Annotated in this window: 89 protein-coding genes and 2 pseudogenes (1 of these 91 running past the window's edge); 53 read left to right on the forward strand and 38 right to left on the reverse strand. The window is 72.9% G+C overall.

Translation table 11 applies throughout. The features are described 5' to 3' along the window. Positions 1–317 precede the first annotated feature (317 nt). Complete coding sequence (gene eccCa, locus ACFYQQ_RS24080) at positions 318–4,352, reverse strand: type VII secretion protein EccCa (protein WP_388905052.1); 4,035 nt, start codon at positions 4,350–4,352, stop codon at positions 318–320. Positions 4,353–4,815: 463 nt separating this feature from the next. On the opposite strand from eccCa, the gene eccD reads away from it, so the two are divergent. From eccD to ACFYQQ_RS24155, 15 genes are all read left to right on the forward strand, one after another. Next, positions 4,816–6,222 (forward strand): type VII secretion integral membrane protein EccD, encoded by a 1,407-nt coding sequence (eccD, locus tag ACFYQQ_RS24085; RefSeq protein WP_388905053.1) that lies wholly within the window; start codon positions 4,816–4,818, stop codon positions 6,220–6,222. A 44-nt stretch (positions 6,223–6,266) separates the two neighbouring features. Continuing rightward, positions 6,267–7,865, forward strand: a complete 1,599-nt coding sequence (gene eccB / locus ACFYQQ_RS24090; RefSeq protein ID WP_356239751.1) for a type VII secretion protein EccB — start codon at positions 6,267–6,269, stop codon at positions 7,863–7,865. Between the two features lie 503 nt (positions 7,866–8,368). Further along, positions 8,369–8,704: a hypothetical protein gene (locus ACFYQQ_RS24095; RefSeq protein ID WP_121409269.1), complete on the forward strand. Its 336-nt coding sequence runs from the start codon at positions 8,369–8,371 to the stop codon at positions 8,702–8,704. Positions 8,705–8,789: 85 nt separating this feature from the next. Further along, on the forward strand, positions 8,790–9,098 hold the full coding sequence (locus ACFYQQ_RS24100) for a WXG100 family type VII secretion target (protein WP_356168180.1): 309 nt from the start codon (positions 8,790–8,792) through the stop codon (positions 9,096–9,098). Positions 9,099–9,343: 245 nt separating this feature from the next. Continuing rightward, positions 9,344–9,805, forward strand: a complete 462-nt coding sequence (locus tag ACFYQQ_RS24105) for a type VII secretion system-associated protein (RefSeq protein WP_355791817.1) — start codon at positions 9,344–9,346, stop codon at positions 9,803–9,805. Positions 9,806–9,936: 131 nt separating this feature from the next. After that, positions 9,937–13,551, forward strand: coding sequence for an AAWKG family protein (locus tag ACFYQQ_RS24110; protein ID WP_388905054.1), 3,615 nt, complete (start codon positions 9,937–9,939; stop codon positions 13,549–13,551). Positions 13,552–13,810: 259 nt separating this feature from the next. Beyond that, complete coding sequence (locus tag ACFYQQ_RS24115; RefSeq protein WP_355783185.1) at positions 13,811–14,266, forward strand: YbaB/EbfC family nucleoid-associated protein; 456 nt, start codon at positions 13,811–13,813, stop codon at positions 14,264–14,266. 2 nt (positions 14,267–14,268) lie between these two features. Continuing rightward, entirely contained in the window at positions 14,269–14,646 is a 378-nt protein-coding gene (locus ACFYQQ_RS24120; protein WP_355783182.1) for a hypothetical protein, read from the forward strand. A gap of 146 nt (positions 14,647–14,792) precedes the next feature. After that, complete coding sequence (locus ACFYQQ_RS24125; protein ID WP_388905055.1) at positions 14,793–32,861, forward strand: hypothetical protein; 18,069 nt, start codon at positions 14,793–14,795, stop codon at positions 32,859–32,861. 82 nt (positions 32,862–32,943) lie between these two features. Beyond that, complete coding sequence (locus tag ACFYQQ_RS24130) at positions 32,944–33,927, forward strand: aldo/keto reductase (protein ID WP_355789287.1); 984 nt, start codon at positions 32,944–32,946, stop codon at positions 33,925–33,927. Between the two features lie 428 nt (positions 33,928–34,355). After that, entirely contained in the window at positions 34,356–36,785 is a 2,430-nt protein-coding gene (locus tag ACFYQQ_RS24135; protein WP_388905056.1) for a GH92 family glycosyl hydrolase, read from the forward strand. Positions 36,786–37,018: 233 nt separating this feature from the next. Further along, positions 37,019–37,213, forward strand: coding sequence for a putative ATP-grasp-modified RiPP (gene tgmA / locus ACFYQQ_RS24140; protein WP_355794446.1), 195 nt, complete (start codon positions 37,019–37,021; stop codon positions 37,211–37,213). A 13-nt stretch (positions 37,214–37,226) separates the two neighbouring features. Next, positions 37,227–38,177, forward strand: a complete 951-nt coding sequence (tgmB, locus tag ACFYQQ_RS24145; RefSeq protein WP_356168165.1) for an ATP-grasp ribosomal peptide maturase — start codon at positions 37,227–37,229, stop codon at positions 38,175–38,177. 316 nt (positions 38,178–38,493) lie between these two features. Next, positions 38,494–38,901, forward strand: coding sequence for a YciI family protein (locus tag ACFYQQ_RS24150; protein ID WP_355795499.1), 408 nt, complete (start codon positions 38,494–38,496; stop codon positions 38,899–38,901). 5 nt (positions 38,902–38,906) lie between these two features. Continuing rightward, the gene (locus ACFYQQ_RS24155; protein ID WP_356239765.1) at positions 38,907–40,052 is read left to right on the forward strand and encodes a DUF6596 domain-containing protein; all 1,146 of its coding nucleotides are present in this window, start codon (positions 38,907–38,909) and stop codon (positions 40,050–40,052) included. A 46-nt stretch (positions 40,053–40,098) separates the two neighbouring features. Here the strand turns inward: ACFYQQ_RS24155 and ACFYQQ_RS24160 are convergent, their stop codons facing one another. From ACFYQQ_RS24160 to ACFYQQ_RS24175, 4 genes are all read right to left on the reverse strand, one after another. Then, complete coding sequence (locus tag ACFYQQ_RS24160; protein ID WP_356168161.1) at positions 40,099–41,703, reverse strand: serine/threonine-protein kinase; 1,605 nt, start codon at positions 41,701–41,703, stop codon at positions 40,099–40,101. Positions 41,704–41,869: 166 nt separating this feature from the next. Next, positions 41,870–43,084 carry a 4-hydroxybenzoate 3-monooxygenase gene (locus ACFYQQ_RS24165; protein WP_388905057.1) on the reverse strand — a complete coding sequence of 405 codons (1,215 nt, stop codon included), beginning with the start codon at positions 43,082–43,084 and terminating at the stop codon, positions 41,870–41,872. Between the two features lie 120 nt (positions 43,085–43,204). Continuing rightward, positions 43,205–44,176, reverse strand: coding sequence for an LLM class F420-dependent oxidoreductase (locus tag ACFYQQ_RS24170; RefSeq protein ID WP_355784522.1), 972 nt, complete (start codon positions 44,174–44,176; stop codon positions 43,205–43,207). Positions 44,177–44,232: 56 nt separating this feature from the next. Beyond that, the gene (locus tag ACFYQQ_RS24175) at positions 44,233–47,511 is read right to left on the reverse strand and encodes a family 78 glycoside hydrolase catalytic domain (RefSeq protein WP_355784519.1); all 3,279 of its coding nucleotides are present in this window, start codon (positions 47,509–47,511) and stop codon (positions 44,233–44,235) included. A gap of 274 nt (positions 47,512–47,785) precedes the next feature. On the opposite strand from ACFYQQ_RS24175, the gene ACFYQQ_RS24180 reads away from it, so the two are divergent. After that, the gene (locus tag ACFYQQ_RS24180; protein ID WP_388905058.1) at positions 47,786–49,267 is read left to right on the forward strand and encodes a serine hydrolase domain-containing protein; all 1,482 of its coding nucleotides are present in this window, start codon (positions 47,786–47,788) and stop codon (positions 49,265–49,267) included. Between the two features lie 152 nt (positions 49,268–49,419). Next, positions 49,420–50,214, forward strand: coding sequence for an SDR family oxidoreductase (locus tag ACFYQQ_RS24185; protein ID WP_355792582.1), 795 nt, complete (start codon positions 49,420–49,422; stop codon positions 50,212–50,214). Positions 50,215–50,547: 333 nt separating this feature from the next. On the opposite strand, the gene ACFYQQ_RS24190 is transcribed toward ACFYQQ_RS24185, so the two are convergent. Together ACFYQQ_RS24190 and ACFYQQ_RS24195 are read right to left on the reverse strand one after the other, a co-directional pair. Beyond that, entirely contained in the window at positions 50,548–51,360 is an 813-nt protein-coding gene (locus ACFYQQ_RS24190; RefSeq protein WP_355792579.1) for an SAM-dependent methyltransferase, read from the reverse strand. A 249-nt stretch (positions 51,361–51,609) separates the two neighbouring features. Beyond that, positions 51,610–52,146 (reverse strand): NUDIX hydrolase family protein, encoded by a 537-nt coding sequence (locus ACFYQQ_RS24195; protein WP_355792576.1) that lies wholly within the window; start codon positions 52,144–52,146, stop codon positions 51,610–51,612. Positions 52,147–52,317: 171 nt separating this feature from the next. Here ACFYQQ_RS24195 and ACFYQQ_RS24200 point away from each other — a divergent pair, with 171 nt between their 5' ends. The 3 genes from ACFYQQ_RS24200 (at position 52,318) to ACFYQQ_RS24210 (ending at position 55,169) form a co-directional block, all read left to right on the forward strand. Then, complete coding sequence (locus ACFYQQ_RS24200) at positions 52,318–52,812, forward strand: VOC family protein (RefSeq protein ID WP_356168148.1); 495 nt, start codon at positions 52,318–52,320, stop codon at positions 52,810–52,812. Positions 52,813–52,980: 168 nt separating this feature from the next. Further along, positions 52,981–54,177 (forward strand): serine hydrolase domain-containing protein, encoded by a 1,197-nt coding sequence (locus ACFYQQ_RS24205; RefSeq protein WP_356239779.1) that lies wholly within the window; start codon positions 52,981–52,983, stop codon positions 54,175–54,177. A gap of 158 nt (positions 54,178–54,335) precedes the next feature. Then, positions 54,336–55,169 carry an alpha/beta hydrolase gene (locus ACFYQQ_RS24210; protein ID WP_355793156.1) on the forward strand — a complete coding sequence of 278 codons (834 nt, stop codon included), beginning with the start codon at positions 54,336–54,338 and terminating at the stop codon, positions 55,167–55,169. A 36-nt stretch (positions 55,170–55,205) separates the two neighbouring features. Here the strand turns inward: ACFYQQ_RS24210 and ACFYQQ_RS24215 are convergent, their stop codons facing one another. From ACFYQQ_RS24215 to ACFYQQ_RS24255, 9 genes are all read right to left on the reverse strand, one after another. Then, positions 55,206–55,556 carry a UBP-type zinc finger domain-containing protein gene (locus tag ACFYQQ_RS24215; RefSeq protein WP_355793157.1) on the reverse strand — a complete coding sequence of 117 codons (351 nt, stop codon included), beginning with the start codon at positions 55,554–55,556 and terminating at the stop codon, positions 55,206–55,208. Further along, positions 55,553–57,010 carry an ATP-binding protein gene (locus tag ACFYQQ_RS24220; protein WP_355793159.1) on the reverse strand — a complete coding sequence of 486 codons (1,458 nt, stop codon included), beginning with the start codon at positions 57,008–57,010 and terminating at the stop codon, positions 55,553–55,555. Before ACFYQQ_RS24220 ends, ACFYQQ_RS24215 begins: the two co-directional genes overlap by 4 nt. Continuing rightward, entirely contained in the window at positions 57,007–58,683 is a 1,677-nt protein-coding gene (locus ACFYQQ_RS24225) for an FAD-dependent oxidoreductase (RefSeq protein ID WP_388905059.1), read from the reverse strand. Before ACFYQQ_RS24225 ends, ACFYQQ_RS24220 begins: the two co-directional genes overlap by 4 nt. 96 nt (positions 58,684–58,779) lie before the next feature. Continuing rightward, positions 58,780–60,027 carry a DUF4032 domain-containing protein gene (locus tag ACFYQQ_RS24230; RefSeq protein WP_356168136.1) on the reverse strand — a complete coding sequence of 416 codons (1,248 nt, stop codon included), beginning with the start codon at positions 60,025–60,027 and terminating at the stop codon, positions 58,780–58,782. 102 nt (positions 60,028–60,129) lie between these two features. Beyond that, complete coding sequence (locus ACFYQQ_RS24235; RefSeq protein ID WP_355791223.1) at positions 60,130–60,942, reverse strand: N-formylglutamate amidohydrolase; 813 nt, start codon at positions 60,940–60,942, stop codon at positions 60,130–60,132. A gap of 27 nt (positions 60,943–60,969) precedes the next feature. Continuing rightward, positions 60,970–61,425 (reverse strand): cyclic nucleotide-binding domain-containing protein, encoded by a 456-nt coding sequence (locus tag ACFYQQ_RS24240; RefSeq protein WP_355791226.1) that lies wholly within the window; start codon positions 61,423–61,425, stop codon positions 60,970–60,972. A 167-nt stretch (positions 61,426–61,592) separates the two neighbouring features. Further along, entirely contained in the window at positions 61,593–62,402 is an 810-nt protein-coding gene (locus ACFYQQ_RS24245; protein ID WP_355791229.1) for an SAM-dependent methyltransferase, read from the reverse strand. Positions 62,403–62,513: 111 nt separating this feature from the next. Further along, complete coding sequence (locus ACFYQQ_RS24250; RefSeq protein ID WP_355791231.1) at positions 62,514–62,759, reverse strand: DUF397 domain-containing protein; 246 nt, start codon at positions 62,757–62,759, stop codon at positions 62,514–62,516. Positions 62,760–62,761: 2 nt separating this feature from the next. Next, the gene (locus ACFYQQ_RS24255; protein WP_355791234.1) at positions 62,762–63,628 is read right to left on the reverse strand and encodes a helix-turn-helix transcriptional regulator; all 867 of its coding nucleotides are present in this window, start codon (positions 63,626–63,628) and stop codon (positions 62,762–62,764) included. Between the two features lie 980 nt (positions 63,629–64,608). Between ACFYQQ_RS24255 and ACFYQQ_RS24260 the strand changes: the two genes are divergently transcribed. The 3 genes from ACFYQQ_RS24260 (at position 64,609) to ACFYQQ_RS24270 (ending at position 66,523) form a co-directional block, all read left to right on the forward strand. Next, entirely contained in the window at positions 64,609–65,145 is a 537-nt protein-coding gene (locus ACFYQQ_RS24260; protein ID WP_388905060.1) for an ATP-binding protein, read from the forward strand. Then, positions 65,142–65,792, forward strand: a complete 651-nt coding sequence (locus tag ACFYQQ_RS24265) for a DUF6624 domain-containing protein (RefSeq protein WP_388905062.1) — start codon at positions 65,142–65,144, stop codon at positions 65,790–65,792. Before ACFYQQ_RS24260 ends, ACFYQQ_RS24265 begins: the two co-directional genes overlap by 4 nt. Before the next feature lie 203 nt (positions 65,793–65,995). Continuing rightward, entirely contained in the window at positions 65,996–66,523 is a 528-nt protein-coding gene (locus tag ACFYQQ_RS24270; RefSeq protein WP_356168124.1) for a hypothetical protein, read from the forward strand. On the opposite strand, the gene ACFYQQ_RS24275 is transcribed toward ACFYQQ_RS24270, so the two are convergent. Continuing rightward, positions 66,475–67,704 carry an MFS transporter gene (locus tag ACFYQQ_RS24275; protein WP_356168121.1) on the reverse strand — a complete coding sequence of 410 codons (1,230 nt, stop codon included), beginning with the start codon at positions 67,702–67,704 and terminating at the stop codon, positions 66,475–66,477. The genes ACFYQQ_RS24270 and ACFYQQ_RS24275 overlap by 49 nt on opposite strands. 195 nt (positions 67,705–67,899) lie before the next feature. On the opposite strand from ACFYQQ_RS24275, the gene ACFYQQ_RS24280 reads away from it, so the two are divergent. Then, positions 67,900–68,889, forward strand: a complete 990-nt coding sequence (locus ACFYQQ_RS24280) for a DUF5937 family protein (protein WP_356168118.1) — start codon at positions 67,900–67,902, stop codon at positions 68,887–68,889. A gap of 111 nt (positions 68,890–69,000) precedes the next feature. On the opposite strand, the gene ACFYQQ_RS24285 is transcribed toward ACFYQQ_RS24280, so the two are convergent. Together ACFYQQ_RS24285 and ACFYQQ_RS24290 are read right to left on the reverse strand one after the other, a co-directional pair. Continuing rightward, positions 69,001–70,992 carry a hypothetical protein gene (locus ACFYQQ_RS24285; protein WP_388905065.1) on the reverse strand — a complete coding sequence of 664 codons (1,992 nt, stop codon included), beginning with the start codon at positions 70,990–70,992 and terminating at the stop codon, positions 69,001–69,003. A gap of 111 nt (positions 70,993–71,103) precedes the next feature. Further along, positions 71,104–72,318 carry a phosphatidylserine/phosphatidylglycerophosphate/cardiolipin synthase family protein gene (locus ACFYQQ_RS24290; protein WP_388905067.1) on the reverse strand — a complete coding sequence of 405 codons (1,215 nt, stop codon included), beginning with the start codon at positions 72,316–72,318 and terminating at the stop codon, positions 71,104–71,106. Positions 72,319–72,688: 370 nt separating this feature from the next. Here ACFYQQ_RS24290 and ACFYQQ_RS24295 point away from each other — a divergent pair, with 370 nt between their 5' ends. Beyond that, positions 72,689–73,564 carry an oxygenase MpaB family protein gene (locus tag ACFYQQ_RS24295; RefSeq protein ID WP_356168110.1) on the forward strand — a complete coding sequence of 292 codons (876 nt, stop codon included), beginning with the start codon at positions 72,689–72,691 and terminating at the stop codon, positions 73,562–73,564. A gap of 238 nt (positions 73,565–73,802) precedes the next feature. On the opposite strand, the gene ACFYQQ_RS24300 is transcribed toward ACFYQQ_RS24295, so the two are convergent. Both ACFYQQ_RS24300 and ACFYQQ_RS24305 read right to left on the reverse strand, forming a co-directional pair. Continuing rightward, positions 73,803–74,726, reverse strand: a complete 924-nt coding sequence (locus ACFYQQ_RS24300; protein ID WP_355794286.1) for a LysR family transcriptional regulator — start codon at positions 74,724–74,726, stop codon at positions 73,803–73,805. 163 nt (positions 74,727–74,889) lie between these two features. Next, positions 74,890–75,105 carry a DUF4177 domain-containing protein gene (locus ACFYQQ_RS24305; RefSeq protein WP_355794285.1) on the reverse strand — a complete coding sequence of 72 codons (216 nt, stop codon included), beginning with the start codon at positions 75,103–75,105 and terminating at the stop codon, positions 74,890–74,892. A 205-nt stretch (positions 75,106–75,310) separates the two neighbouring features. Between ACFYQQ_RS24305 and ACFYQQ_RS24310 the strand changes: the two genes are divergently transcribed. Continuing rightward, positions 75,311–75,985, forward strand: a complete 675-nt coding sequence (locus ACFYQQ_RS24310) for a DUF6629 family protein (protein ID WP_356168104.1) — start codon at positions 75,311–75,313, stop codon at positions 75,983–75,985. 38 nt (positions 75,986–76,023) lie between these two features. Here ACFYQQ_RS24310 and ACFYQQ_RS24315 read toward each other — a convergent pair whose 3' ends face one another. Then, entirely contained in the window at positions 76,024–76,308 is a 285-nt protein-coding gene (locus ACFYQQ_RS24315; RefSeq protein ID WP_355796187.1) for a hypothetical protein, read from the reverse strand. A gap of 114 nt (positions 76,309–76,422) precedes the next feature. Between ACFYQQ_RS24315 and ACFYQQ_RS24320 the strand changes: the two are divergent. Together ACFYQQ_RS24320 and ACFYQQ_RS24325 are read left to right on the forward strand one after the other, a co-directional pair. Beyond that, positions 76,423–77,332: pseudogene (locus tag ACFYQQ_RS24320) on the forward strand (LysR substrate-binding domain-containing protein). Positions 77,333–77,437: 105 nt separating this feature from the next. Continuing rightward, the gene (locus ACFYQQ_RS24325) at positions 77,438–77,908 is read left to right on the forward strand and encodes a hypothetical protein (protein ID WP_355794521.1); all 471 of its coding nucleotides are present in this window, start codon (positions 77,438–77,440) and stop codon (positions 77,906–77,908) included. A gap of 39 nt (positions 77,909–77,947) precedes the next feature. Here ACFYQQ_RS24325 and ACFYQQ_RS24330 read toward each other — a convergent pair whose 3' ends face one another. Then, a complete protein-coding gene (locus ACFYQQ_RS24330; RefSeq protein WP_355794519.1) occupies positions 77,948–78,481 on the reverse strand; it encodes a GNAT family N-acetyltransferase in 534 nt (177 codons plus the stop codon). Between the two features lie 456 nt (positions 78,482–78,937). Here ACFYQQ_RS24330 and ACFYQQ_RS24335 point away from each other — a divergent pair, with 456 nt between their 5' ends. Further along, positions 78,938–79,660, forward strand: coding sequence for an ANTAR domain-containing protein (locus ACFYQQ_RS24335; protein ID WP_356168098.1), 723 nt, complete (start codon positions 78,938–78,940; stop codon positions 79,658–79,660). 143 nt (positions 79,661–79,803) lie between these two features. Beyond that, on the forward strand, positions 79,804–80,607 hold the full coding sequence (locus tag ACFYQQ_RS24340) for an SDR family NAD(P)-dependent oxidoreductase (RefSeq protein ID WP_355795662.1): 804 nt from the start codon (positions 79,804–79,806) through the stop codon (positions 80,605–80,607). A gap of 112 nt (positions 80,608–80,719) precedes the next feature. Here ACFYQQ_RS24340 and ACFYQQ_RS24345 read toward each other — a convergent pair whose 3' ends face one another. The 3 genes from ACFYQQ_RS24345 to ACFYQQ_RS24355 all read right to left on the reverse strand — a co-directional run bounded on the left by ACFYQQ_RS24345 (position 80,720) and on the right by ACFYQQ_RS24355 (position 84,351). Next, a complete protein-coding gene (locus tag ACFYQQ_RS24345) occupies positions 80,720–82,378 on the reverse strand; it encodes a catalase (protein WP_355793569.1) in 1,659 nt (552 codons plus the stop codon). Between the two features lie 133 nt (positions 82,379–82,511). After that, complete coding sequence (locus tag ACFYQQ_RS24350; protein WP_355793571.1) at positions 82,512–83,759, reverse strand: cytochrome P450; 1,248 nt, start codon at positions 83,757–83,759, stop codon at positions 82,512–82,514. A gap of 400 nt (positions 83,760–84,159) precedes the next feature. Beyond that, on the reverse strand, positions 84,160–84,351 hold the full coding sequence (locus ACFYQQ_RS24355; RefSeq protein WP_355782814.1) for a CsbD family protein: 192 nt from the start codon (positions 84,349–84,351) through the stop codon (positions 84,160–84,162). A gap of 287 nt (positions 84,352–84,638) precedes the next feature. Here ACFYQQ_RS24355 and ACFYQQ_RS24360 point away from each other — a divergent pair, with 287 nt between their 5' ends. From ACFYQQ_RS24360 to ACFYQQ_RS24380, 5 genes are all read left to right on the forward strand, one after another. Beyond that, positions 84,639–84,800, forward strand: a complete 162-nt coding sequence (locus tag ACFYQQ_RS24360) for a hypothetical protein (protein WP_355782811.1) — start codon at positions 84,639–84,641, stop codon at positions 84,798–84,800. A 29-nt stretch (positions 84,801–84,829) separates the two neighbouring features. Beyond that, positions 84,830–85,222 (forward strand): VOC family protein, encoded by a 393-nt coding sequence (locus ACFYQQ_RS24365; protein WP_355782809.1) that lies wholly within the window; start codon positions 84,830–84,832, stop codon positions 85,220–85,222. Between the two features lie 33 nt (positions 85,223–85,255). After that, positions 85,256–86,161 (forward strand): alpha/beta hydrolase, encoded by a 906-nt coding sequence (locus ACFYQQ_RS24370; RefSeq protein WP_355782806.1) that lies wholly within the window; start codon positions 85,256–85,258, stop codon positions 86,159–86,161. A 128-nt stretch (positions 86,162–86,289) separates the two neighbouring features. Continuing rightward, positions 86,290–86,676, forward strand: coding sequence for an ANTAR domain-containing protein (locus ACFYQQ_RS24375; RefSeq protein WP_355782803.1), 387 nt, complete (start codon positions 86,290–86,292; stop codon positions 86,674–86,676). A 164-nt stretch (positions 86,677–86,840) separates the two neighbouring features. Next, on the forward strand, positions 86,841–87,014 hold the full coding sequence (locus tag ACFYQQ_RS24380; RefSeq protein WP_355782801.1) for a CsbD family protein: 174 nt from the start codon (positions 86,841–86,843) through the stop codon (positions 87,012–87,014). Positions 87,015–87,175: 161 nt separating this feature from the next. Here ACFYQQ_RS24380 and ACFYQQ_RS24385 read toward each other — a convergent pair whose 3' ends face one another. Beyond that, the gene (locus tag ACFYQQ_RS24385; RefSeq protein ID WP_388905073.1) at positions 87,176–87,571 is read right to left on the reverse strand and encodes an SsgA family sporulation/cell division regulator; all 396 of its coding nucleotides are present in this window, start codon (positions 87,569–87,571) and stop codon (positions 87,176–87,178) included. A gap of 293 nt (positions 87,572–87,864) precedes the next feature. Between ACFYQQ_RS24385 and ACFYQQ_RS24390 the strand changes: the two genes are divergently transcribed. After that, a complete protein-coding gene (locus ACFYQQ_RS24390; protein WP_355782795.1) occupies positions 87,865–88,296 on the forward strand; it encodes a hypothetical protein in 432 nt (143 codons plus the stop codon). 206 nt (positions 88,297–88,502) lie between these two features. Here ACFYQQ_RS24390 and ACFYQQ_RS24395 read toward each other — a convergent pair whose 3' ends face one another. The 6 genes from ACFYQQ_RS24395 to ACFYQQ_RS24420 all read right to left on the reverse strand — a co-directional run bounded on the left by ACFYQQ_RS24395 (position 88,503) and on the right by ACFYQQ_RS24420 (position 92,351). After that, positions 88,503–88,937: an ATP-binding protein gene (locus ACFYQQ_RS24395; RefSeq protein ID WP_355794841.1), complete on the reverse strand. Its 435-nt coding sequence runs from the start codon at positions 88,935–88,937 to the stop codon at positions 88,503–88,505. A gap of 106 nt (positions 88,938–89,043) precedes the next feature. Next, the gene (locus tag ACFYQQ_RS24400) at positions 89,044–89,304 is read right to left on the reverse strand and encodes a WhiB family transcriptional regulator (protein WP_355794839.1); all 261 of its coding nucleotides are present in this window, start codon (positions 89,302–89,304) and stop codon (positions 89,044–89,046) included. A gap of 117 nt (positions 89,305–89,421) precedes the next feature. Then, on the reverse strand, positions 89,422–90,105 hold the full coding sequence (locus tag ACFYQQ_RS24405) for a hypothetical protein (RefSeq protein WP_355794838.1): 684 nt from the start codon (positions 90,103–90,105) through the stop codon (positions 89,422–89,424). Beyond that, positions 90,102–91,709, reverse strand: coding sequence for a protein kinase (locus ACFYQQ_RS24410; RefSeq protein ID WP_388905076.1), 1,608 nt, complete (start codon positions 91,707–91,709; stop codon positions 90,102–90,104). The genes ACFYQQ_RS24405 and ACFYQQ_RS24410 overlap by 4 nt, the downstream gene beginning before the upstream one ends. A gap of 202 nt (positions 91,710–91,911) precedes the next feature. Next, positions 91,912–92,184 (reverse strand): DUF4190 domain-containing protein, encoded by a 273-nt coding sequence (locus tag ACFYQQ_RS24415; protein ID WP_355792121.1) that lies wholly within the window; start codon positions 92,182–92,184, stop codon positions 91,912–91,914. Positions 92,185–92,186: 2 nt separating this feature from the next. Beyond that, positions 92,187–92,351, reverse strand: coding sequence for a hypothetical protein (locus tag ACFYQQ_RS24420; protein WP_355792118.1), 165 nt, complete (start codon positions 92,349–92,351; stop codon positions 92,187–92,189). Between the two features lie 289 nt (positions 92,352–92,640). Here ACFYQQ_RS24420 and ACFYQQ_RS24425 point away from each other — a divergent pair, with 289 nt between their 5' ends. From ACFYQQ_RS24425 to ACFYQQ_RS24455, 7 genes are all read left to right on the forward strand, one after another. Further along, a complete protein-coding gene (locus ACFYQQ_RS24425) occupies positions 92,641–93,975 on the forward strand; it encodes an ATP-grasp domain-containing protein (protein ID WP_355792115.1) in 1,335 nt (444 codons plus the stop codon). A gap of 49 nt (positions 93,976–94,024) precedes the next feature. Further along, a complete protein-coding gene (locus tag ACFYQQ_RS24430) occupies positions 94,025–96,058 on the forward strand; it encodes a CocE/NonD family hydrolase (protein WP_356239819.1) in 2,034 nt (677 codons plus the stop codon). A 104-nt stretch (positions 96,059–96,162) separates the two neighbouring features. Then, complete coding sequence (locus ACFYQQ_RS24435; protein WP_355784083.1) at positions 96,163–96,327, forward strand: hypothetical protein; 165 nt, start codon at positions 96,163–96,165, stop codon at positions 96,325–96,327. A 3-nt stretch (positions 96,328–96,330) separates the two neighbouring features. Continuing rightward, positions 96,331–96,789: a DUF3662 domain-containing protein gene (locus tag ACFYQQ_RS24440; protein WP_355784085.1), complete on the forward strand. Its 459-nt coding sequence runs from the start codon at positions 96,331–96,333 to the stop codon at positions 96,787–96,789. A 217-nt stretch (positions 96,790–97,006) separates the two neighbouring features. After that, on the forward strand, positions 97,007–97,705 hold the full coding sequence (locus ACFYQQ_RS24445) for a dihydrofolate reductase family protein (RefSeq protein ID WP_355784088.1): 699 nt from the start codon (positions 97,007–97,009) through the stop codon (positions 97,703–97,705). Then, positions 97,612–97,989, forward strand: coding sequence for a YciI family protein (locus ACFYQQ_RS24450; protein WP_355784091.1), 378 nt, complete (start codon positions 97,612–97,614; stop codon positions 97,987–97,989). Before ACFYQQ_RS24445 ends, ACFYQQ_RS24450 begins: the two co-directional genes overlap by 94 nt. Further along, on the forward strand, positions 97,986–99,266 hold the full coding sequence (locus ACFYQQ_RS24455; RefSeq protein ID WP_355784094.1) for a sigma-70 family RNA polymerase sigma factor: 1,281 nt from the start codon (positions 97,986–97,988) through the stop codon (positions 99,264–99,266). Before ACFYQQ_RS24450 ends, ACFYQQ_RS24455 begins: the two co-directional genes overlap by 4 nt. A gap of 66 nt (positions 99,267–99,332) precedes the next feature. Here ACFYQQ_RS24455 and ACFYQQ_RS24460 read toward each other — a convergent pair whose 3' ends face one another. Beyond that, the gene (locus ACFYQQ_RS24460; protein ID WP_355784097.1) at positions 99,333–99,578 is read right to left on the reverse strand and encodes an acyl carrier protein; all 246 of its coding nucleotides are present in this window, start codon (positions 99,576–99,578) and stop codon (positions 99,333–99,335) included. 616 nt (positions 99,579–100,194) lie between these two features. Here ACFYQQ_RS24460 and ACFYQQ_RS24465 point away from each other — a divergent pair. Both ACFYQQ_RS24465 and ACFYQQ_RS24470 read left to right on the forward strand, forming a co-directional pair. After that, a complete protein-coding gene (locus ACFYQQ_RS24465) occupies positions 100,195–100,419 on the forward strand; it encodes a hypothetical protein (RefSeq protein WP_355784100.1) in 225 nt (74 codons plus the stop codon). Between the two features lie 88 nt (positions 100,420–100,507). Next, positions 100,508–101,131 (forward strand): class I SAM-dependent methyltransferase, encoded by a 624-nt coding sequence (locus ACFYQQ_RS24470; protein ID WP_355784103.1) that lies wholly within the window; start codon positions 100,508–100,510, stop codon positions 101,129–101,131. A 20-nt stretch (positions 101,132–101,151) separates the two neighbouring features. Here the strand turns inward: ACFYQQ_RS24470 and ACFYQQ_RS24475 are convergent, their stop codons facing one another. After that, positions 101,152–101,826 (reverse strand): LysE family translocator, encoded by a 675-nt coding sequence (locus tag ACFYQQ_RS24475; protein WP_355784106.1) that lies wholly within the window; start codon positions 101,824–101,826, stop codon positions 101,152–101,154. 448 nt (positions 101,827–102,274) lie between these two features. Next, positions 102,275–104,359: an NAD-dependent DNA ligase LigA gene (gene ligA, locus ACFYQQ_RS24480; RefSeq protein ID WP_388905082.1), complete on the reverse strand. Its 2,085-nt coding sequence runs from the start codon at positions 104,357–104,359 to the stop codon at positions 102,275–102,277. Between the two features lie 204 nt (positions 104,360–104,563). On the opposite strand from ligA, the gene ACFYQQ_RS24485 reads away from it, so the two are divergent. Beyond that, on the forward strand, positions 104,564–105,472 hold the full coding sequence (locus ACFYQQ_RS24485) for a PRC and DUF2382 domain-containing protein (RefSeq protein WP_356168048.1): 909 nt from the start codon (positions 104,564–104,566) through the stop codon (positions 105,470–105,472). A 276-nt stretch (positions 105,473–105,748) separates the two neighbouring features. Further along, positions 105,749–105,946 (forward strand): hypothetical protein, encoded by a 198-nt coding sequence (locus tag ACFYQQ_RS24490; RefSeq protein ID WP_388905084.1) that lies wholly within the window; start codon positions 105,749–105,751, stop codon positions 105,944–105,946. 37 nt (positions 105,947–105,983) lie between these two features. On the opposite strand, the pseudogene ACFYQQ_RS24495 reads toward ACFYQQ_RS24490, so the two are convergent. Beyond that, positions 105,984–106,267 (reverse strand): annotated as a pseudogene (locus tag ACFYQQ_RS24495) (regulator); the annotation flags it as partial. 128 nt (positions 106,268–106,395) lie between these two features. Between ACFYQQ_RS24495 and ACFYQQ_RS24500 the strand changes: the two are divergent. The 4 genes from ACFYQQ_RS24500 to ACFYQQ_RS24515 all read left to right on the forward strand — a co-directional run bounded on the left by ACFYQQ_RS24500 (position 106,396) and on the right by ACFYQQ_RS24515 (position 113,519). Beyond that, complete coding sequence (locus ACFYQQ_RS24500; RefSeq protein WP_356168042.1) at positions 106,396–107,292, forward strand: universal stress protein; 897 nt, start codon at positions 106,396–106,398, stop codon at positions 107,290–107,292. Between the two features lie 228 nt (positions 107,293–107,520). Beyond that, entirely contained in the window at positions 107,521–108,402 is an 882-nt protein-coding gene (locus ACFYQQ_RS24505) for a universal stress protein (protein ID WP_388905086.1), read from the forward strand. A 243-nt stretch (positions 108,403–108,645) separates the two neighbouring features. After that, positions 108,646–111,030 (forward strand): phosphoketolase family protein, encoded by a 2,385-nt coding sequence (locus ACFYQQ_RS24510; protein WP_355784273.1) that lies wholly within the window; start codon positions 108,646–108,648, stop codon positions 111,028–111,030. A 44-nt stretch (positions 111,031–111,074) separates the two neighbouring features. Next, positions 111,075–113,519, forward strand: coding sequence for a glycosyl hydrolase family 65 protein (locus ACFYQQ_RS24515; RefSeq protein WP_356239836.1), 2,445 nt, complete (start codon positions 111,075–111,077; stop codon positions 113,517–113,519). A 4-nt stretch (positions 113,520–113,523) separates the two neighbouring features. Here ACFYQQ_RS24515 and ACFYQQ_RS24520 read toward each other — a convergent pair whose 3' ends face one another. Further along, positions 113,524–114,360, reverse strand: coding sequence for a universal stress protein (locus ACFYQQ_RS24520; protein ID WP_356168033.1), 837 nt, complete (start codon positions 114,358–114,360; stop codon positions 113,524–113,526). A 228-nt stretch (positions 114,361–114,588) separates the two neighbouring features. Between ACFYQQ_RS24520 and ACFYQQ_RS24525 the strand changes: the two genes are divergently transcribed. Together ACFYQQ_RS24525 and ACFYQQ_RS24530 are read left to right on the forward strand one after the other, a co-directional pair. After that, on the forward strand, positions 114,589–114,936 hold the full coding sequence (locus ACFYQQ_RS24525; RefSeq protein ID WP_356168031.1) for a VOC family protein: 348 nt from the start codon (positions 114,589–114,591) through the stop codon (positions 114,934–114,936). A 79-nt stretch (positions 114,937–115,015) separates the two neighbouring features. Next, positions 115,016–115,343: the 5' portion of a methyltransferase domain-containing protein gene (locus ACFYQQ_RS24530; RefSeq protein ID WP_388905089.1), read on the forward strand. Its footprint extends 491 nt past the window's final position; only the first 328 of its 819 coding nucleotides appear in the window; it begins with the start codon at positions 115,016–115,018; its stop codon lies beyond the right edge, outside the window.

The following is a 115,343-nucleotide window of genomic DNA, read 5'->3' on the forward strand; positions in this document are numbered from 1 at the left end:
GACAATTCCCGTCTGCCTCGCGACGCCATGCACGCACTCTCGCCGCACCGGGCGCAGACCCAAGTACGTCCAGTACGAGGCTCTACGCCCGGCACTCCCCCAGCCTCCGGCCGGGGGGACCCCCAGAGCACGCACCTGACGCCGCGAGGCCGCCCTCCGGGCGACGACGGGAATTGTCAGACAGGCCCTAGGCCGGGACGTCCCGCGCGCCGCCCTCGTACGGCTGCGGGCCGGTCACCCCGGTCCTCGCAAGGTTCACGCGAACGGGAGCGGGGGCCGCCTGAGGCGGCCCCCGCTCCCGTCGTACCCGAGTCCCGTCAGTCGGTGCCGGGCTCCGCGACCAGTGCCGTCTGCATCAGCCTCGCGCGGCGGCGGGCGATGTGCAGGGCACGGCCCGGAGGGAGGTTCCTGGGCTTCGCGTTGCCGAAGAGGCGGCCCTCCGTGGGCGGGCAGGAGAGCAGCACGGCCGGGTTGTTGGCCTCGTCGAGGCGGCGGATCAGGCCGTCGCTGAGGCCGCGTCCCGCACCCATGGCGCTGCGGGCGACGACCAGGTGCAGACCCATCTCGAAACCGAGCGTCAGGTACTCGAACAGGGGCTCCATGGGGCTCTGGAACGAGCTGCCGGAGACCATGTCGTAGTCGTCGACCAGGATGAACAGCCTCGGTCCCGTCCACCAGTCGCACGTGCGCATGCGGCTGGGCGCGATGTCGGCCCCCGGGACCCGCGTCTTCATGGCCCGGGCGGCGCCCTCGATGGTCTCCTTGAGGTTGTCCAGGGAGATGACGTGCCCGATGCGGTACTCCTCGGGCACGGTGTCCACCAGTGTGCGGCGGTAGTCCACCACGATGATCTTCGCCTCGGCGGGGGAGTAGCGCGAGGTGATGCCCGCCGTGATGTTCCGGAGCAGGTTGGTCTTGCCGCTCTCCGTGTCGCCGACCACGATCAGGTGCGGGGTGCGGCTGAAGTCGTGCCAGACCGGTTCCAGGGCGTCCTGGTCGATGCCCAGTGCCAGGCGCATGCCGCCGCCCTCGGTGGACTCGGGCGCCGGCAGCTCGGCGGCGGGCAGCCGGTGCGGCAGCATCCGGACCTGCGGGGCCGGTGCGCCGGGCCAGTGCCGGGCGACCTCGGTGACCAGGTGGGCGACTCCTTCGCCGAGGTCGTCGAGGGAACCGCTGCCGTCCAGCCTGGGCAGGCCGGCGAGGAAGTGCATCTTGGTGTCGGAGGTGATGCCGCGGCCGCCGCTGCGGGGCACCGAACGGGCCTTGCGGGTGTCGATCTCGGAGTCCATCGGATCACCCATCCGCAGTTCGAGGCGGGTGGCCGACTGGTCGCGGACCTGCGCCGACAGCTCCACCCAGCGGGTGGTGGTGATGAGCAGGTGGATGCCGTAGTTGAGGCCGCGGGCCGCGAGTTCGTTGAACTTCGGGATCAGGTCGTCGTAGTCCTGGCGGACCGTGGACCAGCCGTCGACCACCATGAACACGTCGCCGAACGGCTCGCCGGGGAACTCCCCGGCGGCCCGGCGGCGCCGGTAGGACTGCATCGAGTCGATGGTGTGGTCCACGAAGAACTGCTCGCGCCGGGCCAGCAGCGTCATGACCTCGGCCACCGCGCGGTGCACCCGCTCCGGATTGAGCCGCGCCGCGACCCCGCCGACGTGCGGCAGCGCGGCGAGCTGCGAGAGACCGCCGCCGCCGAAGTCGAGGCAGTAGAACTGGATCTCGGCGGGCGTGTGGGTGAGGGCGAGCGCCCCGATGAGGGTACGGGCGAGCGTGGACTTGCCGCTCTGCGAACCGCCCGCGATGGCGACGTGGCCGCCCGCCCCGGACAGGTCCACGACCAGCGGGTCGCGGCGCTGCTCGAAGGGCTTGTCGACCAGGCCGACCGGAACGCGCAGCTTGCCGGTGCCGCCCCAGCCGGCGGCGGTCAGGCCGCGCTCGGGGTCGACGGTGAGGCCGCCGGGCAGCAGGGCGTCCAGCGGCGACGGCTCGTCCAGCGGCGGCAGCCACACCTGGTGGGCGGCGGGACCGGAGTCGCGCAGCCGGTCCAGGGCGACGGCGAGCAGGGTCTCCTCGTCCTCCTCGCCCTCCTCGGTCTCCGGTTCCGGCTCGGGGGCCGACTCCAGCGTGCGCGGTACGACCCAGCCGCTGGTCCACGGCACCACCTGACTGGCCACCCGGGCCTGCACCACCGCGCCGGTACGCCTGCGGTAGGTGCCCGACGAGTAGGCGGCACGGAACCGGGTCAGCGACTCCACCCCGGACTTCAGGTAGCCGCTGCCGGGCTGCGCCGGGAGCTCGTAGGCGTCCGGCACGCCGAGCACGCCGCGGCTCTCCATGGCGGAGAAGGTGCGCAGGCCGATGCGGTACGAGAGATGGCTCTCCAACTGGTGCATACGGCCCTCGTCCAGGCGCTGCGAGGCGAGCAGCAGGTGCACCCCGAGGGAGCGGCCGAGGCGGCCGATCATCACGAACAGGTCCATGAACTCCCGGTGCGTGGAGAGGAGTTCGCTGAACTCGTCGACGACCACGAAGAGGCTGGGCAGCGGGGTCAGGTCGGCCCCCGCGGCACGGGCGCGCTCGTACTCCAGGGCGGAGGTGTAGTTGCCCGCCGCCCGCAACAGCTCCTGGCGGCGCATGAGTTCACCGTGCAGAGCGTCCTGCATGCGCTCCACCAGAGCGACCTCGTCGGCGAGGTTGGTGATGACGGCGGAGGTGTGCGGCAGTTCCTCCAGGCCCAGGAAGGTGGCGCCGCCCTTGAAGTCGACCAGGACGAAGTTCAGGGTCTCGGAGGAGTTGGTCAGCGCGAGACCGAGCACGAGCGTGCGCAGCAGCTCGCTCTTTCCGGAGCCGGTGGCGCCGATGAGCATGCCATGCGGGCCCATGCCGCCCTGCGCGGACTCCTTGATGTCGAGTTCCACCGGGCGGCCGTCCACGCCGACCGCCACCGGGACCCGCAGCCGCCCGGCTCCGGTGTGCCGTGCGAAGAGCGTGGCCGGGTCGTGCCGGTGCAGGTCGGGAATGCCGAGCAGCGTGGTCAGTTCGACGTCGGCGTCCAGCGGCTGCGCGATGTCGGTGCCCAGGCTGATCCGGCGCGAGGTGAGCAGCCGGGCCAGCGACTCGGCGCCGAGCGGGCCGAGCCGGTCGGGGCGCCCGAGCGGCACGGAGCGCTCCTTGCGGCTGCGGTCGGTGCGCACCAGGTTCACCCGCTGGGGACCGACGGTCAGCCGCAGCGTGTTGCGTCCGGGCCGCCAGCGCAGCGCGCCGGACACGTCGAGGACGACGGCGTTGCGGTAGCCGTGCCCCTCCCAGCGATGACCCTCGGGCACGGTGACGCCGTCCAGGACGACGACGGTGAAGGGCTCGTCACGTCCGGGGCGGCCGTCCGGGTCGAAACCCGGGCGCTCGGCGAACTCGGCGCCGAGCAGGTCGTCCAGCTCGGTCAGGTCGGCGGTGATCCGGCGGACCTGGCCGGCGCCGTCCTCCTCCTGCGGATGCAGCGCGTGCGGCAGCCACTTGACCCACTCCCAGTCGGGGCGGCGCTCGTCGCTGACGCAGATCGCGAGCCACAGCTCCTCGGGCGCGTGGAACACCGCGAGCTGGGCGAGCGCGGCGCGTACGAGGGAACGTACGGCGTCGGCCGGGTCCTGAGCCGGGGCGCCGCCCGCGGTCCTGGCCTCGCCCGGGTTCGCGTTCGGCGCGACGCCCGGCTCGGCGGACGCCTGCGTGGTGGTGTCCTCGGGGCGCAGCAGGATCCGCGCGGACGACCGCAGGTACAGGCCGAGCGGCTGGTCCGGGACGGTGGAGTAGGCGCGGATGAAGCGGCGCAGGGCGTGCGCGCACAGCGGTTCGAGGTCCTCGACCGGGCGGGTGGAGACCGGCTGCAGGGTGAGCGCGAGCTGCTGTTCACCGACCGCGAGCCGGGCCTCGCCGAAGTCCTCGTCGGTCGGGCGGCGCTCCCACAGCCGCGAGGTGCGGGCCAGGGAGCGCAGCGAGGCGGGGTCCGGGTGGCGCCAGGCGAGCGCCCGCTGCTGCTCCACGATGGTGGACCGGACCCGCTTGCGGGTCTGCGCCAGGTAGCGGAGGTAGTCGCGGCGCTCGCCCTTCAGCCGCTGCTTGCGCTCGCTGGAGCGGCGCATCAGCTGCCCCAGCAGCATCGCACCGGCGGAGAGCGCCATGACACCCATCGCCAGATACATGAAGACGCCGTTCCCGCCGCCGGGGCGCAGGAACATCAGCATCATCGACACCGACATGAGCGCCATCGGCAAATAGGTCCATATCGCCGAGGTGTCGGGCACCGTCTCGGCGAGGACCGGTGGCTCCTGAAGGGTCAATTGGCCCTCGGGCATCTCCGGTCCGCGTCTACGGGCCGGCCGGCGAAACAGCACCACACTCAAGGAACGAAACCTCCGGTTTCACTGGCTTTCCGGCCCGCGCCGAATACCGGCGCACCCGGCAGCGGGAAAGACCGTACCGGGCTCATTCTCCGGACCGCGCGTCATGCGGTGAACGCCGGGGTGAATGTTTCGAGCTGATGGCGGCGACGGTCAACTCCCGTGAAGGACAACTCCATACCGGACATCGAGTCCGGTCCGCAGCTCGATCCGGCGGGCGCAGGCAGTAGTCTGCATTCACGGAACGCGGCCTGTCCATCTGTCCATGCGGGAGAGACGGTCGCCGGCGGCGCGGACACAACTCTGCTGTTTCGTACCCCCCGTTCGCCCCCGCGCCGGCCTTCCGTACTCTTCGCAGGTGCCCCCTCCCGGGGAAGTCCTCGTGCCAAAGCCCCCACGGAAGACGAGAGTTCAGCTGATGACCGACAGCGCTGTGGCCGAACTGTGCCGCCTGACCGTACGTGCGCCGAGCGTCTCCGTCGATCTGGCCGTACCCGCCGACGTGCCGGTCGCCGATCTCCTGCCCACACTGCTGCGCTACGTCGGCGAGGAGGCCGAGGAGGCGGGCCTCGACCACGCCGGCTGGGTGCTCCAGCAGCTCGGCGACGCCCCGCTCGACGAGGAGACCACCCTCACCCGTGCCGGGCTCTCCGACGGCGCCGTGCTCTACCTGCGCCCGCACACCGAGGCGCTGCCCGAGGCGCGGCTCGACGACCTGGTCGACGGGATAGCCGACACCGCGGGCCGCAAGCTGCACACCTGGCACCCCGGAGCGGCCCGCGGACTCCTGGTCGGCACGGCGGTGGCCACCGTCGCCGCCGCGCTCGCCCTGGTGCTCTGGCCCGGGGCGACCGGCTCCGGCCGACTCCAGGTCGCCTTCGCGGCCGTCACCGGGCTGCTGCTGCTCGCGGGCGCCGGCTCGGCCAGCCGCGCCGTCGGTGACCGCCTGTCCGCCACCGCGCTCGCCCTGCTGGTCGCGCCCTGCCTGGCCCTCGCCGGCTGGCTGCTGCCCGGCGGCGACCTGACCGGCCCGGACGCCGCCCAGGTCGCGGGCGCGCGGCTGCTCGCCGCGGGCGCGGCCGGCGCGGGCGGCGCGGTCCTCGCGCTCGCCGCCACGGCCGTCGGCGCCCCGGCCCTCTTCGCCACCGCGGTGGTCTCGGTGGCGACCGCCGTCGCCGGCGCCCTGATCGGGTACTCCGGCCTGAGCGTGCCCGCCTCGGCGGCCCTGGTGGCTACCGTGGTCGCGCTCGCCGCCGGAGCGGTGGCACCCTTCGCCTTCAAACTGGCCGGCATGCGGCTGCCCTCCCTGCCGTCCTCCGCCGCGCAGCTCCAGGAGGGCATCGAGCCCTACGCGGGCGACGAGGTCGCCGAGCGCACCGAACTGGCCGGACGCTGGGTCACCGCGCTCTTCGCCGCCACCGGCGTCATCGCCGCGGCCGCCCTGGCCGTCCTGACCGAGCGGCCGAACCTGCCCGAGGTGCTGACCGCGCTCGGACTGAGCCTGCTGCTGCTCCTGCACTCCCGCGGGCTCGTGCACATCGGCCAGCGGCTGACCCTCGCGGTGCCCGGCGTCTGGGGGCTGCTGCTGCTCGCCCGCGCCTGGGCGGCGGACCACGACGGCGACGGACGCGCGGTGGTCTTCGCGGTGCTGCTCGCCGCCGCGGCCGCCCTCGTGATCGCCGCCTGGACGGTGCCCGGCCGCCGGATGCTGCCGTACTGGGGCCGCGCGGCCGAACTGGCCCACACCGGCCTCGCGGTGGCGCTGCTGCCGCTCGCGCTGTGGGCGGCCGGGCTCTTCGGCTGGCTGCGCGGCCTGTTCGGCTGAGCGCACCCTCGTACGCCGGCACGACAAGGAGTTGAGGAGAGGCCGTGCAGTCCAAGAGAGACCAGGTACACGCCCACACGTTCATGATGGGCCGGCTCAGTTCGAGCCTGCTCATGGCCGACCCGGACGCCCCGGAGAGTCCGCTCGGGCGCACCACCCGCGGCGTGGTCTTCGGGGTCCTGGTCACCGTCCTGATCGGCGCGGGCGCCACCGTCTACGGCCTGCTGCGCCCCGGTGGGAACGACGGCTGGCGTGACGGCGAGCACCTGGTGGTCAACCGCGACACCGGCGCCCGGTACCTGTGGACGGGCACCGACGGCGTACTGCACCCGGTGCGCAACTACGCCTCCGCGAAGCTGATCGGCGGCTCCGACCTCGCGACCGCCGACGTACGCACCCCCTCGCTGCAGGGCGTCCCGGTGGGCGCCCCGGTCGGCATCCCCGGCGCCCCGGACGTCGTGCCCGAGCCAGGCCAACTCGACGACGGCCCCTGGCACATGTGCGTCACCGGACCGGACGGGGCCCTGCCCGACACCTCGGGTGCCGTGACGACCGGCGGAGTGGGCAAGCCGGGCGCGACCACCGTGGCGGCCGGTACGTCCCTGGACTCCCGCGCCATCGGCCGCGACCGCGGTGTGCTGGTGAGCGGGCCGGGCGGCACGGAGTACCTGGTGTGGCGCGGAAGCCGACTGCCGCTGGACCGCGACTCCGACGCCCGCAACGCCCTCGGCTACGGCTCCCGCGAGCCGATGCCGGTCTCGGCGGCCTTCCTCGACGCGCTGGCCCCCGGCCCCGTCCTGAAGCCGCCGGCCGTCCCGGGACGCGGTGAGGAGGGCCCCGTCCTCGGAGGAGAGGCCAGCAGGATCGGCCAGCTGTTCAAGATCAGCGTGCCCGGCGGCGACAGCACCTACCACCTGCTGCGCAAGGACGGCCTGGTGCCGCTGACCCGGCTCGGCGCCGCCCTCGTCCTCGGCGACCCGGCCACCCAGAAGGACGCCTACGAGGGACGGTCGCCCGAGGTGCGTACGCTCGGCGCGGACGCGCTGCGCGAACACCGGGCGAAGGACTCCGGCGACGCCGCATCCGCGGAACTGCCGGACGCGCCGCCCCTCCCGCAGTCCGCGGAGCGCGGCACGGCCCTCTGCGCACAGGTCGACGGCGACAACGGCGGCGTACGGATCAGGTCGGTGCTGGTCCCGCTGGACCGGCTCGCCCCCGTCGCGGTGTCGCAGGGCACCTCCCAGCCGCTCGAACCGGCCTGTGTCCCGACGGATGCCACGGTCGTACGGCCCGGGCACGGCGCCCTGGTGCGGGCGCTGCACGCGAGCGGCGCGGCGCACGGCTCCACCACCTACCTGGTGGCGGAGAACGGCGTGAAGTACCGGGTGTCCGCCAAGGAGTCGCTGGCGGCGCTCGGGTACGAGGCCTCGGACATCGCCTCGGTCCCGGCCCCGCTGCTCGCGGCCTTCCCCACCGGCGCGGACCTCGACCCGGCCGCCGCCTCCGGCGCCATGGAGCCCAGGGTCACGGCTCCGGAGTGCGGCGACGCCGGCCGCTCGAAGAAGGCGGGGAAGAGTGAGGAGGCGGACAAGGCGGGCGAGGCGAGCAATGCGGTCCCGGCGGACACCGGCTCACCGAACTGACACCGCGCACCGATTCCGGCAAGAAACGCATACGGGTCACGGAAAGGGGCCGGTCGGGGGCCGGCGAAGGAAAAAAGTCAGGCCGAAATCGGCGCCGAATGGCGTGAATTCGCCAGTGCCGTCGTGCCTCACGATGCCGGTCACCCGGAGAAAGCTCAGAAGAAGCTCAAATTACTCGGCCGGTGTACGCGTCCCTGGATTCCCGCGGATGCGCGCACAAAGCCGGGTCGGGCCTTCCCCGTGACCGTTCGGTCCCTTCGTGTGCCCGCTTTCTGCCCGCTTCGCGAGTCGGCGCGGGCAGTTCGCGTCCGGCTTCTCCCGGCGATCGCGCCCACCTGTTCATCCGGCTGCAACGCTCGCACAACTCCGTTGCCATGCAAGCGAATTCCGGCGGACCGGCTCTTGCTCACATCTTCCTGCACGCATTGCGCGGAACCCTGTTTTCTCTTTAGCCTCAGCAGGCAACGGTGCGTTGAGACGCGCCTGAACGAAGGGAGCGTGACATGGCGGACAGCGCCGCGAGGAAAGCGGACTATGCCAAGGGCTTGGGGGGCGTCTCCTCCCTGGAGACGGCCCGCGACCAGGTCGAGAAAACGCAGAACAACGTCGCCGAGATCGCCGCGCGTTCCGGCGTCGGCGGCGACGAGGGCCAGGCCCTGCTGAAGCTCTTCCGCAGCTGGAACGCCGAGGCGCAGAAGGTCGTCATCCAGATCAGCACGATGATCGACGCGCTCCAGGAGAACGTGACCTCCGCCAACCGCCTGGCGAAGGAGAACCAGGACCTGACCGAGGTTCTCAACAGCAAGACCAGCCAGGGCGTCTTCGAAGCACTGAGCTGAACCACCCGCGGTAACGGCCCCCTTAGGTGCGGCCGGACTTCGTGAGCTTCCCGGGCCCCGCGCCCGGCCTTCGAGAGGAGACGTCATGGCCGACGGCATCATCGACGTGCAGTACCCCAAGGTCCAGCAGGCCATCGAGGAACTGATGGACCAGACCCAGGTCATCATCAACACCCTCAACAACCTGGAGGACGAGCTCAAGCCGCTCGTCAGCACCTGGGAGGGCGCGGACCAGGAGCAGTACCGCGTGGTCCAGGCGGAGTGGGACAACGCCACCAAGAACATGGCCCGGCTTCTCGGTGACAACGGCGAGCTGATCCGCACCATCCACGACAACCACTCCCGTGACGAGCGCAGGAGCGCCGACAACTGGGGCAACGTACGCGCCCGTTGAGCCCACGGCCCCCGGGCCCGCCCGTGGCCGCCCTTCCGTCCTGAGGGCGCGGCCCCGGCGTCGCGTGCGTGCGACGGGGAACGCCGGGACCGCCCGCACGGCGACGTCATGCGGGCGGTCCGAGGCGGCCCCCGTGCGATGGGCCGCGGCCGGGCCCGTGCGGGCCTCCGCGGCCCAGCGCCGGGCCTTCCCCGCCCGGGCCGTCCCGTACCCCCGTCCGGCATCTAGCAGCAGGAGATCGTCCCATGGCCGGTGACAAGGCCGACGTCAAGCATTTCGACCTCAAGCAGATGGAGAACTTCCGGGACAACGAGGTACAGCCGGTCTACACCGCCGCGAAGAAGCACCGGGAGGAGGGCGACGGCGCCAGCATCCGCCCGCTCGGCCACCTCGTCGACGGACACACCACCCCGGACAACCTCGCGCAGGACAAACAGCTCCTGCGCATCGGCAAGATGGTCACCGACCCGCTGGTCTCGGGTCCGAAGCTGGTCGAGGGCGTGCGCACCGCGGCCGAGGCCATCGACAAGCTGCTCGGCGACCAGATGGACCTGTTCAAGGAGCTGAAGGAAGCGCTCACGGACACCATCGAGGAAGCCAACAAGACCAAGGACAAGAACCTCGGGGCGATCGACGCGCAGACGCTGCTCCAGACCTTCGAAGAGGTCGACACGCTCACCGCCGGCAGCCCGGAGGAAGAGGACTGACCCCGCGCGCACCCCGGCGGCGGACACCGACGCCGGCCGGCGCGCGATCCCCGTAAGAGACACACGCCCGCGCAGCCGTACGAAGACGCGCTGTGCCGGCCCGTACGACAACCGACCAGAAAGGGCGCCCGGTGGCCGATCGGTACGATCCCAACTCCGTCGCCAACCTCGACAAGTTCGACAACGCCGGCGACCCGTCGAGCGACACCTGGGCCACCCTGGTCACCCACATCACGGGCTATCCCGTGCCGGACCGCAACACCGTCTTCGACACCCTGCGCTCCGACCACGGCGGCAAGCTCTTCCGGATGGACATCAAGGAGCGCAGTCTCAGCCTGCTCGTCAAGGACTCCGGCTTCCTGACGAACAAGGGCGAGGACTACGACATCTGGTTCTTCGACAGCGGCAAGAAGCGGTCGATCATGCAGGCCCGGATCGTCTTCGAGGGCCGCGTGAAGGCGGGCGAGGAGATCATCTTCGCCGGGCCGGGCTCGGACAACGTCAACGACGCCCAGGTCCGTGAGGGCAACGAGTTCACGGACTACAACAAGGACAAGATGTCCACGATCCCGCTCGCCCGGTACATGAACGGGCCGCGGACGGCGCTCCTCGAACTGCTGAAGGGCGGCACCCAGAACGCCCGGTTCAGCAACCTGAGCGTGGGCGGCAGCGACGCGGTGGACCTGAACTCCTTCAACACGACGGGCGAGTCCTTCGACTACGCCGCCAAGTTCTTCCGGGACCACGCGGTCGTCCTCAAGGACTGGGAGGACCGGTTCGGCAAGGACGACGCCAGCTGGAAGGGCGAGGCGGCGGAGGTCTTCCGGAGCCTGCTGAAGAAGATCCGCGAGAACTACGACAGTTACATCGAGACCTTCGACTCCTCCGCCGGCACCGGCGAGGAGACCGGCACCGGCAACACCGTGTACTCGCGTGCGCTGTCGCTCGGCCGCAAGTACCTCCAGGACTCGGCCACCAAACTGCTGGACGCGTGGCTGGCCTGGGCCAAGTCCTCGTACTACGACCCGCATCAGGTCCTGCGGTACGTCCTGGACGACCTCGCCCAGTGGGTGGACGCCAACAACGTCGCCAAGACTGACATCACGTCGACGACCAACCGCTACACCACGACCGTCCGGCACAGCCCGCAGGGCGGTTTCTCGCAGGTGCACCCGGAGTACGGCGACCTGACGGACATCGCCAACTGGGCGAAGGTCGGCGACAAGGCGGTCAAGATCTGGACCCAGGGCGTCGACGAGTACCTCGGCAAGCCCGCCGCCCAGGTGCAGTCGGCCCTGAACAACCACTTCCTCGAACTCGGCGAGACCTTCTCGGACAACGTGCCCAAACCGAAGTCGACCAGCACGGCCTCGGAGGAGTACAAGGACAAGAAGCTCAAGGAGGAACAGGACGAGATCAGGAAGCAGAACGAGGAGAACAAGAAGTACCAGGACGAGCTGCGGGAGGAGCAGAACCGACAGCGCGAGGAGGACAAGAAGTACCAGGACGAACTCCGCGCCGAGCAGAACCGGCAGCGGGAGGAGGACAAGAAGTACCAGGACGAGCTGCGGGAGGAACAGAACCGGCAGCGCGACGAGGACAAGAAGTACCAGGACGAACTCCGCGAGGAGCAGAAGAAGGAGCAGGACGAGGCCAAGCGCCTCCAGGAGGACCTGCGCAACGAGCAGAACCAGCAGCGCGACGAGGACAAGAAGTACCAGGACGAACTCCGCGAGGAGCAGAAGAAGGAGCAGGAGGAGGCCAGGCGCGAGGCCGAGGAGCAGGCCAAGGAGGTCAAGGAGAGCCTCGGCGGCATCAACGACCCGAACGCCGTCACCGAGCAGAACCTCGACGGCCTCGACGACCTGCTGAACCAGAACAACCCGGTCACCGAGTCCCAGGGCGACCTCGGCGACATCAACGGCGCCGGACAGGGCCAGACCGACCTGGGCCCGGTCACCCAGAGCCTCGGCAACCTCGGCGGGCTGAACGCCGGTGGCGGCTCCCTCAAGACGCCGACCGGCGCGAACACCCAGGCCGACGGAGGCAAGCTCACCACCGACTTCCCGGACGGCAGCAGCACCTCCTTCGACCCGGACAGCGGGGTGCTCACCACCACCTCGCCGGACGGGACGGTGACCACGCAGGATCTGGGTGACGGTCTGAAGGTGACGAACCCGGACGGCTCGGTGACGTCGCTCGGTGACGACGGCAAGCTGACGACGACGTTCCCGGACGGCACCACGCAGACCGTCGACCCCGCGACGGGCCAGGCGGTCACGACCAACCCGGACGGCAGCACCACCACGACCGACCTGGGCAGCCTCACCGACCTCAACGGCAGCCTCAACGGCGACGGTGTGCTCCAGGGCCCGACCGGTGCCGACACCCAGCTGAACAACGCGGGTGACCTGACCACCGACTTCCCGGACGGCAGCACCACGTCGTTCGACCCGGACAGCGGGCTGCTGACCACCACCTCGCCGGACGGGACGGTGACCACGCAGGATCTGGGTGACGGTCTGAAGGTGACGAACCCGGACGGTTCGGTGACGTCGCTCGGTGACGACGGCAAGCTGACGACGACGTTCCCGGACGGCACCACGCAGACCGTCGACCCCTCGACGGGCCAGGCGGTCACCACCGACCCGGACGGCAGGACCACCACCGAGAACCTGGGCAACCTCGGCGACCTCAACAGCCAGAGCAGCCTCGGTGATCTGAACGACCTGAACGGTCTCGGCGACCTGGGCGACCTCGGCTCGGACGTGACCACCGAGACGATCGGTGACCTCGGGGACATCAACGGCGGCCAGTCCGGCCTGGAGACCCCGACCGGCGGTCACACGGCACTCGACGACAGCGGTGACTTCACCACCACCTTCGCGGACGGCAGCAGCACCTCCTTCGACCCGGACAACGGGATGCTCACCACCACCGACGCGGACGGCACCACCACGACCACCGACCTCACCCACGGGGCGAGGGTGACCAACCCGGACGGTTCCACCACCCTCCTGGACAACGGCCAGCTGACCACCACCTTCCCGGACGGCAGCAAGCAGGTCATCGACCCCGACACGGGCATCGCCACGGTCACCGACCCGCAGGGCCACACCGAGCGGGTGGACCTGCACGACCTCAACTCGCCGTCCGGTCGCGACAGCTCGCACATCCTCGACGGTCTCGGCGGCCTGAACACGGGCGGCGGGACCACCTCGCGCGACGTACCGCTCTCCGAACTCGGCCTCGGCGGCGGCGTGGGCGGCGGGGCCTCGGGCGGCGGCCTCTCGGGCGGGGACTCGCTGTCCTCGGACCTCTTCGGCGCGTCCGGCGGCACCCCTCTCTCGGAGGGGACGGCCGCACCGCTCGGCGCCGCCTCCCCGGCGCCCGGCGTACCGGGCGCCCCGGGTACGCCGGGCAGCCCCGGTATGCCGATGGGCGGAGGCATGGGCGGCATGGGCGCGGGCGGCGACAAGGGCAACGGCGAGCGGGTGCGCGCCGTCCTGGTCGACGCGGCCGAGGAGAGCGAACGCCGCAACCGCCGCCGGCGCAGCCCGTGGAACCGCCAGGAGGACAACGACACCTTCCTCGCCCCGTCCCGGGTCAGCACCACCGGCGGCGACTCCACCGAGGAGGAGGCACAGCCGGGACGCAGGTCCACCTCCTCCGCCGACTACCTGGAGGAGGACGAGGACGTGTGGGGCACCGAGGAGGGCGGCACTCCTGCCGTCATCGGCCGGTGACCGGCGTGCGGACAGGGCACGACCGGATCGGGGAGACGTATCCCACCCGGTCCCGGCTTCCCCGGACGTGCCCTCACCAGGCAAGATCAGTACGGCAGTTGAAGAACCCGGAACCGGGGCCGGCGCACGAGGCGGACGCGGGGAGCCTGCGGGCGGACGCGCCGTTCGCACGGCGGGTCGTACGGACCGGACCTCCGGGCGCCCGCACCGGTCGACGGGCGGGCATGCACACAGAACGAGCAGGAAGGGCGGAGCGGGCGTGACGGAACCGCTGGAGAAGCGCCTGGAGAAGGCGATGGCCGAACTCCAGGCCGCCCAGGAGGCGGTCGCGCGCACCGAACGCGAGCTGCGGCAGGCGTCGTTCGCGGTGCTCTCCTCCGACCGCGCGGTCCGTGCCAGGGTGGGCCCCCAAGGAGAGCTCACCGGGATCGAGTTCCTGGAGAACAAGTACCGGGACATGTCCGCTCAGGAACTGGCGGCCAGCGTCCTGGAAGCGGCGAACGCGGCACGCGTGAAGATGAACCGGCATGTGATGAAGGCGATGGCGCCCTTCACCGAGCCCAGCAGCGACGTGCCGGAACTCAAGGGCTTCGAGGTGGACTGGGAGCGGATCTTCGGTCCCGAGGTCCTGCGCGAGGACGACGAGGACACGGTGCGCGGCGGCGAGGCCACCCCCGCCTGGCGGGACGCGCTCGGCGAGGACGGGGAGGACTGACGATGGGGCAGCGCTACTACGTGGACCCGCAGCGCATCGAGGCGCTGGCAGGTCAGCTGGAGGAGATCGGCACGCTGGCCAGGAGCATGACGGAGGAGTTCCTCGACGAACTGGCCCCTACCGTCAAGTGGCCCGGCAACGAGGGGGAGTTCGCCGAGAAGGCCAAGCCGCAGGAGCAGAAGGAGCGGCAGACCACCAAGGACACCATGATGTCCATCCGTGACGCCCTGGTGGGCATCACCGACGCCACGCTCAGCCAGGTCCGGCTGATGAAGACCACCCGTGACGGCAACATCGAGGCGATCGAGCAGAACAACCGGGAGCTCGACACCCACGGTCTGGACGGCAACGGCGGCCCGGGCGGGCATGGCCGCCGCTGACCCGACCGCCGTCGGCCGCTCCCGCACCACGCCGGGAGCGGCCACGCCGTGCTGCCCGAACTCCCTCCGGGGCGGCGGGCGATGAGGATGACGACGCCGGGCGCGGCCACGCCGTGCCGCCCTGATTCCCTTCGGGGCGGCGCCCGATGAGCATGATGGCATCGCCCGAGGTCAACGCGATGATCTTCATCCTCACCGGGGAGAGGCTCATCGACGCGGACGAGGACCTGGCCTACGAGAGCCGCCGGCCCTACTCCGGTCTGGGCCGCAAGCTCGACAGGATGTCGTCCCTGATCGAGAAGTCCATCCACGACATCGCCGAGGTCATGCCCGACGACCTCGCCAGGTCGTACGGCAAGGCGATGGGCATGCTCATCGACGACGGCGGCAAGAACTACCTGCGCGACTTCGCCGAGCAGCTCGACAAGATCGCCGAGGGCCGGCGCAAGACCTCCATGGACATCATGGAGTCCAAGTGGCAGGTCATCGCCGAGGTCATCCGGCTGCTCATCGAGATCGCCATCTACCTCGCGATGTCGTTCTTCACCGGCGGCGCCTCGGCCAGCCAGATCATGATGGCCAAGCTGCGCAGCCGGTTCATGATCCTCACCACGCTCAGCCATCTGCTCCAGCGGCTGCACCTCGCGCCCTCGCTGACCGAGGCCTTCGCCGAGGCGTTCACCACCTTCGCCGTGCGGCTGGCGATGATGAACTTCGCCCCGAACGGCCGCCGCCCCGACGGCTTCGACTGGAACGACATCCTCAAGTCGGCCGCGTTCGGTGCCGCCGCGGGCTTCCTCACCAGCATCTTCGACGATCTCGCGAAGAAGATCGTGAGGAGCTACGACAACAACTTCCTGAAGAACGGCCCCGACCTCGACTTCAAGAAGAACCCCAACCTCAAGAACCCCCCGAACCTCGAATTCAAGAACAACGGCCCGAACCCCAAGCCGAACCCGGACCCCACCCCGACCCCGCACGACAACACCCCGAAGGACCGCCCGGACCCCAGCCCGTACGGGAACGGCCCCAACGGCGGCCACACGCCGGTCACCTTCAGGAACGACCCGCTGTCCTTCCGGAACAACACCAACCTGTGGCGGAACAACCAGATCCTGCGCAACAACGCCGACCGGCCGGGCGCGGTGGCCGGGCACTACGGGCTGAAGGGCACCGCCGACTTCCTGGCCGCCGGCTCCGGGGAGGCGCTCGCGGAGATCCTCATCAAGGGCGCCTTCGACGGAGACTGGTCGACCAACTGGTCCACCTTCGTCGGCGCGGGCCTCAGCAGCCAGGTCGAGGCCACGCTGAGTGACACCGCCCTGAACAGCGGTGCCGAACTGCGCCACGTCATCGACAAGTTGCGCAACCCGCCCACGGTCTCCGGCGGCGACACCGGCTCCGGCACGCGCGACTCCGACTCCGCGCGGTCCCACGGCGACTCCGACCGCACCGACGGCGCCTCGGGCGCGGACACCTCGGGTTCCTCGGGCGGCAGCGGTTCCGCACGTCCGTCGCCCTCACCCTCGCCCTCCCCCCGACAGGGCACAGGCACTGGGCACTTCACCGGCAGCGACTCGCCTCCGCCCTACTCCACCACCGGGGACCTGCCGCCGTACACCAGCGTCGACCCGCCGACGTACACACCGGGCCCGCTGCCCGTGACCACCGCCGAGAACGAGCTGTGGCAGCAGATCCACAACGGCACCGCGGAGGTCCGCGAGCAGGCCCTGCGCGACCTCGCCGCCCTGCGTGGCTCCCACCAGCCCGGCAGCACCGAGATCGGCGTCCGTGACAGCCTGCACGGCAACCTGTCCCAGGTACCCGAGGTCCGGGTGGTGCCGGCCGGGAACGGCCCCGCCGCGGAGATCGACACCGACGCGGTCCGCCGCGCCCTCGACGCATTCGGCACACCGGTCACGGTGGACTCGCCCATCACGACGAGCGCGTCCGGGGACGGCTCCGTCGTGGACTCCCTGGGCGGCTCCCAGGAGGTTACGGGTCAGGGGGGCGGTGGTCCGGTCACCTCCGGCGGCTCTGCCAACTCAGCTGCAACGAGCGTGAGTTCAGGGACGGGCACAGGTACAGGTACAGGTACGGCTTCCGGTGCGCGACCGAGTGGTGTCCCCACCGGTGCGGGCGGCCAGAATTCCTCGGGCGCACAAGCACAGGGCACCCGCAACCCCGACGCGACGGCAACGGCGGACGGCTCGCGGAGCAGCTCCGACGACATGTCGAACGCGCCGGACCGCGACGGCCCGACGACCACGACCGACGACCGACCCCAGGGCTCGGCCGACGACGGTGCCACCTCGCCGTCGCCGCATTCCGTCAACTCTCCCGAGACCGCCGGCTCCACGGACGTCTCTCCGGCTCCGGACGCCGACTCGTCCTCGACGATCACTACGTCCTCGTCGCAGGACATCAACTCGGCTGGCCACAACGGCACTTCTGTCCGCGAGGAGAGTGGCCCCGCCCCGCTTACGGACATCGACGCCGGTCCGCCGCCGAAGCTGAGCACCTCCGGTTCGTACGCCGATACGGGCGGCGTGGGCGAGGCCGGTGACGTACACGAAGCGGGTGACGTACGGGACTCCCGTCTCCCGGGCGATGTGAAGGCCGGGCCGCCCTCCGCTGTCACGGATCTGTCGTCCACCTCGGCCCGGCCCTTGACGATCGTGGTCTCTCAGGTGCCACCGCCGGGGGAGGGGACGCCGGAAGCGGCCGAACTGCTCGACGGGGCCGGAGTCGACCGGGCAGTCGTCCTCGGACCGGCGGTCACGTCGGACGGGGCGGGGCGTCCGGTGCGCGCCGCCGTGGAGCTGACCCGCGAGGGCCCTGACGCTCCGGTCCGGGTCCGTCCGCTCACGGGGCCCCCGTCGGCCGTGTCGCCGGACGGGACCTCCGACACCTCGGACGCCGCGTTCCCCGGCGCGGACGTGCTGCTGCCGCTTGCCGACGCCCTCGGTCCCGGCCCCGCCACGACTGGCGGTCCCGTCACGCAGGGCGCCGTCAGGACCGACAGCGGCCCTGCACTCCCCGGGACCGCGACCCCCCTCACGCAGGGCGGCGTCAAGACCGACAGTGGCCCGGTCACCGCCCCGGTCACGCGCCCGAAGCTGGTCTCGGACGCCTCAACCGCGGACGACGACGGAGCCGGTCCCCGTCCCGCGGATACGTCCACCGTCGATACGGCCGACTTCGGTGAAACCGAACCCGGTCCGGTCACCTCCGACACGATCGTCCCCGGGCCGGTCGCCTCCGACACGGTCCTCCCCGACCTGGGTGCGCCCGCCACCTCCAAGCTCGCCACTCTGTCCCGCCCCTGGACCGATACGGCCACCGACCTGCACCTGGAGTCGGGCGACGGTGACGCGCACGGTGGGCAGACCTCCGGCGGCGGCCCGGACGGCGGCCGGGGGCGGGGCGACGGCGGGACCCCGCCTCCGCCACCCCCCACCGGTCCGGACGACGCCCCGGAGGCACCGGCGACGCCCCCCGTGGTACTCCCGCGCACCGGGCGGATCATCGTGCGGGCCGTGGACAGCGGCCCGGTCTCAGGCAACGCGAACGGTCCCGCACGGCCCTCCGGTGAGCCGTCCGTCACCACCCTGGACGGGCACACGGTGCCTCTCACTCAGCTGCGGCGTCTGGTGCCCGAAGCGAGCGTCAAGCCCCAACCGGGGCGTGCCGTGCAGACGTTGACCATCTCGCAGAGCGCCGCCGAGGACGGCACGGCGCACGAGGCCGGACGGCGCGCGCTGCTCGGTCAGGACACGTTCCGCGGCGTGCGCACCACGTCCGCCGGACCCTCCCCGTCGGCCCCGCCGGAGCCGCCGGTCCGGCGCACGGTGTTCACCGGTCCGCCGGCCCCGCTGCCCGGCTCCGGCACCGAGCGCGGCGCCGACTACTTCGCGGGGCACGGCACCTCCCGTACGGTCACCCTCGGCACCGAGGACGCCGCGCGACCCACCGTGAAGGTCAGCGGTGTGCAGCTCGGCGAGGTGCTCAACTCCTGGGCCCAGGACGGCGACCGGGACCGCCCGTTGGTGCTGTTCTCCTGCGAGACCGGACGGCAGCCGGAAGTGGCGGGGCTGCCGGTGGCCCAGCACGTCGCGAACCGGACCGGGCGGCAGGTGTACGCCCCGACCACCGAGGTCGGCACGGCCCGGGACCGGGACGGCAACGTCCGAGCGGTGCTCAGCGAGGGCCCGGACGGGCCGGGAGGCTGGAAGCTCTTCACCCCCGAGCCCGCCGGCGCCGACCTGGACGCGCTGGCACGCGACGCGGGCCTGCACGCGGGCCCGGAGCCGGCCGACGCCTTCGCCCTCGCGCGTACCCTCCAGCAGATCCGCACTCTGCGCGACGCGCTCGGCACCGACGCCGAACGGCGCCCCGAGAACCGGGAGTTGCTGGCCGGTCTCGCCTACGTGGACGGCCTGCGCTGGCTCAGCCCGGACACCGCGGCCCGCTACGGCGACGGCCGGATGACCCAGGACCTGCTGCGCCGGATGGTCGTGGACCGGGGACGGGTGACGGGCGGCACCACCGGTGACACGACCACCGAGCCCTCTGTCGAGCAGTACACCGAGTTCCTGCGCGCCGCGGCCGGACTGCGCCGGACCGCGGGGCCCGACACCACCCTCGACGCCCTGCTGCCCCCGCCTCCGCCCGCCCTCCCGCCGGACACCCTGGTCCTGCCGGAGGACGTGCGCGGTCTCACCTACGCGCCCTCCGCGCAGATCACCTGGTCGCTCTCCAGCGCCCCACTGCCGCTGTCCGAACTCGGGCTCAGCGCCGAGGACACCGCCGAACTCGCCCGGCGCAGGCCCGACCTGGCGCCCGCGTCGAGCCGTGCGGAGAGCCTCGCCGAGGACATGACCCTCCTCAGCAAGGCCGCGCCCCCCACGGCGGACACCGTGCACGCCGACGGTCTGGCCTTCCGGCGACTGGAGACCCCGGGCGGCGGGAACTGCCTCTTCCGGTCGCTGCTCGACAGCGCGCGCGGCCAGGACGTCCCGCCGGCCTGGGCGGCGCGGAACGTCGCCGGGCTGCGCGGCCTGCTGCGCGACCGGATCACCGGGTCCGAACTGGGCGACACGGTGAGCCAGGCGATCCCGGACCCGGTGTTCGCCGTGGTCGACGACCTGCGGATGCGGGCCCTCGGCGGCGTGCGGGACGAGGCCGAGCGGAACCGGCTCACGGAGCACTGGAACCGGATCGCGCACGACGTCGTCACGGGCGCCGATACCGACGAGTGGCAGCGGATCCTCGCGGAGAGCGACTACCCGCAGCTCGCCGCCGTGGCGCCCACTCCCGCCGCCGCGCGGCGGCTCGGCGCCAGAGGACTCGTCGCGGCGGCGGCCGAGCTGCCCGTGCTCTGGTCCTCACCGTTCGCCGACCTCCTCCCGGAGGCGCTGGCGCATGCCCTCGATCTCGACCTGCGGCTCGTCCAGCCGGACCCGCGATCGCCGGGGAACACCTTCGTCAACACCCTTTACCCGGGCGGCGGGACCGGCACCCTGCACCTGTCCTACAACGGCACCGACCACTACGACGCCCTGGTCCCGGCCTCCGCCCCGCTCACCCCCGTACCGGACCCGGAGACCACCCCGGACCCCGACCCGGTCACCACCCAGGACGCGGAGGACCCGGAGGTCTCCGGCCCTCTCGGGGAGTGGCTCCGCAGCATGGGCGGGATCACCGACCTCGACACCCCCGCCACCGAGGCTCCCGACCGCGGCGACCCCGTGCCGCTGGAGACACAGCTGGACCGGCACCGCCCGGCACGCCTGCTGACCGGCCACGACGCGCGGCCGCCCGGCCCGGTTCCGAGCACCGTCACCTTCGAGGACGGCAGCCGGCTGCCCGCCCTCCTGATCGACCCCGACGCCGACCCGGGGGACGGCACCCCGGGCAACCCGGCCGGCGGCACCCGGCGCGGCCGCTCCACCGGACTCTTCACCGGACCCGGCAAGACCACCCTGCGCTCACCCGAGCAGGTGGCCGAGGAGATCCTCGGCAAGCTGCCGAAGAAGCTGCGCGCCCAGTTCGACGAGGCGGAGCTGCTGCGCCTGCTGACCGAGCAGCCGGCGGCGTTCACCGCTCCGCGCGGCGCGCGCTTCGTGGGCCGGGAGAAGTCCGGCGTCGGCCACGAGATGACGGTCGAGGCCATCCCGTACCACCGCTGGGAGCGCTTCTCGGACGTCAACGGCGGCACCGTCCGGCTGGACACCATGCGACGCGGCCAGGCCGGTACCGGCGGCGGGCGAAGCGTCGGCTTCGGGCGCCGGATCGCCGGCGGGCTGAGCATGGGCCCGCCGCTCAACTGGCTGCTGAAGATCGGGGTTTCGCTCGGCTGGGCCCGCAGGACCGACTACGCCCAGGGCACCCAGGCGTACAACCAGTCCGAGTGGCGGGCCCACGAGGGCTCGCACCTGCACCTGGACGACGTCTACTACCGGGTGCGGGTGGACCGCGTCACCGAGGCACCGCGCTCCGGGCGTACGGTCACCCCGCCGGGCCCGGGTGGCACCGCCCAGGACGGCGGCGCCCTGCCGAAGCCCGACTGGCGGCGCACCCAGGTGCACACCGCGGAGTTCGCGATGCGCGACGGACTCAGCTGGCGGCTGCCCGACGACCTGACCGTGCCCTACAAGGGACCGCGCAGGGCCCCCAGGACGCTCACGTTCCCGGACGGGGTCGAGCCGCGGATCACCGACATCACCGGGCTGCATCTGCTGGACCCGCCCGAGGACATGGCACTCGCCATCTCCGGTGCCCGGCCCGGCAGTTCGGCGCACCGCACCCTGATCTCGTACGTGCGTCCGGGACGGCTGCTCGCGCTGTTCGGCCGGTTCTCCGGGCCGGTGACCGGACCGGAGCTGACGCGGGGCAGCGGACAGCACCCGCTGGGACACCTGATCGTGCAGCGGTCGGTGCCTCACCGGGCCACCCTGGTCACCGAGTCGGTCAAGGCCGAGCTGCGCGACCTCACCCAGACCACGTACCAGAACGAGCGCGGCCACGTCCGTGACACCCGCCTCGGCCTCCAGGTCACCGCCGGGCCGAACTACACCCTGGTCGGCCCCGACACCGATGTGCGCCTCCAGGGCGGCCCGCTGGTGCGCGCGGATCTCAGTGCCGGACGCGGCCACTACCTCGGCGTCGACGCGGCACGGAAGACGACCGGCCGTGTGCGCAACCACCCCATCGCGCTGTACCGGGTGGAGCGCACGCTGATGGTGCGCAAGCCCGGCGAACCGGCGTCGGCCGCCCGTCCGGTCCGGGTGGTGAGCCTGGACTGGATCTCCACCCAGGACGCCCGCCGCCTCGCGGGCTGGGACAGCCGCACGCCCGGCCGAACCGGACCCCACCCGGACGCGGAGCCGCCGGTGCCGTGGTACCTCACCCGTGAGGACCCGGTCCACCTGAGCGGCCAGGTCCGCGCCGAGGGCTTCCGTCCCCTCCGCCCGCAGACCCAACTGCCGCCGCCCGCCGAGGGGCAGCGGCCTGCGGAACCGCCGTCACAGCCGCAGCCCCGGCCCCCGGTGCAGACCCAGTCCCAGACCCAGTCCCAGTCCCAGACCCAGCAAGTCCCGCCGCAGGCGCAGAATCCGCAGCCCGCGCCGCAGGATCCGATGCGGGCCTTCGCGGACACCGTGCTGGACACCCTGCACCAGTCGTACCCGTCGCTGTTCGTGCCGCCGTTTATGCTGCGGCATCCCCGCCTGGCCAAGTTCTGGTACGGCGACGGACGGATGAGGACCGCGCTGCACAACGACCGGCAGGTGCGCGAGGCGCTGAACCGGCCCAGCCTCGCGCAGAGCCTGGACGACCTGACCACCACCGGCGTCCCGGTCACCCTGACCGAGGACGGCAAGGTCCGCCGCGGCCACCACACGCTCATCCTCCGGGCGCGCCTGACCGACCGGCGGTTCGAGACCACCATGAGTGAACGCTCCCTGCGCAACGCCGTGATCGGCACCGAGATCTCCGGCCAGGGCCAGCAGGCGTCCCTCACCCTCTCCGGTGGTGTCGAGGTCGGCGTCTCGCCGCGCGACCACGACAAGGTGCCCGGCGTCGGGCTGCCGCGTCAGGCCGGCAACGTGACCGTCGGCGTCCGCCACGCGAAGACCGACCAGAAGGCCACCAGGAACACGGTCGCGGTCGCCCACGACCAGCTGACCTTCCAGACCGGCGCCGACCTCTACAGCTACCAGGTGGAGCTGGGCGCCACCTTCGAGGGCCACCGCCGCCCACGCGGCTGGGCCCGGCTCGTCTCGGTCGGCCTGCTCGGCGCAGGCGTCTTCGTCAGCAAGGTCGAGGAACGCCCCCTGTTCAGCCGCGGCAGCGAGACCGTCGGGCGGGTGGAGCTGGCCGTGCCCGCCGCGCACGGCTCCGAGCGCTATGCCCCCGCGGACCCGCCGCCCACGGCCACGCCGACGACGACGGCACCGCGGCAGCTGACCGCCACCGAGGCCGACCAACTCCTCGACGGCACCCACCCGTTGCCCGGAACGGACTCAGCCGACGAGCGGCTCACCAGGAGACTGCTGAGCGTCCCGCACGTGGTGCTCAGCGCCGAGGGCGGCCCGCAGCGCCAGCAGCTGATGCAGGACACCGCCGACCGCGCGTCCGGCACCTCCTGGCACGTCAGCGCCCCCGGCGCCCCGGTGCGCAGTGCCCTGCGCCGGGCGATGGCCAACCTCAGCGTGGCCGGCCAACTCGGCCAGTACCTCGGCCCGTTCGGCTCCCGAGTGGCCGGACTCAACGGCGCCGGGCCGTTCCGTACGCACTACCTCAAGGCGGCCGTCCGCGGCGAACTGCGCGACTTCCGGGTCATGAGCGACCCCAAGCCGGCCAGCCTGGAGGCCACCATCGGCAACGAGCACCGCGTCGCGGGCAGCACGAGCACCGTCTCGCGCACCACCGTCGGCCTCCAGGGCGCCGACATGCCGCTCCAGCAGGCCCCGGGCCAGGCCGCGGTGGTCGGCTCCTACTCGACCGCCCTGCAGTACGCCTGGGGCAAGGGCCGCGGCGTCTCGCAGACCCTCACCCGGGGACGCAACACCACCCTCACGTACGCCGGGCGCATGTACCTGGTGGTCGCCGACGCCGTCGAGACCGTCGCGGTACGGGACCGCTGGACCGCCGCGTTGGGCACCGTGGGCACCCGCGCCGGGGCCCGGATCAGCTCCGCGGCCGGACGGCTCTCCGGGCGGCTCGGCGACAGCCTCGCCCCGCGCCGGGCCGCCGCCGCGCTGCAGCGCATCCGCGACGCGGTGATGTTCCACCTGCCGATGCAGGACGCCATCGAGGCCGGACTCGCCCCCGACGGCCTGGGCACCACGACCCCGCACAACCTCGGCCGCGGCTACCGGGTGCCCCCCTTCCTGCGCGACCGCCGCTTCCCCAGCCACCCCAGCGGCCGGCTCGACGCCGGTCCCGCGGCTCAGACCCTGCTGGGGCAGCTGGAGCGGATCGGCGTACCCTCCCACGACCGGGATCAGGTCCTCCAGCGCCTGTCCCCGGACTTCCTCCGCGGCCACCTGCACGAGCTGACGACCGACGGGATGAACCTGCCGGTCCGCTACCGCGCATGGTCCCGCCCGCACCACCTGCCCGTCGGCGGCAGCCCCGGACAGCTCCACTTCAAGCTGACCCCCGTGACCACCACCGTGGACCGGCTGCGCACCGGCTACGAGCTGGAGGACTACCGGACGATCGCCCGCGACGACTCCGCCGGCACCTCCCAGGACCGCGGCGCGGACGTGACGCTCAGCGCCGGCCAGCGCGCGGCGGAGAGCGGCATCCTCGTGGCCAACCCCTCGCTCCAGGGCATCGCGGCCAAGCAGCGGTCGAGCACCAGGACCCAGACGGCCGGCACCACATCGATGCCGAACATCGCCACCACCCAGGCCCACGCCGAGATCGTCACCAGCTACGTCCTGACCGTCACCATGACCGACGCGACCGGCGACCCGCTCGACCCCGGCGTGCGCACCCCGGTCGGCAGCCTCAACGAGATCCTCCCGGCGAACCTGCTCACCCCGGACGGCGAGGGCGCCGACGGCGCGCTCTCCGAACAGGACGTGCCCGAACCCGAGCGCGCCGTAAGGATGCTGACGGCTGATCAGGCGCGCCCGGAGAACATCGGCGCATGGCGCACCTCCGCCGGGGACGGCACCGGCGGCGCGGACCCGGACATCCTCCCCTTCGACGACCGGATCGGCTCCGGCATCCTCGCCGTGGACATCCGGGGCGCCGCCAACGTGCGGGACGCCCTCACCCTCGCCACCGCCCGCGCCGACGGCCTGGGCGACAGCGACCTCGGCCGGCGGCACACCGGCAAGGTCCTCGACGCCCGCGTGCGCATGGCACGCCAGACCCCGCTCACCGGCCTCGGCACCGCCCCCGCCCAGGCGCAGCTGGAGGCCACCGCGCAGGGCGGGCTGACCGCCGGCTTCCGGGAGGCCCTTGGCGCGAACGGCTCCCCGCTGCCCGCCCAGGCCTCCGCGCGCCTCCTCGGCCAGTACCACACCGCCGACTCCCGCCTCTACGCGAAGATGCACCGCCGCGGTGCCCGCCTGCTCGCCGTGGAGAACAAGCCGCGCATGGAGGCCATGCAGCGGGCCAAGACCTCCGACGCGCTGGAGGCCGGCATCACCGACAACGTCGAGGGCGCGGTGGGCACCGCGCCGATGGCGGGCAACAGCAACGCGGGCGTCACCAATCCCGGCGCCACGGTCCCGATCGGCGGCACGAACGACGGCACCGTCCTCAAGGGCACCGCGGACACCACCCTCGGCACCCACCTCAAGGTCGTCACCGACCGGAGCATGCTCTTCGCGGTGCCGGTGACCTGGCTGTCCGTCGCCGAGGTGGACCACCGCATCACCGACAGCCGCCCGCTGCACGCCCTCGGCAAGGCCAGGCGCGGACCGCGCGCCGCCGAGGCCGAGACCACCGCGCTGGTCTGGCTGCGCGAGGACATCGCCCGCGACTACGGGCTCCTGGACGACAGCACGTTCCCCGACGAGGTCCTCGCGGCCTGGGACAGCCAGGCCAAGGCGGCCGCCGACCTCGCCACGGCCGAGAAGAACTACTACGACGCCCGGGCGCGGGCCCGGGAGGCGTGGCTCGACCTCGGCCCGGCGGAGCAGGCCGCGCTCGGCGACGACAACGCCGGACCGCCGGCCGACCTGCCGCCGGACGTCGTCTGGTCCCCGGCCGTCGTCGCCTGGCAGGCCGCACGGCAGGAGGTCCACCGCTGGGAGCAGCACACCGACGCCGCCGCACAGGACCACCACCGGCTGCACCTCGCCGCCTCCCGCCTCACCGCGCACCACCAGGGGTCGGCCAACGCACCCGTCCGGGACCTGCCGCAGGAGTACACCGAGCCGTCATGGCGCTCCGAGGCACCCGCGCCCTACGTGATCGCCGACGGCACCGGCACCGGCCCGCGCACCCTCACCTCGCCGGACGGCGCCACGGTGCGCGAACTGCACGACGTGCCGCACGACGGTGCCTCCTTCTTCCACGCGCTGCTCGCCGCCGCCGCGGCACGGGGCCGGCTGCCCCATCTGCTCGGCCACGACCTCGCCGAGCGGTTCGCGAATGCCCCCGCCGATCCGGCGGTCACCGCCGAGGCCGTCGACACCGCCCGTACGCGCCTGGCCTGGGCGCTGGGCGAGGACGGCAACCAGGACCTGCTGGACGCGCTCGCCCTGGACGCCGAGGACACCTTCACCCAGGCCGAACTCGACCTCGCGGGAGTGCGGTTCAGCCCGGCGCAGCAGGCCGAGTTCGACGCCTTCGGCCGGCTCCCGCAGACGTTCTGGCCGACGCCCGCGCAGCGGGTCGCGCTCGCCACCGCCGCCCTGTCCCGCCCGTTCGCGAGCGAGCCGCTCCAGGACTCCGGCACACGGGGTCCGGACCATCCGACACCGCCCGAGCGCCGGGCGGGCGACCACGGCGGAGCCGATCTGCTGCCCGCCCTCGCCGCCCGGGTCCTGGGCACCCCGCTGACCGTCGTCACCGGTGAGGGCCGCGACCAGCTGTTCCTCCCGCACGGCGCGGACCCGGCGGCCGTCGACCCGGCCGCCGACCCGGTCCTGTTCGCCTCCGGCGGCTTCTTCGGCGCCGCCCTGCCGTCCGGCACCCCGGCCCCGGTCGCCACCGCGCTGCCCGCCCCTGCCGCCGCCACGGACACCGGTACCTCGGGTACCGGCACGCGCCCGGCTCCCCAGCAGCCGCCCGCGCACCGCAGCCACACCACCGCGCCCTGGCTGCCGCCCGCCGACGGCGACGGCCCGCGCTACCGCCTCGACCGCGAGGGCGTCCTCACCGCACCCGACGGCGCCACCTACACCCAGGGCACGCCGGCCGGCCGCGGCAACGGCTTCTTCGGCGCGCTCTCCACGACCCTGCGCCGGGCGGCCGAACAGCCCGGCCTCGATCGCCAGGAGGCGGCACGGCTGCGTCGGCGCGCCGAGGCGACGCCCGCCCAGCTGATGCGTCTGAACGGGCTGCCCGGCGAACGCGCCGAGTGCGACGCGCTCTTCACGCCCCCGCCCCCGCGGGTCCGCCCCGGCGCGCCCGCACCGAGCCAGGACGCCCTCGACGGACAGCTGCGCCGGCACCTCGCCGAGGCCCCCTGGGGACCGGGCGCCGACCGGGCCGTGGCCGAGTGGGCCGCGGCGGCGGCCGGCGTCACCGTCACCCTGGTCGAGGAGAACGGGACCGCTCACACCTACGCCGGTCCGGCCGGCGACAGCGGTCCGCACATCCGTCTCCGCCGCCGGGGCGGCGACTTCGTCCCCCTGACCCAGCGCACCCCGGCCCCCACGCCGAAGACCCCGGCACCCAAGACCCCCGACCTGAAGGCCCCGGACCTGAAGGCCCCGGAGTCGAAGCCCCTGGACCCGCCCCCGCTGGAGTCCGCCCCGCAGGATCCCCCCGCGCTGGACGCGGACCTCCAGGACGCGGTCGCCCTTCCGCTGCCCCCGTCACCCACGGGCAGCGACCTTCCGGGCCTCGTGGAGGAGGAGGCGTACGAGCTGAGCACGCTGTCCGGCGCCGACACGACGGGCGCGGACACCACCGCGGGTCCGGTCACCGCGCCGGAGCCGGCCCTGCGCCCCTTCAAGCTGGGGAACTACGAGTTCACCAACCTGAACCAGACGGAGCGGTATCTGGACAAGGCTGTCCGGATCATCCAACTGCTCGACGAGCACGGCACCATCAAGGACTACGTCGGCGACCGCACCGTCCGCATCACCCTGCACGTGCGGACCACGGAGACCCCGGCCGACGTGCGCGACCTCGGTGACGACGGCGTGCAGATCAACCTCGCGAGCTACTACTTCGAGAAGTACGACATCGGCTACATCATGGGCATGCTGGCCCACGAGATCGGTCTGCACCCCCTCGCGTCCCGCAACACGGAGATCCCCGAGCAGGAGCAGGCGTACCAGGGCATGCCCCTGACGGTGCCCGGTCTGACGGACCTGAACACGCCGCGCACCATGAACACCGACAGCGCGGGTCAGGCCGACCACATCATGGCCGCCTACCCCCGCACCATCCGGCACGGCATCTACCGCGACATCGTCATCGACATGGCCAGGGTGCTGGCGCAGCACGCGCGGGTCGGTGTGCCGGGGGCCAAGTACCAGGACGTCACCGACCTGTTCGAGACCTACCTGATGGACCTCGCCTCCATCGCGGTCACCAGTGACTACCGGATGAACGCGGTCAAGGAGCCCAACTACACGGCGCGGGTCTACAACGCCTACAAGGAGATGCTGCGCGACCGCCTGGCGGACGACGCCGCGCTCCGGAACCTGCTGCCGTCGAACAAGACCCTGTTCGGAGTCGCACGGTCCTTCACCCAGCTCGCCACCAGCATCGCCGCGAACAACCGGGGCGACAGCATCCAGCGGCCCACCGCGGCGGACGCGGCGGGCACGGGCGAGGCGCGACCGAGGCTCCCCCAGGGCGGCACCGGTTCCGTGCCGCGGACCGAGCGGCCCGTCACCTCACCGGCGCGAGGTCCGCGCGACAACCGGCCCCGATACGTGGTGCGTTCAGGCTTCGACGCCCGGCGGTTCTCCCACGAGGGCGAGCCGGTCACCGAACTCACGGTGCGCGTCGCGCTGCGCGGCACGGACGGCCAGGCCGGCGACGTCTTCGACCGGCTCAGGACGGGTGTGGACGAGTTCCTCAACGCTCCGTCGTACCGCCTGCCCAACGGCGACCGGCTGCACGTGACCGTCGAGCACGTCGAACCCTCCGAGAAGCCGCACCTGACCGTCGACCTGGCTGGCCGCGACCGGGCGATGGACCAGAACACCTGGTGGACGGACGCCGCCCCTGTGCAGTTCGTCCATGAACTCACCCACCAGCTCGGTCTGCGCGACGAGTACCGGGACGCCGACTCCCCGCACCGCCCCCACATCCTCGGCAGCCTGCTGGGCGACCTCGACGCGACGCCCGAGGACGCGTCCCTCGCCCCGGCCGGACTGCGCGACCGGCACCTGGCCCTGCTCGGCGCGCTCATCGGCGACGTCACCCCGGCGCCCAGGCCGAACAACGAGCAGAGGGACCGGAGTTGGGCGGCAGCACGCGAAGCCGCCGTCGCCGAGCCCCGCGAAGCCGTCTGGATCGACCCGGTCTCCCTGCCCCGGACCACCGACGACCCGGCGGTCACCGAGGTCCCGGCGCACATGCCGCAGGAGTCGGACCCGGCACCCGCCCCGGAGCCGGCCCTGCGCCCGTTCAAGCTCGGCAGATTCGAGTTCACGAACCTCAACCAGACGGACCGGTACCTCGACAAGGCCGTCCGGATCATCGAGCTGCTCGACGAGCACGCCACCATCAAGGACTACGTCGGCGACCGCACCGTCCGCATCACCCTGCACGTGCGGACCACGGAGACCCCGGCCGACGTGCGCGACCTCGGTGACGACGGCGTCGAGATCAACCTCGCCAGTTACTACTTCGAGAAGTACGACGTCGGCTACATCATGGGCATGCTGGCCCACGAGATCGGCCTGCACCCCCTCGCCTCCCGCAACGAGCGGATCCCCGAGGAGGAGGACCTCTACCAGGGCATGCCGCTGCTCGTCCCCGGACTGGAGAGCCTGACCACACCCCGTTTCATGAACACCGACGGCGCGGGCCAGGCGGACCACGTGATGGCCGCGTTCCCGCACACCATCCGGCACGGCGTCTACCGCGACATCGTCCTGGAGATGGCCGAGGTCCTCGCGCGGCACGCGCGGGTCGGCGTGAACGGCGCCAAGCCCAAGGACGTCACCGACCTCATCGACACCTACCTGATGGACCTCGCCTCCATCGCGGTCACCAACGACCACCGCGCGCAGGCGCTCAGGGAACCCGCCTACACGGCACGGGTCTACAACGCGTACAAGGCGCAGCTCGCCGAGCGCCTCGCCCAGGACAGCCCCGTACGCGCCCTCCTGCCCGCCGACAAGGGACGCTTCGGCGTCCTTGGCGACTTCGCCGCACTCGCCGCCGCCATCGGAACCAACAACCGCGGCGACAGCATCCAGCGCCCCGCCGCTCCGGCACCGGCCGCGGGCACCACCGGCGAGGCCCGCCCCCGGCTGCCGCAGAGCGGCACCGGCGTCGCACCGCGCGTGCAGCAGGGCCCCGGCACGGCACGCACGGCACCGGAGCCGGCCCTCGTCCCCTTCACGTCGGGGAACTTCGAGTTCACCAACCTCAAGCACACGGACGAGAAATACCGCGACAAGGCCGTCCGGATCATCGGGGTGCTGCGCAAGCACGACACGATCCGCGCGTACATCGGCAGCCGGCCCGTCCGGATCACCCTGCACGTACGCACGACGGAGACCCCGGCCGACGTGACGGACCACGGCGAGGACGGTGTGCAGATCAACCTCGCCAGCTACTACTTCGAGAAGTACGACGTCGGTTACATCATGGGCATGCTGGCCCACGAGATCGGCCTGCACCCTCTCGCCTCCCGCGACACCGGCATCCCGGACGAGGAAGGAATGTTCGCGGGGATGCCGCTGACCGTTCCCGGGCTGACGGATCTGAAGACGCCCCGGATGATGAACACCGAGGGCGCTGGCCAGGCCGACCACATCATGGCCGCGTACCCGAGCAGCACCCGGCACCGGATCTACCGCGACATCGTGCTCGACATGGCCCACGACCTGGCGGAGGAGGCGCGGGAAGGCGAGGAGGGCGCACGGGAGCAGGACGTCACGAACCTGATCGACTGCTACCTGATGGACCTCGCCACGATCGCGCTCACCAACGACAGGCGCAAGGACGCGGCCTGGGAACCCCGGTACACGGCGAAGGTCTACAACGCGTACAAGGAGCTGTTCGCGGCCCGGCTGGCGCCGGACAGCCCCGTACGGCGACTGCTGCCGAAGGACAAGAGCTGGTACAACGTCACCGGCAACTTCCTCGGCCTCGGCAGCAGCCTCGCGTTCAACAACCAGGGCGACAGCATGCAGACCGCCGCCCTGCCGCAGCCGGCCGGCGACACCGCGGAGACCCGCTCCCGGCTGCCGCGGCAGAGCGCGGGCACCGTCGCACAGGACCTGCCGTCCGGCACGACGCGGCCGGCCGGACGCCGGGACGACCGGCCGCGCTTCGTGGTGCGGTCGAGCTTCGACGTAAGGCGGTTCACCTACGACGGCGACCCGGTCACCGACCTCACCGTCCGTGTCGCACTGCGCGGCCCGGACGACCAGGCGGCCCGGACCTTCGCGCAACTCGCCGCGGGCGTCGCCGAGTTCCTGAACGCCCCGGGGCACCGGCTGCCCGGCGGCGACCTGCTCCACGTGAGCGTCGAACACGTCGACCCCTCCGAGGCCCCGCACCTGACCGTGGACCTGACGGGCCGGGACCGGACCATGGACCAGAACACCTGGTGGGCGGACGCCGAGCCCGTACAACTGGTGCACGAGCTGACCCACCAGCTCGGCCTGCGCGACGAGTACCGGGACGCCGACGCGCCCCACCGCCCCCATATCCCCGGGAGCCTCCTCGGCGACCTGGACGCGGCCCCCGAGCACCTCTCGCTGCGCGCCGCCGGTCTGCGCGGGCGCCACCTGGCCCTGCTGGGGGCACTGATCGGGGACGTGCCCCGGCGGTCCGAGCCGAACGGCGAGGACGGCGAGCAGACCTGGAACGCGCTGCGCACGGCCACCGACGGGGTCCCCCGGGAGTCCGTGTGGGTCGACCCGGTCTCGCTGCCCGGGCAGCGCGCGGCCGACACGGACGGCACGGCGGACACGCGGGGCGCCGAGGTCACGGGCGTCCCGGCCCGTATGCCGCAGGACCCGGACGCGGGGCCCGCACCCGCCGCGCCGGCCGACGTGCCGTTCTCGTCGGGGAACTTCGAGTTCACCAACCTGGCGCACACGAACGAGAGGTACCGCGACAGGGCGATCCGCATCATCGACCTGCTCCGCAAGCACGACACGATCCGGGACTACATCGGCGGCCGACCCTGCCGGATCACCCTGCACGTGCGGACGACGGAGACCCCGGCCGACGTGCGCGACCTCGGCGACGACGGCGTGCAGATCAACCTCGCCAGTTACTACTTCGAGAAGTACGACGTCGGGCACATCATGGGCATGCTGGCCCACGAGATCGGCCTGCACCCCCTCGCCTCCCGGAACACGAAGATCCCCGAGGAGGAGGACCTGTACCGGGGCATGCCGCTGCTGGTCCCGGGGCTGGAGGGCCTCACGACACCGCGGTTCATGAACACCGAGGGCGCGGGCCAGGAGGACCACGTCATGGCCGCTTTCCCGCACTCCATCCGGCACGGCATCTACCGCGACATCGTCCTGGACATGGCCCGGGTGCTCGCCGAGGACGCGCGCGCGGGGGAGGAGGGGGCGAAGCCACAGGACGTCACCGACCTGATCGACTGCTACCTGATGGACCTCGCCTCCATCGCCCTGACCAACGACCACCGGACGAACGCGGCGCGGGAGCCCGGCTACACCGCGCGGGTCTACAACGCCTACAAGGAACTGTTCCGGGAACAGCTCGCGCAGAGAGCCCCCGATCTGCGCGCCCTCCTGCCGTCCGACAAGAGCATGTTCGGGGTGATGAACGACTTCCGGCGCATCGCCACGTACGTCGCGATCGGCAACAGCGGCGACAGCATCCAGCGGACCGGCCGGGCGTGAGGCACGGCTGAGCATCCCGGACCTCACGGGACCCCGGAGAGGCCCGTCCCGCGCGCCGGCCGCGAGGTGTCAGACTGACGCCATGAACGAGCGCGAATTCGGCAGGTCAGGACAGCACGCATCCGTCATCGGCCTCGGCACGTGGCAGCTGGGCGCGGACTGGGGCGACGTGGACGACAAGGACGCCCTCGCCGTGCTGGAGGCGGCGGCGGAGTCGGGGGTCACCTTCTTCGACACGGCCGACGTGTACGGCGACGGACGCAGCGAGCAGACGATCGCCACCTTCCTGCGCGGCAGGCAGGACCTGCACGTGCTGGTCGCGACCAAGATGGGCCGCCGTGTCGACCAGATCCCCGAGAACTACGTCCTCGACAACTTCCGTGCCTGGAACGACCGCTCCCGGCGCAACCTCGGCGTCGACCGCATCGACCTGGTGCAGCTGCACTGCCCCCCGACCCCCGTGTACTCCTCCGACGAGGTGTTCGACGCCCTCGACACCCTGGTCGAGGAGGAGCGGATCGCCGCGTACGGCGTGAGCGTCGAGACGTGCCAGGAGGCGCTGACGGCGATCGCCCGCCCGAACGTGGCGAGCGTCCAGATCATCCTCAACCCCTTCCGCATGAAGCCGCTCCGTGAGGTGCTGCCTGCGGCGGCCGCGGCCGGCGTCGGCATCATCGCGCGCGTCCCGCTGGCCTCCGGCCTGCTGTCGGGCAAGTACACGAAGGACACCGTGTTCGGCGAGAACGACCACCGGACCTTCAACCGGCACGGTGAGGCCTTCGACCAGGGCGAGACCTTCTCCGGCGTCGACTTCGCCACCGGCGTGGAAGCCGCGGCCGAGTTCTCCGCGCTCGCCCCGGAGGGCTTCACCCCGGCCCAGCTCGCGCTCCGCTGGATCGTGCAGCAGCCCGGCGTGACCACCGTGATCCCGGGTGCCCGCTCCCCGGAGCAGGCCCGCGCCAACGCCACCGCCGCCAAGCTGCCGGAGCTGTCCGCGCAGACGCTCGACGCGATCGGTGAGCTGTACGAGCGCCGGATCAAGGAGCAGGTCGAGGGCCGCTGGTAGCGGTTCCTCGCCCGAAACCGAGGAGGCGGCTCCACCCGGAGCCGCCTCTTTCTCGTCGTCCCGACCTGAGTGGCTTCCCCCTGCCGACTCCCTGAGCGGACGTCGGCCCGAACCGCTCCCGCGCGAGGACCCACCGCAGGCGCCCCGCATCCAGGTGACCGGACGTGGCAGGCGCACAGCGTCCACCGGACGTCGCGCACGCCCCGCATCCAGGTGACCGGACCTCGCGGGCGTACCGCCAGAGCACGTGCGTCACGCCGGCCCCGGACCCGGTCGTTCACCACGGTGTCACCGTCCGGACGCGCCCGTCGCTTCCCGCACTTCGCGGAGCCTTCTATCCTCGCGTCGGGCCGCCGCCCGAAAGCCGTCGGGTGCGGGCCCGTTGGACCTGTCCTGCACCGCTCCACCGTCGGAAGGCGACACCGCACATGCGCCCACCATGGCTGCGTACGGCGAGACGGCTCGGCATCCGATCGGCCGCCCTCCTCGTGACCAGCGCCCTGGCCCTGGCCGTTCCGTCCCCGGCCGTCGCGGCGGCCCGCCCGGCCGACCGGCCGGTCTCCTACGTCGACCCGCTGATCGGCTCGGCGAACGGCGGCAACACCTACCCCGGCGCGACCCTCCCGTACGGGATGATCGCCTGGTCCCCGACCAGCACCACCGGCGACCAGACCAGCACCGGGGCCGCCAACGGCTATCAGTACGACGCCACCCGCATCCGCGGGCTGAGCCTGACCCACGTCAACGGCGCCGGCTGCAACCCGGGCGCCGCGGGCGACGTCCCGATCATGCCGTTCGTCGGCGACGTGACGTCCTCGCCCTCGGCGGACACCAAGGACGCCGTCTACGCGGCCGACTTCGCGCACGCCGACGAGAAGGCCGTACCGGGGCGCTACACCCTCGGTCTCAAGTCCGGGGCCGGCGCGGACCTGGCCGTCGGCAAGCGGGCCGGCGTCGCCGACTTCAGCTTTCCGGCCGGCCGTCCCGCCAACCTGCTGTTCCGCGTCTCCAACTCCCTCAACGGCAGCGAGGACGCGCACGTCGACATCGACACCGCGCACCGCAAGGTCACCGGCTGGGTGCTCACCGGCGCCTTCTGCGGCCGCCGCGCCAACGGCGGGACCAACAACCGTAAGAGCTACTACAAGCTGTACTTCAGCGCCTCGTTCGACCGGGCCTTCTCCTCCGTCGGCACCTGGAAGGACAACACGCTCTCGGCGGGCTCCACCTCCGCCTCCGGGGGCGAGGGGTACGCCACGGGAGCGGACCGCGCCGGCCGCGGCTCCGGCGGCTACGTCGGCTTCGACACGCGCTCTGACAACGATGTCCGGATGCGGATCGGCATCTCCTACGTCAGCCTCGACGGCGCCGAGGCCAACCTCCGCGGCGAGATACCCCCGCGGGCGAGCGTCGACGACGTGGCCCGTGCGGGCGCCGACGCCTGGAACCGCGAACTGAGCACCGTGCGCGTCGCGGGCGGCAGCACCGCGCGGCGCACCACGTTCTACACGGCGCTCTACCACTCCCTCATGCAGCCGAACCTCATCAGCGACGCCGACGGCCGCTACTACGGCATGGACGCCGAGGTGCACCGCCTGGCACGCGGCCAGCGGGCCCAGTACAGCAACTTCTCGGGCTGGGACCAGTACCGGGCGCAGATCCAGCTGCTCGCCCTGCTCAAGCCGAGGATCGCCGGCGACTTCGCCCAGTCGCTGTTCAACTTCGCCGGGCAGAACGGCGGGGTGTGGGACCGCTGGGTGCACGTCAGCGGCGCCACCCACGTCATGACCGGCGACCCGTCGGCGGCCACCCTGGCCACCTTCTACGCGATGGGCGTCCGCGACTTCGACTACGAGGGAGCCTTCGAGTCGCTCGCGCGCCAGGCCACCGTGCCGCACGCGGACGGACTCTCCGACGCCGGCTGCCCCGGGCAGTGCGTGGGCCAGCGCCCCAACCTGGCCCAGTACCTCGGCTCGCACTACGCGGCCCAGGACGTCTGCCACTGCTGGGGCGGTGCCGCCGAGACCCTGGAGGACGCCGTGGCCGACTCCGCGCTGGCGAAGTGGGCGAAGCTGCTGGGCCGCGACGAGGAGGCGGCCGCCTTCGCCGAACGGGGCGGCTACTGGCGCAACGTCTTCAACCGCGACGCCACGGCCGACGCCGGTTACGTCCAGGCCCGGAATCTCGACGGATCGTGGGTGACGCCGTTCAGCCCGGGCAGCGACCGCGGCTTCGCGCAGGGCACCAGCGCCACGTACACCTGGATGGTGCCGCAGGACGTCCAGGGGCTGGCCGCGGCCATGGGCGGCCGGGAGCGTGCCGCCGAACGCCTCGACGGGTTCTTCCACACGGCGGACGGCGCGTGGTCGGTGCGCGGCGGCGACCCGCTCCGCTACGACCCCACCAACGAGCCCGGCATCCACGCCCCTTGGCTCTACAACGCCCTCGGACAGCCCTGGAAGACCCAGGCGACCGTGCGGCAGATCCTCGACACCGTCTACGGCACCGGTCCCGCGGGACTGCCGGGCAACGACGACCTGGGCACCATGTCCGCCTGGTACGTCTTCTCCGCGCTCGGGCTCTACCCGCAGACCCCGGGCAGCGGCGCGATGCTGCTGGGCGCCCCGCTGTTCCCGGAGGCGGTCGTCGACCGGCCGGGCGGGACCGGCATCACCGTCGAGGCCCCCGACGCCGACGCGGCGCACCCGTACGTCGGCGCCGTAAGGCTCGACGGCCGCACCACGAACCGCTCATGGGCGGGGGCCGGCCTGGTGAAGAGGGGCGGCACGCTCACCTACCGGCTCGCCGAGCGGCCCGACACCTCGTGGGGCACCGACCCCGCCGGTCTGCCGCGGTGACCGCTGCGGCTCCGTGCGGACACTCAGCGTGTTCTCATGGAGCCGCACCCCCGGGACGGGAACTGAACCTGTCCGTAACGGCGTTCAAGCTTTCGAAGGACGCCGCACGGTGTGCGTCGCGAGCCCGCGGTGTGACGGCCTTCACGTTCATGTGTCGGACAGTGATGAATTCCTTACAAGGGATACACGTACCGGTGTGCATAGAGGCATCGTCAGACCGCGGGAGGTTCTTCGTGCGACCGTTCACGCTCAACTACGCCCTGCCCACAGGGCAACCGGCGGCCGCCCTGCCTCCGTACCACTTCGACGCCTCCCTGCAGCTGAACGTGCTGCCGGACGGACGCCCGGCGGTCAGTGACCGTGCGTTGCTGATGGCCGCGGGGACCACGACCTCCACCGCCGGTTCCCAGACGCACTTCGACGACTGACGGACCGCCGCGGATGACGGTCCTGGTCCTCACCGCCGAGGAGGATGTCACCGCCGACATGGTGGTGGCCGAACTGAACGCACGCGGTGTCCCGGTGGTACGGCTCGACCCCGCCGACCTCCCCGACAAGGCGGTCCTGTCCGCCGACTACGCGCACGGCGACTTCGAGGGCCACCTGTCCGTGAACGGCCATGTGCTCAGCATGACGGGCCTGCGCTCGGTGTGGGTGCGGCGGCCGGGTGAACCGGCCGCCCACGCGGCCCATGCCTCGCCGTGGCTCACCGCCGAGACCCGGCAGGCCCTGTTCGGCATGCTCTACTCGGCCGTCACCCGCTGGATGAACCACCCCGGCAGCGCCGAGCAGGCCCGGCACAAGCCGTGGCAGCTGCGCGTCGCCCACCTCAGCGGCTTCGCGGTGCCGCCGACGGTCGTCACCACCGCGCCGCGTGTGGCGCAGCAGTTCGCGGAGGAGTACCGCGACGTGGTGGTGAAGTCCGCGTCGGGACCGCCGCCCGGGGACCCGACGGTGTCCCTGCCGACCACGCTGATCGGGCCCGACGCGGACTTCTCCGGCGTGGCGGCAGGACCCGCGCTGCTCCAGCGCTACGTCCCCAAGCGGGCCGACATCCGGCTGACCTGTGTCGGGTCGCGGCTGTTCGCCGCCCGGAAGACCGCCGCGCCCGGGCAGATCGACGGGCGTTACGGCGACACCGGCCACCTCTGGGAGACCACCTCCGTGCCGGACCGCGTCGCCAAGTCGGTCCAGGAGTACATGGCGTTCACCGGGCTCGCCTACGCGGCCTTCGACTTCGCGGAGGACGCCGAGGGCCTCTGGTGGTTCCTGGAGTGCAACCAGGGCGGGCAGTTCGGCTTCGTCGAGCTGGAGACCGGGCAGCCCATCGCCGAGGCGGTCGCCCTCTGGCTGGCCTACCGAAGACCCGGCTCCGACACCCGGACGGACTGAGCGGCACGGCCGCTCACGGCCCGTCAGGTGCGCGCGTGCTCTCCCGTGGACCGCGACAGCATCATCTCGGCCTGGCGCCTCTCCCGCGCCGCTTCCAGACGCGGACGGAGTCGGCTGACGCCCGGCGCGCGAGGGCCGTGCCGCCCGTACGGCTGTGCCTGTGGCGCGGCGCGACCGACACCGCCGGTGCGGGCGTCCCCGGATCACCGGCGAACGGGAACAGAATGACCTCGGGGCGCGTGTCGAGATCCCCGTCCCTGCTGCGTCCCCGCAGTGGACACGGTCACAACGGCCGTGGCGCACCGAGGAGAACACCATGGCCAAGTACCTGCTGCTGAAGCACTACCGGGGCGCGCCCTCGCCGGTCAACGACGTGCCGATGGACCAGTGGACGCCGGAGGAGGTCACGGCCCACGTCCGGTACATGCAGGACTTCGCGGCCCGCCTGGAGCGCACCGGAGAGCTCGTCGACGTCCAGGCCCTCTCCCCGGAGGGCATGTTCGTCCGCCACGACGGCGAGGGGCGGCCCCCGGTCACCGACGGCCCGTTCGCGGAGACCAAGGACCTGATCGCCGGCTGGATCATGATCGACGTCGAGACCCACGAGCGGGCGCTCGAACTGGCCGGCGAGCTGTCCGCGGCCCCGGGCGCGGGCGGCAGACCCATCCACGAGTGGCTGGAGGTGCGTCCGGTGATGGCCGCGCCGCCGACCATCACGGAGTGAGACGCGTGGACGAGGCACTGCTGCGGACCCTCACCCCGGCGGTGATCGGTGTCCTCGTCCGCCGCGGAGCCGACTTCGCGGCGGCCGAGGACGCCGTGCAGGACGCCCTGGTCGAGGCGGTGCGCCGGTGGCCGGAGGACCTGCCCCGGGACCCCAAGGGCTGGCTGGTCACCGTGGCGTGGCGCAAGTTCCTCGACGCGGCCCGCGCCGACGCCTCCCGGCGCCACCGCGAGGTGCGCGTCGAGGTCGAGCCCGCACCCGGCCCGGGCGAGGCGGTGGACGACACGCTCCAACTGTACTTCCTGTGCGCGCACCCCTCCCTGACGCCGGCCTCGGCCGTCGCGCTCACCCTGCGCGCGGTCGGCGGCCTGACCACCCGGCAGATCGCGCGGGCCTACCTCGTGCCGGAGGCGACGATGGCCCAGCGGATCAGCAGGGCCAAGCGGACGGTCTCCGGCGTCCGCTTCGACCGCCCCGGCGACGTCGGCACCGTGCTCCGGGTGCTCTACCTGGTCTTCAACGAGGGGTACTCCGGCGACGTCGACCTCGCCGCCGAGGCGATCCGGCTCACCCGCGAGCTGGCGGCCCGGATCCCCGACGAGGAGGTCGCGGGCCTGCTCGCGCTCATGCTGCTGCACCACGCCCGGCGCCCGGCGCGGACCGGCCCCGACGGCGCTCTCGTGCCGCTCGCCGAGCAGGACCGCGGCCTGTGGGACACCCGGCTGATCGCCGAGGGGGTCGGCGTGCTCCAGGCGGCGCTCGCCCGCGACCGGCTGGGCGAGTTCCAGGCGCAGGCCGCCATCGCCGCGCTGCACGCCGACGCCCCCTCGGCCGAGGAGACCGACTGGGTGCAGATCGTCGAGTGGTACGACGAGTTGGTGGCCCTCACCGGCAGCCCGGTGGCCCGCCTCAACCGTGCCGTCGCGGTCGGCGAGGCCGACGGCCCCCGGGCCGGCCTTGCGGCCCTGGCGGACCTCGACCCCGCCCTGCCGCGCCACACGGCCGTCGCGGCCTATCTGCACGAGCGGGACGGCGACACCGCCACCGCGGCACGGCTCTACGCGGAGGCCGCCCGGTCGGCCACCAGCCTGCCGGAGCGCGAGCACCTCACCCGCCAGGCGGCCCGGCTCAACGCCCGCCTGCGCGGGTGAACACCGCACGGCGGACGCGGGGAGCGTACGGGCGGCGGGTCGTGTCTCACCCGGCGGAGGCGCGGAAGGTGCGCAGGAAGACGTCCAGCGCACGCCGGTTCGCGGTGTCGTCCCAGTCGGCGGCCGGGGTCGTCCAGCGGAAGGAGAAACCGCGGCCCGGCCCGGTGAGGAAGCCGCGGCCGAGGGTGCGCTCGCGGACGCCGGAGGATTCGGACAGCCACTCCATGTCCGCCGCGTCCAGGCCGCGGTAGTCGACGGAGCGGATGGCGCCCACCCGTTGGTAGTCGACGGACGTCCGCTTCAGGGAGGGCTCCAGGTCCCGCCAGACACCGACGGGGTCCGGCCCGAGCCGCTCGCTGTAGGTGACCGCCAGCGTGCGCGGATCGCCGGACGCGCCGAACGTCACCCGGTAGGAGGCGTCGGAGGCGCTGTCCCGGTCGACCGGCCGCCAGCCGGTGGGCAGGGCGATAGAGAACCCCTCGGGCGCGTCGTAGCGGCGGAAGCCGGCGGGCGGACCGCTCCGGTCGGGCCGGGAGGGTGAGACGGAGGGCGCGGGAGAGGACGGCCCGGACGAGGTGGGCGGCGCGGAGGGCCGCGCGGTGGGCGGCACGGTGGGCGCGTTCCCGCCGGCGGCCGGGCGGGACGGCTCGGGGCGGGACGCGGAGGGACCGCCGTCCTGGCCGCCGCCGGTGAGGGCGAGGGCGGCGAGCGAGGCACCGGTCACGGCCAGCGCAAGAACGCCCAGCAGCACCGGCCGGCCCACGGTGCGTCTGCCCCACACCCGGCCGGTGCGCCAGGCGGCCGCGTAGGCGTCGCGCAGACAGGGCAGCGGCGCGTCCGGCCCGGGCCCCCCGGGGTCCTCGCGCAGGATGCGGGTGAACGCCGCGCGCACCACCGGCTCGGGCAGCCGTTCCTGCGGGTCCTTGCGGAGCAGCCCCTGGACGGCGGGGCCGAGCGGTCCGGCGTTCTGCGGGGAGCGGATGGGCAGCAGGTCGACCGCCCGCAGGGTCGCCTCGACCGGGCCGCGGTCCCGCACGGGCGGACGCCCCTCCACCATCGTGTAGAGGATCGCCCCGAGCGCCCACAGGTCCGACGCGGGCCCGGCTCCCTCGCCGCGCGCCTGCTCGGGGGAGGCGTACGACGGCGCGGTGACGCGAGGCGAGGCAGCGGCGCCCAGCAAGCCGAAACCGGCGACGAGCACCCCTCCGTCGCCGCGCACGAACACCTGCCCGGGACTGAGGTCGCCGTGCGTGATGCCCTCGCGGTGGGCCGCCGCGAGGACGTCGAGGATCGCGAGGCCCGTGCGGGCGGCCCGGACGTAGCTGACCGGCCCCTGCCGCAGCAGGTCGCTCAGCGGGGTGCCGTCGATCCGGTCCATGACCGTCCACAGCGCGCCGTTCTCCTCGACGACGTCGAGGACGGTGGCGACCCGGCCGGGGCAGGCCAGCTCCATGCTCTCGGACTCGCGCAGGATGCGGGCGGTGCCGGGGCGTGCGCCCGTGCCGTGCCGCGATTCGGTCAGGGAGACCGGCCGCCGGAAGCGGACGTCCTGACCGCGCAGTCCCGTCCGGCCCTCCTCTCGGTGCACGACCTCCTCGGGCCGGTACCGTCCGGCGATCAACTCCTGTGTGCTGGCTTGCCCTTCGGTCATGGTCATCCCTCGCTGCGCACCGGTCTCACGCCTTTCCCGGTTGTACGGCGGGGGCGGCGCCCGGCGTTCAACGCGGACGCGATTTGGGCGGCCGGGTTCGTCCCGGACGGCGCGCTTCGAGCAGGCGTGCGGACAACTCGCGCCAGGCGATGGCCAAAGGGTGACGCTACGGCGTGGCGCCGATGTACGACTCGGCGAAGGCGGCGCCCGCGGCGGGGGAGCGCAGCAGGCGACGCAGCCGGGCCGCGGCGGCACCCGCACGGAAGGGGTCGCCGGAGGAGGGGCCGTGCAGCAGCTCCGCGAACCACCGCGAGAACTCCTGGTACTCCCACACCCGCCGCAGGCAAGCCGCCGAGTAGCCGCGCAGGCCGCTGTCGTCTCCCTCCCCGCAGAACGCGATGAGCGCGTCGGCGAGCAGGAAAGCGTCGTGCAGGGCCAGGTTCATGCCCTTGGCGGCGATCGGCGCGACGAGATGGGCCGAGTCCCCCGCGAGGTACAGCCGCCCGTACGACATCGGCTCCACCACGTAGTTGTGCATGTCGAGCACCCGCTTCTCGATGAGCCGGCCCTCGGTGAGGGGAGCGGCCCCCGGGACGGCCAGCCGCGCGTGCAGCTCGGCCCAGACCCGCTCGTGGGACCAGTTCTCCGGGTCGTCCCCGGGCGGGCACTCCAGGTAGTAGCGGGTGACCTCGGGGCTTCGGGCCATGTGCGCGGCGAAACCGCGCGGGTGGATGCCGAACACCACGCAGTCCGAGGACGGGGGCGCCTCGGCGAGCAGCGCCAGCCAGCCCACCCCGTACTCGAAGCGGGAGACGGGCGCGTGCTCGGCGGGCAGGTGGCGGCGGGTCACCCCGCGGGCCCCGTCGCAGCCGGCGACCACCGCGCAGTCGACACGCCGCCGCGCGCCGGTCAGGGGGTCCGTGTACGACACCGAGGGCTCCGTGCCCTCGATGCCGGTCAGCTCCACGTCGCGCACCCCGAAGCGGATGTCGCCGCCCCGCACGTCCGCGTACTCCCGCACCAGGTCCGTCACCAGCAGGGGCTGCGGGTAGACGAAGTGGCGGTCGCCGGCCGGCTCGGCGTAGCGGAACCTGTGCCGCTCGCCCGCGAACCGGAACTCGCACTCGTGGTGGGGCCGCGCCCGCTCCACCAGCCGGTCGGCGAGTCCGTGCCGGCTCAGGGCGCGCACCGCCCACTCCTCGATGAAGCCCGCGCGGGGCCGCTGCTCGACGAACTGTCTGCTCTCGGTCTCCAGGACCACGCAGTCGACCCTCGCGGCCCGCAGGATGTTGGCGACGGTGAGACCGGCCGGACCCGCGCCGACGATGACGACGGGTATGCGCTCGGCCGGGGCGGAGGAAGTGGGGGAGGCGGGATTCACCGGACCATTATGACGGCGCCACCACCGCGAACGGCCGCCGTGCACAGGCGGGTTGGCTCGCGCGCGGACCCCGGCGCGGCCGTGTCCGCGCCGGGGTCCGCACCGCTCCGGCGGACGGCGTCAGGCGAACGCGTCGCGCAGCGCCGGCAGCAGCGTCTTCTCCGACCAGTCGAGGAAGGCGTGCTGGGAGTCGCCGCCGATCTGCACCAGCGCGACCTCGGTGAACCCGGCCTCGGCGTAGGGGCGTACGGCCTCGACGAAGGCCTGGGGGTCGTCCCCGCACGGAATCGACTCGGCGACGTCGTCCGGCGTGACGAACTGGGTCGCCCCGGCGAAGGACTGGGGATGCGGAAGCTCCGAGTTGACCTTCCAGCCGCTGCCGAACCAGCGGAACTGGTCGTGCGCCCGCTGCACGGCCGCCTCGCGGTCCGGGTCGAAGCAGACGGGGAGCTGCCCCACCCGGGGCTTGCCCTGCCCGCCGTGCCGGTCGAAGCCCTCGAGGAGCTCCGCCTTGGGTTCGGTGGCGATCACGAGGTCGGCGAAGCGGCCCGCCAGGCGGCAGGAGCGCTCGCCGGACACCGCGAGCCCGATCGGCGGGGCCTGGTCCGGGAGGTCCCAGAGCTTGGCCGACTCCACGTCGAAGTGCGTGCCGCGGCGGGTGACATGGCCGCCCTCGAACAGGTCGCGGATGATGCCGACCGCTTCCTCCAGCATCTCGTGCCGCACGTCGACCGAGGGCCAACCCCCGCCCACCACGTGCTCGTTGAGGTTCTCGCCGGAACCGAGGCCCAGCCGGAACCTGCCCTCGGACAGCAGCTGCATCGTCGCCGCCTTCTGCGCCACCACCGCCGGGTGGTAGCGGAAGGACGGGCACGTCACGTACGTCATCAGCGGGATCCGCGAAGTGGCCTGGGCGGCGGCCCCGAGCACGCTCCAGGCGTACGGGGAGTGGCCCTGGGACTCCAGCCACGGGAAGTAGTGGTCCGAGGTCACCGAGAAGTCGAACCCGGCCTGCTCGGCCCGTACCACGTGGTCGACGAGGTCACGGGGGCCGGCTTGCTCCGTCATCATCGTGTATCCGATTTGCACCATAAGGAACGGGTCCCCGATCCGGTGATCCGGAAACAGGGACCTTCCCCCGTACGGCGCTACCCCGCGACGCGGGCCACGAACTCCCAGCTCCCGTGCGGCGCCTCGTACACGACGAACCCGGGCTCGGCGCGCACGAACGCCGCGCCCTCGGGCTCCCGGACGTCCGAGCGGTCCCCCGCCGGGACGTGGACCTCGGCCGTCGATCCCACCGGCACCCGCACCGACAGCCGCAGCGCGGTGCCGACGACGGACCACGCGACGGACGCCTCGCCCCGGACCGTGCGCACCGAGGTGCGGGCCCAGTCCACGCCCGCACGGCCGTCGGGCCGCACGGTGAAGGTCCGGTACCCGGCGTCACCGGGCCGCAGTCCCGCCACGTTCTCGTACAGCCACTGCACGACCGTGCCCTGGAAGTAGTGGTCCCGGGAGCGGGAGTCCAGGGGCCACATCTCCCACATGGTGTCCGCGCCGTGCTCGAACCAGTACCCCCAGCCCGGGTACGTGCGCTGGGTGGCTATCGCGTGCGCCACCTCGGGGTGCCCCTGCGCGGACAGCTCGCGCAGCAGCACGCTCGTCCCGAGGGCCCCGGTGTTGAGATGGTCGCCGCGCCCGCGGATGTCGGCGAGCAGCGAATCCACGACGCTCGCCCGGGCGCCGGGCGGGACGAGTCCGAAGGCGAGCGGGACGCAGTTGCTGGTCTGGCGGTAGCCGGGGTCCTTGGCAGTGCGGTAGTGGCCCTCCGGGCTCAGGAAGGCGGCGTTGAATGCCTCCTTCAGCTCATCGGCCGCCTTGCGGTAGCGGACGGAGACATCGTTGTCGTCGAGCAGGTCCGCGAGTTCCGCCGTCCCGGTCAGGGCCCGGTACAGATAGGCCGTAGCGGTGAGCCGGGTGTCCTCGGGCGGGTTGCCGCCGTAGCCCGGCGGCAGGTAGTCGCCGAGGGCGGTCACCGCGAGCCCGTCCTCCAGGCGTGAGATCTCCCAGTCCAGGTAGCGGGTGAGGGGCTCCCAGTGGTCCCGGGCGAGCCGCTCGTCGCCGTACACGCGGTACATCTCGCGGACGAGGAAGGGGTAGACGGTCGTCCACTCGGGCGAGGGGCCGAGGTCTCCGTAGCCCCAGCCGCCGCTGGGGACGATGACCGGGAGCTGCCCGTCGCCGTTCTGGCTGTCCGCGAGGTCGCCCAGCCACTTGGTCAGGAAGCGGTGCACCCCGAACGCGTACGCCATGACGGGCGCGCCGAGCTGGGCGTCGCCGGTCCAGCCGTTCTTCTCGTACATCGGCGTGTCCGTCGGGATGCCGTGCAGGTTGTTCAGGACCGTGCGCCGCATCGCCGCCTCCAGCCGCTCGTAGAACGGTTCCGAACAGGCGAAGGCGCCCGTCCGTTCGACCGGGGTGTGCACCACCCGGCCCAGCACCTGCGAGGCTTCCGGCTTCGCGGGCAGGCCGCTGACCTGCACATAGCGGAAGCCCTTGTACGAGAAGGCGGGCTCCCACACCTCCTCGCCGCCGCCCGCGCACACGTACTCGTCCGTCTGGAAGCGGCCCGGCACGTGCCCGGTCTCCGCGTGCACGCTCCCGTCGTCCTTCAGCTTCTCGCCGTGCACGAGCCGGACCGTCGTCCCGGCGGGCGCCCGGACGGTCAGCCGGGACCAGCCCGCCATCGTGCGCCCCATGTCCACGACGTACACACCCGGCCGCAGCTCCGACACGGCCACCGGGCGCACGGTCTCCACCACCTCGATCGGGTCGTGCCCCTGGGCGCGCAGCGTCCCCTTGGGGGCCGGCTGCCGCGGTGCCTTCCGCCAGCCGGTGTCGTCGAACCCGGGGCGCGTCCAGTCGCCCGGTGCCTCGCGGGCGTCGTAGGTCTCGCCCGCGTAGAGGGAGTTGGAGCGGGTGGGGCCCTCGGTCAGCCGCCACCGCCCGTCCGTGGCGACCGTGGTGCGCGAGCCGTCCGGGTGGTCGATCTCCAACTGGGCCAGCAGCCGGGGCTCGCCGTGCCAGGGCGGCCGGTGCCAGTTCCACACGTTGGGCGTCGTCATGCCGAAGAAGCCGCGCCCGAGCGTGACTCCGATCGCGTTGCGGCCGCGCCGGACGCGGTCCGTCACGTCGTGCACCGCGTACAGCACGGTCTCGTCGTAGTCCGTGAAACCGGGGTCGAGGACCTGGCGGCCGACCCGTACGCCGTTGAGTTCGGCGTCGTAGTAGGCGAGCCCGCTGAGGTACAGGCGGGCGCGCGCCACCGGCTTGGGGACGTCGAACTCGCGGCGCAGCAGCGGAGCGGGCCGCTCGGGCGCGGGGACCGTCACGCCGTCGCCCCAGGGACCCTGTCCGTAGGGGGCGAGCACGGCCGCCCGCTCCCACCGTCCGTCGTCGAACTCCGGCTGCTGCCAGCCCTGTTGCTCGCTGTCGGCGCAGAGCCAGCCGCCGTCGGTGACGAACTCGACGGTGCCACCCGCCGCCGTCTCGACGAGCAGCCGGACGAGCAACCCGCCCGGGTTCACCGAGGCGGGAGCGCCGCGGTTGGTGGCGAGCGCGGCCACCACCATCCGCCCGCCGGGCGCGGCCCGCACCTGCCCGGTGACGTCCGCGGACTGTCCGGTGCGCCAGGCGTCCGTCCGCTCGTCCTGGTGCAGCACCCGCTGTCCGCCGACGTACAGCGTGAAGTCGTCGTCGGCGGTGGCCACCAGCGTGGCGCGGCGGACGTCGGTGCCGGCGGGAAGCGTCGTCGTGCCGCGGAACCAGCGCGGCCCGGTGGGGGAGGAGCCGGCGGTCGAGCCCGGCGACCAGATCCAGGCCGCGCCCTCGAAGCCGGGGGGCTCGGGGGCGGCGTCCGCTCCGATCCAGACACCTCGCCAGGCGTCCTTTGGCAACGTTGTCTCCCACCAGCGCGAGGTGCTCCACGCGGACGGGCGGCCGTCGCCGTCCCAGACGCGGACCTGCCAGTGGTAGCGGGTACGGGCCTTGAGGGCGGGGCCCGCGTACACGACGCCGACCGTACGGTCGGACGCGACCCGGCCCGAGTCCCAGACGAGGCGGCGCCCTTGCTGCAGCTCCCCGGCGTCCAGCGCGACCCTCACCTGGTAGGCGGTCTGCCGGGCCGCGTGCCCCTCGGCCGTCAACTCCCAGGTCAGCCGCGGGCGTTCGACCGCGGTGCCGAGCAGCGTCTCGGCGTACTCGACGGTGGTCCGTTCGATGCGCAGCCCGCCCGGCCGTACGGCGTCGCCGCCCCGGTCCTCGGACGCGGACGCGGTGCCGGCCGCCGCTCCGAGCGCGACGGACGCGCCCGCCCCGGCGATGGAACTTCTCAGGAAGACCCGGCGGTCCCAACCCTTGGCCATCTGTGCCCCTCGGTGGATTTCGATGGATTCGGCCCATGCGTCGCCAGGGACCCATGGTGATTGAAACGTTTCATTCCGTAGTCGTCGATCCTATGCACCGGCTGTGGCGGCCTTCAAGAGGCGTGCACGGGTGGCGTGGACACCAGGGAGGCGCGCGGGAAGGATGGCGTGTGCACGCAGCGGGCGTTCGCGGCGGCGGGGGCACCCCGCCGCCGTGGGGGCGCCCGCCCCGCCCCTCGTCCGCCGTCCCTCAACCGCCCGGAGGCCGCCCCGTATGAGCGCCCGCCCCCTGCCCGAGAGCGGTCCCGCCGCCGAGGGCGTCGACGCGTCCGGTGTCCACGCCTTCCTCGACGCGGTCGAGGCCGCGCCCGGCATCGAGCCGCACAGCCTGATGATCCTGCGGCACGGACGCCTCGTGGCCTCCGGCTGGTGGGCGCCCTACACCCCCGAACGCCCCCAGCTGCTCTACTCGTTGAGCAAGAGCTTCACGTCCACGGCCGCCGGACTCGCCGCCACCGAAGGGCTGTTGGACCTGGACGAGCCGGTGGTCTCGTACTTCCCCGAGTTCGAGGCCGACATCACCGATCCGCGCAGCCGCGCCATGCTGGTGCGGCACGTCGCGTCCATGGCCAGCGGACACCTCGCCGAGACCCACGACGCGGCGTTCAGGCGTGATCGCGCGGAGCCGGTGCGCGGCTTCCTGCTCACGCCGCCGGACCGGGACCCCGGCACCGTCTTCGCGTACAACCAGCCCGCCACCTACACCCTCGCCGCGATCGTCCAGCGGGTCACCGGCCGCACGCTGACGGAGTACCTGCGCCCCCGGCTCTTCGACCCGCTGGGCATCGGCGAGGTGGCGTGGATCCAGCGGCCGTCCGGCCGGGACCTCGGCTTCAGCGGACTGCACGCCACGACCGACGCGATCGCGCGGCTGGGGCAGCTGTACCTCCAGGACGGCGTCTGGGAGGGGCGGCGGCTGCTCCCGGCGGCCTGGATCGCCGAGGCGACCCGCGCGCACGTCTCCACCTGGGACGGCACGCCGCAGGGCAGGGAGTCGGACTGGCAGCAGGGCTACGGGTTCCAGTTCTGGCGGGCCCGGCACGGCTACCGCGGTGACGGGGCGTACGGGCAGTTCTGTCTCGTGCTGCCCGAGCACGACGCGGTGGTGGCGACGACCGCGGCGACCGAACAGATGCAGGAGCTGCTGAACCTCGTCTGGCGGCACCTGCTGCCCGCCTTCGGTCCGGCCCCGCTTCCCGGCCACGACGACGAGAGCCTGCGCAAGCGTCTCGCGGAACTGGCCCTGGCGCCGGTGCCGGGCGACGGCGCCCCGCGGACGCGGGCGGAGTCGTGGTCCGGCGCCCGCTTCGCCCCCGCGGCGGACGATACGGGCGCCGCCAAGCCGAAGAAGCTGACGGGCGTCCTGGTCGACGCCGACGGGGACGGCTGGACCCTCACGCTGGACGAGAACGGCACCCTCCTGCGGCTGCGGCTGGGCGGCGCCGGCTGGACCACGGACGGCGGACCGGTGCCCACCGCGGTCAGCGGGGGATGGAGCGACGCGGACACCCTGCGCGCCGACGTCCTGTTCCTGGAGACGCCGCACCGGCTGAGCGTGACCTGCTCGCTCACCTCCCGTACGTTCACCGCGCGCTGGCGCACGGTGCCCCTGCACGGCGGCCCGCTCGCCTCCCTGCGGGCCCCGGGACGGGACACCGCGTCGGGGGCCCCCGGCCCCGGCCCCGCATCCGGGTGAAGGCGGCGGCGCACTCCCCGCACGGCACGCGTCGCCCCCGGTCGTGCGCGCCGGGCGGACGTATGGCATGCCGATGCACGGGTAATCGCCGATGATCGTACGAGGACGGCGGCGGCTGCCCGGGTGCGCCGTCACGGCAGTGGAGTGTGCTGATGCAGCTGAATCTCGAAGGACGCACCGCGCTCGTCACCGGCTCGACGCAGGGGATCGGGGCGGCCATCGCCCTGGGCCTCGCCCGGGCGGGCGCCCGCGTCGGTGTCAACGGGCGTGACGAGGGCCGGGTCGCGGAGGCCGTCGCCCGGCTGAACGGGGACGCCCCGCAGGCGGAGTTCGTCCCGGTCGCCGCCGACCTGGGGACCGAGGAGGGGGCGGAGAGCGCCCTGGAGACGCTTCCCGACGTCGACATCCTGGTCAACAACCTCGGCATCTTCGGCGCCAAGCCGGCCCTGGAGATCAGCGACGACGAGTGGCGCCGCTACTTCGAGGTGAACGTCCTGGCCGCCGTCCGGCTGACCCGCGCCTACCTGCCCGGCATGACGCGGCGGGGCTGGGGGCGCGTGCAGTACATCGCGAGCGACTCGGCGGTGGTGATCCCGGCCGAGATGATCCACTACGGCATGTCCAAGACGGCGCTGCTCGCGGTGAGCCGGGGCTTCGCCAAGGAGGCGGCGGGCACCGGGGTCACGGTCAACTCCGTCATCGCCGGCCCCACGCACACTGGCGGCGTCGAGGACTTCGTGTACGAACTCGTGGACCGCGAGCTGCCCTGGGACGAGGCACAGCGCGCGTTCATGCGCGAACACCGCCCGCAGTCCCTGCTCCAGCGGCTGATCGAGCCCGAGGAGATCGCGAACCTCGTCGTCTACCTGAGCTCGGACCAGGCGTCGGCCACCACCGGGGGCGCCGTCCGGGTGGACGGCGGCTACGTCGACTCGATCCTGCCCTGACGGTCCGGCCGACAACGACGCGACGCGGGGACCCCTTTGAGCGGGGCCCGGCGTCGCGGTGTGCGCAGCCGCGGTCGAAGCGCTTCCGGGCCGGTGAACTCGGCCTCCACAGCCACGACATGCGCGGACACCTCGCCGGGGCCGGCCCGCGCCACGCCGGCTGACGGACGCGGCACACCGGCCGGGGAGCCACCCGCGCCGAGCCGCCACCGGAGCCCTTTACGGACCCGCCCCTGGCGGATCACCGGCGGAACGACGTCCCGGGGCAGGACGTCGTTCATCACTACGTGGTGCGCCCTTGGGCCGGCCAGGACGCCTGCGGGTCCCTGAAGATCAAGGCTTGAGGGCGACGGCGCCGAACTGCGGGAGCGTGGGCGCCGAGTCGGAGTCCGCACGCCACTGGGAGCAGGACACGAGACCCGGGGTGACGAGGTCGAGACCGTCGAAGAAGGAGGCGATCTCCTCGCGGGTGCGGGCGGTGATCGGCGGGGTGGCGTTCTCGTTCCAGAACTTCATGGCCTCGACGTTGCCCTCGCCGCCGAGGTCGGCGTCCGTCGTCGGGTGGGTCAGCGCGAGGCAACTGCCCGACGGGACGGCCGCCATGACCCGGCGCACGATGTCCCGCGCCTTGTCGGTGTCCAGGACGAAGTTCAGGATGCCCAGCATCATCACCGCGACGGGCCGCTCCAGGTCGAGGGTGTCCGCGGCGCCCCGGACGATGGTGTCCGGGTTGTGCACGTCGGCGTCGATGTAGTCGGTGACGCCCTCGGGGGTGCTGGTCAGCAGGGAGCGGGCGTGGACGAGCACGATCGGGTCGTTGTCGACGTACACGATCCGCGAGTCCGGCGCGATCCGCTGCGCGATGTCGTGGGTGTTGTCCAGGGTCGGCAGGCCGGTGCCGATGTCGAGGAACTGGCGTACGCCGAGGTCGGCGGCGAGGAACTGCACGGCACGGCCCAGGAATTCGCGGTCCGCGCGGGCCACGTCCCGGATCACCGGGAACATCGAGGCGACCTGCTCGCCGACCTTCTGGTCGACCTCGTAGTGGTCCTTGCCGCCGATCCAGTAGTTCCACACCCGGGCGTTGTGCGCCACCGAGGTGTTCAGTCTTCCGGAGGCACCTGTCGGGCGCTGCGTGTCGCTCATGTCGTTCCCTTCCTGCGCGCCCGAGGGCGTCCGGGCGCGTGCGGCCGCCGGGGCGGCACCTGACCGTCGCCGCCATTGTGCCCCCTTGATCACGCGGACCGGACCCGCCCCGGCACGAACCCGACGGGCCCGCGGACCGGCGAACCGGTCGGCACGGCACGGCAGTTCGCGACCGCGCACGCGAGCCGACGCCGAGACCGCCGCCCCCTCACGTACGCGTAGGGGACGGCGGGGAACCCGGGGTACTCGTCAGGAGAGGCAGCCCACGTGGGCCAGGGCCTGCCGGAGCAGGACGCCGTGGCCGCCGGGCATCTCGTTCAAAACCATCTGCGACGACGCCTCCTGGGGGCTGAACCACACCAGGTCGAGTGCGTCCTGCCGCGGCCGGCAGTCGCCGGTCACCGGGACGATGTAGGCGAGCGACACCGCGTGCTGGCGAGGGTCGTGGTACGGCGTGACCCCGTGCGTGGGGAAGTACTCGGCGACGGTGAAGGGCTGCAGCGACGCCGGGACCCGGGGGAGTGCCATCGGGCCCAGATCCTTCTCCAGGTGGCGCAGGAGGGCGTCCCTGACCCGCTCGTGGTGCAGCACCCGGCCGGAGACGAGGGTGCGGCTGACCGTCCCGTCGGGGCCGATGCGCAGGAGCAGTCCGATGCTGGTGACTTCGCCGCTGTCGTCGACGCGCACGGGGACGGCCTCGACGTACAGGATCGGCATCCGGGCGCGGGCCTGGTCCAGTTCGTCGGGAGTCAGCCAGCCGGGCGAGGTCTCGGTCATGTCAGACATTCGTTGATCATACTTTCAGTGACCCCCGCTTGGCCCGTACGTCGCGGGTCCGACCGGGGGCGCGTCGGCGGCGCGCCGGGCAGGTGCTGCCGAACCGGGCGGCGGAGGTCTAGAGTGAACGCGCCAGTTGGTTGAATTGCCAACCAGATCGTGGACAACCGAGGAGCCCCGATGGAACCTGTGGACCTGGCCGCCGTCGAAGCCGAGCGCTCGCGGATCCGGGAGACCTACCTGGCGGCCTCGGACCGCCCGGCGAGCTCCGCCCGCGGCGTGCACCACGTGGCCCTCCTCTCCTCGGACGTGGAGCGCACCGTGCGCTTCTACCAGGAGGTCCTCGGGTTCCCGCTCACGGAGATGATCGAGAACCGCGACTACAAGGGCTCGACCCACTTCTTCTTCGATCTGGGCAACGGCAACCTGCTGGCCTTCTTCGACTTCCCCGGCCTCGACCTCGGCCCGTACGCCGAAGTGCTCGGCGGGCTCCACCACCTCGCCATCTCCGTCGACCCCACCACCTGGCGGCGACTGCGCGAACGCCTCGGCGAGGCGGGGGTCGACTACCAGGAGGAGAGCGGTACCTCCCTCTACTTCCGCGACCCCGACGGCGCCCGCGTCGAACTCCTCGCCGACCCCCTCGGGGAGATGTACGGCACGACCGTGCTCTGAGGCCCGCCTCTCCGGCGGCCACGACGAGACGTGCGCCGGCCGCCGGCCGCGGAGCCGGACGGTACCGCTCGCAGGGCCGTGCGCTGGGCCGTATGCAGCAGCACCGGGGGCAGGCGACCGCCCGCGCCGCCGACGCTGGAGGCTCAGTCCCCACCCTCAGGAGCCGAGATGCCTCTGCGCCCCCTGCCGTCCCCTGCCGCCGTCACCCCGCGGCGGCTGCGGAAGGCCGCCCTCGTCACCGTCTGCGTGGCGGCGCTGACCGCCCTCACCCCGAGTGCCGCCGGTGCCCGTCCCAGCGCGCCCGACGACCGCGCTCTGCAACAGGAGATCGACGAGTTCGCCGGGGCCCCGGGCGGCCCGCCGGGAGTCATCGCCGTGCTGCGCGACGGCCGTGGGACCCGCGTCCTGCGGGCCGGGACCGCCGATCTGAGCACCGGCCGACCGCCGCGCGCACACGACCACATGCGCATCGCCAGCGTCGCCAAGGCCTTCAGCGGGGCGGTGGCCCTGACCCTGGTCAACAGCAAGGACCTCGCCCTGGACGACACCCTGCGCGAGCGCCTGCCCCGACTGCCGCGCGCCTGGGGCTCGGTGACGCTCCGTCAGCTCCTGAACCACACCAGCGGGCTGCCCGACTACACCCAGGCCCCGGCGTTCCGCGAGACGGTGACCGCCGACCCCCGGCACCACTTCGACTCCCGCCGGCTGCTCGACTACGTCGCCGACGAGCCGCTCGACTTCAAGCCGGGCTCCCGATACCGGTACTCCAACTCCGACAACATCGCCGTCGCCCTGATGGCCGAGGCCGTCACCGGCACGACGTACGAACGGCTCCTGGACGAGCTCGTGTACCGGAAGCTGGGCCTGCGCGACACCAGCCTGCCGCAGGGCTACCGGCTGCCGAAGCCCTACCTGCACGGCTACGACGTGAGCGTGCCCGACGCCCCCGAGGACATCAGCGAGGTCCTCGGTGCCTCCGGCGTCTGGGCCTCGGGAGGCATCGTCTCCACGCCCTCCGACCTGAACCGCTTCATCCGCGGCTACGCGGGCGGCGAGCTGTACGGCCGCAAGGTCGTGCGGGAGCAGCGGCGCTGGGTGAAGGGCGCCTCCGAACCCGCGGGCCCGGGACGCAACAGCGCCGGACTCGCCCTCTTCCGCTACACGACCCGGTGCGGTGTCGTGCTCGGCCACACCGGCAACTTCCCCGGCTACACGCAACTGGCCGCCGCCACGCCGGACGGTAGCCGATCGCTCACCTTCTCGGTGACCGCCCAGATCAACAAGGAGCTCGCCCCCGCGCAGCTGGAACGGCTGCGCGCCGTCCAGGAGGACTTCGTCTGCGCGCTGCTCGGCAAGGGCCGCTGACCGCTCGGGTCCCGGCGCCGGGCTCCGGCGCCGGGACCCGAGAGGGCCGCCGCCCGGTGACGCCGCCGGCCACTCCGATGAGTTCCGGGCCGCGCCGGAGTCCTTTCCCTCGTCACCGTGACCGCGGCGGCTGCCGCACGGCGGAAGGAAGACCGTCCATGACCACCACCCACACCCTCGACGTGCCCGGGGCGCGCCTGCACTACGAGGTCCGAGGTTCGGGTCCGCTGCTGCTGGTGACGGGAGCCCCGATGTCCGCCGCCGCCTTCGCGCCGCTGGCCGACGCGCTCGCGAGCGACCACACCGTCGTCACCCACGACCCGCGCGGCATCGCGGGCAGCCCCGTCGACGACCCCGGTCAGGACTCCACCCCCGAGCTGCGGGCGGACGACGCCGTCGCCCTGCTCGACGCGCTCGGGGCGGAGCGCGCCGACGTGTTCGGCAGCAGCGGCGGAGCGGTGACCGGCCTCGCGCTGGTCGCCCGGCATCCGGGACGGGTGCGTACCCTCGTCGCGCACGAGCCGCCCGTACTGGACCTCCTGCCCGACGCCGCCGAGCGGCACGCCGCCACCGAGGACATCATCGCGACCTTCCACAAGGAGGGCGTGGGGGCCGCCTGGACGAAGTTCATGATCGTCTCCGGTGTCGCGGGCACGGGCGAGGAGCCGCCCCCGCCGTCAGGCGAGCCCTCGGCGCAGGACCTCGCCGACAGCGCCCGCTTCTTCGCCCACGAACTGCGGGCGACCACCCGGTACGTCCCCGACATCGCGGCGCTCACGTCCGCGCCGGGACGCGTCGTCGTCGGGATCGGCGCGGACTCCGGGCCGCTGCTCACCCACCGGACCTCCATGGCGCTGGCCGGCCTCCTCGGCACGCCGCCGGTCGAGTTCCCCGGCGGCCACGGCGGGTTCATGGAGCGGACCGAGGACTTCGCCAAGGCGCTCCGCGAGGTGCTGGCACGGGAGGCGGCGGGCGAACCCGCCGCGAGCTGACCCGCTCCCGCCGGGCGGCCGCGTGCCCCGCGGCCCTCAGCGCAGCGTGTCCGCCCAGTTCGCCGGGACCCGCCCCGCCGGGCCGGGCACCGGCTGCTCGGCGGGACGGGAGACCGGCGGAGCCAGGTCCGGACCGGTCTCGTACAGCTCCGAGGTGTCGAAGTTCCAGAACCAGTTCTCGCCGGGCTCGAAGCTGCGCATGAAGGGGTGCCCGCTCTCCTGCGCGTGGGCCGAGGCGTGTTTCGAGGGTGAGTCGTCGCAGCAGCCGATGTGGCCGCACTGCGCGCAGCGCCGCAGGTGGAGCCACCAACCGCCGGTCGCGTCGCACTCGACGCACCCGGTACCGCTCGGCGGGACGGCGGGGTCGATTCCGTCGGGCAGGGTCATGAAGGCTCCTCGGATGTGTCGGGCTCCGCGGCGGTCAGGGGCAGGCGGACCTGGAAGCGGGTGTCGCCGGGCACGGACCGCACCTCGAGGTGTCCGTGGTGCTTGTTGACGACGATCCGCCAGGAGATGTCCAGGCCGAGCCCGGTGCCCTCGCCCACCGGCTTGGTGGTGAAGAAGGGGTCGAAGATGCGGTCGCGGATCTCGGCCGGCACCCCGGGCCCGGTGTCCCGGAACTCCACCAGGAGCCGGTCCCGGTCCATGGCGGTCCGCACGGTGAGCGTGCCGTCCCCCTCGGTGCCGTTCATCGCCGACACCGCGTTGTCGACGAGGTTCGTCCACACCTGGTTGAGCTCGCCGGGGTAGGCCGGGATCTTCGGGAGGGTGCGGTCGTACTCCTTGACCACGGTGATGCGGGGGCCGATCTTGCCGGAGAGCATCAGCAGGGTGCTGTCGAGCAGTTCGTGCACGTCGCAGACCTGGTACGGGGCGCGGTCGAGCTGGGAGTACTGCTTCGCCGCGTTCACCAGGTGCGAGATCCGGGCCGTGGAGTCCTCGATCTCGTTCATCAGGAGCTCGGTCTCCACGGTGTAGTTGAGCCAGCCGACGGCTCCCGGGAGGATCTCCGGGTCCACGGCCGCCGCCACCTGGTCGAGCCAGTCGACGTCGAGGCCGGCCTGCACGAAGCTGGGCGCGAGCCGCCACCCCTCGGCGATGCCGTGGTCGTCGAGCCAGTCGCCGAGGGCGTCCTCGCGGTCGGCGGCCTCCAGCGGGCTGAGGACCGGCGCCTTGGCGACCCGCTCCGCGGTGCGCTCCTGGATCTCGATGAGATGCGCCAGGGCCTCGCGCGAGAAAGGCCCCGTGGCGATGATGCCCAGCTTGTGCCGCATCTTGGCGACCCGCTCCCGCAGGGTCGAGGTGGCCCGCACCGCCGCCGCGGCGGGGTTGTTCAGCTCGTGGGTCAGGCCCGCCGACAGCGAGCCGAGGGCCAGCAGGCGCTCACGCTGCCCGATCGCCTGCTGGGTGTTCTTCGAACCGAAGAACAGCCCCTCCAGCAGATGCACGGCCATCGGGAACCAGTCCTGCATGATCGCCGCGAACGTCTCGGCGGGCAGCACGAAGAACCGCGACGGCTCGGTGACCCGCATCGAGCTGTTGTAGACCGGCCGTACCCGGTCGCCCAGATACGCCTGCATGGCACCGGAGTACACACCGCGGCTGGAGCTGCGGCTGATCTCGACGTCGTCGTTCCCGACCCGCCGCGACAGCACCACCGTGCCTTCGAGGAGGACGAAGAAGCAGCTCGCCGGCTCGCCCTCGGTGTAGACCGGACCGGGCTCGAACGTCTCCACCCGGCCCTCCCGGCACAGCCGGTCCAGCTGGTCGCCGTCGAGCTTCTCGAAGAGGAACAGGGTGCTGAGCTCGGCGACGCTGCACGGCACCGGCCGGCCGCTCACGACTGCTCCAGGTAACGGTGGACGAGCATGACGGCCATGGCTCCCTCTCCGACCGCGGAAGCGACCCGCTTCGCGGACTCGGCCCGCGCGTCGCCCGCCACGAACACACCGGGCACGTTGGTCTCCAGGTGGTACGGCGGCCGGTCCAGTTCCCAGCCGGCCGGCGGCTGCCCGTCCGCGGTCATGTCGGGGCCGGCCATGATGAACCCGCGCGGATCCCGCAGCACCGTCCCGTCCAGCCAGTCGGTGAGCGGGGCCGCGCCGATGAACACGAACATCCACTGCGCGTCGACGAGTTCGGTGTGCCCGCTCGCCACGTCCCGCAGGGTGAGCTGCTCCAGGTGGTCCGAGCCGTGCGCGGCCTCGACGACCGTGCCGGTGCGGACGCTGATGTTGGGCGCCTCCTCGATCTGCTGGATCAGGTAGTACGACATCGACGCGGCCAGCGACGAGCCGCGCACCAGGATGGTGACCGACTTCGCGCCCCGCGCCAGGTACATCGCCGCCTGCCCCGCGGAGTTGGCGCCGCCCACGATGTACACGTCGTGGCCCTGGCACGAGGCCGCCTCCGTGAGCGCCGAGCCGTAGAACACCCCGCACCCGGTCAGGTCCGCGATCCCGGGCGCGTCCAGCTGCCGGTACGACACGCCGGTCGCCAGGATCACGCTGTGCGCGGCGATCGCCGACCCGTCGGAGAACCGGATGGTGCGCGAGGCCCCGGTGACCTCCAGGCCCGTCACCTCCCGCGCGGTAAGGATCTCGGCGCCGAACTTCGCGGCCTGCCGGCGCGCGCGGTCGGTCAGCTGCGCTCCGGACACCCCGTCCGGGAAGCCGAGGTAGTTCTCGATGCGCGAGCTCTGGCCCGCCTGCCCGCCGGTGGCCGACCGCTCCACCAGGACCGTTCGCAGACCCTCCGAGGCCCCGTAGACCGCGGCGCCGAGACCGGCCGGGCCGCCCCCGATGACGACCAGGTCGTAGAACTCCGCCGTCGGCGTCGTGGCGAGCCCGACCTGTGCCGCGAGAGCGGGGTCCTCGGGCTCGACGAGCGGGGTGCCGTCCGGGGTGATCACCAGCGGGAGACGCTGCCCGTCCGCACCGGCGGCGGACAGCAGACGCCGGCCCTCCGCCGTGTCGGACGAGTACCAGCGGTACGGCACCTGGTTGCGGGCCAGGAACTCGCGGACCCCCGAGGAGCGCGCCGACCAGCGGTGCCCGACCACCTTGCAGACCGCCACGGGCCGGTAGTCGCTGGCCCGCCACGCGTCCAGCAGGTCGTCCAGCACCGGGTACAGCTTCTCCTCGGGCGGGTCCCAGGGCTTGAGCAGGTAGTGGTCCAGGTCGATCACGTTGATCGCGTCGATCGCCGCGTTCGTGTCGGCGTACGCGGTCAGCAGCACCCGCCGCGCGCCGGGATACACGTCGAGGGCCTGCTCCAGGAACTCGATGCCGTTCATCTGCGGCATCCGGTAGTCGGCGAGGATCACCGCCACCTGGTCGCCGCGCAGCTTCAGCTCCCGCAGCGCCTCCATGGCCGTCTCGCCGGACTCCGCCCGCACGATGCGGTGGGTCTCGCCGTAGCGGCGCCTGAGATCGCGGGCCACGGCGCGCGAGACGCCGGGATCGTCATCCACGGTCAGGATGACGGTCCTCGCCGATCCGGTGGCCTGTGCCATAGGTCTCCCACCCCGAGCAGGTCCGTGTACTGGCTCAATCGTATGTTTGAACGCTCACCTTCGCCCCCGAACCGCGAGGCGTCCGGACACCGCAGCTCAGGCGGGCGGTCCGGAGTCCTCGGCCGGCGGCGGCAGCTCCTTGCGCACCGTGGGCAGGATGTTCGCCACGAAGTCCTCGACGGCCGTGTCCAGGCCTATGTCGTGCTGCGCGTGCTCCGACAGGTACCAGCGGTGCTCCAGCAGCTCGTGGTAGAGCTCCGCCGCGTCCATGGAGCCCCGCAGCTCCCGCGGCACGGCGCGCACGGTCGGCCGGAAGACCTCCCGGACCCAGCGGTGGGCGAGGACCTCGGGGCGGGCGGCGAGCGGGTCGCCGGGGGCGTAGTCCTCCTGGGTGGCCATCCAGCTCTCCAGGTCGTTCAGCAGCCGCCGGGCCTGGTTCTCCTCCGCGTCGAGCCCGGTCAGCCGCAGCAGCTGCCGCTGGTGATGCCCGGCGTCGACGACCTTCGGGACGAAGGTGACGGTGTCGCCGTTGGAGGAGTGGGCGATCTGCATCTCCGCGACGTCGAAGCCCAGGTCGTTCAGCCGCCTGATCCGGCGGTCGATGTAGTGGTGCTTGCCGGCCGGGTACACGGACGTGCGCGTCAGCTCCTGCCAGAGGCCCTGGTAGCGCGCGCAGATCTCCCTGCCGAAGTCGATCGGGTCCACGGAGGGGTGCAGCGCCCCGGCCGCCTCCAGGTCCAGCAGTTCCCCGCTGATGTTCACCCGGGCCAGGTCGAGGTCGTACTCGCGCTGGCCCTCGCTGAGCCTCGCGTGCAGCTCCCCGGTCTCGGCGTCGACCAGATACGCGGCGTAGGCGCCCGCGTCCCGCCGGAACAGCGTGTTGGACAGCGAGCAGTCACCCCAGGCGAACCCCGCGAGGTGCAGCCGCACCAGCAGCACGGCGAGCGCGTCCATCAGCCGGTGCATGGTCGCCGGGCGCATCGTCGTCTCGAACATCGAGCGGTACGGCATCGAGCCGCCCAGGTGCCGGGTGATGAGGACGGGTTCGAGCGGGCCCTCGGCCCCGACGCGGCCGGTGACGACGGCGAGCGGGTCCACCGACGGGATGCCCAGCCGGTCCAGGCTGCGCAGCAGTTCGTACTCGCGCAGCGCCGGCCGCTCCGCGAGTTCCTTGACGGCCACCACCTCGGTCCCGGCGCGTGCGTACCGCACCACGTGCCGGGAGATACCGCGCGGCAGCGGCACCAGGTGGTGCTCCGGCCATTCCTCCAGCGGCAGTTGCCAGGGCAGTTCGAGCAGGAGCGCGGGGTGCTCCGGGTTGGTCGCGCTGATCTGCAGTGCCATCGATGTGCTGCCCTCACCTCAAGGTCGACGTCCCGCCGCAGGAGCATCTCCGCATCCGCGCGCCGGTTTCGTCAACCGGGTGCCCGCAGGGTGGGCGGCCGTTCACCCGCCGGACACCGCGTCGACCAGCTCCGCCAGGGCCGAGGCGAGGCGGGGGAGACCGGGACCGGCCGGGCCGCCCGGTTCGCTCATGTACGTGTCCCGCCGGATCTCGACCATGAGGGCCTGGACGCGCGGCTCGGTGCCGTGGAAGCGCAGCGGCACGTAGGTACCGGAGAACGGGCTGTCCGTGCCCGTACCGCCGAATCCGGCGAAGGCCTTCCGCGCCGCGGCGAGCAGCTCGGGCGGCGTGTGGACGGGGTCGGTGCCCAGGCACACCGGCGGCCTGGGACCGTCGCCGTGCAGCTCGTAGGGCAGCCGGGACGTCGGGTAGGAGTGCACGTCGACGATCACCACGCGGCCGGCGGCGGCCAGCCGGTCGGCCACCGCCTGTGTCATCGCCCGCGCGTACGGGTGGAAGTAGCGCTCGACCAGCGGCGCCGGGTCGGTGTCGTCGGGGCGCAGCGGCGCGCGCCCCGTGGTGCGGGTGTAGACCGCGCCCATGCCGACGGCCAGCATCTCCTCCCGCTCGTCGGGGAAGCGTTCGGGGTCGACCACGAGGCGGGACAGCCGGTTGACGAGACGCCAGGGGGTGACTCGCGCGCGTTCCGCGGTGAGCGCGGCCAGTTCGGCGGTGTGCGCGTCGGTGATGTGGTCGAGTTCCCGCTCCAGCGCGGCGTCGTCGACCAGGATGCCCTCACGCACCGCGGCCGGTATCGCCCGCGCGGAGTGCGGCACGTGCAGGAGCACGGGCGAGTCCGCGCTCCCGGGCAGGAGTTCGAAGGACCGGAGGTCGGAGGGGGAGGCGTTGTCCATGGGGCGATTGTCGCGACCGCCCCGGCGTCAGCGCACCACGCCCCCGTGCCGGGCGTAGTGCTCGATCAGCGCCTGCCTGGTCGTCTCCAGCCGGTGGGCCAGGATGGCGGCGATCGTGCGGGTCAGGGAGAGTTCGAGGGTCGGATCGTCGGCGCACAGGGCGAGCACCTCGTCCGCCCGGAACTCGTACGCGCGCACCGGGCTGAACGCCTCGGCGCCGAAGTCCCACCGGTGCGGCGGGAACAGCCAGGACCAGCCGAGGAGATCGCTCGGCCCGAGCGTCGCCACCGAGATGCGCCGGTCCGCGACGACCTGCTGGTAGAGGGAGACCGTCCCGGAGCGGATCACCCAGAAGCGGTCCGCGACCCCTCCGGCTTCGAAGATCATTCCGTCGGCGGGGAACGAGACCTCGCGGGCCACGCCCATCAGACGTTCACGATGGTCGGCGGAGAGTGCGTGCAGCAGCCGGAGAGCAGTGGGCATACGGACCTCCGTCGCGCCGCCCCGGGGAGAAAAGGCCCCGGACCTGTGACGGGATGCGGCGCATCTCGTACCGGTTGTCTTCCGTCACCCTCCATTGGAGCGGACTCCAGGCGTTCCGTCGCGCCGGAGCCGAAATTCGCGTGCCCACCGGCCTCCGGGCACCCGGGTCACGGCTTGCGGGCCACGCCTCCGTGGACGTCCGTGGGCTCCGGCGAGGAACCGGGCTCGGGCCGCCACAGCGGGCAGGACACGACACCGGGCTCCAGCAGTTCGAGCCCTTCGTAGAACGCGGTGATCTGCTCCGGGCTGCGCAGGACGTACGGGACGGCGCCGGTGTCGTCGTAGCCCTGCTGGGCCTCCTTGAGGGCGGCGTCGGTGTCGGTGCTGTCGTAGTGCACGAAGTAGCTGCCGGAGGGCAGGGCGGCCTGCAGGCGCCGGACGATCGACTTGGCCTCCTCGTAGTCCTGGATGTGGCCGAGGATGCCCATGAGCATCAGGGCCACGGGCCGGCTGAAGTCCAGGACGCGGGCCGCCGCCTCGATGATCTTCTCGGGCTCGTGCAGGTCCGCGTCGATGTAGTCGGTGACCCCCTCGGGCGTGCTCGTCAGCAGCGCCTGGGCGTGGCGGAGCACGAGGGGGTCGTTGTCGACGTAGACGATGCGGGACTCCGGCGCCACCCGCTGGGCGACCTGGTGCGTGTTGTCGTACGTGGGCAGGCCGGTGCCGATGTCGAGGAACTGGCGGATGCCGAGCTCGCCGGCCACGTGCGTCACGGTGCGGATCAGGTAGCCCCGGGAGGCGCGGGCCATGGTCTCGATGTTCGGGGCGACCTCGCGATAGGCGTCACCCGCCTCCCGGTCGACCTCGTAGTTGTCCTTCCCGCCCATCCAGTAGTTCCAGATGCGGGCCGAGTGCGGCACCGTGGTGTCGATCTTGGACAACGCCTCTTGGTCGGGAAGGGACCGGCCGTCTGCCATGGGAGTCTCCTGCCGTGCGTCACACGTGGTCTGTCCCCAACCTAACGGCAACGCGCCTGACGTTTAAGGGAGTTGGGATGACGGGGGAACGTCCGCCCCTGGGCCGGGCGGTCACGCGATGAGGAAGTCGGCCTGGCCCGACTTGACGCCCGCCAGGAAGGCGGCCATCTCGTCCCGGGAGTAGATCAGCGCGGGCCCTTCCGGGTCCGTGGACTGGCGGAGGGCCACGCGGCCGCCGGACAGCGGTTTGGCCTCGACGCAACTCCCGCCGTTCGTACCGCTCCAGGGCTTCGACCAGCCCTCGGTTCCCAGATCGGTGGCGCTGACGCCGCTGCGGACGGGGCCCGTTGATCCCATGGTCACAACTCCTTACGCAGTTCGGCCAGGATGTCCCTGGTTCGAGTGACCGGCTCCGCCTGCACGGACATCCGGTCCAGCACTTCGAGACAGGTCACGACGTCGGCCGGCTGGTCGACGTAGACCGCCCCGGCGAGGCTCTCGGTGTAGACGACGTCGGGCAGTTCGGAGAACCCGAAGCGGAAGTAGTGGAACGGCCCGAAGGCGCCGGGGTGCGCGCCCGCGCCGAAGCGCATGATCTGGATCCTGACCTTCGGCATGTCCAGCGCCTCGGCGAGCCGGTCGATCTGGGCCCGCATCACGTCGGCTCCGCCCACCGGGCGGCGCAGCACGGTCTCGTCCAGGACGGCCCACAGGGCGGGCGCGTCCGGCTTGGCGAGCAGGTCCTGACGCCTGAGGCGCAGGGCGACCCGGCGGGCGATGTCCTCGGGCGACTCGTTCGGGAAACCTACGTGCAGCAGCGCGGTGGCGTACTCGCGCGTCTGCAACAGGCCCGGGACGTAGTGCGGTTCGTACAGGCGGATGACACTGGCTTCGCTCTCCAGGCTCACGTACGCGCTGAACCACTCGGGCAGCACGTCGCGGTACTTGTGCCACCAGCCGGGCCGGTTGGCCTCCCTGGCCAGGATGAGGAAGTCCTCCAGCTCCGCCTCCGGGACCCCGTAGGCGCGCAGCAGTTCCTTCACGTACGGGATGCGGAGACCGACCTCCGCCTTCTCGATCCTGCGGACCGTCAGCGGGGTGACCTCGATGGCCCGCGCCGCGTCCTCGAACGAGACTCCGGCCTGTTCCCGCAGGTGCCGGAGCCGCTTGCCGAGAACCATCCGTAAGACGGTCGGCGCGCTGCCGCCGGAGCGGTTCTCGCTCACGTCCTACCTCCCGGTACGGCCGTCACAGCGTGCAGTGTGGCACGCGGTGACCGACAGAGACAGAGCGATGCGAATCGTTTTGAAATTATCGGAACGCCGGTTGCGGCCCGGCTCCGTCCGCCACCATAGTGATCGGGGGAGCTGGCGAGCAGTCGGCGGCGACGACGCTCAACTGCGTTCAGCCGTACCACTTCTGATGGATCACCAGGTACGGGACGCAGCCCACGCGATGCGATGTGAGACCTGGGTGACCACCGTGAAGGACGGACGATCGAGGAACCCCGGCAGGGGAGCGGCCGGACCCGGCAGGGCGCCGGTCGCGGCGCCCGGGGCCGCGGGCAGGTCCTGTGCGTCCCTCACCCTGCGGAGCGACGTACGGGACGTCCGCCGTCGCCCGGAGCCACGCCGGCACGAACGGCTCGGGCACGAGTACGGGCGCGGCGCGCGCCCGACGCCGGGGGCCGCGTCATGAGGGGAAAGCCGGGGCCGTTACCCGTGGGCTGGGCGGAAGAGGAGTACGTGGACGCGGCACCCGCGGGGGCCGGCGCCGAACCTGAACGCGACCCCGGTCCCGGTCCCGAACGCAAATCCGGACCCGACCTCGCACCGGGGCCTGATCCCGGACCCGGATTCGGACCTGAACTCGAACACGCTCCCGCTCCCGAACCCGGATTCCGAGCCGAGCCCGCCGCCCCCGCCGCGGGTCGCGGCCCCGATGGTCTCGGCGGATCGTTTCTCCGTCGTCCTGGGGCGGCTCCCGCTCCGTTCCGATGGGGTGGGCCCACGCCGCCCGCCCGCACCGGATCCCGCGCGGGCCCGGCCCTCGGACGCCGCACCGGACCTGCGGCGCCCCGCGCGACCACGGGCCCGCGACGGGACCACCGCCCTGCCCTCTGCGCCGCCGGCCGGTCCGCTCGGCCGGCCGCGCGGCCGACCGGCCGGAACGTCCTCCCGGCCGCGCCGCACGCGAAGGAGGTCCGATGACGGCACCCGGAGCGCACCCCCGCCGTCCGTCGCCCTCACCGACACACGGCGCCCACGCGCCGGACGACCACGTGCCCTTCCGCCGGGTCCGGCACCATGAGGCCCTGATCGAGTTGACCCAGCCCCGCCCCCTCCGTACCGCCGTGCCCGCCCGTCCGTCGCAGGCAGCGTGCGTACGACGGACGATCACCACGCACCTCGCCGGCCTGCCGCTCCCCGCCGAGACCGTCGACGACGCCGTCCTCGCGGCGGACGAGGTCTTCGCCAACGCCGTGCGGCACGGCAGCGCCGGCACCGCCGACCTGATCACCGTCACCGTCGAGTGCACCGGACGGCACCTGCGCGTGACCGTCGCCGACAGCTCGCCCACCGCGCCCTCGGCCCGCCCACGGGACGTCACCGCGGAGTCGGGCCGGGGCCTGGCCATCGTGGCCGCGCTCGCCGACGACTGGGGGGTCGCCCCGCCCGAGCCCGGCGGGCACGGGAAACGGGTGTGGTTCACCCTCGCACTCGGGCCCGGGGAGGCGTCGTGAACCGCTTCCCCGAACGCCTGGCGGACGACCGTACGGCCGACGCCTCGGAGACCCGGCCGCCCGCCGAGCCGGCGCGCCCCCGGACCGCCGGACCCGGTGCGGCGGACGAGGGCCCCGAGCCGGGGGACACCTCGGGAACCCGCATGCTCCCCGCGTTCGCCGCCCTGCTGGCCGGGGAACTGGTGCGCCGGGCCGAGGAGGACACCCGCGTCACACGGCAGGCGCAGGCCGATCCCGGGACCCGGGCCCGTCGCGCGGTCCTGGAATGCCGCCGGGCCAACGCCGTCGCCCTCGAAGCGATCGTCCGCCGGCACGGCTGGCCGGCCGCCGACCAGGTGGGCGCGGAGGCCTCCACGGCGGCCCTCATGATCCTGCTGCACACGCCGGACCTCGACTTCCAGCTGCTGTGCCGCGACCTGATCGCCCAGGCCGTCGCCGACGGACGTTGCCCGCCCGCGCAGCACGCGTACATCGCGGACCACTGCGCCGTCGAACTCGGCGAGCCGCAGTTCTACGGGACCCGGGTCAATCCGGTCACCCTGCGCCCCTACGCGCTCCGGAGGCCCGGGACCGTCGACGAGCGGCGCCGTGACGTCGGGCTGTGCCCGCTCGACGAGCAGATGCGGGCCCTGCGCGAGCGCGGCTGAGCCCCCGCGGGCCGACCGCCGCCGAGCGTGATGTGCAGCACGCACCGGGACGCCGCCGTCACAGCCTGGGAAATGATTTCTGCTGCGCACGGCTTGATCGACGATCAAGCCGGGAGAATTCCCTGGCCACGGCCGGTTCCACTCATTTGACACTTCGTTGAGCACACGGATAAGAAGCAGCTTCGAAGGTCGAGAGGTGGATCGTGTACGAGCCGAATGTGGTCGGAGACTGGCAGGAGTGCGACGAGCACGCCGGCCTGCGTGTCCGCGTCCACGGCTTGGAGAAGGCGGAGCCCCCGCGCGGCCGCGACGACGCCGCCGAAGGTCTCACCTACTTCAGATTCCGGGTCACCGTCGAGAACCGCTCCGGCGAGCACTTCGGCATCCACCTGGAGGACGGCCAGATCGACGTCCGCCTCGGCGCGGACGGCGAGAGCGCGCTCCTCGACTGGCGGAACTCGCAGTTCATCGAGGGCTTCGACGTCTACCCGCTGCGCCGCGTCACCGCCGTCGCGTACGCCGCCGGCACGGACGCCGACCTGACCCGGGTCGACATCCAGGTGCAGCTGAAGGTCGACGAGGAGTGGACCGACCGCTACCTCTGGGCGGGCGGTGTCGGACTGCCCGAGGACCCGGTCGACACGGGTGTCCGCACGGGCGCCGTCGAGGAGAGCCTCGCGTGTCAGGTGAGCAACTTCCTGAGGAAGGAAGCGGGCCCCGGCGTCGAGTGAGCCCGCCGGGCCGAACCGCCGGACCCGGACGCGCCGGGCCACACCAGCACCGCGAGCGCCCCGGCGGTCAGCAGCCCGCCCACCAGGAACGTGCCGCGCACCCCCGTGACGGACAGCAGCGCCCCGCCCGTCAGCGCGCCCGCGGCCACTCCCGCGTTGAACGCGGCCGAGTTCGCCGCCAGGGCCAACTCGCTGCGCCCGGGCGCCACCTGGAGCACCTGACTCTGGGTGGCCATGAACACGGGTCCCACCGAGGCCCCCAGCAGCATCAGCATGGCGACGGTCACCGCCTGGTTCCGGCCGCCCGCGTACAGGCCGAGGAGGGCCGCCGCCTGGGCCGCCACCGGGACGATCAGCGTCCCGCGCGGGAAGCGGTCCAGCAGGGGTCCGGCCGCGGCGATCCCGGCCGGCCCCGCCACTCCGAAGACCATCAGCAGCGCACCGGCCGAGTCCCGCGAGAAGCCGCTCACCTCACCGAGGAAGGGGACGACGTAGGTGAACCCGGCGAAGGCGCCGGTCACCGAGAGCGCGGTCGTCACCAGGACCACGGCGAACCTGCGGGCGTCGGGCCGGACCCCGTACGCCGCGTGCCCCGCCTCCGGCGGTGAGGTCGGCAGCAGGACCGCGACGGCCACCAGCGAGACGAGCGCGAGGGCGCCCAGCACCAGGAACGGCGCGCGCCAGCCGCCGTGCCCGCCCAGCCAGGTGCCCGCCGGGACACCGAGCACGGTGGCGAGCGAGCCCCCGACGGACAGCAGCCCGATGATCCGCCCCCGCCGCTCGGGCGGGAAGAGCCCCACCGCCACCGGCCCCATCACGGCCCAGAACAGCGCCTGGGCCAGCGCCGTCGCCACCCGCGCCACGAGCAGCAGACCGTACGAGACCGGCCCGAGCGCGCAGACCCAGCTGGCCAGCACGAGCAGCCCCAGCAGCCCGGACAGCACATGGCGGCGCGGGATCGACCGGGTGACGTGGGCGACCGGCAGCGAGACCACGGCCACGGTCAGTCCGTAGCCGGTGACCAGCAGCCCGACGGCCGCCAGGGAGACCCGGAGATCGGCGGAGATGAGGGAGAGCAGCCCGACGGGCAGGTTCTCCGTGGTGTTGAAGGTGAAGGCGGCCAGCATCAGAGCCGCGACGACGGCGGCTCTGCGCCGCGAGGTGAGACGTGCGCTCCCCATGCGATTGCCTTTCCGCGCCGGGCAGTCGAAACGAGGGCCGGTCGGCCGGGGGACAGCGTGCGGGCGCGGCCGCACGGCCTTCTACTCTTTCGGACGGAGCCGAATCGCCCGGTCCGGCCGGTGCGGTCCCGCGCGGCCGGACGGACCTCGGCGCCCCGGCCCGCCCGTCACCGCCCGCGACCACCGGAGGCCGTCTTGCCGCTGACCCTGCACCTCGGCACCGACGACCTGACCCGGTGCCGGTTCGCGGTGTCCCCGCTGTGCCAGACGCACGAGGCGCTGCGGATGCTGCGGCGGCCCTCGCGGCACGCCTATCACCGGGCCTGGCTGCGCCGGGTGCGGGCGACCGTGGCGGGCCTGGACCTGTCGCTCCTGTGGCTGTTCATGCCGCGCCCGGGCGGATACACCCCCGACTTCCTGGGACCGCCGCCCGAGTCGCCCTGTCCCGCCTTCGAGGAGGAACTGGCGCGGATGCGGGCCACCGACCCCGGCATGGCCCGTACGGAGATGGCCCGTTCGCTCGCGTGCACGCCCGGGGCGGCCCGATCGCCGCACGCCCGCGCCGCCCTGGACGACCCGGCCGACGCCGTCCGCAGGCTCGCCGACCTCACCGAACGCGCCTGGCACGCCCTTCTCGCGCCGGACTGGCCACGTCACCGGGCACTCCTGGAGGCCGATGTCGCCCACCGCTCACGGCAGTTGGCGGACGGCGGACTCGAAGCCCTCTTCGACGACCTGCACCCCGGCATCCACTGGGCGGGGAACGCGCTCACCCTGCGCATGTACGGCGACCTCCAGGACGCGCAGGGCCCCGACGGCCGGGGTGTCCTGCTGATGCCCAGCGTCTTCGTGTGGCCCGATGTGGTGAGCGGCTTCGCCCGGCCCTGGCAGCCGACGGTCATCTATCCGGCGAGGGGGATGGGCGGGCTGCCGCAGAGTGCCCGCACCGGGACGCCCGAGGCGCTGGCCCGTCTCCTGGGCCACCACCGCGCCGCCATCCTGGCGGGCCTCGACGCCCCGGCCTCGACGACCGCGCTCGCGGACCGGCACGGCCTGGCGCCCTCCTCCGTCTCCGCGCACCTGTCGGTCCTGCGGGAGTCGGGCCTCCTGGTGTCCCACCGCCGGGGCTACCACGTGCTCTACGAACGCACGGCACTCGGCGACGCGGTGGCGGACGGAACCTGACCGGCCGCCCGGCCGGACCGGCTCACCCGGGCTTCCGCCCGCCACCGGGCCCGGCGGCTCGGCGCGCCCGCCGACGCCTGGCCGCTCCCGGTGGACGCGAGTGCCCCCGCCTCAGCCGTCCCGGCCGATCTCCATGAGCTTGTCCCCGTTCGTCAGCACCCCGCTCACCGTCACACGGGTGCGGGACTTCTCCGGGGTCCGGACGGCGAGGGTCCGGCCGGCACGGGACTCCGTGACGTCTCCGGCGACCTCGATCCGGCTGACCGCCCGGCTGCCGGCGGCGAGCACGTACCAGTGCCCGGAGCCCGCGCGCCAGCGGGTGCCCGCCACGACGTGCTGGCCGAAGCGGCTGCACGCCGCCGTGGAACGGGCCCGTGCCACCACCCTGGCCGGCGCGGAGGCGTCCGGCGTACGCCACCGCACGACGACGTCGCCCGGGCCGCGCCAGGTCGAGGCGCGCACGCAGGACCACACCGAACGCCCGCCGTGCTCGGGCAGGTCCTGCGCGGCGAAGTCCCAGACGTTGACCGCGCGGACGCCGCTCCCGCGCACCTCGCGCAGACCGCACCCGAGCCGCGCCCAGGCCACCAGCGCCGGCGCCCCGGTCGACTCCCGCGGCTGGCGGCTCGGCGGGGCCCCGGTGCCGGTGCCGGGCAGCGGTGTGTAGGTCAGGTGCACCGGCGAGAGACCGCCGAGGTCGCTCAGCAGGAAGGCGTGCTTCTCCACGATCCGGGCCGAGGAGCGCAGTTGCAGCACCGGCACGCTGTCGCAGGCCGTCCGTGCCGCGGGGGCGGGAACCGTGCCGGTGACCCCGTCCGGGGCGACGCGCAGCCGCCGGGCGGGCGAGTCGGGGCGCAGCAGGTCCCGGGTCTCCGCCCCGGCGATCCAGGGCGCGGTCAGGAACCGCACCGTGCCCCGGCCGCGCGCGACGACGACCGCGGCGGCCGTCGTGACGTCGGCGTCGTCCGCCCGCGCGATCGCGAGGCTCGGCGTGCCGGAGGTGAGCGGCTCGCTGTAACGGACGATCCGCTGGACGTCGTGGAACAGGACGACGGCCCGCCCTTCGACGTCACCGGCGTACAGGAGCTGCGGTGATCGCGTGGGCGGTTCGGCCGGGGTATCCGGTGCCACGGCGGGGCGGACGCTCCGCGGCGGACGGGCCCAGACGGAGAGGGCGCGCGACAGGAGGCCGTCGTCGTCGACACGGTCGCCGCGAGCGGGCCACGCCGTGAAGTCGACCCGCGAGGTGTCGGCCCAGACGTCCGCCGGAGTGCGCGTCAACTGCCGCGGGCCCGGCACCGGAACGCCCGCCCGCGCGTCCGTACCCGCGCCCGCGGGGGAGGGATCCTGACCGGGGCCGGGCAGGGCCCACAGGGCGAGGAAGCCCACCAGCGCGGCCAGCGTTCCCCACGCGCACCACAGGCGGCGGCGCCGTCGCAGCAGGTCGGTGGGGCGGGTCTGCACGAAGCAGGCGTCGAACTCGCGGGACCGCAGCAGCCGCTCCGCCTGCTCCCCGACGGCCGAGCCGAGCTCGTCGGCGGCCCGCAGGGCGCCCTCGGGATCACGGACGCCGGCGCCCGTGAGGACCTCACGGACCTCCGCGACGGGCAGCCCGTCCAGGCGGAGCAGCAGGAAGGCGGCGCGGGCCTCGGCCGGTGCCGTCGCCAGCAGCCGGCCCAGAGCCATGTCCTCCGCCCCGCCTGCCGCGGGGAACAACCGCAGCCCCCACACCAGCGGCAGCCCCGGCAGGAGCGTGCCCGGCGGGGGCAGTGCGGCGGGCCAGCCGCGCGGTCGCCGCTCCCGGGCCAGCGCGGCACGCACCACGTGCCGGCGCAGCCGGCGGGCCTCCGGCACCGGTGCCCCGGCTCCGTCGCCGTCCGCGTCCGGTCTGCGCGGCGCCGGGAGCCGGCCGCGCACTCCGGGCAGGGCCCGCTGCACGATGCCGTGCGCGAGGAGCACCCGGCGGTGCCGGCCGAGGCTGACGGGCAGTGTGAGATAGGCCAGCCGGGTCAGGTCGCCGTACTGGCCGATCAACGCGGACTCGGCCCGGTCGAGCGCGGTCCGGGTGCCCGTGACGGGAGGTCGTTGCCGGGGGCTGTGCATGGAGCGCGTGCCTTCCGCATCGGATACAGGTCACTGCGCTGCTTCAAACGAGTGAATCTTGGGATGGTCACAGCACCCCGGGACGCGGACCCCCGGCCGGTCCGAGCCCGGCTACAGGAAGCGCCGTATCGGCAGGACGGCGGTCTCCTTGAGGCGCTGGCTGAGCGGGCGGTGCTTCCAGCGGACCGGATCGACCCTCTCGGCGCGTTCCCGGTCCTTCTCGAAGTCCTCGTCGAGGGCCGCCGTGAACCGCTCGTCGAGCACGGCGAGCATGACCTCCTCGTCGTGCTCCATGGACCGGCGGTTGAAGTTGGTCGAGCCGATCAGGGAGGCGACCCCGTCCACTGTGATGATCTTGGTGTGGAGCATGGTCGGCTGGTACTGACTGATCTCGACCCCGGCCGCCAGCAGGCCGGAGTAGAGGTGCTGCCCCGCCAGACGGCAGGCCCGCTGGTCGGTGTGCGGGCCCGGCAGCAGGATCTCCACCCGCACCCCGCGGCGGGCGGTCGCGGCCAGCAGGTCCGCGAAGTAGTCGTCCGGGGCGAAGTAGGCGGTGGACAGGCGTACCCGCTCCTCGGCGGAGGTGAGCATGACCCGGATCAGCGTCTGCATGTCCTGCCAGCCGAATCCGGCCGAACCCCGCACCACCTGCACGGTCGCGTCGCCCGGCTGGCCGTGCTGGGTGAAGCGGTCCTGCTCGTCGAACAGCTCGTCGTGGCACTCCGCCCAGTTCTGGGCGAAGGCGGCGGCGATGCCGTCGACGGCCGGGCCGCGGAGCCTGACGTGGGTGTCGCGCCACTCGGAGGGGTCGCGGGCGTCGCCGCACCACTCCTCGGCGATCCCGACCCCGCCGGTGAACGCCGTGTGCTCGTCGACGATCAGGGCCTTGCGGTGGCAGCGGTGGTTCTGCTTGAAGGGGGACAGCCAGAGCGGCTTGCGGAACCAGGCGATCTCCACACCGGCGGAGCTCATGGACTCCAGCAGGTCCGCCTCGATCTCCTTCGCCCCGAAGCCGTCGAGCAGCAGCCGCACGCGCAGGCCCGCGCGGGCCCGGTCGGCCAGCGCCGCCGCGAAGTCGTGGGCTATCTGCCCCCGCCAGTACACGAACGTCATCAGGTCGACCGTGTGCTCCGCGGACCGGACCGCGTCCAGCATGGCCGGGAAGATCTCGTCACCGTTGCGCAGCGGGACCAGCTCGTTGCCCTCGGTGGCGGCGATACCGATCAGCCGTTCCAGCCGTCTTCGCAGCCGCTGCTTGCGGCCGGCCGCGTCGCCCCCGGCCGCCGTGTCCTCGTGCTGGATCTCCAGCGCAGTCGCCTCACGCATTCACCGTCTCCTGTATCCGTTCTGTGCGCCGACGATCCGGGCCGGACCCTCGGCCGGTCCCGCGGGCACGCCGCGGAACCGCTCGCCTGCCGGGCGGGATCACGTCGGGAGGGGCGGCCGCGCCCGCCCTGTGTCTCCCATGACGCGGCCTGCCCCTCCGCTCGACCGCGCGGGCGCCGGGGTGACCCGTCCCCTTCGCCCCGCGCGGGAGCATCGCCACCGGCGGGACCGGGGGGAGTCCGCCGGTGGCACACACTCTCGTGCCCCCGATCCGGTGGGGTACTCCGGTGGATCTCCCGGCCGTCCGGGACCCGCCGGCGGAGGGTTTCCGGGTCTGCCGGGGGCGGGCGTCCTGAAGGACACTGGGGCCATGGACACGTACGCATCCGCGGTCTCCGGTCTGCGTGAGCGGCTCGGCGCCGAGCTGTTCAGCCGGGTCGCGGGGCCCGAGGGGCCCGCCAACCGGGCCCGGATCCACGACACACCGGGGGAGCGGTGGTTCGGCCCGGACCGTCCCATCCGCACCGTCCACGGGGACGCCTCGATGTTCGTCGGAGGGCTGCGCGCGCTGCTCCTGCAATCGCTGCACCCGCTGGCGATGGCCGCGGTGGCCGCCCACTCCGGGTACCAGGGCGATCCGTGGGGCCGGCTCCAGCGCACCAGCACGTTCCTCGCCGTCACCACCTTCGGCACCGCCGAGGACGCCCAGCGGGCCGTCGACCACGTCCGCGCCATCCACCTCAAGGTGCGGGGCAGGACGGACCTCGGCGAGCCGTACCACGCCGCGGACCCGCACCTGCTGGGCTGGGTGCACGCCGCCGAGACCGACAGCTTCCTCGACGCCCATCAGCGGTACGGGGCACATCCGCTGGACGCCGCCGGGTGCGACGGGTACGTGGCCGACACGGCGCGGGTGGCGGAGGCCCTCGGTGTGGCGGACCCGCCCCGCAGCCGCGCGGAACTCGCCGAGGTCCTCGACTCCTACCGCGGCGAGCTGCGGGCCACGCCGCAGGCCCGGTCGGCGGCGCGCTTCATCCTCTTCCGCCCACCGCTGCCGCTGGCGGCCCGGCCCGCCTACGGCGTCCTCACGGCGACGGCGGTGGCCGACCTCCCGCCCTGGGCCCGCGGCCCGCTGCGGCTCCCGCGGGTGCCGGTCCTGGAGGGCGTCGTGGTCCCCCGCGCCGGCCGCGCGCTGGTCACGACGATCCGCTGGGCGATGACGCCGCCGCCGTCCCGGCAACGCTGAGCCAGCGGACCCCGGCCGAGTTTCCAGGCCGGGGCCAATCCGGAAGCGCTCCGGCGACGGATCACCTGTGAGTCCGGTACGAAGGCTCCTTCCGGATTCCGGCATCCGCGCCACGGCGTACGACTCGCGCCACGACCCCTCCGGCCGAAGAGACCGGCGGTGACCAGTCCGGCGGGTACGCACGCGAGCGGGCCGTGGCAGATGTCGGCTCCCGGGCGCGGACCGCGTACCGCGCTTGCTACGGCTGCGTCTCGGCGTCGACCGCGGCGGCGCGCAGGGCGTCGGCGACGCGGGCGGCGGGTTCGCTCAGCGGGCCGGGGAGGCGGGCCAGCACCAGGCGGCGCTGCTCCTGGGGGCCGCCCCGCACCGGCAGGATCCGTACGCCCGGCGGGGCGGCCGGCACGAGCGAGGGCGACACCGTGGTGAGACCGCACCCCGCCGCGACGAGGTGCAGCTTGGCCAGCCAGTCACGGGCCGTGTGCGCGATCTCCGGACGCTCGTCCAGCCCGGGCCAGACCCCCATCAGCCGGTCCTCACCGGAGGCGGGTCCGGCGATCCAGGTCTGGCCGCGCAGCTCGGCCACGTCCACGAAGTCGCCGCGGGCCAGGGGGTGGGCGGCCGGCACCGCGAGGCGCAGGCCGCGTTCGGTGAGCGTGCACACGCTCAGCGGGGGCGTCTCGGTGTCGAGCGGACGGAAGGGCGGCGCGGAGGCCAGCAGGGCGAGGTCCAGGCTGCCGGCCCGCAGCGCGCGCACCAGCGCGGGGGTGCTCCCCTCACGGGTGATGACGGTGATCGCGGGATGCGCGCGGCGCAGGGCGGCGACGGCCTTCGGCACCAGGACGGCGCCCGCGCTGGGGAACCAGCCCACGCGTACGGTCCCGGCCTGGGCGGGTAGGCCGGCCAGTTCGCGGGCGGTCGCGTCGATCTGATCGATCACGGTCGACGCCCGGCGCAGCACCACGTGCCCGGCCGCGGTCAGGCGTACGCCCTCCCGGCGCCGCTCCAGCAGAGGGCTTCCGGCGGCCCGTTCCAGCGAGGCGATCTGCCGGGACACGGCGGACTGGGTGTAGCCGAGCGCCCCCGCCGCGGCGGTGAAGGTGCCCTGTTCGGCCACCTCGCGGAAGACCCGCAGGGCGGTCAGCGAGACGTCACTGAAGTCCATGACGTCCACGCATACCAGCCGCACGTGCCTTTCGGCGAAGGCATAGGGGTGGGAGCGTCCTGCAACCGGGTACACCCGGCCTCCGCCAGGTGTACCCCGTAGTTGCCAGTCCTGCGCGTGGCGCACGGCGGCCACGGCCAGGACGTGTGCCCGCCGAAAGGTCCTACCGGCGCGGGCGTTCGAAGGTGAGCAGCAGACCCTCGACCGCGCCGGGCCCGATCCGTCCCTTGACGTCGGCGGACGTGATCGCCTTCAGCGCCCAGCCGTCCCCGGCGTGCTTGTTGAGGAGCTTCTCCAGCTTGTCGCTGTCGAGGGCGTCCCCGACGAGCGACTCCCGGAAGGTGACGACCTTGTACTCGAGGATGTAGGGATCGCTCATGGCGGAGGGCCTCCTGCGGATAGGTCGCGACGACCGGCGGACCGCCGGTCACCGGAGATGCCCTGGAGCCTACGCGGACGTCACGGACGTGCCCGAGCGGGCGCCCGGTGCCGTCGTGTCACCCCGGGCGCCCGCCCCGCGCGACGTAGCCTGGGCCGCGCCGAAGGCTGAGGCACACGACGACGGTCGACCCCGGGGTGGCGCGATGTGCTGGAGTGCGAAGGCCGATCTCGTGGCGGGCGCCGGGATCGCGGCCGTCGGAGTGGCCTGCGTCGTGCGCGCGCGTCGGCGCCGCGATCTGCCGTTGGCAGCCCTGCCGTTGCTGCTCGGGGCGCACCAGCTCGTCGAGTCCGTGGTCTGGCACGCCGGCGGCGGATCGGGCCCCGCCACCGTGGCCTGGGCCGTCATCGCCCTCCCGCTGCTCGTGGTGTGGGTGCCGGTGGGGGTGGTGTGCGCCGTGCCCGCGCGTGCCCGGCGTCGCCTGACGGTCCCCCTGGCGGCCGGGACCGTGACGGCGGCGGCGCTCGCGCACGCACTCGCCACGCGTCCGGTGACCGCCGAGATCCGCGGGCACACGCTCGCCTACGTCCTTCAACTCCCTTACTCCCGGCTGCTGATCGCCGGCTACCTGGCGGCCACCGTCGGCTCCCTGCTGCTGTCCGGCGACCGCGGGCTGACGGTGCTCGGGATCCTCGTCGCCGTGGGCGCCCTCGTCTGCTGGGCGCTGTGGCGAGTGGAGTTCGTCTCGACGTGGTGCGCGTTCGCGGCGGTGTGCTCGGTCGTCCTGCTCCTCTGGGTGCGCGGACGGCGGGGCCCCGAGGCCGTGGACCGGGCCGGACCGGACATGGCACGCGCCCGGGGGAGGGGCGGCGGGAGATGAGCCTCCCCAGGGGCGGCTCCACGCCCTGTGTGAGCGCGTCAGACGGGACGGTGGGACACCCGGCGCGCCGTGCTGTCCGCGGGTGCTTCGCGCGGGCGGGCCGCGTCCGTCGCCGCCGGGCGGCCGCGGGAGACGACACGCGTGCCGAAGGCGTCGACGGTGCGCATCTGGAGGGAACCGCAGCCGCACCGGGCCCACACGGTGCGGCCGTTCGCCGTGGCGTGCCGGGAGAGCACCTGGAAGGGCTCGGCGTCGTCGGGCCATCCGCAGTGGGGGCACACGCCGGTGCCCGGACCTCCGGCGGCATTGCTCTGGCCGGTCATCGTCAGCTCCTTCGATCGGCAGTACGGGAGTGCGTCGCGACGACTCCAGCGTGGACCGCGGCTTCTTGCACGTCCAGGTTGACTTTCCGGACGGCACCTTGAAGCGTGACCTTCATGATTGACCTGCGCCGGCTCCATGTCCTGCGGGCGGTCGACCACTACGGCACGGTGACGGCCGCCGCCCGCGCCCTGCACGTCACGCCCTCCGCCGCCTCGCAGCAGATCCGCCAACTCGCCCGCGACCTGGGCGTGGAGCTGCTGAGGCCGCACGGGCGCGGGGTGCGCCTCACCCCGTCCGCGCACCGGCTGCTGGCACACGCCGACGCCATCCGGGCCCGCTGGGAACGGGCCGAACTGGACCTCAGGGCCGATCACGACGAGGCGGCGGGACCCCTGCGGGTGAGCGGCTTTCCCGTGGCCGTCGCGACGCTCCTCGCTCCGGCGGCGGCACGGCTGCGCGAGCGCCACCCGCGTCTGCGGATCGGAGTCCGGGAGGCGGCGGCGCCGGAGAGCTTCGACCTGCTCTTCGAGGGGGAGGTCGACCTCGCGGTCGTCGAGTCGACCCCGTACAACCCGCCGCGCGGCGACGCCCGGTTCGACCAGCAGCCGCTCATGGACGACCCTTTCGACCTGGTCGTCCCCGACACGCACCCCCTCGCGGGCCGCCGCGACATCGACCTCGCGGAAGCGGCGCGTGAGGACTGGATCGCGCCGGTGCCGGACAGTCCGTGCCGACCGCCCGCACGTGCTCTCCGCGTGCGGCGCCGCCGGTTTCACGCCCGACATCGTGCACCACGCGCTCGACTGGAACGTCACCGCCCACCTCGTCGCCCACGGCCTGGGCGTCGCCCTGATCCCCCGACTGGCGCACCTCGCCCCGCAGTTGCCCCTCACCCGGGTCAGCTGCACCGGCGACCCGCACCGCAAGCTCCTGACCTGCACCCGCGGCGGCGGCCGGGAACGGCCCGGCGTCGCCGCGGCACTGCGGACCCTGCACGACATCGCCGCGGCCGCCGAGGTCTGAACGCCCCACCACCCGGGCAGGCCACTGATGCGACCGGTACGGGCGGACGACCGCCGCCCCCGCTCCCGGGCCGTCCCGGACCTGCGAAAGGCCATGCCGATGCCGATGTCAATGCCGTCGTTGCCCCACGTCGACGAGCACACGACTGTCCTCGACGCGGACACCGCGGACGCCTGGCGTGCGCTGGGCGAGACGCTGGACGAGTCCTTCACCCGCCGTGGAGCGGCCGGCTACGCGAGGCTGGTGGGATGCGCCGACCGCACGGCGTCCGGACCGCGGCCCCTGGCCGAGGGGTCGGCCTTCCCCGGGTTCCGGGTGGCCGCCGCGGACCCGGAGCGTGAGCTGGTCCTTCGAGGGCGCCACCGGTTCTCGTCGTACGCCCTGGTCTTCCGTCTCGAACCCCTCGGCCCGGGACGGTCGCGGCTGCGGGCCGAGACGCGGGCCCTCTTCCCCGGCCCGGCGGGCAGCGTCTACCGGGCGCTCGTCGTGGGAACCGGCGGGCACGCGGTGGGCATGCGCAGGCTCCTCGCGGGCATCCGCCGCCGCTCGTGCGCGAAGGACGCGGGCGGGAGCTGAGCCGCGCGTCCTCCCGACGTCAGCGCCGACGCGGCCCGTTCACCCCTGGTACTCGGTGAGGTCGATCGCGTGCACCGCCAACGCGTGACCGTACAGGGGGTGTTCGGTCTCCCGCTCCGGGGCCAGCCCGAGCTTGCGGATGACGTTCTCGGAGGCGTCGTCTCCCATCCGGCTGATGCTGACGACCCGGTCGAGACCCCGGTCCTGCAACGCGAACTCCAGTGTCGCCTGGGCGGCTTCGGAGGCGTAACCCTGCCCCCAGAACGGGGTGCCGAGCCGCCAGCCGATCGCCACGGCGGGCAGCACCTCGGGCAGGAACTCGGGCACCGACAGCCCCACGCAACCGGCCAGTTCACCGGAGGCGAGCAGTTCGACGGCGAAGACGCCGAAGCCCTCCTCGTCCCACTCCTCCTCCCAGCGCTCGATCTCCTCGGCCGTCTCGTCCAGGCCGAGGACCGAGCCGTCGCCGATCCAGCGCATCACCTGCGGGTCCGCGTTGATGTCGGCCATGGGCACGAGGTCGTCGTCGGTCCAGCGGCGGAGGAGGAGGCGGGGGGTGCGGATCTCGGTCATGAAGTCCATCCTGCCCGACGTGCGAGGTCACGGCTGACCTGGGGCCGACCGCCGCACACGGTCGTTCCCCGGCCGACGGCGCGGCCGGAGAGAAGCGGTCGCGGACGAACGATGCATTGACGTGCGGCAAAACGGGCAAGAACCCAAAGCGGTCGGGAAGCGGCCCCGGACGACCCTGCATCTCCCTCGGCGTGGATGTTCAGCGCGGACTGCTCGATGACGCGCGTCATCCACGACGGGACTGCGGAGTCCGGGACCGGACCGCGCTGCTGCCGACCAGCGGACCCACCAGCTCGTACCAAGCGTCACTTCTCCGCGCCCGGCCGCATGCATGGCAGATACACCGAAGTCAGGCGCGCCCCACGTACGCGCTCCCTCCGCCACCGGTGGAGGGAGCGCGTTCGCGACTGCACCGGCATCGACAGAAGGCTTTTCAGGCGGAGGAAGGCGTTTGCGATGGACCACGCGGAGACAGCGCCCCAGGTATGGATCGAGAAACTCCCCGTCGAGGCGGGCAGTGGCCGCTCGGCGTGGCTGATGCGCCCGGTCGGCGACGTCGGCCACGCCGGCCATCCGCTCTTCGACGCCGTACGGAAGGCGGGGGAGCGTCCGGGCACCGGGATCGTGGTCGACCTCTCCCATGTGCGGGCCCTGTCGTCCGCGGCGGTCCGGGAGTTGCTGGACTGCGCGCACGCGCTGGAGGCGACCCAGGGGCGGCTGCTGCTGGCGGGCCCGAGCCAGGACGTGGACCCGCTGCTGCGGCTGGCCCTCGGCCTCGCCCCGATCCCGGTCTTCGCCACCCTCGGAGCGGCGGTCCACGCCTGCGCGAGCCGCGCGTCCCTCGCCGACGCGGCCGGCGTCATGGGGACGGGCCCGGACGCCGGCGCGAGCGGCCCGCCGGCCTCGCTCCACGACGAGCTGGCGCAACTGCAGCGGGCGGTGTCCTCGCACGCGGTCGTCGACCAGGCGATCGGGATCGTCGTGGCGCTGGCCGGCCTGCGGACCGAGGACGCCTGGCACGTCGTACGGGAGATCTCCCAGCACACCAACATCAAGATGCGGCACGTCGCCGAGCTGATCGTGGAGTGGGCGCACACGGGGCATCTCGCCAGCGACATCCGCCATCAGCTCCAGAAGAGCCTCACGAACCGCCGCCCGGTGCTCCCCGAAGCGGGCTGACGCGCGGTTCCCGCCGCGGGGGCCTCGGGCGACCGCCCGTACGCGCCCTCGCGGCGGACGCCGGAGACCCGCCGCGGACGGGTCCCGCGCCGGCCGACGCGGGGCGTGGCGGTTGGACTCGGCAGCGGGGGTACCCCTCCACCATGAACGACACCAAACCGCTGGCCCTGGTCACCGGGGCCTCCAGTGGCATCGGCTTCGAACTGGCCAAGCAGTTCGCCCGGAACGGGTTCTCGCTCGTGATCAACGCCGAGGACGACCGGCTCGCCGACGCCGCCGAGCAGCTCAGGCAGTTCGGCGGCCACGTGGAGACCGTCCGGGCGGACCTGCGGCACCACGACGGCGTCGAACGGGTGTACCGGACGGTCGCGGGCCGGATGGTGGACGTGGCCGCGCTCAACGCCGGTGTCGGACTCGGCGGCGCCTTCGCCGACACCGACCTCGCCGACGACCAGTCCGTCATCGACCTCAACGTCACCTCGACCGTGCGGCTGACCAAGCCCCTGGTGCGCGACATGATCGCGAACGGCGAGGGGCGGCTGCTGTTCACGTCCTCCGTCGCCGCGGCCGTGCCGGGCGCCTTCCAGCCGGTCTACAACGCCACGAAGTCGTTCGTGCAGTCCTTCGCGCAGGCGCTGCGGGAGGAGCTCAAGGACACCGGCGTCCACGTCACGTCGTTCATGCCCGGACCGACCGACACCGACTTCTTCCGGCGGGCGGGCATGGAGGACGACACGAAGATCGGCCGGATGGACAAGGACGACCCGGCTGAGGTCGCCGCCCAGGCCTTCGACGCGGTCATGCGGGGCAAGGACAAGCTCGTCACGGGCTCCGGCAGGACGAAGGCCCAGGGCATCGCCAACCGGATCGTCCCGGACCGGCTGAAGGCCGTGGCCCACCGCAGGCTGGCGGAGCCGGACCCGGCCGGGAGCGAGCGGCGGGACTGAGACCGCCGGGCCACCGTCCGCGCGGGGCGGGCGGACGACACGGCTCCGCGGCCGGCTGTGGAAGAGGACCAGCCGGCCGCGGAGCCGTGTCACGCCGGGATGCGGCGGCCCGTCAGCGCGTCACCGTGTGACGGGTGTCGGGCACGCAGTGCGTCATGGTCAGGCCGGACACGTCCCGGGGCGGGTTGTCGCCCAGGTTGGCGAGGCGCTTGCGGTCCTCGTCGGTAAGGTCCTGACTGGCCAGCGGTTCGAGGCCGGACACGTCCTGCGGACTGATGCCGAGACCCTCGCCGACCTTCAGGCCGAGCTCGTTCTCCACCAGCAGGAAGTGCCAGACCATCCGCTCCTGCACCGCCCGGTCGCACTGCGACAGCAGGTCGGTGAAGTTCTTCACCAGGTCGTCCCGCTCCCACTGCTCCATCAGCAGGTAGCGCTGACCCGCCTGCATGTAGTCGTTGGTGCGGGGGATCCGCTTGCGGGTGAGGCGGCCGTGGATCTCCGGCCCCTGCTCGTCGTGCGTCGGGTACCGCGCCTCGCGCAGGCCGCCGGTGATCGACGGCTCGTAGTTCACGATCGGGTTCTCACCCGCGCCGTCCTGGTGGTACGCCATCTGCCCGTCGCGCTGGTTGGTGCGCACGTCGGCGTTCTTGGCCTGGTTCACCGGGAGCTGGAGGTAGTTCGGGCCGACCCGGTAGCGCTGGGTGTCGCTGTAGGAGAAGGTCCGGCCGACGAGCATCTTGTCGTCGGAGAAGTCCAGTCCGTCCACCAGCACACCGGTGCCGAACGAGATCTGCTCGTTCTCCGCGAAGTAGTTCTCCGGCATCCGGTCGAGCACCATCCGGCCGACCGGCCGCGGCGGGAAGTCCTGCTCCGGCCAGGTCTTGGTGTCGTCCAGCGGGTCGAAGTCCAGCTCGGGGTGGTCGTGGTCCTCCATCATCTGGACCAGCAGTTCCCACTCGGGGTACTCGCCGCGCTCCACCGCCTCGTACAGGTCCTTGGTGGCGTGGCCGAGCCCCTGGGCCTGGACGTTGGCCGCGTCCTCCTCGGTCATGCTGCGCACGCCCTGCTTGGGCATCCAGTGGTACTTGACCAGGACCGTGTTGCCCTCCTGGTTCACCCACTTGTACGTGTTGACGCCGAAGCCCTGCATGTGGCGGTAGTCGGCCGGGATCCCGCGCGGGCTGAAGAGGTTGACGAGCATGTGCATCGACTCGGGCGTCTGCGACATGAAGTCGAAGATGCGCCGCGGCTGCTGCTCGAAGGTGACCGGGTCCGGCTTGAGGGCGTGGATGACGTCCGGGAACTTGATGGCGTCCCGGATGAAGAACACCCCGAGGTTGTTGCCGACGAGGTCCCAGTTGCCGTCCTCGGTGTAGAACTTCACCGCGAAGCCCCGCGGGTCGCGGGCGGCCTCCGAGGAGTCACGGCCGCCGATCACGGTGGAGAAACGGACGGCCACGTCGGTGCGCTTGCCGCGCTCGGCGAACACCTTGGCCCGGGTGAACCGCTCGATGGGCTCGTCGCCCCAGGCGCCGTACGACTCGAAGTGGCCGTAGGCGGTCACACCGCGGGCGTGCACGACGCGCTCGGGGATCCGCTCGCGGTCGAAGTGGCTGATCTTCTCCAGGAACTGGTAGTTCTCCAGCGTCGCGGGACCGCGGGCCCCGACGGTGCGCTGGTTCTGGTTGTCGTAGACCGGATGGCCCTGCCGGTTGGTGAGGACCTTCCGGTCGTCGTCCGGGGCGGGACCCTTGCCTGATACGTCCGTCACGTTCGTCGACTCCTTCAACCCGTATGTGCGGTTCTATCCCGATGTACCACGATTTTGAGTTGTCCGTTCACCGGCTGCGGCAGACGGCGTGTGGGTACCCCTGCCGCCGCCGTCGAGTCCCCCGGGCGGCCGCCTACGCGACGGGGTGGACGCCGGTGATCCGGAACCCGCTGCGCGGGCGCGTCGGTATGCGCCGCAGCGGGATGGTCAGGTCCTGGACCGGGACGTCGTACTCCAGCCGGGACAGCCGCACCGCGAGGGCCTCCAGCAGGGCGATGGTGACGGCCTCGCCGGGGCACCGGTGTCCGGTGGACGGGTCGTCGCCGCCCTGCGGCACCAGCTCGTCACGCTCCACCGGACGCTCCAGGAAGCGCTCCGGGCGGAACCGGTACGGGTCCCCCCACAGCTCCGCGTCGTGGTTCTGCCCGTACAGGTCGAGCAGTACGAGGCCCCCGGCCGGGATGTGCTCGCCCTTCCAGTACAGGTCGGCCGCGGCCCGCCCGCCGGTGAAGGGCGCGAAGGGGTAGAAGCGGCGGACCTCGTGCACGAAGGCCGCGCTGTACGCCGCGTCCCCCGCCCGCAGCGGGGCGCGGTTCTCGGGCCACCGGTGCAGGGCGTGCGCCGCGAAGGCGACGAACCAGGACACGGCGACGGTGGGGCGGACGATGTTCAGCAGCTCCACGGCGGCAGTCTGCGCGTCGAGCGGCCGGCCGTCGGCCTCACGGTGGTCCGCCACGGTCGCCACGGCCGAGCCCTCCGGCACCTCGGTCTCACCGTCGCGCACCTTCTCCACCAGGTCCGCGAGCCACGCCTCGCAGCGGACGCGGGCCCGGCGGGCGCGCCAGTGCCGTACCCCCGGGGTGGCGAAGCCGTCCACCAGCGCCACCAGGTCCTGCGCCGTGGCCTCGGTCCGGTCCCGCTCCAGCGGTATCCCGGCCCAGCGGCACACCCCGGCCGTCAGGACCTTCGCCGCCTCGTCGAACAGCACGGTCTCCGGCTGTCCGCGCCAGGCGTCCGCGGCCTCGTCCCATGCGTCCGTGACGTGTTCCACGAGGTCGGCGACCTGGGCCGGCGGAGTCAGCAGTGACAGGAACATGGCCTTGCGGACCCGGTGTGCCTCACCGTCCAGCGTGTGGATCGCCCCGTGGCCGAACAGCGTGCTGCGCACGGGCTCCGGCACGGCCTCGCGGCGGTTCACGTGCCGCTCGTCGTAGAAGAACCGGACGGCGTCGGGGCCCCGCAGTGCCACGGTGTGCCGGCCGAGCAGCCGGGCGCGGACGACCGGGCTCGCCGCGCGGCGCATCCGGTCGGGAAGCCAGGCGTAGCCCTCCAGCAGCAGGGAGCCGGTGTGGTCGGCGGCAGGGAGGGGTGAGGTACGCATGGGGCCCGGGTGCCCGAGGGGGCGCCGCGAAAACGCTTCCCCCGGGGCGCGCGTGCGGGCTGTTTCAGGGGTGCCCGCGACGGGCCGCGGGTGCCCCGGGTCGCGGAACATTCGGGTCCGTCCGCACGTTGAACGGTATGTGGACGCGGAGGGAACTGTGTCCCCGGGACTCATCCATTCGCCCACGAGGACGATCGTTCGGCTGAAGCCTCGTGGAGCCCCTCGCCGGGAGGCGACCGCCCTCCGTGTCCGCCCTCGACCGGCCCCGGCTGGGTGTCCCCCGAACCAGTCGGGGCCTTCCCCTGCCCGGGAGCCGTCCCGGTGCACACCGGACGGCGGTGGGGCCGCGTGACGGGGAGTGCTCCGGCGGACCCGCGGGAGCACTCCCCGTCCGGCGAAGTCAGGTGCGGTCGCGCTTCATGGAGCGGCCGGTCTCCTGGGCACGCTCCTGGGCCTGGCCCCTGACCTTCTTGGCCTCGCCGCGGGCCTGGTCGAGCTTGCCCTCGGCCTGGCGCTCACGGCTTCCCGTGACCTTGCCGGTCATCTCCTTGGCCTTGCCCTTCATCTTGTCCATACCGCCCTTGTCCGCCATGGTTCCTCCTTGTGTGGGGGGTCGCTTGCCCGCCCAACGTAAATGGGGATCGGGAACCACCGCCCGCTGAAGTGTCACGTTCCGTCACCACGGCCCGTCCCGTGCACGCCGTGGACCAGCGCGTACCCGAGCCGCCCGGGGTCCGTCGTCGCCCTGGTGCCCGGTACGTCGAGGAACACGCGCGACGCCAACTCGGCCGGTTAGAGCGCCTGTTCGGGCCGGACCCGTTTCCCGCGCCCGCCCGGGGTACCCGACAGGGACGAGCGGACCACACGGAGGTGTTCCCCATGAACACAGGCGTCGGCACCGAAGACCCCGCGGCACCCGAGGACGGGCGGGCGGCGGACGGGGCGCGGACCGTTCCGCCCGCTCGTGTCCCCGGGAGCGGGGCCGCCGAGGAGCGGGAGAGCACCGGCCTGGGGAGCAACATCATCCTCGGTAAGGACTGAACCCGCCGACCGGACACTGGAGTTGACGCATGGACAGGAACCCGGAGTTCACGCTGGCCGCCACCGTGCTGGACGCGCCCGACGCCCGTGAACTGTCGGTGTTCTACCGCGGCCTGCTGGGCTGGGAGGTGCGGGAGGACGGCCCGGACTGGGTGATGATCGCGCCACCGGAAGGCGGCGCCGGCCTGTCGTTCCAGACCGAGCCGCACTTCGTCCCGCCGCGCTGGCCGTCGGCCCCCGACGAGCAGCAGATGATGCTCCATCTGGACTTCGAGGTGGACGACCTGTCCGCGGCCCTCACGCGCGCCACCGCCCTGGGCGCCCGCCCGGCCGACGTCCAGCCCCAGGAGGACGTACGCGTGCTGTTCGACCCCGTGGGGCATCCGTTCTGCCTGTTCGTGCGCGATTCCGGTCCCCGCTAGTTTGCCGACGCGCATTCGAGGGAGGCGGGGATCATGTTCGAAGGCTTCGAGACCCACACCGTCCGCACGGCGGAGGCGTCCGTCTTCGTGCGCCGGGGTGGGAACGGTCCGCCGGTCCTGCTGCTGCACGGCCATCCCAGGACCTCGGCGACCTGGCACCGGGTCGCTCCCCGGCTGGTCGAGCGGGGGTTCACCGTCGTCTGCCCGGACCTGCGGGGCTACGGGCGCTCCCGGGGGCCCGCCCCGACTCCCGACCACACCGGGTACTCCAAGCGGGCGGTCGCAGAGGACCTGTCGGCCGTCATGCGCGAGCTCGGCCACACCCGGTTCGCGCTGGCCGGGCACGACCGGGGAGGCGCCGTCGCGCTGCGGCTCGCCCTCGACCACCCCGACGCGGTGTCCCGCGTGGCGCTGCTCGACTGCCTGCCGATCACGGAGCACCTCTCCCGCGCCGACACGGAATTCGCCACGCAGTGGTGGCACTGGTTCTTCTTCGCCCAGCCGGACATCCCCGAGCGGGTCATCAACGCCGACCCCGACGGCTGGTACCGGGGCGACCCCGAGAGCATGGGCCGGGAGAACTACGAGGAGTGGCGCGCGGCCACCCGGAATCCGGACGTGGTGCGCGCGATGCTGGAGGACTACCGGGCCGGCCTCACCGTCGACCGGCGTCACGAGGAGGCCGACCGCGCCGCCGGGGTACGCATCCGGTGCCCCGCGCTGGTGCTCTGGTCGCTCCGCGACGACCTGGAGGACCTCTACGGGGATCCGCTGAAGATCTGGCGGGACTGGGCGCCCGACGTGCGGGGCCACGGGATCGACTCCGGGCACCATGTCGCGGAGGAGGCCCCGGACGAACTCGCCGCGGCACTGGCCGGATTCTTCGACGGCGTCCGCGCGGACGACGCGGCGGGCCAAGGCGACGGCCGGCCGGCGTGAGCGGCGGACCTGGCCGCACGGATGGCGGTCGGCACGGCGGGCCCCCGCCCGTGACGCCCCGCGGCTCGGGCACCCGGTTCCCGAACTGCGCTCGCACGTGCATACGAGGCAGACTGGACAGTGATCTTATGACGCCGGACTCCCGGACCCCGGAGGCGACGTTGATGTCGGACACGCGGACAGGGCGGCTCGTTCCCGACGGCCGGGAGTGGGACGCGGCCAGGCTCGTACGGCTGGAGGACGAGAACGCTCAGCTCAGGCAGGCGGTCTCCTCGCACGCCGTGATCGACCAGGCGATCGGTGTGGTCCTGGCCTTGGGGGAGTTGACCCCCGAGGAGGGCTGGGAGGTGCTGCGGCGGACGTCCCAGCGCACGAACGTGAAACTGCGGCGCGTGGCGGAGGCGGTCGTCGAGTGGGCCCGCACGGGAGAGCTGCCCGAGGCCGTCAAGACAGAACTGGAGCGCGAGATCCAGCTGAGCAAGGCGCGGACGCGGGCGGTGGACCGCCTGTCCTGAGGGGCGCGCGTGGGGAGTGCCCCCGGTGCCTGAAACAGGCCCTGCCGCGCCCCCGCTCACCTGTCGAGCCCGGAGCGTCGCCGTTCCGCACCGAAGGGGTCGTTTCAGACATTCGGTCGTAAAATAGACGGCGCATTGCTGAAGCGGTAAGGATGTGAGCGCCAGTGGCCAAGAACCAGAAGGCGAAGGCCAAGACCGAGCAGGTCAAGGGCAAGGCGAAGGAAGCCGCCGGACGCGCCGTGGGCAACGAGCGCATGACCGCCAAGGGAGCGACCGAACAGTCCAAGGGCGATGCCCGGCAGGCCAAGGAGAAGGCGAAGGACGCGCTACGTCACTGACATCGACACCAGCGCCGCAACCGGGCCCGCGCACCCCTGTGCGGCGGACCCGGCTGCGTGACGGGCGTGCGGCGGACCCGGTGTCCGGGCCGTTCCGGCTGAGGCTCCGTGCCGCGGTCCCGCCCGGTGTCCGCGCCTGTTCCCTCCGGCGCGCGCGATGGTCAGCCCCCGGCGATGACCTCGGCCAGGAAACCGTCGACGCACACCTTCTCCTGCCCGGGCTGGACGACCTCGTAGGTCTCGTCCAGGAACGACATGACGGCCGGGGCCCAGGCCAGGATCACGGCGCGGTGCCGCCCCCCGTCGGTGTGCGGCTCGCCGAGGAACTCCATCCGCAGCTCCCGCCACAGCCCCGTGGACTGCGGCTCCATCCGTACGTCCCCTTCACCGACCGGGCGCTCCATCCCGTCGGCCAGCATCTGGCGGTCGAGTCTCCACCGGGCCAGGACGCGGCCGTCGTGGCTGAACACGATGGTGACGGCGAACGGATCGTCGGCCTCGTACGTCATGTGGGCCAGCACGGAGAAGCGGCCGGTGCCGCCCGCTTCGAGCTGCATGACGAGCGTCCTGTGCACGATCGGGATCAAGAGGAGCCTCCGGAGGGAACGGACCTAGAGACCCCTAGTACCCCGGCTGCGCGCATGATGCTCACGCAAATGGGGGATTCACACGGAAGTGACGGGACCGCCGTTCTCCGGCCGCGACGGCAAGGGTCAGGCACGGCAGCCGGGCGGGTCCCGGGCCACCCGCACGCCGTACCGGCGGACCTCTCGAGCGGCGCCCGGCGCGCGGGCCCACCATTCTGGATGCAGATGCGATCACGCCGCCTACATCGGGGAAGTCGAGTGCCATGAGCGAATCAGAGCTTCCGCCGGAAGGCCGGCCCGTGGACCTGTACCTCGACCTGCTCCGCCTCCGCATGACCCCCTCGGACTACGCGCTGCTGCTGCGCATGGTCGAACCGGTGCTGGAGGCGATCCAGGAACAGCGGGCCGGACCGATCGAACTGAGCCTGGAGGGCGCCGAGGGCGAGCACGTCTCGCAGGAGGTACGCGACGAGGCCTCCCTCGTCGTCGCGGTCGCCGTCACGGGCCGTCTGGACAACCAGATCGTCGAGATCGAGACGGAGGAGGCCGGCCCCGTCCGGGTCGTCACCGACTCGGGCACCGCGGCCGACCCGGCCAAGTGCCAGGAGATCGCCGAGTTCATCGGCGAGCGCCACCGTCAGGACGAGGAACTGCGCGGTATCGCGGAGGTGAGCGGTCTGCCCACGGATGTCTGAGCCCGGCCCGAGGTCCGGGCCGAGCCCCGACGCCCACCCGTTCCCGACGCCCGCCGGTTCCCCGGCGGGCCGCGACGGGTCGACCGGACGCCCGATCGCGCGACGGCTGACCGGACGCCGGCTTGTCGACCGCGCCCGGCGCCGCGCGCGCCGGGACCCTCCCGGGTCCGCACCGGCCGACGCCGTTCCCGGCGTCCACCGCGGTGTCACCAGGGCAGGAACACGTGCACGTCCTTGCCGTCGGGCCGTTCCACCACGCTGACCTGGTCACTCAGCGCCTGGATCAAATGCCAGCCCACTCCTCCGCCGCCTCCGTCGGGGCTGAACGACCGCGGTGTCGGCCGGACCGTGCTCGTGTCGTGCATGAGCACGTGCACGCCGTCGAAGGTGCGGCGCAGCTCCAGCCGGAAGGGGCCGGGAGCGTACTGCACCGCGTTGGCGGCCAGTTCCGTCACCACCAGCAGGACGTCGTCCAGGTGTTCGGCCGCCCGGGGCGGGGACACCCGCGCGAGAGCACGCAGGTAGTCCTCCGCGACGAGGCGGGCGTCGGTCACGTTGCACAGCTCACCGGCGAACGTGCTGGTGAGACTCGCTGTGTTGTCGGGAGCCAGGTCGTTGTCCCAGTGCGGCTCGGTCGTCATCTCGCCTTCCCGGTTTCGTGCGGACCGGGCACGTACGGTGCTCCGGTCTCCCCCGTCTGCCTTCTGTGGCCGGGCATGGATTCAGGCGTTGCCCGCGCCGTGCCGCCTACGCCGCCGATTCGCCGCCGCGGCGACTGGGCATCCGGCGCTTGAGCGCGCGGCGTTCGTTCTCGCTGGTGCCACCCCAGACGCCCAGGGTCTGCCCCGTGTCCAGTGCCCACTGCAGACAGGCCTCGCGGACCGGACAGCTCCTGCACACCGCCTTCGCCTCCCGGATCTGCAGAAGCGCGGGCCCGGTGCTGCCGACGGGGAAGAAGAGGTCGGGGTCGACGCTCCGGCATGCCGCAGCGTCCCGCCAGCTCTCCATGACAGTCTCCTTCGATCGAGTCGTTCCGGTCGGTGGGACTTCGTTCGTTGTCCGGGTCACCTTCAGACGCAGGAGTGAAACAGCCAACTGGGATCTGATGTGCTGAGCCGGACGCCGTCAAGGGCAGCGGTATGTGAGATGTGTCGCAATCGTGTGGTGTTCGGGCGAGAGCAGCCGCAGCTCCGCCCGGCCCGTGTAGCGGCCCGAACCGCGGAAGGTCCACAGCAGGTGCAGGCGCGCCGTCTTCTGCCCGCTCGTCACGGTCTCGCGCAGGACCGGGGAGGAGGTGCCGTCGCTGCGTATCCAGCGGTACGTCAGCGTGCCGGGTCTCCCGTCGGTGGTGACAGTGGCGACGATGTCGGCCGTGCCGTCGCAGCCGGGGGAGGGGTCGGCGGCGGTGACGGTGACGTCGCGGACGGCGACGGGCGGGGCGGACCGGTCCCAGGCCAGGAAGGCGAGGACGCCCAGCAGCACCAGCACGGGCAGCGCGTGTCTGCGCCAGGTGCGACGGGGCCGCCCGGGCGCCGCCGACGGGGCGGGGAGGGTGACGTGCGCCCGGCGTACGGTGTCGGCGGTCACGCCGGGTCCGAAGCGCAGCAGGGTGCCATCGACGCGGTCGGGGCGGGTGCCGGGGTCGAGGCGGGTGGCCTCGGTGCCGGACGGCGGCTCCACCAGGGTGTCTCCGCCGGCCGGGACCTCGTCGTGGTCCGGGCGTTGGATCCAGTGGCTGGCCAGGGCGGTGGCGCTGTAGTCGTCGTCCCGGTCGGCGCGGTCGCCGGGGACACCGGTGCGGTCGTTCACCGGATGTCACACGCCCGCGTCAGCAGCTGCTGCCACGCGGTGCCGGACGCCGCGGCGGGGTCGGTCGTGGCCTGCGCCGCCCAGTAGCAGCCCATCCCCTGGAACGTGTGGTCGACGGACAGGGTGTACGTGGTCGAGCCGCTGCGTTCGTATGTCTGCGCCGCGCCGTCCTGGGTGCCCGACTGGCCGCGGGTGTCCCCGGTGAAGAAGGCGACGGTCAGGCCGACCGGTCCCGTTCCGTCGGTGGTGACGGTGACCGTCGCCGTACCCGTCGACGGCCCGGTCTGCCGGAAGCCGGTGAGCGTGACGTCCTTGACCGCGACGGGAGCGACGGTCGGCGTCGTGCTCGGGTCCGCGGCGGTCGCCGTCGGTGTCGCGGTGCCCGCGGGCACGGACGCGGAGGCCGAGGGCGGCGCGGTGGTCTCGGCGTCCGCTCCGGACGGCGAGGGCGGGGAAGTGCCGTCCGGTGCGGACGCGGTCGGCGAGCCGGAGGGCGCGGGACCGGTGGGTCCGGCGGTCACGTCCGGCTGCGTGCTCGTGGTGGCGAGAGCCTGGGCGGCCTGCTGCGCGGTGTCCGGTGCGTCCGGCCCGGTGCCGTAGGCCAGCAGGAGGCCCACGACGAGCGCGACGGCCGAGGCGAGCAGGGCTCCTCGGCCGGGCAGCCAGGAACGCAGGCCGCGGGGGTCCTGGGCGAGGACCGTGCGGGCGGTGTCCGTGGTGCCGTGCGCGGTGCGGGGCGCGGAGGGGAGCAGCAGCAGCGAGAGGGCCACGAGCGCCGCGAGCCGGCCGCGTCCGCGCTCCTCCCAGTCGGCCCCGTAGGCGCCGTGCGCGGCGGCCTCCAGCTCCGCCACGAAGCCCTCGGCGTCCGAGGGCCGTTCACCGGGGGACTTCGCCAGACCGCGCAGGACGAGCGGGCGCAGCGCCTCGGGGACCTCCTCGGCGGGGATCTCCCCGTCCACGTGCTTGAGGGCGAGTTCGGCCATGTTGTCGCCGCTGTAGGGCTTGCGGCCGGTCAGGCACTCGAAGAACGTGGCGGTGGCCGCGTAGACGTCGGCGGCGGGGGAGGCGGGAGCGCCGGTCCACTGCTCCGGGGCCATGTACGAGGGCGTGCCCGCGATGCCGGCCGTGGTGCCGTCGGTGGCCGCGATGCCGAAGTCGACCAGTTTGGAGGTGCCTTCGGCGGTGACGAGGACGTTCTCCGGTTTGTAGTCGCGGTGCACCACGCCGAGGCGATGGGCGTCGGCCAGGCCGAGCAGCGACCCCTTGAGCAGGGTGAGCGCCGCCTCCGGGACGAGCGGCGCCTCCTGGGTGAGCAGCCTGCGCAGGGAGAGGCCGTCGACGAGTTCCATCACGATGGCCGCGCCGTCCGGGCCCTCGACGTACTCGTACAGGCCGGCCACGTGCGGGCTTTCGAGGCCGCCCAGCAGTCGGGCCTCGGCGCGGAACTCGGCGACGAAACCGGGACGCGTGCGCAGGGACTCGCTGAGGTACTTCACCGCGACGGGTAGCCCGGTCTCCTCGTGGACGGCGAGGGCGACCCGCCCGCTCGCTCCGGAGCCGAGCTCACGCGCTTCCGTGTAGCCCGGCACTGCCCAAGTGTTCATGCCCCATCCCCCCGAGACGCGGTGCGCGCGGGGCGCCCGCGGGCCCACGCGCTTCCAGTCGTGTGCTCGAAGACACGTTTTCGGCCAGTTCGGTTGCACCCTACGCCGTGGCGCACGGCGGAACGGCCCGCCGCGGTGCGCGACGGGCCGTTCCGACCTGATGTCCGAAATGCCCGAGAACGGGGCGGATTTCGGGAGGGAGTCAGCCGATGATGCTCCACGACGTGGTGCCGTTCGCCGCCATCAGCACGGCGAGCAGCACGATGTCCGCGATGCCGAGCGCGAGTCCGAGCCGCGCCCGGAAGCGGCGCGGGGTGTCACGGCGCAGCGCCATCACGGCCAGCACGATGGCGATCGGGCCGAGGACGAAGTTCAGGACGAGGAGCCCGACCAGGCCGAGCACGAAGGAGGCGACGGCCATTCCCTCGGTGTCCCGCCTGCCGGTCTCGCGCCGTGGGGGTGCGGTCAGCTTCATGGTCACGCCTTTCGGATTCGGCCGCGCCGACGGCGCTCACGGACGGCGAACACCGCGAGCCACGTGGCGATGGCCACACCGGCCACCAGGGTCACGGGCCACGGCAGGTACGCGGCCGATCCGACCACGACGGCCAGGACGACGAGGGCCACGACAAGGAAGAGCACGTCTACCTCCGTTCGTGTGCGGGCACGGGCGTCAGCGCTGATCGCCTCGGTAGCAACATGCGGTTACGGGTTTCCCGTGGCCCCGCCGCCACACCTGGGCGTGTCGGCGCTCACGTGCCGACCGTCGCCCACCCGTCGCAGACCGGCCGTCGGGAGACCCGTGTTCGCGATCGCGTTCAACCGGCGTTTGCGCAGATGGAGGTTGGCGCCGTCGTCGAGGGGTACTCCGACGATCTTCCGGGAGCGATCACTTCCGGACAGAGCCGCGAAACGAACAGGAAGGTGACCGGTGTCTGACGAGAACACCAAGAACGTCTTCGTGATCGGCCTTGACGAGGCCAACCTCCCGACGCTGAACGCCGTACCGGGTGCCAAGTCGCTGAACCTGCACCCCTTGTTGTCGGTCGAGGAACTCCAGGACGGCGAGGTGTCGGTGCCGGAGATCCTCGACAAGGCGCAGGCCGTGCTGGACGCCTTCGACGGGTCCGTCGACGCGATCGTGGGCTACTGGGACTTCCCGGTCAGCACCCTCATACCGATCCTCGCCGAGCGCTACGGGACCCGCAGCACCAGCCTGGAGTCGGTCGTCAAGTGCGAGCACAAGTACTGGAGCCGGCTGGAGCAGCAGAAGGTCACCGACCGGCATCCCCGATTCGGCAGGGTCGATCTGGACACCGACGACCCCAAGCCCCCCGAAGGCGTGCGCTTCCCGATGTGGGTCAAGCCCGCCCTCTCGTATTCCTCCGAACTCGCTTTCGGCGTCAAGGACATGGACGAGTTCCGGGACGCCGTCGCGCAGATCCGCGAGGGCATCTCCAGGATCGGCCGCCCCTTCGAGTACATCCTCGGCCAGGTCGAGCTGCCGCCCGAGATGGACGGCGTCGGCGGCGAGGTGTGTCTGGCCGAGGAGGCCATGACGGGCATCCAGGTCGCCGTCGAGGGCTACGTCCACAAGGGCGAGGTGACCGTCTACGGCGCGCTGGACTCCATCCAGTACCCGGACTCCCCGTGCTTCCTGCGCCACCAGTACCCCTCGACGCTGCCGCCGCCGGTGATCCGGGAACTCCACGACGTCACCGAGCGCGTCATGCGCCAGATCGGCTTCGAGTCGGCCACGTTCAGCGTGGAGTACTTCTACGACCCGAAGACCCAGGAGATCAACCTCCTGGAGATCAACCCCCGGCACTCCCAGTCGCACGCCGAGCTGTTCCAGTTCGTCGACGGAGTGCCCAACCACCACTGCATGTTCAGCCTCGCCCTCGGCGAGGACCCGCGGATGCCCCACGGCGAGGGCTCCTACGCGACCGCCGCGAAGTGGTACCACCGGTGGTTCACCGACGGCGTCGTGACCCGCGTGCCCTCCGCCGAGGACATCGAGCGCATCGAGCGGGAGACCGCGGGCGTCCGCCTGGACGTGGTGCCGAAGCAGGGACAGCGCCTCTCGGAGCTGACTCAACAGGACAGCTACAGCTACGAGTTGGCGCACATCTTCACCGGCGGCAGCAGCGAGGAGAACCTGCGCGAGAAGTACGACCACTGCGTGGCCGCCCTCGGCCTGGCCTTCGACGACGTTCCGCAGCGGAGCGACGGGAGCACGTCCGGCGGCCCGGCGGGCGACCGCTGACCGCCGCAGCCCCGGAACGGCCCCAGCAAGGAAAGGAGCGCGGCGCCTCATGCGTTACGTGAGCGAACTGCCGTACGCGACGAAGGAAGAAGAACACGTCGTCATCCCCATGTCCGACGGCGTCAGGCTGTCGGCGCGGATCTGGCGCCCCACCGCCTCGGACCGGGAGCCGGTGCCCGCGGTGCTGGAGTACATCCCCTACCGCAAGCGTGATCTGACCTCCGTACGCGACTCCGTCCACCACCCGTACATCGCCGGCCACGGCTACGCCTGCGTCCGCGTCGACGTACGCGGCACCGGTGAGTCCGAGGGCGTGCTCAAGGACGAGTACCTGGAACGCGAACAGGCCGACGCCGAGGAGGTCCTCGCCTGGCTGGCCGAGCAGCCCTGGTGCGACGGCGCCACCGGGATGATGGGCCTATCCTGGGGCGCCTTCGCCGCGCTCCAGGTGGCTGCCCGCCGCCCGCCGAGCCTGCGCGCCATCGCCATCGCCTCGTTCACCGACGACCGGCACCACGACGACATGCACTACATGGGCGGGGCCATGCTCTCGGACAACCTCGCCGAGGCGGGCACCATGTTCGCCTACGCCACCTGCCCGCCCGACCCCGCCGTGGTCGGCGACCGCTGGCGCGACATGTGGCGCGAACGCCTTGAGAACACCGACCCGTGGGTGCTGGAGTGGCTGCGCCACCAGCGCCGCGACGACTACTGGCGCCATGCCTCGGTCTCCGAGAACTACCAGGACGTGCGCTGCCCCGTCCTCGCCTCCAGCGGCTGGGCCGACGGCTACTCCAACGCCGTGACCCGGCTGCTCGGCAACCTGGACGTGCCCCGCAAGGGGCTGATCGGACCCTGGTCGCACAAGTTCCCCCACCTCGGCGAGCCGGGCCCGGCCATCGGCTACCTCCAGGAGGTCGTGCGCTGGTGGGACCACTGGCTCAAGGGCGTCGACAACGGCGTCATGGACGGACCCATGCTCCGGACCTGGATGCAGGACAGCGTGCCCCCGTCCACGTCGTACGAGGAGCGCCCTGGCCGCTGGGTCGCCGAACCCACCTGGCCGTCCCCGCACATCCACCCCGTGACGTACCCGCTGACCCGGCACCGGATCGAACCCCCGGGCCCGGACGGGGCGGGCGACGCCGGTGAGGCGATGACGGTGCGCTCACCCCTGTCGGTCGGCCAGTTCGCGGGCAAGTGGGCCTCCTACAACGCACCGCCGGACCTGCCCTACGACCAGCGCGAGGAGGACGGCGGCTCCCTCGTCTTCGAGACCGAGCCACTGACCGAACGGCTGGAGATCCTCGGCTCGCCGACCGTGGACCTCGACCTCTCCGCCGACCGGCCCGTCGCCATGGTGGCCGCCCGGCTGTCCGACGTGAGCCCGGACGGCGCGGCGACCCGGGTGACGTACGGCCTGCTCAACCTCACCCGGCGCGAGGACACCGAGAACCCCGAACCGCTGGAGCCGGGGCGCCGCTACCGGGCCACCGTCCAGCTCAACGGAGTGGCACAGGCGTTCCCGCCCGGCCACCGCGTCCGGCTCTCCCTGTCCACGTCGTACTGGCCGCTCGCCTGGCCGCCCCCGGAGCCCGCGCTGCTCAGCGTCCACGAGCGCTCCAGCACCCTCACGCTGCCCGTCCGGCCGACGGAGGAGCCCGACGAGATCTCCGCGGCGCCGTTCGGCGAACCCGAGGGGACACCGCCGCTCGGCGTGACCAGCCTGGCACCCCCCGAGTCCCGCTGGGAGGTCAAGCGCGACCTGGTCGACTACCGCTCGGAACTGGAGATCGTGAAGGACCAGGGACTCGTCCGCTTCGACGAGATCGGCCTGGAGGCCGGACGCCGTGCCTACGAGCGCTACACGGCCGTCGCCGACGACTTCACCTCGGCGAGCGGCGAGTCGGCCTGGACCATGCGGTTCCGGCGCGGCGACTGGGACGTGCGGGTGGTGACGCGGACCCGGCTCAGCTGCGACGAGCGGGACTTCTTCGTGGACGCCACCCTCGACGGCTACGAGGGCGAGCGCCGGGTCTTCTCCCGCACCTGGAACGAGACCGTGCCGCGCGACCTGCTGTAGGTCCGGCACCGGAGGCGTCGACCTCCGCTGTCCGGGAACCCGCGGGTGAGAAGCACGACGAAAACCGACCGAACCGATCGAACCGACCCCAGGAGTCTTCAGTCATGACTGTCCCCGAGGAGAACCGAGGCAAGACCCACACGACCGACCAGGTGCCGGCCGGCGCCGCACAGCCGCAGGAGCAGGGCGGCACCGGGCGGACGCTGCGCGAGGCGCTGGAGGAGGCGCAGGTCAGCCCGGACGACTTCGCGGAGCGGGAGGAGAAGTAGAGCGTGAGCACACTCACCGGTCTGGAACGAGCGCTGGAGCGCTTCGGAGGAACGCTGCTCGCGCACATCCGCCACAAGGAACCGGTCGAGCTGCTCGGCGCCCTGCACCGCGAATGCGACGACAACGCCGTCGTGTGCAGTGAGAGCCGCGTGGTCGTGCCGAACGCCTACGACGTCGAACTCGCCGAGTTCGCCGTGGAGGAACTCGAACGCAACGGCGACCGGGTCGACCAGTTGCTCACCGACAGCCTGGCCCGCCACGGCGAGCGCAAGGGCTACGAATGGGCCGGCCCGCTCGCGGTGCATGTCACCAAGTCCCGCCACCTGCCCAACGGGCGCTACCGGGTGGCGAGCCGTGTCATGCACCACGTGCGCGCCGACGCCTTCCAGGCGCACGCGGCGCCGGCGGACCCGCCCCTGACGGCACCCGGCCGCGGCCTGGTGCCGGAACCGGGGATGTGAGCCGCGGGCCGGACGCGGCCCGGCATTCAGCCGCCGCGTCCGGCCCGCCCCCTTCTCCCTTCCTCCGACCCCTCGGATCTTCTTTCTCCGACTCCTCCGACTCCGAGGTGTCCAAAACGCCTCCCCGCGTGCGTCGGTCCAGTGGACCGCGCGTTCCCTGACGCTCCAGCGGTCCCACGGACCGAGCCGTCCACAGGGACGGGTGAGCACGGGAGGCATGATGCGCAAACTCCACGTAGGCAGTCTGGTGTCACTGGACGGGGTGTACGGCGAACCCCGCGGCTGGGCCTCGGAGTACTTCGACGACGAGGCGGCGGAGCTGTCCCTGCGGCGGCTGCTGGCCTGCGACGCGATGCTGATGGGCCGCAACACCTACGAGTACTTCGCCCCCGCCTGGCCCGCACAGTCCGGGCCGTATCCCGACCGCCTGAACGCGATGCCCACATACGTGTTCTCCTCGAAACTGACGACGGCGGAGTGGAACAACACGACGATCGTCCCCGGGGACCCGGTGCGGGCCGTCGAGGGGATGAAACGGCAGGACGGGGGCGACCTCGTGATCTACGGCCTCGGACAGCTCGCCCGGACCCTCCTGGAACACGACCTGGTCGACGAGCTCGACCTCTGGGTCCACCCCGTCGTCCTCGGCGCCGGGGCGCCCCTGTTCCGGCCCGGGCAGCTGAAGCGGCTGCGCCTGCTGTCGGCGCGGCCGCGGGCGACGGGCGTCGTGTCACTCCGCTACGCCGGGACCCGGGACCCGGGACGCCGACGGCGACCGCCCGGCAGGCTGATCCGGGACGCCGACGACCGTGAGGAGGCACCATGCCGCAGTACCTGCTCCTGCTGTACGCGCCGGAGGCGGACGAGGCGGAACACGCTCGGCGCTGGTCCGAGATGCCGCTGTGGACGGAGGTGACCGACAGCCTGCGCGAGGCGGGGCTGCTGGTCGCCAACGCCCCGCTGCGCGGGACGGACACGGCGACCACCGTGCGGGTACGGGACGGGGAGACCGACCTGACCGACGGCCCGTTCGCCGTCACGAAGGAGATCCTGGCCGGTTTCTACCTCCTGGAGTGCGCCGACCTCGACGAGGCCCTCCGGCAGGCGGCGCGGCTGCCCACCGCACGCTACGGATCGGTCGAGGTGCGGCCGGTCATGGGCGCGGGTGAGGTGCCGGCGAGCGACGCGGCGGCCCCGTGACCTCGGCGCAGCGTCCGGCCGGCCCGGAGGCGGCGGAGGATCCGGTCACCCGGGCGGTGACGCGGTTCTTCGCGGAGGAGCGCGTCGCCGTGCTGGCCACGCTCATCCGGCACGTCGGTGGCGACTTCCAGCTCGCCGAGGACGCCCTCCAGGACGCGCTGGCCTCCGCGGTCCGCGCCTGGCGACGGGACGGGGTCCCCAGGAATCCCGGGGCGTGGATCACGGTGGCGGCGCGCAGGAGCGCGATCGACCGGCTGCGGCGGGAGAGCTCCCAGTCCGAGCGCGCCGGGCGGCTGGCGGAGTCGGCCCGTCTGGGTGGAGAGGACACGGCGGTGGCCCACGACGACGACATCGAGGACGACCGGCTGCGGCTGGTCTTCACCGCCTGCCATCCCGCCCTGGCGCCCGCGGCGCGCGTGGCGCTGACGCTGCGGGTCGTGGGGGGACTGACGACGGGCGAGATCGCACGCGCGTTCCTGGTGGCCGAGCCGACGATGGGCAAGCGGATCGTGCGCGCCAAACGCAAGATCGCGGCGGCCGGCATCGCGTACCGGGTGCCCACGGCGGAGGAGCTGCCCGAGCGGCTGGAGGCGGTCCTGCGCGTCGCCTACCTGATCTTCAACGAGGGGTACAGCGCGAGCGCCGGCACGGTCCTGGTCCGCGGTGAGCTGTGCGCCGAGGCGATCCGGCTCCAGCGGCTCCTGGCGGAACTGCTCCCGGAGGAGGCCGAGGTGTGGGGGCTGCTGGCGCTGATGCTGCTGCACGACGCCCGGCGCGCGTCCCGGGTGAGCGACGGCGGTGACTGGGTGGCCCTCACCGAGCAGGACCCCTCGACATGGGACCGGGACCGGACGGCGGAGGGAGTCGGGGCACTGACCCGCGCGCTGCGGCTCGGAGCGCCGGGCCCCTACCAGCTCCAGGCGGCCGTCACGGCCCTGCACATGAAGGGCGTCGAGGAGGGCGCCACCGACTGGCCCCGGATGGCTCACCTCTACGGTGTGCTCGCCGGCCTCGACCCCTCGCCGGTCGTCGCGCTGAACCGTGCCGCCGCCGTCGGTTTCGCCGAGGGGCCCGAACGGGGGCTGGCGCTGCTCGGGCCGCTGCTCCGGCACCCCGCGCTGTCCGGTTACCCGCCGCTGCACGCGACCCACGCCGACCTGCTCGGGCGGAGCGGCGACCCGGCCGGCGCCGCCGAGGCGTACCGGCGGGCGATCGCGCTCAGCTCCAACGACGTCGAACGCGCCGAACTCCGGCGCAGGCTCGGCCGGTCGGCCTGAGGCGGTCGCCCGCCCGGCGGGCGCGGGGCCCGGTCTCCCGTCGTGCTCGCGATCCGCTGTGCCGTGTCAGCCGGATGCGGCCGGTCCGGCGTCCTCGGTGCCGGACAGCTCGGCCAGGAACCGGTGGCACTGGGCGGCCCGCTCGGAGTCCTGCTCCATGACGGAGCGGAAGAACTCCGCGATCTCCTTCTTGCCGGCGTTCTCCGCGTCGCGCACGTACTGGCCGTAGTCGTGCCCCGCCTTGAGCGAGTGGTACTGCACGGAGATGAGGTCGAACGTCACATCGCTGAACCCGGTCTCTCCCGTAGCCATGGTCATCTCCCAGTGGAGGTGGGAACTGGTGGACGCGATCCGGGTTTCTCGGTCCCGGCGGGCGAAACGAAAAGTGTTGGCCGTCTCCGCCCCTGCGGACCGCGTCCGGGAAACCGTCCGGCGCGTCCACCCGTCCGCCGCGGCTACTCGCCGCGATGGCGCCAGAACCACACGACGCCGATCACGAGGGCGACGAGGAAGACGACCGGCAGGATCAGGCCGGGTACCCGGGCGGCGCTCACCGGCCGGCCGCGGTGCTGGACGTGCCGTGTGCGTGAGGGGTGTCGGGCACGGCGGACCTCGGTCCGGTGGATCGGCCGCCCCGCCGACCGGGACGCCGGGGCGTGTCCGGCCCGTACTCCCGGCGGGCGCCGTGCGACACGTGGTGCACGCTCGACGGCGGGCGCAGATGCGGGGTCATGGCCGGCCTCCGGGTAATCGCAGGTACGTACGGCGTCCGCCGGACCGTCGCCCGGCGTACGAGGCCGTCTGGATGGTGAGCCCCGAAAACGGCCTTGTAAACCTTCCCGGCCGGGACATTGCCCGGATGTATGAAGGTCTGCCGAATTGGTTGACCGGGGCGTGGCGGCCGGGAGGGCGACTCGTTCACCCCGTCATGACCGATGCCTCGTCGCCGCACCGCCACGCCCGCCTCCTGGGCGCCTACTGGCTCGACTCGCCCGTCCTGCTGCACGACCACTGCGTCTGCTGCGAGAGCCCGGCGCTCCCGGGGGGCCGAAGCCGCTGGGCCCGGGGTGTCGGCGGGCGCGGTCTCGGGCTGGGCGTCTTCGTGGCCGTCCTCGTGATCGCCGCCGCCCTCACCGCCGTGGCCCCCCTGTAGAGCCGTCCCCGCGTGCCGTGCTCCCCTTCGAACGGGCATGCACGGGCCTGTTCGCGGTGCCATCCTGGGAGAGGACACGGAGGCTGCCATGGGGTGCTATGCCGACCGAGTGCTGCCGCGGATCATCGACGTGGCGTGCGGGGTCAAGACGGCCGGGCCGCTGCGCCGCCGTGCCTGCGAGGGCCTGACCGGCGAGGTCCTGGAGATCGGTTTCGGCACGGGCCACAATGTGCCCTACTACCCGCCGACGGTCACCGGTGTCACCGCGATCGAGCCGTCCGACCTCGGCTGGCGTCTCGCCGGGAAGCGGGTGCGCGCGTCGAGCATCCCGGTACGCCGTGCGGGTCTGGACGGCCAGTCCCTCCCCTTCGTGGACGACAGTTTCGACGCCGCCCTGTCCACCTGGACCCTGTGCACCATCCCCGACGCCGAGGCAGCCCTGCGGGAGGTGCGGCGGGTCCTCCGGCCCGGAGGGACCCTGCACTTCCTGGAGCACGGTCTCGCGCCGGAGGAGGATCCGGGCGTACGGCGCTGGCAGCATCGTCTGGAGCCGGTCAACAAGCGGCTCTTCGGCGGCTGCCACCTCACGCGCCCGACCGCCGACCTGGTCACGGCGGCGGGGTTCACGATCACGGACATGGACGTCTTCTACGAGAAGGGCGCCCCGAAGCCCATGGGTGCCGACTCGCTCGGCGTGGCCCTCTCCCCGTAGGGCCGGGCGTCTCGCGAGGCTCACTCGGCGGTCGCGACCCCGATGCCGATGGCGATGGCGAGCCAGCCGGTCGTCATGTCCCAGCGGTCGCGGAAGGCGGGCCGGTTCAGCAGCGTCCGCAGCCGGGCCGCGGCGCTCACCAGGACCAGCCAGTAGAGGACGCCGATCGCGACGTCCAGGAGGCCGAGCAGGAAGATCTGCCCGGTCATCGAGCCCCGGCCGTCGACGAACTGCGGCACGATGCTCAGGAAGAACAGCGCCGCCTTCGGGTTGAGCACGTTGGTGAGGAAGCCCTGCGTGAAACCCTCGCGCCGGCTCGGCACGGGCCGCTTCTCCAGCGGACGGGAGGCGTCCTGGGCGGGATCGATGCCGTCCTGACCCCGGGCGGTCCGTTCCCGGCGCTCGGCTGAGGCGCGGCGGGCGGAGACGACCGCCCGCGCGCCCAGGTAGACGAGGTAGGCGGCGCCGGCCAGTCTCACGGCGGTGAAGACGGCGGGCGAGCGGGCGGCGACGACGGACAGTCCGAGAGCCGCCGCCAGCATGTGGACGCACAGTCCGGTCTGCGCGCCGAGGGCCGCCATCCGCCCCAGCGAGGGGCGGAGCGCGGAGGCTCTGACGATCACGAAGAAGTCCGGGCCCGGGATCAGATAGGCGAGCATGACGACGCCGAGGAATCCCATGAGGTCGATCGACATGCCCTGCTCCGCTTCTCCCGGCCGGCTGTCCTCGCGGTACCGCGGCGGGCGGAATCGGCGGCCCCCGCCCCTGCTGGGTGTCCACGCGGACGGGGTTCACGCCTCCCGCGCCGGGACGCGGACAGCAAAGACCCCGACTGGACGGGGGAGACCAGCCGGGGCCGTAGGTGGTGACGTGCGGAGGGTGGTCGCCTCGCGGCGAAAGGCTCCATGGGGCTTCAGCCGAACGATCTTCCCCATGGGCTATAGGTGAGGCCCGGGGACACTGTCCCCTCCGCAGCCACGTATAGATGAACGATAAACCGTCTGCCGGTGTTCCTGCGCCGTCCCCGGATCGATGTGACGTGTGCCACTGCATGATCGCGCCGGATCGGCCGCACCGGAGCAGTCCCCCCGGCCCGACCGAACCGGACGATCCGAGCCGGACCGTCGCGCCGGACCAGTCGGGTCAGTCGAGGTGGTCGGCGACGAGCAGGGCGAACTCGGCCGGGGTGATCAGGCGTACGCCGAGTGCTTCGGCCTTGTCGCGCTTGGACCCGGCGCCGTCACCCGCGACGACGAGAGCGGTCTTCTTGGAGACGCTGGAGGAGGAGCGGCCGCCGGCGCGCTCGATCAGTTCGTTCATCTGGTTGCGGCTGAGCTTCTCCAGCGCGCCCGTCATCGCGCCGGTGACGACGACGGTCATCCCGGCCAGCGGACCCGCCGCCTCCTCGGCCGCCTGCCCGCCCTCGGTGTCACCGTTCGCGGCGACGGGCGGGGTGGCACCCGGCTCGGTCATGTTGACCCCCGCGGCGGCGAGCTTGTCGATGAGCGGTGCCAGTTCGGCGAGTTCGGCCACGATGGACGGGGCCTTCTCGGTGCCGATCCCCTCGACCCGCTGCATCGCTTCCGCGTCGGCGGCGCGCAGCGCGTCCATCGTGGCGAAGTGCCGGGCTATGCGCCGGGACATGGACCGGCCGGTGCCCCGTACACCCAGGGCGCACAGCACCCGGGCCAGCGGGCGGTCCTTGGCGGTGGCGAGGGCGGCGAGGAGGTTGTCGGTACTGGTCTCGCCCATGCGGTCCAGGCTGAGCAACTGCTCGCGGGTGAGCGTGAACAGGTCGGCCAGATCGGCCACCAGCCCCGCCTCGACCAGCTGGACGACACGCGTGGCGCCGAGCCCCTCGATGTCGAGCTGGTCACGTCCGGCGGCGTACGAGAGCGAGGCCACCAGATGGCAGTTGCGGCCGTTCTCGCACCGCCAGCGCTGCTCGCCGGTGTCGATGGCGGAGCCGCAGCGCGGGCAGGCCGAGGGGAAGACGATCGACTGCTCCTCGCCGGTGCGCAGATGCGCGACGGGGGCCTCGACGCGCGGGATGACATCGCCGGCGCGGTGGACCATCACGTGGTCGCCGAGGCGCAGGTCGCGGCGCGTGATGTCGGCCGGGTTGTGCAGGGTGGCGTACGTGATGACGGAGCCGTCGATCTCGACCGGCTCCAGGACCGCACGCGGGGCGATGATGCCGGTGCGGCCCACGTTCCACTCGACGTCCAGCAGGCGGGTGATCTTCTCCACGGCGGGCAGCTTGTAGGCGATCGCCCAGCGGGGAGCGCGCGAGCCCGACCCCGCCGCCCGCTGGTCCGCGGCGAGGTCGGCCTTGACCACGATCCCGTCGATCCCGAACGGCAACTCCGCCCGCAGCGCGGCGATCTCGCGGACGCGTGCCAGGACCTCCTCGGGCGTCTCGGCGGTGAGGCCCGAAACCGCCGTGCCGGCCGGGGTGTTCACGCCGAGGCGGACGGCTTCCGCCATCAGGTCGCTGTGGGCGAGCTCGCCGAGGCGTGCCGCGAGCTCGGAGTCGGTGTCCGCCACCGGCAGCAGTCCGTAGCCGAAGAACGTCATCGGCACGGTGTAGGCGCGGTCCCTGGCCCGCAGGGTGCCCGCGGCGGCGTTGCGCGGGTTCGCGAACGGCTGCCCGCCGTGCGCGGTGCGCACCTCGTTGGCGTGCTCGAACTGGGCGTTCGTCATGAGGACTTCGCCCCGCAGCTCCACCGTCACGGGCTCGGTCAGCCGGACCGGCAGTCCCTCGACGGTGCCGATCGCGTGCGACACGTCCTCGCCGGCCGTGCCGTCGCCGCGCGTGATCAGCCGCGTCAGGCGGCCGTGGCGGTAACGGGCCGCCATCGCCAGTCCGTCGAGCTTGGGCTCCACGCTGAACCGGGTCACCTCATGGCCGATCCGGCGGGCCACCGAGGCGGTCCACGCGGTGAACTCCTCGGCGGAGAACACGTTGTCCAGGCTCAGCATCGGCACGGTGTGCGGGACGTCGCCCTCGACCGCGCCGCCGGCGACCTTCCCGGTGGGGGAGTCGGGCAGCACCAGCTCCGGATTCTCCGCCTCCCACGCCGCGATGCCGCGCACCAGACGGTCGTACGCGTCGTCGTCCAGCGCGGACGTACCGCCCGTGTAATAGGCCGCCGAGGCCTTGACGGCTTCCTCGACCGCCTGGGCGTAGGCGGCGGCGTCGACGATCACTGCTGCAGGTGTGGTCATGTCCGCCATCCTGCCTCCCACCACTGACAATGCCGCCCTGTCGACCTCTCGTCACGCGCTGCGAAGTTATAAGGCTCAATAGAGCGCACGGGGCGATATCTTCCGATTCGATCGCATTCGATGCTTTCAACGTGTTTCGCACTATTTCTCACGGTGACTCGGACGGCAGCCGAACGCAGGAGCACACAGGGAAGGTGCTGAGGAATGATCACTCAGGAGCAGATCCCGGCGGTACTGGAACATCCCGTCTACGACGCCGACGGCAACAAGATCGGCGAGGCGAAGCACGTCTTCTACGACGACGTCACCGGCCGGCCGGAATGGGTCAGTGTCAAGACGGGCCTGTTCGGCACCAGTGAGTCCTTCGTGCCGATCCGCGAGGCGGTGGTGGTCGAGGAACACCTCGAGGTGCCGTACGACAAGAGCAAGGTGAAGGACGCGCCCAACGTCGACGTGGACAGCGGGGGACACCTCTCCGAAGCGGAGGAGCACCGGCTGTACGAGCACTACGGCATCGCGTGGGACGACGCCTGGGAGCAGGCCAACCAGCCCGGCGGTGAGGGCTGGGCCCATTCCGGCACGGCCGACGCCACGGACACCGGCATGACCGACACCACCGGAATGGCCGGCACCACGGGCACGGCGGGCACCGGGCGCATGGAGGGCGAGGGGTTCATCGCCACGGACAGCGGCATGGACGAGCGCGCCGGCATGCGCGACGACGACGCGATGACCCGCTCCGAGGAGCGCATGCACGTCGGTGCGGAGCGGTACGAGACCGGACGCGCCCGCCTGCGCAAGTACGTGGTGACGGAGGAGGTCCAGCGCACCGTTCCGCTGCGTCACGAGGAGGTCCGCGTCGTGCGCGAGCCCATCACGGACGCCAACCTCGACGACTCCCTCTCGGGCCCGGAGATCACGGAGTCCGAGCACGAGGTCACCCTGCACGCCGAGCGGCCCGTGGTCGAGACCGAGGCGGTCCCGGTGGAACGCGTACGCCTCACCACCGAGGAGCAGACCGAGAACGAGACCGTCACCGGTCAGGTCCGCCACGAGGAGATCGCCACCGAGGGCGTCATGGACGAGGACGAGGAGGGCGGCCCGCGGAGGTAGGGCACCCGTCGTCGCGCCCGTCCGGTGCTCCCGAGGCGCCGGACGGGCGCAACCGTCCCCGGACGCACGCCGATTCGGCTCACGCCTGCCGCCGGACCCGTCCGGCGGCAGGCGTGAGCCCGTCTCCCGTCGCCGAGTTGATCACGCGTCAGGTCCCGGGCCCGCCCTCGGACACCGCCGCCTCCACGAGATGGTCACGCGTCCTCCACCGTTCACGGCTTTCCGTCGGCGCGAGGCGGGCTACCCGGACCGGAGGGCGTCCGAAGGGGACTTGTCGTGGTTTTCATCGCTGTCGGTGTACCGCCGTTGCTGCTGGGCCTGTTGCTTCTCCTCGACCGGTACGAGGAGAAGATGTTCGCCCCCGTGCAGGTCGCGCGGCACGCGCGACGCCGGGGTCATCTGTCGCTCGTGACGCACACCGGATCCGGGCGCTCGACCACCCGGGGGGAGCGGCCGGGCACGGAGGCCGCCTGACCTTCAGGACCCGGACCGCCCGGCGGCAGTGCCGGGATCACCGCGGACTGCCGCTGCCGCACGGCGCGTTCAGGTCCGGCAGGCGGGTCCTGGCCGACCTCGGACGGTGGGTGAGCACGTCACCGAGCCACTGGGCCATCGTCCCTCCCGGCTCGGGATCGTCCCCGCACATCGCCCGCACCGCGGTCGCGTCGAACTCGTAGGCGTCTACGGGGGTGTCGTCCGCCCGCCCGGAGGCAGGCGTGCGGCGTGAACAGCCAGGACCAGCCGACCAGTTCGTCGTGGCCCCAGTGTCCCGATGGCGGCGGCCCGGCGGCCGGGACACGGCCCCCGGCGCAGGGCCGACCGGCCCGGGAGAGGGACCTGTGGCCCCTGCACCCGGTGCCGCCGCCGCCGCGAAGCTGGACCCGCGTCCACCGACGCGTCGGCCCGCCCTCAGGAGGCACACCATGTCCCGCACCGTCACCGCCGGCCTGGACGGCTCGCCGGAGAGCCGGGCCGCCGCCGAGTGGGCGGCCCGGGAGGCGCGGCTCCGCCGCCTGCCCGTGCGCCTGGTCCATGTCCGGCAGCCCGAGCCCCGGCCCGCCGCGCTGCCCGGCCCGGAGTCCGAGCGGCACTGGAGCGAGCGCGTCTCCCGCGAGGCCACGGAGGGCATCCGGCTGCGTCACCCCGGGGTCGAGGTGACCGCCGAGCTGCTCACCGGCCGTCCCGCAGACCTGCTCGTCGACGCGGCCCGCGACGCGGAGCTGCTGGTCCTGGGATCCCGGGGTCTGGGCGGCATCGCAGGCTTCCTGGTCGGCTCCGTCGGCCTGGCCGTCGTCGCCCGCGCCGAACGCCCCGTCGTCCTCGTACGCGCCGGGGAACAGGCCGCCGACGAGCACGCGGCCGACCCCGCGGGGATCCCGTCCACCGCGACCGCGTACCGGCCCGTCGTCCTCGGCCTGGACACCGACGGTCCCGACGACTCGCTCATCGGCTTCGCCTTCGACGCCGCCGCGCGCCGCGACACGGCGCTGACGGTCGTGCACGGCTGGAGCCCGCCGCCCTACTACGCCTACGGGCTGTCCCTGGACGCCGGCCTGCACGCGGCGCTCAGCGAGCAGCGGAGCGCCGCGCTGACCGAGGCCCTGCGTCCCTGGCGGCGGAAGTTCCCGGCGGTCGACGTCGTGGCGCGGTCGCTGTACGGACCGGCGGCGGGCCACCTGGTGGACGCGTCCCGCGAGGCGTCCCTGGTGGTCGTCGGCCGCCGCGCCCGGCGCTCCCCGTCCGGCGCCCGCATCGGGTCCGTCACGCACGCCGTGCTGCACCACTGCGCGGGGCCCGTCGCCGTCGTCCCGCACGACTGACCCGGTGAGGAGAGAGAACATGGAAGCGGCGGTAGCGGCGGTCCCCACGGCCGGGCAGGGCGTCCGGCTCCGCCGTGCGACCGGCTGCCGGCCCGTCCCGGCCGGCGCACCCGGCGCGGGCACCCGGGTGGTCTCCGTTTCACGCCCCCCGGCCCCGGTCAACCCATGTCCCCAGGACGTGCGGCGGGTCCGGACCGTCTCCGTACGCCCGGAAGGAGGGTGAGGGTCATGGAGCTGCCCCTGGTCGTGGGCGTGGACGGGTCCGAGCCCAGCCTGCGCGCCGTGGACTGGGCGACGCAGGAGGCCGCACTGCACGGGGTCCCGCTGCGGCTCGTGTACGCCTCGCTCTGGGAGCGCTACGAGGGGCCCGCCCTGGCCCCCGGCCTCGCCGGGTCCGCGGAACAGGTGGGGGCCGACGACATCGTCCACGCCGCCGCCCGGCGCGCCCGCCGGCGCGACACGGACGTCAAGATCTCCACCGAGGTGCTGCCCGAGGAGCCCGTGGTCGCCCTGCTGCGCGAGGGCCGCAACGCCTCCGCCCTGGTGCTCGGCTCCCGCGGCCGCGGCGGCATGGCCGAGCTGTTGCTCGGCTCCGTCGCCCTCGCGGCCGCCGCCCGCGCCGACTGCCCGGTGATCGTGCTGCGCGACGACCACGACGTCCGGGCCGTCACCGGAAGCGGACGGCGCGTCGTGCTGGGCGTCGGCGCGGAACCCCGCGAGTCGGCCGTCGTGCGCTTCGCCTTCCAGGAGGCGAGGCAGCGGCGCGTCCCGCTGGAGGCCGTACGGGCCTGGCGGCGCCCCGCCCACGAGAGCCCCGGACACCCGCTCCTGACCGGAGACCCGGCCCACAGCCAGGAACGAGCGGCGTCGCAGACCCTGGACGCCGCCTTGCGCGACACGGCGGCGGACCACCCGGGCGTGCAGCTGCACCGGCGCACCGCAGAGGGGTCCGCCCGCCAGGTGCTGCTCGACGCCTCCGCCACGGCCGACCTGCTGGTCGTCGGCGCGGAGCGGCGTCACGGGCACACCGGGCTGCAGCTCGGCCGGGTCACGCACGCGGTGCTGCACCACAGCCGGTGTCCCGTCGCCGTCGTACCCCACCAGGCGTGACGACGTGTCAGGGACGCTGACCCGACGCCGCCCCGGGGACGAGAACCGCCCCGCGCACCCGGCACGCCCGCCGGTCCGGATCCGTGCCGCCGCGCGAAGCCGTGGCACGGTCCGTTCCGGTCACGAAGCACGGTCTCGCCGTCAGCGGGCAGGCGCCCGACTGATGCCGGACACACCACGGGGCGGCACCGTCGCCGTCCCGCCGGCCACGCCGCTCGTCCGCCCATGACCTACGGAGTCACGATGACCAAGGCCGAACGCCCGGAGAGCACCGTACTGACCGACGAGGAGGTGCGCAGGCTGGACGCCCACTGGCGGGCGGCCAACTACCTCGCCGTGGGCCAGATCTATCTGCTCGCCAACCCGCTGCTGACCGAACCCCTCACCGTCGAGCACATCAAGCCGCGGCTGCTCGGCCACTGGGGTACCTCGCCCGGCCTCAACCTCGTGTACACCCACCTCAACCGGGTGATCAGGACGCGGGGGATCGACGCGCTGTGCGTGTGGGGTCCGGGCCACGGCGGCCCCGCGGTGCTCGCCAACTCCTGGCTGGAGGGCAGTTACAGCGAGACCTATCCGGACGTCTCGCGGGACGCGGCCGGCATGGACCGGCTCTTCCGCCAGTTCTCCTTCCCCGGCGGGGTGCCCAGCCACGTGGCGCCGGAGACCCCGGGGTCGATCCACGAGGGCGGTGAGCTGGGCTACTCGCTCGCGCACGCCTACGGAGCCGCCCTGGACAACCCCGATCTGCTGGTCGCCTGCGTCATCGGCGACGGTGAGGCGGAGACCGGTCCGCTCGCCGCCTCCTGGCACTCCAACAAGTTCCTCGACCCGGTCCACGACGGCGCGGTCCTGCCGATCCTGCACCTCAACGGCTACAAGATCGCCAACCCGACCGTGCTGTCCCGCATCCCGGAGTCCGAACTCGACGAACTTCTGCGGGGATACGGCCACGAACCGATCCACGTCACCAGCGACGACCCCCGCCAGGTCCACCGGGCCATGGCCGACGCCTTCGACCAGGCACTCGACCGCATCGCGCTGCTCCAGCGCACCGCCCGCGAGGACGGGGTGGGCGAACGGGCGCGCTGGCCCATGATCGTGCTGCGCACCCCGAAGGGCTGGACCGGTCCCGGCGAGGTGGACGGCCTGCCCGTGGAAGGCACCTGGCGCGCCCACCAGGTCCCGCTGTCCGGCGTACGCGAGAACCCGGACCACCTGCGGCAGTTGGAGACCTGGCTGCGCTCGTACCGCCCCGAGGAGCTCTTCGACGCCGAGGGGCGGCCCGTCCCCGACGTCGTCGCCTGCATCCCCGAGGGGACCCGCCGCCTCGGTGCCACCCCGCACGCCAACGGCGGCCTCCTCGTACGCGATCTGCCGATCGCCTCGCTCGACCGCTTCGCGGTGCCGGTCGACAAGCCCGGCGCCTCCCTGCACGAGCCCACCCGGGTCCTCGGCGACCTGCTCGAACAGGTCATGCGGGACACCGGCGCCCGCCGCGACTTCCGCCTCGTGGGCCCCGACGAGACCGCGTCCAACCGGCTGGAGGCCGTCTTCGACGCCAGCGGCAAGGCGTGGCAGGCGCAGACCCTCCAGGTCGACGAACACCTCGACCACCACGGGCGGGTGATGGAGATCCTCTCCGAACACCTCTGCCAGGGCTGGCTGGAGGGATACCTGCTGACCGGCCGGCACGGTCTGTTCTCCTGCTACGAGGCGTTCGTGCACATCGTGGACTCCATGGTCAACCAGCACATCAAGTGGCTGAAGACCTCGCGGGAACTGCCGTGGCGCGCGCCGATCGCCTCCCTCAACTACCTGCTGACGTCGCACGTGTGGCGCCAGGACCACAACGGGTTCTCGCACCAGGACCCGGGGTTCGTGGACCACGTGCTGAACAAGAGCCCCGAAGTCGTCCGCGTCTACCTGCCGCCGGACGCCAACACCCTCTTGTCGGTGGCGGATCACGCCTTGCGCAGCCGGGACTACGTCAACGTCATCGTGGCGGGCAAGCAGCCCTGCTTCGACTGGCTGTCCATGGACCAGGCCCGCGCCCACTGCGCACGCGGCGCCGGGACCTGGGAGTGGGCCGGTTCCGCGGGCGGGGACCGCGAGCCGGACGTCGTCCTCGCCTGCGCGGGCGACGTGCCGACCCAGGAGATCCTCGCCGCGTCGGACCTGTTGCGCCGGCACCTGCCCGACCTCGCCGTCCGCGTGGTCAACGTCGTCGACATGACCCGGCTGATGCCGCGGGAGGAACACCCGCACGGCATGAGCGACTTCGAGTACGACGGCCTGTTCACCAAGGACAAGCCGGTCATCTTCGCCTACCACGGCTATCCGTGGCTGATCCACCGCCTCGCCTACCGCCGCACCGGCCACGCCAACCTGCATGTGCGCGGCTACAAGGAGATGGGCACCACGACGACACCGTTCGACATGGTCGTCCGCAACGACCTCGACCGCTACCGGCTCGTCATGGACGTCATCGACCGCGTCCCCGGGCTCGCAGGGCGCGCGGCCGGTGTGCGCCAGCGGATGATCGACGTCCGTACCCGGCACCACGCCTGGATCCGCGAGCACGGCACCGACCTGCCCGAGGTCGCCGACTGGACCTGGAACGCCTGACGCGCGAGCGTCCCGTTCCCCGGTGAAGGAGAGACCGACGACCGATGACTGAGGAACGGCGTGACACGCCTGCCGCACCCCCGGGGCTCGGGGATGCGGCAGGCGTACGGGCCAGGCACTGGACCTGGGAGTACGAGGGGTACGACCCCGCGGACGAGCGGCTGCGCGAGTCGCTGTGCACACTCGGCAACGGCTACTTCGCCACCCGGGGAGCGGCCCCCGAGTGCGCGGCGGACGCCGTCCACTACCCGGGCACGTACGCGGCGGGCTGCTACAACCGGCTCACCTCGGACGTCGCGGGACACCGGGTCGAGAACGAGGACATGGTCAACCTGCCCAACTGGCTCCCGCTGCGCGTCCGTACGGGCACCGGGACCTGGCTGACCCCGGACACCCACACGGTCCTCGTCCACCGTCAGAGCCTCGACCTGCGCTCCGGCACCCTGGAGCGCGTCGTGCGCTACGAGGACGAGGAGGGCCGCCGCCTCGACGTGCGGCAGGTACGCCTTGTCCACATGGCCGACCCCCATGTGGCCGCGCTGCGCACCGAGTTGACGGCGCACGGCTGGTCCGGGGAGGTCGAGGTCGAGTCGGCGCTGGACGGGACGGTCACCAACGCCGGTGTGCGGCGCTACCGTTCACTGGCCTCGCGCCACCTCACCCACCTCCGGACGGGAGAGTCCGTGCCGGGCACGGTGTGGCTGTCCTGCCGCACCAGTACCTCGGAGGTACGGATCGGCCTGGCCGCCCGTACCGTCACCGACACGACCGCCGGGACGGGTTTCGCGCACGACGAGGCGCGGGCGGCGCAGTTCCTCCGGTTCTCCCTGACCGACGGGCGGACCGTGACCGTGGACAAGACGGCCGCCCTGCACACCTCCCGGGACCCGGCGATCAGCGACCCGCTGCACGCCGCGCTCGACCGGGTCGGCCGCGCCCCCGCCTTCGAGGCGCTGCTCGCCTCGCACCGCACGGCCTGGGAGCAGCTGTGGCGCAACGCCGAGCTGGACGTGCCGAACAGCGCGGGTCCCGTACTGCGGCTGCACCTCTTCCACGTGCTCCAGACGCTGTCCCCGCACACCGCGGACCTGGACGTCGGCGTGCCCGCGCGGGGACTGCACGGGGAGGCCTACCGCGGGCACGTGTTCTGGGACGAGTTGTTCGTGCTGCCCTATCTCGACCTGCACTTCCCGGAGGTGTCCAGGGCCCTGCTCGGCTACCGCCACCGCCGCCTCGAACAGGCCTGCCTCGCCGCCCGCGACGCCGGGTACACCGGCGCGATGTACCCCTGGCAGAGCGGCAGCGACGGCCGAGAGGAGACCCAGCAGCTGCACCTCAACCCGCGCTCCGGGCGCTGGCTGCCCGACCACTCCCGGCTCCAGCACCACGTCGGCTCGGCCGTCGCCTACAACACGTGGCAGTACTGCGAGGCCACCGGCGACACCGAGTTCCTGCACACCAAGGGCGCGGAGATGCTGACGCAGATCGCCCGCTTCTGGGCCGCCTTCGCGACGTACGACAGCACGCTGGGCCGGTACCGCATCCGCGGCGTCGTCGGCCCCGACGAGTACCACGACGGCTACCCCGGTGCCCTGCGGCCCGGCCTCGACGACAACACCTACACCAACGTCACCGCCGCCTGGGTGCTCGCCCGGGCGCTGGACGTCCTTCGCGGGCTGCCCGAGCCCCGCCGCCGCGACCTCTACGAGCGGATCGCCTTCGACCCCGGCGAGTTCGACCACTGGGAGGACATCTCCCGGAAGCTGCACATCCCCTTCCACGCCGGTGTCATCAGCCAGTTCGAGGGCTACGGCGGACTCCGGGAGCTCGACTGGGACGCGTACCGGGCCCGGTACGGCGACATCAGGCGCCTCGACCGGATCCTGGAGGCCGAGGGCGACACCGTCAACCGCTACCAGGCGTCCAAGCAGGCCGACGTCCTGATGCTCGGCTACCTCTTCTCGCCCGGGGAACTGCGCGGGCTGTTCCGGCGGCTCGGACACGACCTGGACGACACGCTGTGGCAGCGCACCGTCGACCACTACCTGCGCCGTACCAGCCACGGATCGACGCTCAGCAGCCTCGTGCACGGCTGGGTGCTGGCCCGGGCCCGGCGTGCCGACGCGTGGACGTACGTGCACGAGGCGCTGGCCGGTGACATCGCCGACATCCAGGGCGGCACCACCGGCGAGGGCATCCACCTGGGGGCGATGGCAGGCACCCTCGACCTGGTGCAGCGCGGCCTGACCGGTCTGGAGACCCGCGGCGGCGCCCTGCGACTCGACCCCGTTCCGCTGCCCGAGCTGTCCGAGTACGGCTTCTCCCTCCGCTACCGGGGCCACTGGGGCGTACGCCTGCTGCTCGGCGCGGGCCGGCTGGAGATCTCCGTACCGGATTCCGACGAGGAGCCCATCGAGGTGGCCCTGGCGGACCGCACGGTCTCCGTGGCGCCGGGGGAGTCCTGCACGCTCCTCCTGCCGGAGGGCTGACTCCTCACCCCGGGACCACGGCCACCGGGCACGCGGCCTGCTCCAGAACGGCGTGCGCCACCGCCCCCAGGGAGCCGCGCCCGCGGCCCACGACCAGGAGTCGCGCGGTGGCCGACGCGTGTGTGAGGGCCGCCGCCGGGCTCTTCAGCACGACGTCCGGCTGCACGGCCACGCGCGGATGGCGCTCCCGCCACGGCACCAGCGCGTCCGACAGCACCTGGACCTCCTGGTCCTCCCAGGCGCCGCGGTCCTCCTCCGGGACGGCGTACGGCATCCAGCGCGCGGCGGGCGAGGGCAGCCGCCACGCGTGGACCGCCCGCAGGCGGACCCCGTGACGCTCCGCCGCCAGGAACGCGAACTCCGCCGCCGCACCCGCCGGGTCCCGGGCGTCGAACCCGCACACCACCTGGTCACGGCGATGTGCGCCATGGGCCCGGCCGGTGCCGTCCGGAACGAGGACGACCGGCCCGGGCGCCGACACGGCGACATCGTGCGCCACCGAGCCCACGGCCGGCCCGCCGGGACCGCCCTCGCCCCGCGTCCCGAGCACCAGCAGACCCGCCCCGGCGGCGAGCGACAGCAGCGTCGGGACGACCTCACCGGTGTGGTCCACGCCCTCGACGCGCAGCCCCGGATGCAGCTCCGCGAGCAGCTTCGCCCACGGGGCCGCGCTGGGTTCGAGCCGGTAGGGCCAGGCCGTCAGCTGCTCCCGGTCCGGCACCGGTGAGACGTGCGCGACCCGGAGGGGCACCCCGTCGCGCAGCGCTTCGACGGCCGCCCAGTCGGCCGCGACACGGCTGCCCGCGGAGCCGTCGACACCTACAACGATCGCTTCCCCCATGGCAGTTCACCCTCCGGCCGCTCGAACGTCCCGGTTTCCCAGGGTCCTCCGAGGGGCCGCCGGTATCCATGGGCCGGTCGGACCCGGTACCGGCCGGACGGACCCCGGCAGGACCCCGTGGCGAGGCGGGGGCGGGCACAGGCGGGCGCGAGCGATGACTTCCCGCGCGCCGGGGAGTCGTATGAAAGGACGCAGTCGCACGAGAAGTCGCTACGGAAGGGGTCCCTCATGGCCTTCACACGCGTTCTCGCGGTCGCCCCGGTGCGGGACATCGAGGCCGCGGTGGCCTGGTACGAGCGGCTCCTGGGCCGCCCGGCCGACACCCGGCCGATGGAGGGGCTCGCCGACTGGCACATCTCCGCGTCGGGCTGGATCCAGGTCTTCCGGTCACCCGAGCACGCCGGCGGCGCACTGGTCAACCTCGTCGTCGACGACCTCGACAAGGCCCTGGCGGACCTCGCCGGACGGGGGATCACGGCCGGCGACGTCCAGCCGGGCGCGCAGCGGGTACGGTTCGCCGCCGTCCACGACCCCGACGGCAACCGCGTCACGCTGATCGAGAACCCGGTGGCGTAGGGGCTGCCGCCGGATCAGGCCGACAGACCCTGCCCCGGAAGCCAGGTGGGGACGCTCGGCGGCCCGTAAAGTGCCTCGCATGGGCGACATCCGACCTACCTCGCACTTCCACGCCGGGAACATCGACAGCGCCGCGGTCGCCCGGCTGGTCGCCGCACTGGACAGCCAGGACGCCGCCGACGGGGTACGCCGGCTGCGCGCGTGGGCGCACGAGGCCGTGGCGGCACGGCCCGGCGAGCGGGCCCTGGACGTCGGCTGCGGCACCGGATCGCAGACCCAGGCACTGGCCGCGGCGGTCACCCCGGACGGCGACGCGCTCGGCATCGAGCCCAACCCCGGGCTGCGCACGGTCGCCGAACAGCGGGCGGCGGCCGCCGGGAGCACGGCCCGTTTCGCCGACGGCGACG

It is taken from the genome of Streptomyces sp. NPDC005496, assembly GCF_042872045.1.
Taxonomy (GTDB): domain Bacteria; phylum Actinomycetota; class Actinomycetes; order Streptomycetales; family Streptomycetaceae; genus Streptomyces.

Bases quoted from the DNA above. Each gene is read 5' to 3' on its own strand.
- eccCa (WP_388905052.1), bottom strand. From the start codon at position 4,352: ATGCCCGAGGGCCAATTGACCCTTCAGGAGCCACCGGTCCTCGCCGAG.
- eccD (WP_388905053.1), top strand. From the start codon at position 4,816: ATGACCGACAGCGCTGTGGCCGAACTGTGCCGCCTGACCGTACGTGCG.
- ACFYQQ_RS24095 (WP_121409269.1), top strand. From the start codon at position 8,369: ATGGCGGACAGCGCCGCGAGGAAAGCGGACTATGCCAAGGGCTTGGGG.
- ACFYQQ_RS24100 (WP_356168180.1), top strand. From the start codon at position 8,790: ATGGCCGACGGCATCATCGACGTGCAGTACCCCAAGGTCCAGCAGGCC.
- ACFYQQ_RS24105 (WP_355791817.1), top strand. From the start codon at position 9,344: ATGGCCGGTGACAAGGCCGACGTCAAGCATTTCGACCTCAAGCAGATG.
- ACFYQQ_RS24120 (WP_355783182.1), top strand. From the start codon at position 14,269: ATGGGGCAGCGCTACTACGTGGACCCGCAGCGCATCGAGGCGCTGGCA.
- ACFYQQ_RS24125 (WP_388905055.1), top strand. From the start codon at position 14,793: ATGAGCATGATGGCATCGCCCGAGGTCAACGCGATGATCTTCATCCTC.
- ACFYQQ_RS24130 (WP_355789287.1), top strand. From the start codon at position 32,944: ATGAACGAGCGCGAATTCGGCAGGTCAGGACAGCACGCATCCGTCATC.
- ACFYQQ_RS24135 (WP_388905056.1), top strand. From the start codon at position 34,356: ATGCGCCCACCATGGCTGCGTACGGCGAGACGGCTCGGCATCCGATCG.
- tgmB (WP_356168165.1), top strand. From the start codon at position 37,227: ATGACGGTCCTGGTCCTCACCGCCGAGGAGGATGTCACCGCCGACATG.
- ACFYQQ_RS24150 (WP_355795499.1), top strand. From the start codon at position 38,494: ATGGCCAAGTACCTGCTGCTGAAGCACTACCGGGGCGCGCCCTCGCCG.
- ACFYQQ_RS24160 (WP_356168161.1), bottom strand. From the start codon at position 41,703: ATGACCGAAGGGCAAGCCAGCACACAGGAGTTGATCGCCGGACGGTAC.
- ACFYQQ_RS24170 (WP_355784522.1), bottom strand. From the start codon at position 44,176: ATGGTGCAAATCGGATACACGATGATGACGGAGCAAGCCGGCCCCCGT.
- ACFYQQ_RS24175 (WP_355784519.1), bottom strand. From the start codon at position 47,511: ATGGCCAAGGGTTGGGACCGCCGGGTCTTCCTGAGAAGTTCCATCGCC.
- ACFYQQ_RS24180 (WP_388905058.1), top strand. From the start codon at position 47,786: ATGAGCGCCCGCCCCCTGCCCGAGAGCGGTCCCGCCGCCGAGGGCGTC.
- ACFYQQ_RS24185 (WP_355792582.1), top strand. From the start codon at position 49,420: ATGCAGCTGAATCTCGAAGGACGCACCGCGCTCGTCACCGGCTCGACG.
- ACFYQQ_RS24190 (WP_355792579.1), bottom strand. From the start codon at position 51,360: ATGAGCGACACGCAGCGCCCGACAGGTGCCTCCGGAAGACTGAACACC.
- ACFYQQ_RS24195 (WP_355792576.1), bottom strand. From the start codon at position 52,146: ATGTCTGACATGACCGAGACCTCGCCCGGCTGGCTGACTCCCGACGAA.
- ACFYQQ_RS24200 (WP_356168148.1), top strand. From the start codon at position 52,318: ATGGAACCTGTGGACCTGGCCGCCGTCGAAGCCGAGCGCTCGCGGATC.
- ACFYQQ_RS24205 (WP_356239779.1), top strand. From the start codon at position 52,981: ATGCCTCTGCGCCCCCTGCCGTCCCCTGCCGCCGTCACCCCGCGGCGG.
- ACFYQQ_RS24210 (WP_355793156.1), top strand. From the start codon at position 54,336: ATGACCACCACCCACACCCTCGACGTGCCCGGGGCGCGCCTGCACTAC.
- ACFYQQ_RS24215 (WP_355793157.1), bottom strand. From the start codon at position 55,556: ATGACCCTGCCCGACGGAATCGACCCCGCCGTCCCGCCGAGCGGTACC.
- ACFYQQ_RS24225 (WP_388905059.1), bottom strand. From the start codon at position 58,683: ATGGCACAGGCCACCGGATCGGCGAGGACCGTCATCCTGACCGTGGAT.
- ACFYQQ_RS24230 (WP_356168136.1), bottom strand. From the start codon at position 60,027: ATGGCACTGCAGATCAGCGCGACCAACCCGGAGCACCCCGCGCTCCTG.
- ACFYQQ_RS24235 (WP_355791223.1), bottom strand. From the start codon at position 60,942: ATGGACAACGCCTCCCCCTCCGACCTCCGGTCCTTCGAACTCCTGCCC.
- ACFYQQ_RS24240 (WP_355791226.1), bottom strand. From the start codon at position 61,425: ATGCCCACTGCTCTCCGGCTGCTGCACGCACTCTCCGCCGACCATCGT.
- ACFYQQ_RS24245 (WP_355791229.1), bottom strand. From the start codon at position 62,402: ATGGCAGACGGCCGGTCCCTTCCCGACCAAGAGGCGTTGTCCAAGATC.
- ACFYQQ_RS24250 (WP_355791231.1), bottom strand. From the start codon at position 62,759: ATGGGATCAACGGGCCCCGTCCGCAGCGGCGTCAGCGCCACCGATCTG.
- ACFYQQ_RS24260 (WP_388905060.1), top strand. From the start codon at position 64,609: ATGACGGCACCCGGAGCGCACCCCCGCCGTCCGTCGCCCTCACCGACA.
- ACFYQQ_RS24275 (WP_356168121.1), bottom strand. From the start codon at position 67,704: ATGGGGAGCGCACGTCTCACCTCGCGGCGCAGAGCCGCCGTCGTCGCG.
- ACFYQQ_RS24285 (WP_388905065.1), bottom strand. From the start codon at position 70,992: ATGCACAGCCCCCGGCAACGACCTCCCGTCACGGGCACCCGGACCGCG.
- ACFYQQ_RS24290 (WP_388905067.1), bottom strand. From the start codon at position 72,318: ATGCGTGAGGCGACTGCGCTGGAGATCCAGCACGAGGACACGGCGGCC.
- ACFYQQ_RS24295 (WP_356168110.1), top strand. From the start codon at position 72,689: ATGGACACGTACGCATCCGCGGTCTCCGGTCTGCGTGAGCGGCTCGGC.
- ACFYQQ_RS24300 (WP_355794286.1), bottom strand. From the start codon at position 74,726: ATGGACTTCAGTGACGTCTCGCTGACCGCCCTGCGGGTCTTCCGCGAG.
- ACFYQQ_RS24305 (WP_355794285.1), bottom strand. From the start codon at position 75,105: ATGAGCGATCCCTACATCCTCGAGTACAAGGTCGTCACCTTCCGGGAG.
- ACFYQQ_RS24310 (WP_356168104.1), top strand. From the start codon at position 75,311: ATGTGCTGGAGTGCGAAGGCCGATCTCGTGGCGGGCGCCGGGATCGCG.
- ACFYQQ_RS24315 (WP_355796187.1), bottom strand. From the start codon at position 76,308: ATGACCGGCCAGAGCAATGCCGCCGGAGGTCCGGGCACCGGCGTGTGC.
- ACFYQQ_RS24325 (WP_355794521.1), top strand. From the start codon at position 77,438: ATGTCAATGCCGTCGTTGCCCCACGTCGACGAGCACACGACTGTCCTC.
- ACFYQQ_RS24330 (WP_355794519.1), bottom strand. From the start codon at position 78,481: ATGACCGAGATCCGCACCCCCCGCCTCCTCCTCCGCCGCTGGACCGAC.
- ACFYQQ_RS24335 (WP_356168098.1), top strand. From the start codon at position 78,938: ATGGACCACGCGGAGACAGCGCCCCAGGTATGGATCGAGAAACTCCCC.
- ACFYQQ_RS24340 (WP_355795662.1), top strand. From the start codon at position 79,804: ATGAACGACACCAAACCGCTGGCCCTGGTCACCGGGGCCTCCAGTGGC.
- ACFYQQ_RS24350 (WP_355793571.1), bottom strand. From the start codon at position 83,759: ATGCGTACCTCACCCCTCCCTGCCGCCGACCACACCGGCTCCCTGCTG.
- ACFYQQ_RS24355 (WP_355782814.1), bottom strand. From the start codon at position 84,351: ATGGCGGACAAGGGCGGTATGGACAAGATGAAGGGCAAGGCCAAGGAG.
- ACFYQQ_RS24360 (WP_355782811.1), top strand. From the start codon at position 84,639: ATGAACACAGGCGTCGGCACCGAAGACCCCGCGGCACCCGAGGACGGG.
- ACFYQQ_RS24365 (WP_355782809.1), top strand. From the start codon at position 84,830: ATGGACAGGAACCCGGAGTTCACGCTGGCCGCCACCGTGCTGGACGCG.
- ACFYQQ_RS24370 (WP_355782806.1), top strand. From the start codon at position 85,256: ATGTTCGAAGGCTTCGAGACCCACACCGTCCGCACGGCGGAGGCGTCC.
- ACFYQQ_RS24375 (WP_355782803.1), top strand. From the start codon at position 86,290: ATGACGCCGGACTCCCGGACCCCGGAGGCGACGTTGATGTCGGACACG.
- ACFYQQ_RS24385 (WP_388905073.1), bottom strand. From the start codon at position 87,571: ATGCAGCTCGAAGCGGGCGGCACCGGCCGCTTCTCCGTGCTGGCCCAC.
- ACFYQQ_RS24390 (WP_355782795.1), top strand. From the start codon at position 87,865: ATGAGCGAATCAGAGCTTCCGCCGGAAGGCCGGCCCGTGGACCTGTAC.
- ACFYQQ_RS24395 (WP_355794841.1), bottom strand. From the start codon at position 88,937: ATGACGACCGAGCCGCACTGGGACAACGACCTGGCTCCCGACAACACA.
- ACFYQQ_RS24400 (WP_355794839.1), bottom strand. From the start codon at position 89,304: ATGGAGAGCTGGCGGGACGCTGCGGCATGCCGGAGCGTCGACCCCGAC.
- ACFYQQ_RS24410 (WP_388905076.1), bottom strand. From the start codon at position 91,709: ATGAACACTTGGGCAGTGCCGGGCTACACGGAAGCGCGTGAGCTCGGC.
- ACFYQQ_RS24415 (WP_355792121.1), bottom strand. From the start codon at position 92,184: ATGAAGCTGACCGCACCCCCACGGCGCGAGACCGGCAGGCGGGACACC.
- ACFYQQ_RS24430 (WP_356239819.1), top strand. From the start codon at position 94,025: ATGCGTTACGTGAGCGAACTGCCGTACGCGACGAAGGAAGAAGAACAC.
- ACFYQQ_RS24435 (WP_355784083.1), top strand. From the start codon at position 96,163: ATGACTGTCCCCGAGGAGAACCGAGGCAAGACCCACACGACCGACCAG.
- ACFYQQ_RS24445 (WP_355784088.1), top strand. From the start codon at position 97,007: ATGATGCGCAAACTCCACGTAGGCAGTCTGGTGTCACTGGACGGGGTG.
- ACFYQQ_RS24450 (WP_355784091.1), top strand. From the start codon at position 97,612: ATGCCGCAGTACCTGCTCCTGCTGTACGCGCCGGAGGCGGACGAGGCG.
- ACFYQQ_RS24460 (WP_355784097.1), bottom strand. From the start codon at position 99,578: ATGGCTACGGGAGAGACCGGGTTCAGCGATGTGACGTTCGACCTCATC.
- ACFYQQ_RS24465 (WP_355784100.1), top strand. From the start codon at position 100,195: ATGACCGATGCCTCGTCGCCGCACCGCCACGCCCGCCTCCTGGGCGCC.
- ACFYQQ_RS24470 (WP_355784103.1), top strand. From the start codon at position 100,508: ATGGGGTGCTATGCCGACCGAGTGCTGCCGCGGATCATCGACGTGGCG.
- ACFYQQ_RS24475 (WP_355784106.1), bottom strand. From the start codon at position 101,826: ATGTCGATCGACCTCATGGGATTCCTCGGCGTCGTCATGCTCGCCTAT.
- ligA (WP_388905082.1), bottom strand. From the start codon at position 104,359: ATGACCACACCTGCAGCAGTGATCGTCGACGCCGCCGCCTACGCCCAG.
- ACFYQQ_RS24485 (WP_356168048.1), top strand. From the start codon at position 104,564: ATGATCACTCAGGAGCAGATCCCGGCGGTACTGGAACATCCCGTCTAC.
- ACFYQQ_RS24500 (WP_356168042.1), top strand. From the start codon at position 106,396: ATGTCCCGCACCGTCACCGCCGGCCTGGACGGCTCGCCGGAGAGCCGG.
- ACFYQQ_RS24505 (WP_388905086.1), top strand. From the start codon at position 107,521: ATGGAGCTGCCCCTGGTCGTGGGCGTGGACGGGTCCGAGCCCAGCCTG.
- ACFYQQ_RS24510 (WP_355784273.1), top strand. From the start codon at position 108,646: ATGACCAAGGCCGAACGCCCGGAGAGCACCGTACTGACCGACGAGGAG.
- ACFYQQ_RS24515 (WP_356239836.1), top strand. From the start codon at position 111,075: ATGACTGAGGAACGGCGTGACACGCCTGCCGCACCCCCGGGGCTCGGG.
- ACFYQQ_RS24520 (WP_356168033.1), bottom strand. From the start codon at position 114,360: ATGGGGGAAGCGATCGTTGTAGGTGTCGACGGCTCCGCGGGCAGCCGT.
- ACFYQQ_RS24525 (WP_356168031.1), top strand. From the start codon at position 114,589: ATGGCCTTCACACGCGTTCTCGCGGTCGCCCCGGTGCGGGACATCGAG.